The following is a 111,062-nucleotide window of genomic DNA, read 5'->3' as shown; positions in this document are numbered from 1 at the left end:
GCGCTCGACTACGTCACCTTCCAGGCCGACGTGGTGGAGCACGAGATGGGCAAGATGAACCGCGTGATGGGCGAGACCATCGTCATCGTGATGGCGGTCGTGGTGCTGTTCCTGGGCTGGCGCGCCGGCCTGGTCGTCGGCAGCATCGTGCCGCTGACGATCCTGGGCACGCTGATCGCGATGCAGATGCTGTCCATCGAGCTGCACAACGTGTCGATGGCCGCCATCATCATCGCGCTGGGCCTGCTGGTGGACAACGGCATCGTGATCGCCGAAGACATCGAACGCAGGCTGGCCGACGGCGAGGAGCGCCGCGACGCCTGCATCCGGGCGGGCCAAACGCTGGCCATCCCGCTGCTCACCTCGTCGCTGGTGATCATCTTCGCCTTCTCGCCCTTCTTCTTCGGCAACACCTCCATCAACGAATACCTGCGCCCGCTGGTGATCGTGCTCGCGCTGGCGCTGCTGGGTTCGTGGCTGTTCTGCCTGACCGTCACACCCCTGCTGTGCTATTACTTCCTCAAGCCGTCGCAGCACGCCGCGCAGCCTGAGCCCGACGCCGAGTCGAAGTTCTACCGCACCTACCGGCGCGCCATCGGCACGGTGCTCGAGCACAAGGCGATCTTCCTCGGGGCGATGGCGCTCCTGTTCACGCTGGCGATGCTGCTGCTGTCGAGCGTGCCTGCGGGTTTCCTGCCGCCGTCCGACCGGCCGCAGTACCAGATCGCCATCGAGCTGCAGCCGGGCAGCGACTCGCGCGCCACGCTGTCCACCGTGCAGGGCGTCAGCCGCTGGCTGACCGACAAGCAGGCCAACCCCGAGGTGACGACCAGCATCGGCTACGTGGCCGACGGCGGGCCGCGCATCATCCTCGGGCTCAACCCGCCGCTGCCGGCCTCGCACATCGGCTACTTCACCGTCGGCGTGAACGACAAGGACGCACTCGACCCGATGATCGAGCGCACCCGCGACTGGCTGGCCAGCCACCACCCCGAGCTGCGCGCCGACGTGAAGCGTTTCTCGCTGGGCGCGACCGACTCCGGCACGGTGGCCTACCGCATTGCCGGGCCGGACGAGCGCGAGCTGCGCAGCCTGGGTGAGCAGCTGCAAACCGCGCTGCGCGGCGTGCCCGGCGTGGTCAGCGTGCGCGACGACTGGGACCAGCGCGTGCCGCGGCTGGACGTGCAGATCGACCAGCGCAAGGCGCGCCGCCTGGGCATCACCAGCGAAGACGTGGCCACCTCGCTGGGTGCACGCTTCAGCGGCCTCACCGTCTCTGCACTGCGCGATGGCGACACACTGGTGCCGCTGGTCGTGCGCGGCTCGTTGGCCGAGCGCCAGCAGCCCGAGGACGTGGCGAACAGCCTGATCTACCCGGCCACCGGCGCCACGCCGGTGCCGCTGTCGGCGGTGGCGACGGTCTCGGTGAACTCGGAGCCTTCGGTCATTCGCCGCCGCGACCTGTCGCGCACGCTGACGGTGCAGGGCCGCAGCGAAACGCAAACCGCGCAGCAGGTGGTGGACCAGCTCGCCCCGGCCGTGGCGGCGCTGGCGCTGCCGCCGGGCTACCGCATCGAGCTCGGTGCCGAGATCGAAGAGGCGGCCGAGGCCAACGCGGCGCTGAGCGAGTACCTGCCGCACGCCGCGGTGGCAATGCTGATCCTTTTCGTCTGGCAGTTCGGCTCGTTCCGCAAGCTGGCGCTGATCCTCAGCATCATTCCGTTTGCGCTGATCGGCGTGGCGCCCGCGTTGAAGATCGCAGGCGAGCCGCTGGGCTTCATGGCCAACTTCGGCCTGCTGTCGCTGGCCGGCATCATCGTCAACAACGCCGTGCTGCTGCTCGAACGCATCGAGGCCGAACTGGCGGCAGGCCGGTCGCGCCGGGAAGCGGTGATCGGCGCCGCCGTGCAGCGCCTGCGCCCCATTGTGATGACCAAGCTCACCTGCGTGGCGGGCCTGGTGCCGCTGCTGCTGTTCGGTGGCCCGCTGTGGTCCGGCATGGCCGTCACCATCATGGGCGGCCTGCTGCTGGGCACGCTGGTGACCCTGGGGCTGGTGCCGGTGCTGTACGAGTTGCTGTTCGGCGGGCGGCTGGCGCACTGGCTCGGGCGCAGGCCCGCCTCTGCTGCGGTGGGTGTGCCGGCTTGAGTCGCGCGCACAGCCCCGCCCGTACCCGGTACGATTCACGGTGACGCATCCGCCGGGCGCGGGCGCCGGCCACTTCCGGCCCAGCCTCCCCGGCCCACCCCCGTTTTTCCCGCCAGCCCCAGGGCCGGCCACCACACCATGAACCACACGCTCCAACCCTTTGGCTGGGTCGAAACCCTCACCGACGACACCACGCCCCCGGCCCCGGTGGCCGAACACGGCGCCGCCGGCAGGCAGCTGCGCGAGAACCACAAGCTGGAAAAGCGCCTGTGCCGCGAAGTGGGCCGCGCCATCGTGGACTACAACATGATCGAAGAGGGCGACCGCGTGATGGTCTGCCTCTCGGGCGGCAAGGACAGCTACGGCATGCTCGACATCCTGCAGAAACTGCAGGCGCGCGCGCCGGTGCGCTTCGAGCTCATCGTGGTCAACCTCGACCAGAAGCAACCCGGTTTCCCCGACCACATCCTGCCGGCCTACCTGACCAAACTCGGCGTGAAGTTCCACATCGAGAACCAGGACACGTATTCCATCGTCAAGCGCGTGATCCCCGAGGGCAAGACCATGTGCAGCCTGTGCAGCCGGCTGCGCCGCGGCATCCTGTACCGCGTGGCCACCGAACTGGGCGCGACCAAGATCGCGCTGGGCCACCACCGCGACGACATCCTGCAGACCCTGCTGCTCAACATGTTCTTCGGCGCCAAGCTCAAGGGCATGCCGCCCAAGCTGGTGAGCGACGACGGTCAGCACGTGGTGATCCGCCCCATGGCCTACGTGGCCGAAAAAGACCTCACCCGCTGGGCCGAGGTGCGGCAGTTCCCCATCATTCCCTGCACGCTGTGTGGCAGCCAGGAAAACCTGCAGCGCAAGCAGGTCGGTAACTTGTTGAAAGAGTGGGAAAAGAAGTTTCCGGGCCGGGTGGAGAACATGGCCTCGGCGCTGCAGAACGTGGTGCCCAGCCACCTGATGGACCGCGCGCTGTTCCCCTTCCAGACCATCCGCGCCACCGGCCAGGCCAGCGAAGACGGCGACAAGGCGTTCGACGACGAGCCCCTGCCCATGCCGGCCGCGCCACCGGCGCACGCCTGGCCCGAGCCCGACGCCCCGGGGAACGCAGCGGGGGGCAAAGCGGTCATACCGATTGCTTCGGCACACTGACCGTCCCACGGTCCGCCGCCGGACCGTGCCACCCGCCGCAGGAGACCCCATGACCGTTCGCCCTTCGACCGCCCGAACCATTGCCCCACCACGCCCCGGTGTCGCCAGCGGCCTGCGCAGCGCCCTCGCCGCGCTCACGCTGCTGGCCCTGAGCGGCTGCGCCAGCGTGTATGTGGTGGACAGCCAGGTGCAGAGCTTCGCGCGCTGGGGCGACCGGCCCGCCTCGGCGCAGGCGCCCGCCGCCGTGCCCCTGCCGCCCCAGGGCTACCGCTTCGAGCGCCTGCCGTCTCAGCGCGAGGGCTCGTCCGCCGCCGCCCAGACCGAGCTGGAGAACCTGGCCCGCCCGGCGCTGTCCCGGCTGGGCTGGTCGCTGGCCGAAGCGCCCGCGTCCGCCCCCTGGACGGTGCAGATCGGTGCGGACACCCTGCGCCTGTCCCGCAGTCCCTGGGACGACCCGTGGTACGGGCCCTGGGGCGGTTTCGGCCTGTCGGGGCATCGCGGCCACCTGGTCAACGTGCACGGCCAGATCGTCTGGGCGCCGATGTTCATGCACCTGGACCCGCCGTACTACAAGCGCGAAGTCTCGCTGGTGATCCGCCACGCGGCCAGCGGCCAGGTGGTGTACGAAACCCACGCCGCCCACGAAGGCCCCTGGAACAGCACGCCCGGGCTGTGGACGGCCATGATCGACGCGGCGCTGCGCGATTTCCCGACCCCACCCACCGGGGTGCGGCAGGTCAACATCGAAGTCCCGCGCTGAACTCTCAGGGCTGAGGGCGTTCCAGAAACGCCCGGATCGCGTCGCCCAGCGCGTCCATGCTGTCCTGCTTGCCCATCACGTCGCACACCCCGGCCTCGGCGGCATCGGCGATCAGGCGGTCGTTCACATGGCCTGAGACGATGGCCACCCGCAGGCCCGGGCGCAGTTGCCGCAGCTCGCGCGCCACCTCGACCCCGGAGAGCCCGGGCATGTTCTGGTCCGTCACCACCAGGTCCACCGGGTCCTGCGGGTGCGCGCGCAGCCAGTCCAGCGCCGCCTCGCCCGACTCGAAGGTGCTCGCCCGGTAGCCCTGCTTGCGCAGCAGGCGCCCCACGAGAAACACCATGGCCTCGTAGTCGTCGATGTAGATCACGTGTTTGCCCGGGTTCACCGGTGCGGCCACGGGCGCGGCCGGCGGCTCCTCCAGAGCGGTGGGTGGCAGCGCGCCTGTGGCCAGCGGCAGGTAGACGTCGAAGCGCGCGCCGGCCCCGGGGCTGCTGTGCAGCGCGATGGCGCCGCGGTGCGCCTTGACGATACCATGCACCACCGCCAGCCCCAGACCGGTGCCCGTGCCCGGGGCCTTGGTGGTGAAAAAGGGTTCAAAGATGCGGCGCTGGGTTTCCTCGTCCATGCCCGGCCCGTTGTCGGCCACGCTCAGGCAGGCGTAGGCGCCGCCGGGCAGTTCGCCCAGCTGCAGCGCCTGCGACGCATCGAGACTCACCTCGCGCAGCGCCACCGTGATGTCGCCCGAGCGGCCCTCCATCGCCTGCCAGGCGTTGGTGCACAGGTTCATCAGCACCTGCTGCATCTGGGTGGCGTCGGCCAGCACCGGCAGCGCGGTGGTCGGCAGCCGCGATACCAGCCGGAACCCGGCGGGCAGCAGCGAGCGCATCAGGCCCAGCGCCTCCTCGACCAGGGGCGTGAGCGGCTGACGCTGCATCTCCTGCGTCTGGCGGCGGCTGAAGGTCAGGATCTGCTGCACCAGCTGGCGCGCGCGGATGGCGGCCCGGCTGATCTCGGCCAGGCTTTCCTGCGCCGGGTGGTGCGCGCCCACGTCCTCGCGCGCCAGCGCCAGGTTGCCCAGGATGGCGGCGAGCAGGTTGTTGAAATCGTGCGCCACGCCCCCGGCCAGGGTGCCGATGGCCTCCATCTTCTGCGACTCGCGCAGCTGCGTCTCCAGGGCGCGCTGGTGGGCTTCGGCCTGCTTGTGTTCGGTGATGTCGGTGTGGGTGCCCACCATGCGCAGTGGCCGCCCGTCGTCGTCGCGCCCGATCACCATGCCGCGCGAGAGCACCCACTTCCAGTTGCCAACCTTGCAACGCACCCGGTGTTCGTTGCGGTACACCGGGGCGCGGCCCTCGAAATGTGCCTCCCGGTCGGCCCGCATCTGCTCCAGGTCGTCGGGGTGGGTGCGGCTGTCGAGCTCGGCGGCCAGGTTGCTCAGGTCGTCGTCCTCGTAGCCAAACATGCGCTTGATGCCGTGGGACAAAAATTCCTCGCCGGTCTTCAGGTTCCAGTCCCAGACCCCGTCGCCCGCGCTCTCCAGCGCGAGCTTCCACAGCGCCTCGTTCGAGTGCAGGGCGGCCTCGGCGCGTTTGCGGTCGGTCACGTCGAGCAACACGCCCACCCGCAGGAAACCCTGCTCGTCCGACGACACGGTGCAGGAGCGGCGAAACACCCACTTGACCTGCCCGTCGGGCAGGACGATGCGGAACTCGCCCCCCAGGTCCACCGGCCCCTGGCCGATCGCCTTCAGGTCCTGCCGGAGCAGGGGCACGTCGTCGGGGTGGCGGTAGCGCGCGATCAGCTCGGGGTCGCGCATCAGGTCTTCGGGGCCGAAGCCATAGATGTCGCGCACGCCCGGGCTCACGTAGCGGTATTCGCGCCCGCCGTCGCGGCGCACGTACACCACGAACACCAGGCCGGGCACCTGCGCGGTGATCTGCCGCAGGCGCTCTTCGCTTTGCGCCAGCGCCTGCTGGGCCTGGATGCGTTCGGTGATGTCTTCCACCGTGCCCTCGTAGAACAGGATGCGCCCGGCCGCATCGCGCACCACGTGGGCGTTTTCGTTGATCCAGATCCGCTCGCCCGTCTTGTGGCGCCGGATCTCGGAGACGAAACCCCGCACGAAACCGTCGCGCTCCAGCCGGTGTTTGAACTCGGCGCGCCGCTGCGGGTCCACGTACCACTCAACGGCGATGTCTTTCACGCTGGCCAGGTGCTCGGCCTCGCTGGCGTAACCGTTGAGCGCCACCAGCGCCGGGTTGGAACGCAGCATCCGGCCTTCGGGCGAACTGCGGTAGGCCCCGATGGGCAGGAAGTTGAACAAGGAGGAGAAATCCCCGTCCGGCGGCCGGGCGTCTGTCGTCATGGGCCGATTCTGGCCGAAAGCCCGCCCGCGCTGTCGTGAAAAACCGCCCGGTTTCGGGCCGGGCTTCGCCATTTGCAGCCAGCGGCCAAACCGCTACAGTGCATGTTTGCGCCGACAACCCCACAGGACTCCCCCTTGCAAATCACCCGCATCCTGGCCGTGCGCCACGGTGAAACCGCCTGGAACCGCGACACCCGCATCCAGGGCCACACCGACATCGAACTCAACCCACGGGGCCGCTGGCAGGCCGCACGGCTGGCGCGCGCGCTGGCCGACGAACCGATCCACGCCATCTACGCCAGCGACCTGAGCCGCGCCCGGGAAACGGCGCTGGCCGTCGCGGGCCGGCACAACAAACCCGTGCACACCCACACCGGCCTGCGCGAACGCCATTTCGGCAGCTTCGAAGGCCGCACCTGGGCCGAGCTCGAAGCCCACCACCCCGCGGAAAGCCTGGCCTGGCGCAAGCGTGTGCCCGACTTCGCCCCCCCCGGCGGCGAGTCGCTGCTGCAGCTGCAGGCGCGCGTGGTGCACACCGTGGTCGAACTGGCCGCGCGCCACCCCGGCGAACAGGTGCTGATGGTGGCGCATGGTGGTGTGCTCGACATCCTGTACCGCGCCGCCACCCGGCTCGAACTGCAAGCGCCGCGCAGCTGGGAGCTGACCAACACCGCCATCAACCGGCTGCTGTGGACGCCTGAGGGTCTGAGCCTGGTGGGCTGGGCCGACACCACCCACCTGCAGGCACCCGAGGGCAGCGACACGCTGGACGAGCGCCATGCCTGACGGGACCGGCATGGGCCACGCTTTCACCTCCGTCCGATGGCAGCGCGCGCTGGCCTGGGTCGGCCAGGGTGTGAGCGTTATCGATACCCCGACGCTGGTGATCGACCTCGACGCCATGGACCGCAACCTGGCGCGCATGGCCGCCTTCGCCGCCGAGCGTGGCCTGCGGCTGCGGCCCCACGCCAAGCTGCACAAGAGCGCCGAACTGGCGCGGCTGCAGATGGCGCACGGCGCGGTGGGCGTGTGCGTGCAGAAGACCGACGAAGCGCTGGCCCTGGCCCACGGGGGCGTGGGTGACATCTTCATCAGCAACGAAGTGATCGCGCCGGCCAAGCTGGCGCGGCTGGCCCAGGCGGTGCGCGAGCTGCCCACGCGCTTCGCCATCGCGGTGGACAGCGCCCTGGGCATCGCGCGGCTGGCCGCTGCGCTGGCCCACGCGGGCGTGGAACGCCCCCAGGCCATGGACGTGTTCATCGAAATCGACGTCGGCCAGGGTCGCTGCGGCCTGCCACCAGGCGGAGCGGCGGTGGCGCTGGCGCGCCAGATCGGCGACCACCCGGCGCTGCGTTTCGCGGGCCTGCAGGCCTACCACGGCCGGGCGCAGCACCTGCGCACGCTGGCCGAACGCCAGCAGGCGATCGAGGGCGCCACCCAGGCCGTGGCCGCTACCCGCGACGCGCTGACTGCGGCCGGCATCGCCGTGCCGCTGGTCACCGGCGCGGGCACCGGCAGCTTCCCGCTGGAGGCCGCCAGCGGCGTCTGGGGCGAGCTGCAGACCGGCTCCTACCTGTTCATGGACGCCGACTACGCCGCCAACGAACCACACCCCGAGGCACCGGCCTTCGAACACGCCCTGTTCATCAAGACCCAGGTCATGAGCCGCGGCGTGGACCACGCCGTGTGCGACGCCGGCCACAAGAGCCACGCCATCGACAGCGGCCTGCCCCAGGTGACCTTCCCCGACGGCCTGCTGTACGCCAACGGCGGTGACGAACACGGCCTGCTGCGCGCGACCGAGGGTGGCACGCCCCTGCCCGAGCTGGGCGAAACGGTCTGGCTGATCCCCGGCCACTGCGACCCCACGGTCAACCTGCACGACGCCCTGGTGGGCGTGCGCGGCGGGCTGGCGGCCGGGCGGGTGGAGCGCATCGTGCGCGTCGATGCGCGGGGCGCTGCGGGGTAGGGAAGCACTGAAGAAGTCCCCTGCGGCGCGCCCATCCCCCAGGAGCCGCTCGGCGTTGCCGCGCTACGGCAACGGAAAGACCTGCGCCTCCAGCCTCAGCGCACGGACGCGCTCGGCGGCGGCCTCGGCCTCCGGCCCCGTGGCGAACGGGCCGACGCGCACCCGGACGCGCGGACCCTTGGCCATCGTCACTGTCTGCGTGAACGCGGGAAGACCCGCCTCGATCAGCCGGGCGTGGGCCTTCCCGGCGTTGGCGGGGTCGGCGAACAGGCCCACGTTGATGGCAAAGCCAGCGGAGGGTGGCGCGACGGGTGGGGCTGCGGCAGCGGTGGAAGCAGGGGCCAGAACGGGTTGTGGTGCTGGGGCCGCCTGGGGCATGCGCTGCATGGCGGGGGCTGCCGATGGCGACACAGGCGAGGCCTCTTTCGCTGGCCCGGCCACGGGCGCTGGGGCCGCCGCAGGCACAGGCACTGGCTTGATCTCGGGCTCGGTCGTAGACACAGCGGCAGGCACAGCCGCCGTTGCCACCTGCGGCGCAGGCCGAGGCGCCGGCGGCGGCGTGTTGATCGACCCCACGGCCGCCCCCCGCCCGGCCAGCACCACCGACCAGGCCACATAGCCCCCGATCAGCGCCACCACCAGCACACCATTGATCACCACCAAACCCCACAGTCGGCGCGGCGTGCTGGCCTGGCGCTCCAGCGCGGCACAGGCTTCGCGCACGGTGCGGGCCTCGCGCACGGCGCGCGTGATGCGGCGGCGGGTCTCGGCGTGCAGCCAGGCATTGCCATAGGCTCCCGGGATGGCGATGCTCAGCACCAGCAGCGCGCCCAGCACGCCCCACTCCACCGCGGCGGGCCATTGCAACAGGCGTCGGCCCACGCCCAGGACCAGCAGCGACAGCCCTTCCGCGCAGGCCACGTACCCCAGCGCGGCGATCCAGAGCTGGCGGAACACCAGCCAGTTCAGCGTGAGAAAACCCGCGGCCCCGTTCCACGCCGGGCCGGCGCGCCCCGCGTCGTTGAAGCGTGCGAACAACGCGAGGTAGTGCGCCGTGTTCACCGGCCCGATGGCGGCGCGGTACAGCGCGGTGGTGGCGCTCTCCGGGGCGATCGCGGCGGTCGGCGGGGTGACGGGCATGCCGGATTCTGGCATGGCGCATGCGGGTTGATGCCAGCGCCGCGCGGTGGCGAACCCCGCCACAATGCCCGCATGCACCGCCCCCGCCAACGAGCCTTTTGCCCATGAGTCCCAGCCAGATCATCGTGCTGGCCACGCCGGTTTTCCTGCTGCTCATCGCCATCGAATACCTGGTTGGCCTGCGCTGCGGCCGCAACACCTACCGGCTGGACGACGCCATCAACAGCGTCTCGCTGGGCATGCTGAGCCAGGTGAGCGCGGTGTTCACGCCGCTGCTCCGGGTCGGCATCTACACCGCCGTGTACAGCAGCCTGGCCCTGGTGCCCGACACCGGCTTCTGGACCACGCTGCCCGGCTGGCTGCTGGCCCTGCTGTTCTACGACTTCCTCTACTACTGGAACCACCGCCTGGGCCACACCGTGGCGGTGTTCTGGGCCGCGCACGTGGTGCACCACCAGAGTCAGGACTACAACCTCTCCACCGCCCTCCGACAGCCCAGCAGCTACCCGCTGCTCGGCTGGGTGTTCTACCTGCCGATGGCGCTGGCCGGCGTGCCGCCGCTGGTGTTCGTGGTGGTGGGGCTGATCGACCTGCTCTACCAGTTCTGGATTCACACCGAACACGTGGGGCGCCTGGGCTGGTTCGACCGCGTGTTCGCCTCGCCCTCCAACCACCGCGTGCACCACGCCGTGAACGAGCGCTACCTGGACAAGAACTACGGCGGCATCCTGATCCTGTGGGACCGGCTCTTCGGCAGCTTCGCCGCGGAGGACCCGCGCGAGCCCTGCGTCTACGGCACGCGCAGCCCGCTCAACAGCTGGGACCCGCTCTGGGCCAACGCCGAGGTCTACTGGGCGCTGGGCCAGGACGCCTGGCGCACGCGCCACTGGGCCGACAAGCTGCGCCTCTGGTTCAAGCCACCGGGCTGGCGACCGGCCGACGTGGCGGCGACGCACCCCAGGCCGGCGTTTGACATCCGCACCGTGACCCCCTACGCCCCCAACATTGCCCGCCCCGTGGCGGTCTTCGCAGCCCTGCAGTTCGTGGCCTTGCTGGCCGGCGTGGCGGTGTTTCTCTGGCAGGCCGATGCCGCCCCGCTGGCGCACAACATCGCCGGTTTCACCGCGCTGCTGGCCGGGCTGTGGGCCCTGGGCGCGCTGCTGCAGGGGCGCATCACCCTGGGCGAGGTGCTGCTGATCGAATGCGCCGCCTTGTCCATGGCCAGCGCCACCCTCGGCTGGACCACGGCGCACCAGGTCTTCAAGCCCCTGAGCATGCTGGTCGCGCTGGGCCTGGTGCTGCGGGCCATGCGCGCCGCCCCCACTGGCCTGCGGGGCGCCCCCTGGCTGCTGGCCGCGCTCGCCGCTTCGCTGGCGGGCGACGTGTTCCTGATGCTCGACGGCCTGTTCATTCCCGGGCTGGCGGCCTTCCTGCTCGCCCACATCGCCTACACCGTGCTGTTCCGCCAGGGCGTGCCGTGGCTGGCGAACCGCCGGGCGCTGGGCGCGGTGGCCACGGTGGGGCTGGGCATGTATGTCGTGTTGTGGTTCGGTGGCCTGCCCATCGGGTTGCGCGGGCCCGTGGCGGCCTATGTGCTGGCCATCGGCTTCATGGCCGCGCAGGCCATGGGCCGCGCCAGCGTGCAACGCGACTTCCCGTCGCTGATGGTGGCGGTGGGCGCCGCGTGTTTCATGGCGAGCGACGCCCTGCTGGCCCTCAACCGTTTCGTGAACCCGCTGCCGATGTCGGCCTTCTGGGTGCTGGGCAGCTACTACGCGGCGCAGTGCCTGATGGTGATGGGCGTGCTGCGCGGCAGCGCCCCGGGGCTCACTCGCTGAACAGCGCGCCCTCGTTCGCCGGCGGCGCCACCCCCAGGTGGCGGTAGGCCGCCAGTGTGGCGATGCGCCCGCGCGGCGTGCGCTGCAGGAAGCCCTGCTGGATCAGGTAGGGCTCGATCACGTCTTCGATGGTGTCGCGCTCTTCGCCGATGCTGGCGGCGATGTTGTCCAGCCCCACCGGCCCGCCGTCGAAGCGGTGAATCACGGCTTCGAGCAGCTTGCGGTCCATCAGGTCGAAGCCCTGCGGATCCACGTCGAGCATGGCCAGCGCGCGGTTGGCGATGTCCAGCGTGATGGTGCCGCGGCCTTTCACGTCGGCGAAGTCGCGCACGCGGCGCAGCAGCCGGTTGGCGATGCGCGGCGTGCCGCGCGAGCGGCGCGCGATCTCGAAACCGCCTTCTTCGTCCATGGGCGCGCCCAGCAGGCCCGCGCTGCGCTTGACGATGCGCGCGAGTTCCTCAGACGTGTAGAACTCCAGCCGCGCGACGATGCCGAAACGGTCGCGCAGCGGGTTGGTCAACATGCCCGCGCGCGTGGTCGCGCCGACCAGGGTGAAGGGCTGCAGGTCGAGCTTGATGCTGCGCGCGGCCGGGCCTTCGCCGATCATGATGTCGATCTGGTAGTCCTCCAGCGCGGGGTAGAGAATTTCTTCGACGACCGGGCTGAGCCGGTGGATCTCGTCGATGAACAGCACGTCGTTGGCTTCGAGGTTGGTCAACAAGGCCGCCAGATCGCGCGGCTTTTCCAGCACCGGGCCGCTGGTCTGGCGCAGGTTCACACCCAGCTCCTGCGCGATGATGTGTGAGAGCGTGGTCTTGCCCAGACCTGGCGGGCCGAACAGCAGCACGTGGTCCAGCGCCTCGCTGCGCTTCTTGGCCGCGCCGATGAAGATTTCGAGCTGCTCGCGCACCTTCACCTGGCCCACGTACTCGTCGAGCAGCTTGGGGCGCAACGCGCGCTCGATCGCTTCCTCTTTGGGCGACGCGGGCGCGGCGGACACCACGCGGGGCGCAGGGGCGAAATCGTCGGTCTGGATGCTCATGGGGTGTTCACTTCGCCAGCGCCTTCAGCGCCAGTTTGATGCCCTCGCTCACCCCCACATCGGCCGGCAGGGCCTTGAGGGCGGCGGCGGCGTCTTTTTCGCTGTAACCCAGCGCCATCAGGGCCTGCTGGATGTCGCTCTGCACATCGCTTTGCACCGGGCCACCGCTGGCCAGGTTCAGGTCGGCGCCGAGCTTGCCCTTGAGTTCGAGCAGCAGGCGCTCGGCGGTTTTCTTGCCGATGCCGGGTACCTTGACGATGCGCCCGCTGTCCTGCGCGCTGATGGCCTGGGACAGATCGGCCACGCTCATGCCTGACAACACCGACAGCGCCGTTCGCGGCCCCACGCCGCTGATCTTGATGAGCTGGCGAAAGGCCTCGCGTTCGGGCGCGCTGCCAAAGCCGTAGAGGATCTGCGCGTCCTCGCGCACCACGAAGTGCGTCAGCAGCGACACCTTCTCGCCCGCGCCCGGCAGGTTGTAGAAAGTGCTCATGGGCACGTCCACCTCGTAGCCCACACCGTGGCAGTCGATCAGGATCTGCGGCGGATTCTTTTCCAGCAGGGTGCCGGTCAACTTGCCTATCATTGGGAACTTTCCTTTGTAAGTCGTTCGCCGGGCCGCCCCGGGAACGACTGCACCCCCTCTGGGGGCCTGGCTCGGCCAGGTTCGGGGGCCATCAACTTCACCGGATTATCGGTTTGATTCTCAGACACACCTTCTCTCCGCCCGACAACCTGCGCATGGGCCATTTGTGCGGACCGATGGACAGCCACATCCGCAGCATCGAGGCGGCGCTGCAGGTCAAGGTGGCACACCGTTTCGAGCAGTTCCGCGTCGAAGGCCCCAAGGCCAAAGCCACCCAGGCGATGGAAACGCTGCAGGCGCTGTACGAAATGGCGAAGAAGCCGATTCCGGCCGAAACGGTGCAGCTCATGCTCAGCGGCGACACCGCCCTGCCCGCCACCGGCGACGACGCCCTGGCGATGCAGACGCGTCGCGGCGAGGTGCGCGGGCGCACGCCGGCCCAGGCGCGTTACCTGGAAAACATGGCCACGCACGACATCACCTTCGGCATCGGCCCGGCCGGCACCGGCAAGACCTACCTGGCCGTGGCCTGCGCGGTGGACGCGCTGGAGCGCAGCGCGGTGCAGCGCATCGTGCTCACGCGCCCGGCGGTGGAGGCCGGCGAAAAGCTCGGCTTCCTGCCCGGCGATCTGGGCCAGAAGGTGGACCCGTACCTGCGCCCGCTGTACGACGCGCTGCACGACCTGATGGGCTTCGACAAGGTGCAGAAAGCCTTCGAGCGCCAGCAGATCGAGATCGCGCCGCTGGCCTTCATGCGCGGGCGCACGCTCAACCACGCCTTCGTGATCCTGGACGAGGCGCAGAACACCACGGTGGAGCAGATGAAGATGTTCCTCACCCGCATCGGTTTCGGCAGCAAGGCCGTGGTCACGGGCGACGTGAGCCAGATCGACCTGCCGCGCACCGAACTCAGCGGCCTGATCGACGCCGAGCGGGTGCTCAAGCGCGTGCAGGGCATCGCCATCACGCGCCTGAGCAGCGCCGACGTGGTGCGCCACCCGCTGGTGGCGCGCATCGTGGACGCCTACGAGGCGCGCCACCCCAGCACCGACGTGGCCCCCGCCAAACGCGCGCGCCGCACGGCCGCCTGAACACATCCCCACCATGGCCCTGCCCTCCCTGAGCCTCTCCCTGCAATTCGGCGCGCTGGAAGACGCCGCCCCCCACCGCGCCGCGCTGCCCCGCCACAAGGTGGTGCGCTGGATCCGCCACGCGCTCGACGCCGACGCCGAGATCACGGTGCGCGTCGTCGACGCCGAAGAAGGCCAGGCGCTCAACCGCGACTACCGGCACAAGGACTACGCCACCAACGTGCTGACCTTCGACTACGCCACCGAACCGGTGGTGATGGCCGACTTGGTGCTGTGCGCGCCCGTGGTTGCGCGCGAAGCCGCCGATCTGGGCAAACCGCTGGCCGAGCACTACGCGCACCTGCTGGTGCATGGCACGCTGCACGCTCAAGGCTGGGACCACGAAACCGGCGAAGAAGACGCGCAGGCGATGGAAGCGCGCGAAACCGCCATCCTGGCCGGACTCGGCGAGCCGGACCCGTACCGGCGCGACTGACCCGGTCGGGCGCTGCCGCCGCGTCAAGCGGCCTGCGCGCCCATCGCTTCGACTTCCATCAGCAACTCTTGCCGGCAGATGTCGGCCTGCAGGCACACCAGGGGCGCCGCGCCGATGCGTTGCGCCAGCACGGCCTGCACAGCGGCGTGGTCCGCCGCGTGGCGGATGTAGACCCGGTAGTTCAACGCCGGCAGGGTGAAAGCGCCGCCACGTGCATGGCGGTTGGCCTCGGCGACCACGGCGGCGATGTTGTCCATCGCCTCCTGGCTTTGCGCCCGCACATCGCCGGGGTGCACGCTGCGGTGGCCGACGATGCTGGCCGTGCCCGAGATGAACAGCAGTTCCTGCCCCGGCGGGTAGACCAGCGCGGCGCGCGAAAACGTGGGGCTGCGCGGCCCGTAGTCGGCCGGGTAGTGGTAGGCGCTGACCTGGCGCGGGTTCTCGACCGGCAGCACCGGCGTGGCGCCCGCCAGGAAGGCGATCGATAAGGGCCCGCCGGCCAGCCCGATGGCGCAGGCGGCCGGCACCTGGCCCTCCACGCCGCGGGCGCTCTGCACAAACGCCGAACCGCGTCCCAGGTTGAACAGCCGGTAGCGTTCGAGCTCGCCCGACTGGCCGGTGATGTCGGCCATGTAGTTCCAGACCCGCCACAGATGCGGCAGACCCTGCGCGTCGAGCAGGCGAAACAGGCGGGCATAGGCCTGCTCGCTGAGGACCTGCAAGACGGGCTGCGCGGACGCAGGGGACGCCGAATCGGCGAGCGGCTCGGCGAGGTCGATCTGGCCGAAGAGCACATCGCCACTGCGCCGCCAGTGGATGCCTTCGGTATGGCCCTCCAGCGTGGGTCCGTCCGTCACCCAGGTTTCGTGCAGCACGCCCGGCCCGGCGCCCAGCAGCGGCGCCTCCAGGCGCTGCACCGGCCAGTCTGGCCGGCTGGCGGGCAAGGACCTGCCCAGCAAGCTGGCACCCAGCACGTGAGAGCCTTCCCCGGTGAACGGGGAAACGGTGGACATCAATTCAAGCGTCATGGGTTCACAGTGGGGAAGAAGATGGCGGCGCCATGCGCAACGGGATCGTCACCGGGCCATCGTTGACGAGGTGCACCCGCATGTCGGCACCGAATCGGCCGGTCTGCACCTCGGGATGCGCCGCGCGAGCCTTTTCAACAAAGTCGTCGTAGAGCGCCTCGCCCAACGCCGGCGGCGCCGCACCGGTGAAACCGGGCCGGTTGCCGCTGCGGGTGTCGGCCGCCAGCGTGAACTGGCTGACGATGAGCAGGCCGCCGCCCACGTCCTGCACGCTGCGGTTCATCTTGCCCTGGTCATCGGAAAAAATGCGCAGCTTCAGGATCTTGGACAGCAGCTTCTCGCCCACGGCTTCGTTGTCGTCGGGTTCGGCGCAGACCAGCACCAGCAGCCCGGCACCAATCTCGCCCACCGTCTCGCCAGCGATCACCACGCGGGCCTCGCTCACGCGTTGCAGCAAAGCGATCATGTCAACAGCCCCCAATGCAACGCGCGGCGCAGCAAACCGGGGGCGCGGCGGGGGTGGGCTTCAAATCAGATCCTTTTCATCGTCGAAATGCGCCTCCACGTCGCTGGGCAACAGCTGGATGGTGGCGCGCAGGCCTGGCACCGCGCTCATGAGCGCCTGCTCTACGCTGGCCCGCACCGCCGCCGCGCGCCCGAGCGACCAGGCCGCGGGCATGTGCATGTGCAGGTCCACGAAGCGGCGTTGCCCGGCCTTGCGGGTGCTCACGTGGTCGAAACGGATGATGGCCGTTTCGCCGCGCTGGCTCTCGAACCCGTCCAGCGTCTGCTGGATCGTGGCCATCACCTCGGGCTCCACCGCTTCGTCCATCAGCCCCTGCGACGAACGCCAGAGCAGGTGAAAGCCTTCTTTCAGGATGTTCAAGGCCACGCCGATGGCCACCACCGGGTCCAGCCAGAGCCAGTCGGTGAAATGCACCAGCCCAATGCCGATCACCACACCGGCCGAGGTCCAGACGTCGGTGATCAGGTGCTTCGCATCGGCTTCGAGCGCGATCGAGCGGTGTTGCTTGGCCGAGCGGAACATCACCCAGGCCAGCAGGCCATTGAGCGCCGAGCTGGCCACCGACAGCGCCAGCCCCCAGCCCACCTGCTCGATGGGCTGCGGGTCAAGCAGGCGGAGCAGCGCCGTCCAGACGATGCCCAGCGCGGCCACGATGATCAGGATGCCTTCGAAGCCGGAGGAAAAATACTCGGCCTTGTGGTGACCGTAAGGATGGTCCTCGTCCGCCGGACGCGCCGCGATCGTCACCATCACCAGTCCGAAGATGGCGCTGGCCAAATTCACCAGCGACTCCATGGCGTCGGACAGCAGCCCCACCGAGTCGGTGATCACCCAGGCCAGGGTCTTGAGGGTGATGGTGATCACCGCCACCGCCACGGAGGCCATCAACAGGCGCTGGGGCGTCAGGAATCGCATCATCATGGCTGCACCACTTGTGAATCGGAAGAACAGGCGGGGCCTCCGGCGTTCAACGGCTGGGGCATAACGCCAGGATACGCCCTGGCCAGCCGGCGCTTCGGGCCGGCCAGTGCCACGTCACACCAGACTGACACGGGCGAACTTGCGTTTGCCCACCTGAACGACGTACGACCCGGCGTCGAGCCGGAGACCCTTGTCACTGAGCACCACGCCGTCGATGCGCACGCCGCCGCCGTCGATCAAGCGGTTGCCTTCACTGGACGACGCCGCCAGACCGGCCGCCTTCAACAGCGCACCGATGCCCATGGGCGCGCCCGGCAGCGTCACCTCGGGAATCTCGTCGGGCACACCGCCCTTGCTGCGGTTGATGAAGTCCTGCTCGGCCGCTTCGGCCGCCGCAGCGCTGTGGAACCGGGTGGTGATTTCCTTGGCCAGCATCACCTTGGCGTCCTTGGGGTTGCGCCCGCCGTCGATCTCCTGTTTCAGCGCCTCGATCTCGGCCAGAGACCGGAAGGACAGCAGCGTGTACCAGCGCCACATCAGCGTGTCCGAAATGCTCAGGACCTTGGCGAACATGGTGTTGGCTTCTTCGGTGATGCCGATGTAGTTGTTCTTGGACTTGGACATCTTCTCGATGCCGTCCAGGCCTTCGAGCAGCGGCATGGTCAGGATGCATTGCGGCTCCTGGCCGTACTCCTGCTGCAGGTGGCGCCCCATCAGCAGGTTGAACTTCTGGTCGGTGCCGCCGAGCTCCAGGTCGCTCTTCAAGGCCACCGAGTCGTAGCCCTGCATCAGCGGGTACAGGAACTCGTGCACGCTGATCGGCGTGCCGGCCTTAAAACGGTCGTGGAAATCGTTGCGCTCCATCATGCGCGCCACGGTGTACTTGGCCGCGAGCTGGATCATGCCCATGGACCCCAGCGGCAGGCTCCACTCGCTGTTGTAGCGGATCTCGGTCTTCGCCGGGTCCAGCACCAGGCTGGCCTGCCGGTAGTAGGTCTCGGCATTGGCCTTGATCTGCTCGGGGGTCAGCGGCGGGCGCGTGTTGTTGCGACCGGAGGGGTCGCCGATCAGGCTGGTGAAGTCGCCGATCAGGAAAATCACCTGATGCCCCAGGTCCTGGAGCTGGCGCATCTTGTTGAGCACCACGGTGTGGCCGATGTGGATGTCGGGCGCGGTGGGGTCCAGCCCCAACTTGATGCGCAGCGGCACGCCCGTGGCCTCCGACCGCGCCAGTTTCTTCACCCAGTCGTCCTGCGGAATGAGTTCTTCGCAGCCGCGCAGCGTCACGCTCAGGGCCTCGCGCACACCTTCCGTCAGTTCACCCGGTACAAGGGCCTGTTTTTGAGAACTTTTGCCGTCTTTTTGGGGGGTGTTCATACGGGTTTTTTCAGATGCTGCAGCCCTGGATCTGGCTATACTTTTGATCGACAGAACCGTGGATTCTAGTTGGCATGATTCATGCCAGCACAAAGTGTGTCCCTTGCCGTTGATCGGCCAGCGGGAACCACCACCTCCAACGCTGATTCTCTTCCCCATTTTTGTGCGCCGTTCACGCGGCGCGCCCGCTGGACCTGTATCTTGAAACCATCCAACTTGGACACCATGAGCCTGGCGGCGCGCACCGCCCCGCTACGTCTGGCCGCCAGCCTTGGCCGGCATCCCCGCCGCATCATGGCCGGCATCGGTCTGTTGCTGTTGGGCACCGGTGTCACCGCATTCGGCATCGCACCGATGGCCCCCGACGCGGCCACGCTGCCGGTGCATCAGGTGATCGAGGCCCTGGCCGCCGAGCCGCTGACGCTGGAACTGCCCGCCACGGCCGTTCCCTTTGTCCTGTACCGCAGCGACACCGTGCGCCGGGACGACACCGCTCAAAGCCTGCTGCAACGCCTGGGCGTGCTGGACGCGGCGGCCTCGGAATTCCTGCGCAACGATCCGACCGCGCGCCAGCTCTTTGGCGGGCGCACCGGCAAACTGGTGACGGTCGAGACCAACGACCGCCAGGAACTGATGCGCCTGAGCGCGCGCTGGCTGCCGGACGAGGGGCGGGTGTTCCACCGCCTGGTGATCGAGCCGGGTGCCGATGGCCTGTCCGCCCGGGTCGAAACCGGTGCGCTGGTCGCCAGCACCAAGCTCGCCGGTGGCGTGATCCGCAGCTCGTTGTTCGCGGCAACCGATGAAGCGGGCCTGCCCGAGAACGTGGCCGTGCAACTGGCGGAGATTTTTGGCTCCGACATCGATTTCCGGCGCGATCTGCGCCAGGGCGACCGCTTCAGCGTGGTGTACGAAAGCCTGGAGGCCGATGGCGAAAGCCTGCGCGCGGGCCGGGTGCTCAGCGCGGTGTTCGTCAACCAGGAACGCGCGCACGAGGCGGTGTGGTTTGAGGCCCCCGGCCAAAAAGGGGCCTACTACGGTTTTGACGGGCAAAGCTCCCGCAAGACCTTCCTGAGTTCTCCTCTGGAGTTCACCCGCGTGAGCAGCGGCTACGGCATGCGCTTCCACCCCATCTCCGGCAGGCAGAAAGCCCACCTCGGCGTGGACTATGCCGCACCCAGTGGCACACCGGTTCGCACCATCAGCGACGGCGTGGTCAGTTTTGCGGGATGGCAGCGCGGCTATGGCAACGTGATCGAAATCAGCCACCGGGACAACAAGTCCACCTTGTACGCGCACCTGAGCCGCATCGACGTCAGGCGCGGTCAGCAGGTGGAACAGGGTGAACGTGTGGGCGCCGTGGGTTCCACGGGTGCGTCCACCGGGCCCCACCTGCATTTCGAATTCCGCGACCGTGGCGTGCACCAGGACCCGCTGGAAGTCGCACGCCGCAGTGAAACCGTCCCGCTGAGTCCGGCACTGCGCTCGCAGTTCGATGCGGTGGCGCAGGCCCAGCGTCTGCATCTGGACGCGGCGGCCACCATCGAACAGGCCAGCGCCGAATAGGGCCTGTTCCAGACCAACAAAAAGGGGAGCCAGTGGCTCCCCTTTTTGTTGTCCGGCAACCCCGCTTCAGACGCTGAAGCTCGAACCGCACCCGCAGGTGGTGTTGGCGTTGGGGTTCTTGATCACGAACTGGGCACCTTCCAAGTCTTCCTTGTAGTCGATCTCGGCGCCCACCAGGTACTGGTAGCTCATCGCATCGATCAACAGCGACACGCCATTCTTCGTCATGGTGGTGTCGTCGTCGTTGACCACTTCGTCAAACGTGAAGCCGTACTGGAAGCCAGAGCAGCCCCCACCTTGCACGAACACGCGCAACTTCAGGTCGGGATTGCCCTCTTCAGCCACCAGCTCGGCCACCTTGGCCGCAGCGCTGTCCGTGAAGACCAGCGGGGCTGGCATTTCGGTCTGGATGTTGTCGGCCACTGCGCTCATGGATCACCTCGTGTCGTGGTTGTGGCGGGTGGGCCCGCACACGGGAAATGGTGGTGTGAATGTCGACCATCCACCGGAATCTGAATGCTATAGCAAATCGCTCGGGAATGTGCTCAGCCGTTGTTTGCCGCCAGCTTCAGTGGGGGTTTTTCCTCAATCCCACCACCGGCCATGGGTTTGAGCTGGCCGGAGATGGTGGCGCCCTGGTGCATCTCCAGCGACTTGTACGACACATCCCCCTCGATGCGAGCCTTGGGCTGGAGTTCCAGCAGATCGTAGGCAAACACGGGGCCCTTGACGGTGCCGTTGATGATGACGTGGTCCGCGTGGATCTGGCCGGTGGCGCTGGCTGTTTCACTCACCACCAGGATGCTGGGCTGCGCGTCGCTGGCGCGGATGTCGCCCACCACCTCACCGTCGACCCGCAGGCCGTCGTGGAACAGGACGTTGCCTTCGATGCGGGTGCCATGCGCGATCAGGCTTTTGATGGGTGGCTGCTTCTTCTTGCCAAACATAGGGAAATGCTCCAGACGACTAATGGTTATTCAAAGCTCAAAGCTTGAGGGTTTGCACCGACTTCACCGCGCCTCCTTGCAGGATCTTGGCGGTGACGGTTTTTACCACGGCCTGAACCGGCACATCCACCAGCCCCTCCTGGCGTAGGTAGCTCTGGATCAGGACCGGTTGAGGCTGCGGCGCCTGGGTCGTGGCCCAGGGCTTGCCGTCCAGCGTGCCGGCAAAGGTGATTTCCAGCGTGCCCCGGAAGTCGGGGGCGTTTTTCATGGCCTGGATCATGAGCGCCTGCCATTTGAGCTGCCCTTCTGCCACGCGCTCCACCTGCAGGCCACGGATGCTCAAGGCGTTCGTGCCCGAACCCGGAATGAGGCGCTCAAAGAAGCCCAGATCGCTGCGCAAGACCTGGTTGTCGGCCTCGAGCTGGCGGATCTGCAGCATGAGCTGCGCCTGGGCGGCCTTTTCGGCCGTGAGCAGGCTTTCGGACGTGTTGGACACGGACTGCGCCTTGCCCAGTTCGGCCCGCAGCACCTGCACTTCGGCGCGCAGCTGTTGCAGTTCCTGCTTGGCGTTGCGGTCCAGACCGGCAATGTCCTTGCCGAACTCGAAGGCCCACAGCGCCAGCGCGCCGGAAAAACCCAGGACCACGGCCCCCAGGAGCCAGCGAAACGGCCACGGCAGGGCGCTGCGCACCGAGACCCGGGGGGCGCTCACCGTCAACCGTCTGCGCAACAGGCGAAACCGCATTCACTCACCTCTAACGAACGATTCAGACGCCCACAAGGGGCCCTCAAAAGCAAAAAACCGCCCCAAGACGAACTTGTGGGCGGCTTTTGCGACAGGAGCCAGGCGCGTTAACGCTTGCTGAACTGCTTGGCGCGGCGTGCGGAACGCAGACCGACCTTCTTGCGCTCGACTTCACGGGCATCGCGCGTGACGAAACCGGCGTTGGACAGCTCCGGCTTGAGCGTTGCGTCGTAATCGATCAGGGCGCGGGTGATACCGTGGCGCACCGCACCGGCCTGGCCGGACTCGCCACCACCGTGCACGTTGACCATCACGTCGAAGGTTTCGGCGTGGTTGGTCAGCATCAGCGGCTGCTTGGCGATCATGATGGAGGTTTCGCGGCCGAAGTAGGACTGGATGTCCTTGCCGTTGACCACGATCTGGCCGGAGCCTTTTTTCAGAAACACACGGGCGACGCTGGATTTGCGACGGCCGGTGCCATTGTTCCATTCACCAATCATCTCAAGGCTCCTTTAGAGTTCCAGCACTTGTGGCTGTTGGGCGGTGTGCGGGTGCTCTGCACCGCCGTACACCTTGAGCTTCTTGATCATGGCGTAGCCCAGAGGACCCTTGGGCAGCATGCCCTTGACGGCCTTCTCGAGCGCGCGGCCAGGGTGCTTGGCCTGCATGTCGCGGAAGTTGGTGGCGTAGATACCGCCCGGGTAGCCGGAGTGGCGGTAGTAAATCTTGTCGAGGGACTTGGTGCCCGTGACGCGGATCTTGGACGCGTTGATGATGACGATGAAGTCACCGGTATCGACGTGAGGCGTGTAAATGGCCTTGTGTTTGCCGCGCAAACGGAGAGCCACTTCACTGGCAACTCGTCCGAGGACCTTGTCGGTCGCGTCAATCACAAACCACTCGTGCGTCACGTCAGCGGGTTTGGCGCTGAACGTTTTGGTCATGAGTTTTCTCTTCAAAGAAGTGGTTTGGCGGCTCTTTTCCACGGTCGGTTGTTCTCTGTCGGAACACTCTTAGGTGGGGCTTTGCACCCCGGTTGCCCGGTGCGCGGTCTTCGTCGCGGAGCCATGCGTTTCGCTGCGAAGCCCTCCATTGTACGAAATTACCGCCGCTGCTGGCAAGCGCGGCGGCAAGTTTTGTCTCTCATCGGCGTCCGGGGCGCTACCATCGACGCATGTTCAGTTACCGACACGCCTTCCACGCCGGCAACCACGCCGACGTGCTCAAACACACCACCCTGATCGCCACGCTGCGCCATCTGATGCAGAAAGAGGCCGGCATCACGCTGATCGACACCCACGCGGGTGCCGGGCTGTACCGGCTGGACGGCGACTACACCGAAACCGGCGGCGAGGCCAAGGACGGTGTGGTCAAGCTGATGGCGGCGCTGCGCCCGGCAGGTGCTGAACCCGTGGCCGCCGCGCCGGCGCTGGACGACTACCTGGACCTGATCGCCAGCTTCAACCCCTCGGGCTTGTTGCGTGTCTACCCGGGTTCGCCCTTCGTCATGCATTCCCTGCTGCGCACCGAATCGCGCGACCGGCTCAAGTTGTTCGAGCTGCACCCCACCGACAGCCGCACCCTGTCGGCCAACATCGGCCAGCTCGAAGCCGGTCGGCAGATCGCGGTGGCCCTGCAGGACGGTTTCGAGGGCGTCAAGCCGCTGCTGCCCCCGCCCCCGTCGGCCACTGGCTCCAAGCGGGCCCTGGTGCTGATCGACCCCAGCTACGAGATCAAGAGCGACTACGGGAAAGTGAGCGCCTGCATACAGGAACTCATCCGCCGCTTCCCGACCGGCACCTACCTGGTCTGGTACCCGATCATTCCGCGCCCGGAGGCGCACGACCTGCCGCGCCGCCTCAAGACCCTGGCCAACCAGGCGCAACGGCCCTGGCTGCATGCCACGCTGGCGATCGGGCAGGACCCGACGCACGGCCCGGACGACCGCCCTGGCCTGACCGCCAGCGGCATGTTCGTCATCAACCCACCGCACACGCTCAAGGCCGCGCTGCAGGCAGCGCTGCCGCAATTGCTGGCGATTCTGGGGCGTGGTCGGGGCAAGTCCCAGTCGCTGGATACGGGCGGCTGAGTCGCGCCCGGCGCCTCAAGGACGCGCCAGCACCATCGTCCAGTAGCGGCCGTAGGTGCTGCCGCTGCGCTGGACGCAGGCCACACCCACGTGCACGTACCCCGCACGCATGAGGTTGCTGCAATGGCCGGGGCTGTCCAGCCAACCCGCCACCACGGCCGGGACGGACGGCGGACCGGCGGCGATGTTCTCCCCCACCGAGGTCCAGGCGTAGCCCTCGGCCAGCACGCGCTGGTCGACGGTTCGACCGTCGCGCCCGGTGTGCGAAAAATAGTCGTGCACCGCCATGTCGGTCGAATGGCGGGCCGCCGCTGAAAACAGGCGCGCATCCCAGGCCAGCGGCGGCACCGCCGGCAGGGCCGTCGAGCCACAGCTGCGCGCGCGGGCCCTGGCCGCGTTGACCTGCCGGAGCAGGGCCGCCTGGAAATCGGGCAGATCACAACTGGTGCTGGCGTCCAGCGGCAGCAGACCGCTGGCGGACGGATCGGACCCCGGGGCGTCAGACCCACCGCCGCCACCACAGGCGATCAACAGCGCCACCCCCACGGCACCCACACCCAGCCAGGCCGGCACACGCCGCGCCGTTGGCACCGAGAACACAAGGGAAGACGTCATGGGCGCGACTCTAGGGGCAAATGCCGCTCATCGGGTAAGGGAATGTGTCGCCTCACGGCACCCTCGGTAAAACCCTGACGCCGCGCCCCACAATTAACCAACCGATCGGTCGGTTAATTACCTATACTGCCGTCCTACCCGTGTCGCACCCACCGGCCGGAGCAGGAGAAGCCCATGTACACCCAGTCCTTTTCGGTTGCGGACAGCGAGGCCAGGCCGGATCTGAAATCGGTCGCCGCCCCGCCTTCCGCCGAAAACACCGCGCTGCAAACCCACTTTGATGCGGTGATCGACGCCGACGGCAAGATCGAACCGCGCGACTGGATGCCCGACGGCTATCGCAAGACCCTCGTGCGCCAGATCAGCCAGCATGCGCACAGCGAGATCGTGGGCATGCTGCCCGAGGGCAACTGGATCAGCCGCGCGCCCAGCCTCAAGCGCAAGGCCATCCTGATCGCCAAGGTGCAGGATGAAGGCGGCCACGGGCTCTATCTCTATTCCGCCGCCGAGACCCTGGGCACCAGCCGCGACCAGATGCTGGACGCGCTGCACGCTGGCCGGGCCAAGTACAGCTCCATCTTCAACTACCCCACGCTCAACTGGGCCGACGTCGGCGTGATCGGCTGGCTGGTGGACGGCGCGGCGATCATGAACCAGATCCCGCTGTGCCGCTGCAGCTATGGGCCGTATGCGCGCGCCATGATCCGCGTCTGCAAGGAAGAAAGCTTCCACCAGCGCCAGGGCTACGAGGCCCTGCTGGTGATGATGCAGGGCACGGCCGAGCAGAAGGCCATGGTGCAGGACGCGGTGAACCGCTATTGGTGGAAGTGCCTGGCCATGTTCGGCCCGCCCGACGCCGACAGCCCCAACAGCGTGCAGGGCATGCGCTGGGGCATCAAGCGCATCAGCAACGACGACCTGCGCCAGAAGTTCATCGACGCGACCGTGCCGCAGGCCGAGGTGCTGGGCGTGACCCTGCCCGACCCCGATCTGAAATGGAACGCCGAGCGCGGCCATTACGACTACGGACCCATCGACTGGGACGAGTTCTGGGCCACGGTCAACGGCCATGGCCCGATGAACAAGGAGCGCCTGGCCACCCGCGTCAAGGCGCACGAACAGGGGGCCTGGGTGCGCGAAGCCGCGATGGCCCATGCCGCCAAGCAACAGCAACGTCAACAGAAGGAGGCCGCATGAACCAGAGCCCTCACCCCAGCCCCCTCCCCGGAGAGGCCGCGCCCGCACTGAAAGAGTGGCCGCTCTGGGAAGTGTTCGTGCGCAGCAAGCAGGGCCTGGAGCACAAGCACTGCGGCAGCCTGCACGCCAGCGACGCGCAACACGCGCTGCAGATGGCGCGCGACGTCTACACCCGCCGCCAGGAAGGCGTGAGCATCTGGGTGCTGCCGTCCAACGCCATCACCGCCTGCGAGCCCGACAGCAAGGACAGCTTCTTCGACCCGGCGGCCGACAAGATCTACCGCCACCCGACCTTCTACGAAATCCCCGAAAAAGTGGGGCACATGTGATGGCAGCAACCGAACCGAGCGCCGCGCAGGGCCGCCCCAAGCAAGCGAGCACCCCCACGGGGGGCAGCGAACCACGCGAAGCGGGGAGCGTGGGGGCTCCAGTGGACTATGTATTGCACCTGGCCGACAACGCCCTGGTGCTGGGCCAGCGCAACGCCGAGTGGTGCGGCCATGGTCCCGTCCTGGAAGAAGACCTGGCCCTGGCCAACAACAGCCTGGACCTGATCGGCCAGGCGCGCCTGCTGTATCAGCACGCGGCCAGCCTGATCAACGCCGACCCGGCCGAGGCACTGCGATTCGCCCACCTGCAGGGCGCACGCCAGAACGGACTGATCGCCGAGGACACGCTGGCCTACTTCCGCGGCACTGCCGAGTTCCGCAACCACACGCTGATGGAGCTGCCGCACCACGGCCCGCTGGTGGGTTACGCGGTGAGCGAGCGCGACTACGCCGTGACCATTGCACGCAACTTCCTCGTCAGCGCACTCATGGTGCTGGTGTGGGACGGCCTGCGGGCGTCGAAGGATGCGCAACTGGCCGCCATCGCGGCCAAGTCCCTGAAGGAAGTGCGTTACCACCTGCGCCACGCCAGCGACTGGCTGGTGCGCTTCGGCGATGGCACCGAAGAATCGCACCGCCGCGCGCAGGCGGCCATCGACCACCTGCTGCCCTACTGCGAAGCCTTCTGGCACCCGTCGCCCGCTGAGCAGGCGGCCGCCGCCGATGGCAGTGGCGTGGACGTGCGAACGCTGCGCGATCACTGGAACGCCCTGGTCAACGACACCCTGACCGAAGCCACGCTCACGCGCCACGACCAGCCACACGCGGGTTACGTGGCACAAGGCCATGTGGGCGTGCACTCCGAGCACCTGGGCTTCCTTCTGGCCGAGATGCAGAGCCTGGCGCGGGCGCACCCGACCGCCGTCTGGTGAACACCATGCATGCGGCCACCCCCGCTTCGCTCGCCGCCATCGCCGAGGCGCTGGCGCACCTGGCCGACCCGGAGATTCCGGTCATCAGCCTGCGCGAGCTGGGCATCCTGCGCGCCGTGCGCGAGGGGGCCGACGGCGTGCCGGAAGTGGTCATCACGCCCACCTACAGCGGCTGCCCGGCCATGGGCCAGATCGAGGACGACATCGTCGCCGCACTGCGCGATGCCGGGCTGCCCGGCCGCGTCGTCACGCAGCTCTCGCCCGCCTGGACCACCGACTGGATGAGCGAGGCCGCGCGCGAGAAGCTACGCGCCTATGGCATCGCACCGCCGCAGTGCGGCAGCCACGCCGATACGCCCGCTGGGGTGCTGAAGTTCAGCCGCCACGCGACCCGGCACATCGCGGTGCCTTGCCCCCAGTGCGGCTCAACCAACACCACGGAAACCTCGCCGTTCGGCTCCACCGCCTGCAAAGCACTCTTCAAGTGCCTCGACTGCCTGGAGCCCTTCGACTACTTCAAACCATATTGACGCCATGAGCCACGCCGCCCCCCGCTTCCACGACCTCACCGTCTCGCGCGTCCACCCCGAGGCCGCCGGGTCGGTGGCGGTGTCGCTGCGCATTCCGCCCGAGCTGCGCGACACCTTCGCTTTCGAACCGGGCCAGTTCCTCACGCTGCGCACCACCATCGGCGGACAGGACGTGCGGCGCAGCTACTCCATCAGCAGCCCGCGCAGCCTGCTCACGCAGCGGGGCGAACTCACGCTGGGCATCCGGCCGGTCGAAGGCGGCGTGTTTTCGAACTGGGCGGCGGCCGATCTCCAGGCCGGGGACACGCTGCGTGTGATGCCGCCCGACGGCCGCTTCACCGTGCACAAGCCACGCGCCATCCATCGCGTGGGCTTCGCGGCGGGCTCGGGCATCACCCCCATCCTGTCCATCATGGCCAGCACGCTCGAAGAATCGCCCGAAGCGAAATTCACCCTGGTCTACGGCAACCGCCGCATGGCCAGCGTGATGTTCAACGAAGCGCTGCAGGACCTGAAGGACAAGTACCCCAGCCGCCTCACGCTGATCCACGTGCTCTCTCGCCAGGCGCAGGAAGTGCCGCTGCTCGAAGGCCGCATCGACGGCGACAAGGTGCGCGCCCTCATCGCCACGCTGCTGCCCGTGGGCAGCATGGACGAGGTGTTCATCTGCGGCCCGGAGGCCATGATCGAGGCCACGCAGCGGGCGCTGCTGGAAGCGGGCGTGCGACCCGACCGCCTGCACGCCGAACGTTTTACCTCGCCCACGCTGGAAGCCCTGCCCGCCGATCAGCGCCGGGCCGCGGTGCTGGGCCACCCGGCCGTGCCGACCGAAGGCGAGGTCGCGCTGACCGTGGTACTCGACGGCAAACCGCACCAGCTGCGCATGGGCAAGGACGAACACGTGCTGGACGTCGCCCTCAACGCCGGGCTGGACCTGCCCTGGTCCTGCCGCGGTGGCGTGTGCTGCACCTGCCGCGCCAAGGTGGTGCAAGGCGCGGTGACCATGGACAAGAACTTCACGCTCGAACCCTGGGAGACCGAGAAGGGCTTCGTGCTGAGCTGCCAGGCGCGACCGACGACCGACCGGCTCGTGGTGAGCTACGACGAGCGCTGACCCCCACATTCGACGCTGCCCGCACCCATTGGCCGAGCCGGTGCGCGTGCCCCATCCCAGCACACGCCGAAGATCCGGCTTCGCCGGTCCAAGGGCGTGGTCCCCCTTGGGGGGCTGAGGGCCGCGGCTCTGAATCTGCCTGCGCAGATTCGGACAGCCCGAAGTGTCTGCGGCTCTGACGCAGACGCGGCCTGCAAGGCGCGCAAAGCGGCGCAGGGGGGGTCACACCTTGCTCAGCGCCTGCTCCAGATCGGCCATCAGGTCATCGATGTGTTCGATGCCGATGGACAGGCGGACCATGTCGGGGCTCACGCCGGCTTTCTTCATTTCGTCGGGGTTGAGCTGGCGGTGCGTGGTGGTGGCCGGGTGGCAGGCGAGCGACTTGGCGTCGCCGATGTTCACCAGGCGGGTGAAGAGCTGCAGCGCGTCCTGGAAGCGCGTGCCGGCGGCGATCGCATCGCTGGACTTCAGGCCAAAGCTGATGATGCCGGAGGCGCGCCCACCCATGTACTGCTGCACCAGTGCATGGTCCTTGTGGTCGGGCAGGCCCGCGTAGTTGACCCAGGCCACCTTGGGGTGGTTCTGCAGGTGGGTCGCCACCTTGACGGCGTTCTCGCAGATGCGGTCCATGCGCAGCGCCAGCGTTTCGATGCCCTGCAGGATCTGGAACGCGTTCATGGGCGACAGCGCCGCACCCATGTTGCGCAGCGGCACCACGCGGGCGCGGCCGATGTAGGCCGCCGCACCCAGCGCCTCGGTGTAGACCACGCCGTGGTAGCTCACGTCGGGCTCGTTCAGGCGCTTGAAGCGCGCCTTGTGCTGCGCCCAGGGGAACGTGCCGCTGTCGACGATGGCGCCGCCGATGCTGGTGCCGTGACCGCCCAGGTATTTGGTCAGTGAATGCACCACGATGTCGGCGCCGTGTTCGAACGGGCGGCACAGGTAGGGGCTGGTCACCGTGTTGTCCACGATCAGCGGCACGCCGGCGGCGTGGGCCACGGCGGCCAGCGCGCCGATGTCGGTCACGTTGCCCAGCGGGTTGCCGATGGACTCGCAGTAGATCGCCTTGGTCTTTTCGTCGATCAGCGCGGCGAACGCGGCCGGGTCGCGCGGGTCGGCAAAACGCACGGTGATGCCTTGCTGCGGAAAGGTGTGGGCGAACAGGTTGTAGGTGCCGCCGTACAGCGTGGAGGCCGAGACGATGTTGTCGCCCGCTTCCGCGATGGTCTGAATGGCGGCCGTGATCGCCGCCATGCCAGAGGCCATGGCCAGTGCGCCCACGCCGCCTTCGAGCGCGGCCAGGCGCGCTTCGAGCACGCCGTTGGTGGGGTTCATGATGCGGCTGTAGATGTTGCCGGCCACCTTGAGATCGAACAGGTCGGCACCGTGCTGCGTGTCGTCGAAGGCGTAGGCCACGGTCTGGTAGATGGGGACCGCCACGGCCTTGGTGGTGGGGTCGGGCGTGTAGCCGCCGTGCACGGCGATGGTTTCGATCTTCATGCTGTCGCTCTCCTGATGGTGTTGTTGCGAATTCGCGCGCTCATTCTCTCAGCAGCTCCACGGTGGTCACCCCACGCTGGCGCAGACCCAGGGCGTTGATCGCCGCCCGGCTGAGGTCGATGACGCGCCCGCGTCTGAAAGGCCCACGGTCGTTGATGCGCACCAACACTTCCTTACCGGTGTGCACGCTGCGCACCCGTACCCGGGTGCCGAAGGGCAGGGTCCTGTGGGCCGCCGTGAAGGCGTGCATGTCGTAGCGCTCGCCGCTGGCGGTGCGCCGGCCGTGGAAACGCTTTCCGTACCAGGACGCCAGCCCCTGGTCGATCAGTTGATCGGGGGCAGATGGCGCCGCTGGCGCAGCATCCACCGGGGGCACCGCCGCGGTGGCCGGTTCCGGGATGCCGGGCGCGGGCGAAGGCGTTGACGCGGTTGCCGGCAGGTCCGCCGGCGGTGCGGTGGAACGGACCGCCGGGCCCGGCCGCTGGCCATCGGGCGCATCCACGGGCACGGGCGAAGGCCCGGCGCAGGCGGCGACCAGGGCGGCCAGCAGGGTGATCGCAAGGCGCAGGCGGCCGGCGGCGGGATTCGGTGCTGTGGGCATGGCGTTTTCTCTCGGCTCATGGGAGCCGGCCCCCCACCTTACCCGAGCGCCATGCGCCTCACGCGCTGTGGAGCGCCCCGATCATCAACGCAGGCTCACGCTCTGCTGCTTCCACTGTGGCATCTGCCAGCGCTGGAAAGCACCCAGCACGCTCGGGTCGCTGGCCTGTCGCTGGGGGGCGAGCGTGGCCAGGTCGAGCACTTCGTAGCGCCGCTGGTACTTGCCCTCGCCCCGGGCCTCGCGCGCCACCAGCACCTGGCGCCCGCCCGGCACCCAGCCCGCGAGCTCGGCGTAGCCGATGCCCGGCAAGGTGGGCGCCGGCGGCAGCACGCTCAGCGTCCAGCCCCCGGCCTGTTTGCGCAGCAGCCAGAGTTCGCGCCACCCCGCCATCGGCTGCACCGCCAGCGCCGCGGCATTGCCTTCGCGGTTCACGCTGAACGAGGCCGGCCACACCACGCCGTGGCTGCACTGCGTCCACAGCGGCGCACTGCCCACCGCGCCGCCGTGCAGGCTCGCGCAGGTCTGCCCCGCCTGCGCGCCGGGGCTGGTGCGCAGTTGCAGGCCCTTGCTCGGCATGCTGGCGGGAACCGCGGCCCAGCGCGAAGCGTTCACGCGCATCACCGCGTCGTTCATCAGGCTCGCGTCTGTGTCGGGCAGGCCCTGCGGGTCCACCCGCGCCAGTGCCTCCAGCGCGCGCTCGGCGGCGGTGGCGGCGTGCGCAGCACCCGGGGCACCACGCGAACGCTCGAAAGCCACCGCCGACCAGACGCTGGCACGCCGAATCTGCAAGCGGTTTTTCAGCACCGGCGGCAGGCCCGGCGCATCGGCCTGGTCCAGCAGGCTGGCGCTGTCCTCCTGGCGCTGGATGCGTTGCAGCACACCGAGCGCGGGGTCTTCACACGCCGGGTCGGTCAGGGCCAGCGCGGCGCGGGCGCGCTGCTCGGCACTGGTCGCGGGCATGGCCAGCACGCGCGTGAACAGCTCCCCGTCGTAACAGATCTGCATGCGGTCCCCGCGCTCGTGGCTGTTGAAGCGGATACCGTAGCGCCCCGCCGCGTCCAGCTGGCCCATCAGCGCTTCCTGCGCGCTGCGGGACAGGCCCGCGGCCGAAGCCCGTTGCGCCAACCGCTGTGCCGCGCCGGCCACGGCATCGAGCACCTCGGCGCCCACGGGGCCCGACAACTGCGCTGGGCTGGCCGCCTGCAGCCAGGCCGCGCCGTAGCCGAAACCCAGGCCTTCGCTGCCCGCGCTGTCCTTGACGAAGCGCAGCACCGCCAGCAGCTCGTCGGCGTGGGCCGCGTCCAGCGACAGCCGACGCAACTGGCTGGCCCGCACGTAACCACCACGTTCGCGCTGGTGGTCCCAGACCTGCACATACTCCAGGCGCTCGCCGCGGATCTCCACCAGCTCGCCCTGCCACAGCCGGGCCTGCTGGGCCGCGGCCTCGCGTGGCGCGGCGCGCAGCGCCACGGCGTCCTGCACGATCAGCGCCTGCGGCGGCATCGCCGGCGGCTGCGCGACGGTGGCGTGCGCCGGGGGCGCCACGAACACCAGCAGCCAGGCCGCCGCCGCGGCCAGCACGGCCGTGGCCACGTAGCGCAGGCAGGTCTTCACCGTCTTCTCGGGTGGGTGGGCGGGGGCTCTCATTCTTCTTCCCCTTCGTCGGCGGCGGCCCCCGAGGCGAGCGCGACGGCCTTGCCCGGGTGGCCCAACAGCCCCGAACCGATGAAGCCGCCGTCGGCTCCCGGCGCGGCGATGATGACCTGCACCTTGTCGGACAGCTTGTCGGCCATGACCTTCTGGATCAACAGCGGGTGGCGGCTCAGCAGGCTGCCTTCGCGCGCCATCTGTTCGGCGTTGGCCTTGCCCACGGCGTCCAGCCGGAATGCCTCGGCCTGCGCCAGGCGCTGGCGCGCCAGCGCTTCGCCGTCGGCTTCGATGCGCCGCGCTTCGGCGTTGCCTTCGGCGGTGCGGATGCGCGACTGTTTGTCGGCCTCGGCTTCGAGCTTGCGCTGCTCCACCTGGCGCTGCTTGAAGGGCAGCACGTGTTTCATCGCCTCTTCCTGCGCCTTGGCGGCGATCACCTGCACCTTGCCGGCGGCCTCGGCCTGCAGCTCCCGCTGCACCATCTCGGCCCGGGCTTCGAGCTCGCTTTCCTTCACGCGTTTTTCTTTCAGTTCCAGCGTGTAGCGCATCTTTTCGCTGGCCATTTCTTCGGCCAGCAGGGTTTCCATGCGCTCGCTGTACTGGGGCGGCAGGTCGATCTTGCCCACCTGCACATTGCGCAGGATCAGGCCCTCGGCGGCCAGCTTCGGCTTGAGTTCGGCTTCCATGGCCTGCTGGATCTCCGTGCGCCGGGTCGAGAAGATCTCGCGAGCGGTGTAGCGCGCGAAGGTCTTGTAGACCACGCCCTGCAGGGCCGGGTCCACCAGCTCGGCGCCCGCGTCCGCCTGCAGCCGGCTGGCCACCAGCGCGAGCTGGGCCGGGTTGACCGCGAAGCGCACCGTCACGTCCACGCCCAGCGACAACCCTTCCACCGACTGTACCGGCGCCGGCCCGTCGTGGCGCGCCATCTCGGCCGACTTCCAGTTCTGGTCGCGCAGCGACAGCACCCGCAGGCGGTGCAGGCCGGGCACCACCCAGACATTGCCCGCGCCCAGTTCCTGCTGGTGGCCGGTGAGCTGGTTGGTGCGCAGCGCCGCCTGGCCCGGGTTGATCGTCAGCGCGGGCGGGTGGCGCACCAGGGTGTAGCCGCCGGCGACCAGCAGCAGGACCCCCACCACCACCGGGGCGGTGTGCCGGGGCAGGCGCGGCAGGCGCAGCGGCGGGCGGGGCCGTGCCGGCGGCGCAACATCGTCGAACAGTGGCGCGGTGCTGGCGTCGGGTGCCGGCCGGACAAAGGCCTGGCGCAGGCGGGCGGTGAGTTGCTTGAGCGAAAACGACATGGTGAAGACTCCTGGAGATCGGGGGGCAGACGCCGCTCAACCGATGAACCCGATTCTTCGCAAGGGCCCGGGAAGCTACAACGCAGGCGCCGGGCGAGAGGCTTCAGGCCCGCGGCGGATTTGCTTCGTCCGCGGAAGATTCCTTCCGCGCCGCGCGCTGGGGGCCATTTCATAATGGCGCACCATGTCCAGCCCCAACCCGACCCTTTGCGTGGCCCTGATCGAGGACGATCAACCCACCAGCCGACAGCTGGCCACCTGGATCCGGTCGGCGCGGCCCGACATCCGGATCGACCAGTGGTTCAACCGCGACGACGCGGAAAACGCCATCAACCGCGTGCCCTACGACCTGGTGGTGCTCGACATCGAGCTCGGCCACGAGCGCCATGCCGGCGTGGCCCTGATCAACGCGATCAACAAGAACCGCCAGGGCACGCCGGTGCTGGTGGTCTCGGCCATGCCCGCGGCCATCTACCGCAGCATCATGAAGGCGCTGGACGCCTGGGACTACCTGCAGAAGACCACCTTCGAAGAGCACGATTTCATCGAGACCTTTCTGGACATCCTGCGCGTCTCGCGCAAGCAGGCCGCGGTGGCCGCACCCGCGGCACCCGCCGACGAGCTGAGCCTGGACCCGCTGTGGCAGCGCACGCCGATCTGGCGCGGCCAGCGCATCAACCTGCCGCTGACCGCGCAGCGCATCCTGGCCACGCTGCACCAGCGCGCGGGCGAGGTGGTGTCGTACGAAGAGCTGTTCGACGTGGTCAAGAGCGGGCGCAACCGCGACAACGTGCGCAAACACGTGAGCACCATCCGCGACGCGTTCCGCGAGGTGGACCCGCAGTTCGAGGGCATCGAGAACGTGCCGATGCGGGGCTTTCGCTGGGTGCGCACAGCCCTGGTTTCCGCGCCCGGCCGGAAGCCCGCATGAAGGTGCCGGGTCTCGACCTGCCCCGCTTTCGCATGGGCAAGCTCGGCGTGCCGCGCCTGGGGCTGGCCGGCTTTCGGCGGCGCATCTTCTTTCGCGCCGTCTTTGCGCTGCTGGTGCTGGCCACGCTGGGCCTGGCGCTGACCGTGCTGCGGCACGAAAAGGAGCGCAGCTACCTCAACTACCAGAACAGCTTTCGCAAGACCCAGTCGGAGATCCTCGCGCGCCTGCGCCACCCGGCCGGCCAGCTCGCCCTGCTCAATCCGCAGCACGAACCGGCCGCGCCCGGCCAGGGCGCCGAGCTCTCGCCGCTGCTGCTGCCCTTTGGCGCGCTCGACTTCGACGACCCGTTCAAGGCCCAGCAGGCGCTGGAGAGCTCGGGTTGCGCCGTGTTGTTCCAGGACGGCTCCAGCGCCTGCGCGGCGATCGGCAGCAACCCCTACGCGGGCGGCTTCGTCTACCTCGCGGGCAGCTTCGTCAGCCCGCCGCTGGTGGGCCGCGAGCGGGGCCAGCTTGAGTTGCAGGACGTGCACCGCGCCCGCGTGCACCTGACGCTGCGCGGCCAGACCACCCGCTGGATCGCGCCGTTGGAGCTGGTGGCCAGCGCCGCCAGCCAGCCGCAGGCGCCGCTGGTGGGGCGCTGGGCCGGCTTTCGGGCACCCGAGGTCGGCGCGGCGCCCGACACGCTGCAACGCAAGACCCGCCCGGTGCGGGACTTCCGCGGCTGGGTCTGGCAAAGCCCGGACTGCGCCGAGGAGGGTCAGGCGCAGCCCGACTGCCCGCGCCGCGCGTTCTATTCCATCCGCCTGCCCTCGGACGCCCTGCGCGTGGCCAACCTGCCGCCCGCCCGGGTGGTCTGGCCGCCCGCCGATCTCGCCGACATCCGCGTCGGGCTGCAGATCGTGGGGCCCGCGTCCGCGCAACTGCTGGACACCGCCGCACCGCGCCAGGCCGAGCCGTCCGCGCTGGCCGAGCTGGCGCAGTCCCTGCTGCCGGGCGAGAGCCTGCGGATCCAGCGATTGGCCAGCACCCTGGCCCCGGGCCTCACGCGTCCCCCCGCCACGCAGACCCTGCACGGCAGCGCCGACCCGGGGGAACGCGAATCGCCCTGGGTGCGCCACATCGTGGGCCTGCTGCCGGTGGGCGCCCAGGTGCCGCCGCTGCAGGCGGTGGACACCGTGGCCACGCCGGTGGGCCGCTTCGAGATCACGCTGACGGGCGACGTGCGCACGGTGGAGCGCCGCATCAGCATCGTCGCCACGCGCCTGCTCTGGCTGGTCGGGGCCATGCTGGGCGCGATCGTGCTGGCCTGGCTGCTGATCGAGATCGGCCTCATCCGCCGCGTGACCCAGCTCACCCGGCGCGCGGCGGCGGTGTCGTACAACGTGCACGCACCCCTGCCGGAAAACCGGCTCGCCGACCTGGACGTGAGCGATCTGCGTGGCAGCGACGAACTCGGCATCCTGGCCGGGGGCCTGTCCGACCTGCTGCAGCGGGTGAAGAACGACATCTCGCGCGAACACCAGCGCGCCCAGCAGGAGCTGGACATGTGGCACGCCGTGGGGCACGAGATCATGTCGCCGCTGCAGTCGCTGATGGTGCTGCACGGCCGACCCGAGGACCCGAGCCACCGCTACGTGCAGCGCATGCAGCAGGCCGTCAAGGTGCTGTACGGCCACGCCTCCCCGAGCGAGGCGATCGTCGCCGCCGACATGGCCAGCGAGCGGCTGGACATCCACGCCTTCCTGCGGCAGATCGCCGACAACGCGCACTTCTCCGGCATCGACGGCGTGCGCTACCTGGACGCGGACAACACCGGGCTGGCGGGCCTGCAGGTGCGGGCTGATGGCTTCGCGCTGGAAGACGTGGTCACGCACCTGCTGCGCAACGCCCAGCGCTGCCGCACACCAGGCACCGCCATCACGCTGTCGCTGACGGCCGACCCGCAGCACGCCTGGATCGCGGTGCACAACCAGGGGCCGGCGATCGACGCGGCGCTGCTGCCGCGGATTTTTGACTACGGTGTGTCCGACCTGCCGCCGACCGAAGGCCACCGCGGCCAGGGCCTGTTCGTGGTCAAGACCTACATGGGCAAGATGGGCGGCACGGTGCAGGCGCGCAACGCGACCGATGGCGTGCTGTTCACGCTGGGACTGGCCCGACTGGCCTGAGCGCACAAAAAAAGCCCGGAGCGCCTTGGCACCCCGGGCCACAACCCCTCACAAAAACAAGAAACGCTTTTTCTTAGAAACGCCAGCCCAGGCCCATGCCGACCAGCACCGGATCCACCTTGAAGGTGCCTGCCTTGACGCCGCCCGCGAGCACGTCGGTCTTGATGTAGACCTTCTTCACGTCAAAGTTCAGGTACATGTTTCCCGTCAGGGGCACGTCCATGCCGATCTGCAGGGCCGGGCCGAAGCTGTTGCGCTTGACGTCGGCGGCACCGCCCAGCAGGTTCACCGAGCTGAAGCGGGTGTAGTTCAGGCCGGCGCCCACATAGGGCTTCACCCCGCCCAAGTCAAAGTGGTATTGCACCGTCAGCGTGGGCGGCAGGTGGCGCAGCGAGCCGATGTTGGCGCCGCCGGCGGTCACGGTGTGTTTCTGGGGCACGGTCAGGATCAGCTCGGCCGCGAGGTTCGGGCTGAGGAAATAGCTGAAGTCCACCTCGGGCAGCCACTTGTTGTTCACTTCCAGGCCCAGGCCGGTAGTGTCCTTGTTGGCGCTGTCCAGGTGCACGGCACGGGCACGCACCAGCAGCGAGCCTGCCTTGAAATCCTGCGCCATGGCGGCGCCCGATGCCAACAACGTTATAGCGGCAATCGCGATGATGTGCTTTTTCATGGTCATCTCTCAGTCCTCAACACGGGAACATTCCCGGCTGGAATTACAGAAGACCGGGGCATGCGGGCGTTTGAGGATCGTCAAACCACGCCCCTGCACTCCCCTTGTGCGGGGTGGAATTGCCCGTGGCTTGATCTGGATCAAACCGGGGGGCGCCCGGCTTCAAGGTCTGAGCAACACCACCCGGGCCGTGCCGGACTGGATCAGCCCGATGGCCGATGCCGCGGCCTGGCTGAGGTCGATGACGCGCCCTTTGGCGAAGGGGCCGCGGTCGTTGATGCGCACCACCACCTCCTGGCCGGTGCCCAGGTGGCGCACCCGCACCCAGGTGCCGAACGGCAAGGTCTTGTGGGCCGCCGTCAGCGCGTGCCGGTCGAACGGCTCGCCGCTGGCGGTGCGCCGGCCCTGGAACTGCTGGCCATACCAGGAGGCCATGCCGCGTTCGATTTCGCTGCCGCCGCCCGGCCCGTCCCATGACCCGGGAAGTCCCAGGTCGGACGGCGAGGGCTCGCGCGTGGTGGAGCAACCGCCCAGCCACAATGCCGCGGCCAGGGCCAGCAGCAGCGCGGCCCGCGAGCTCATGACAACCGCAGGCGCTGCACGATCTCCATCGTCGCGGCGCTCTGGTTCATGGTGTAGAAGTGCAGCCCGGGCACGCCGGCGCGGTGCAGGCGATCGCACAAGTCGCTCACCACGTCCAGCCCGAAGGCCTTGATGGACGCGGTGTCGTCGCCATAGGCCTGCAGGCGCATGCGGATCCAGCGCGGAATCTCGGCGCCGCAGGCGTCGGAGAAACGCATCAGCTGGGTGGAGCTGGTGATGGGCATGATGCCCGGCACCACCGGCACGTCCACGCCCCGCCGGCGCAGATCGTCCACGTAGCGGAAATAGGCGTCGCTGTTGAAGAAGTACTGGGTGATGCCCGAATTCGCGCCCGCCTGCACCTTGGCCACGAACGCGTCCAGATCGGCCAGCGGCGACTTGGCCTGCGGATGGGTTTCCGGGTAGGCCGCCACCTCGATGTGGAACTGGTCGCCGGTTTCGGCTCGCACAAAGGCCACCAGATCGCTGGCGTAGCGGAACTCGCCGCCCAGGCCGTAGCCGCTGGGCAGATCACCGCGCAAGGCCACCAGGCGGTGGATGCCGGCACCCGCGTAGGCCGCGAGCCGCTCGCGGATGGACTCGCGCGACTGGCCGATGCAGCTCAGGTGCGGGGCCGCCGGGCAGCCCTCGGCCATGATCTCGGTCACGGCCTGCAGCGTGCCGTCCTGCGTAGAGCCACCGGCACCAAAGGTGACCGAGCAGAACTCGGGCTTGAGGGTGTAGAGCCGCTGGCGCACGGCGCGCAGCTTCTCGGCGCCGTCGGGCGTCTTGGGTGGAAAGAACTCAAAACTCAGTGGCAGTGCCATGGTGTTGCCTCAGTGGGGTGGCACGGGGCGCCGGCCTCAGGCCGTGCGCCGCGCCCAGACAAAAAATTCGCGGTTGCCGTCACCGCCGGTGATGGCGCTTTCAAAATAGTCCCGCATCGCCAGGCCGTTGTCCACGCAGGCCTGCGCGATGCGCTCGCGCACCCGCGCGTAACTCGCCGCATCCTTCACCAGGCCGCCCTTGCCGATGTGCTCAGGCTGCAGCTCGAACTGCGGCTTGACCAGCATCAGCAGGTCGCCACCGTCTTTCAACAGCGGCACGATGGCCGGCCAGACCAAGGTCTGCGAGATGAACGACAGGTCGCCCACGATCAGGTCGAACGGCGCCGCGGCGGCCTCGCCCCCGGCTTGCACCAGTTGCTCCGCCGTGAGTTCGCGGGCATTGCATTTTTCGATGCAGAGCACGCGCGCATCGGCACGCAGCTTGGGGTGCAACTGGCCCTGCCCGACATCGACACCGACCACCTGGGCGGCGCCGCGCTGCAGCAGGCAGTCGGTGAAGCCACCGCTGCTCTGGCCCACGTCGAGACACCGTTGACCCGTCACCTCCATCCCGCAATGCGTGAGCGCACCGTCCAGCTTCAGCCCGCCACGCGACACGAAACGCGACTCCGCCGTGTCCAGCAGCTCCAGCTCCACCGTCTCGCGCAACTCGTCGCCGTTTTTGCTCACGGCTTTCCAGTCGCCGCCAGGCAAACGCCAGCGCACCCCCGCAGCGATCAGCCGCTGGGCCTGCGAGCGCGAAGCGGCGAGGCCTCGCTCAACAATCAACTGATCAGCACGCATGGGTGGCACAGAGCAACGAATAGAGCAACCTCGTCGGAGCGAAACGAGCGGTCCGAAGGCCGCGAGCCCCAGGGCGCCGCGGAACCGGCTTTGCCGGGCCGCCAGCGCCGCCCCCTGGGGGGTGACGCCGAAGGCGGCGCGGGGGGGGGTCAATACCGATACGTGTCCGGCTTGTACGGACCTTGTTTCGGCACGCCGATATAGGCCGCCTGCTCGTCGCTCAGCTCGCTCAGCATCGCGCCGACCTTCTTCAGGTGCAAGCGCGCGACCTTCTCGTCCAGGTGCTTGGGCAGCACGTAGACCTTGCCCACGTCGTAACCCTCGGGGTGGGTGAACAGCTCGATCTGCGCGATGGTCTGGTTGGCGAAGCTCGACGACATCACGAAGCTGGGGTGGCCGGTGCCGCAGCCCAGGTTCACCAGGCGGCCCTTGGCCAGCAGGATGATCTTCTTGCCGTCCGGGAAGATCACATGGTCGACCTGGGGCTTGATTTCCTCCCACTGGCAGTGCGCTTCCAGCTTGGCGACCTGGATCTCGTTGTCGAAGTGGCCGATGTTGCAGACGATGGCCTGGTCCTTCATGGCGGCCATGTGGTCGAAGGTGATCACGTCGCGGTTGCCGGTGGTGGTCACGAAGATGTCGGCCTTGTCGGCGGCGTACTCCATGGTCACGACCTTGTAGCCTTCCATCGCGGCCTGCAGGGCGTTGATGGGGTCGATCTCGGTCACCCACACCTGAGCGCTCAGGGCGCGCAGGGCCTGGGCCGAGCCCTTGCCCACGTCGCCGTAACCGGCCACGCAGGCGACCTTGCCGGCAATCATCACGTCGGTGGCGCGCTTGATGCCATCCACCAGACTCTCGCGGCAGCCGTAGAGGTTGTCGAACTTGCTCTTGGTCACCGAGTCGTTGACGTTGATGGCGCGGAACAGCAGCGTGCCCTTGGCACTCATTTCCTTCAGGCGGTGCACGCCCGTGGTGGTTTCTTCGGTCACGCCGATGATCTGGGCGCTCTTGCGGCTGTACCAGGTGCTGTCCTCGGCCAGTTTGGCCTTGATGGCGGCGAACAGGATGCGCTCTTCTTCGCTGCCCGGGTGGGCCAGCACGCTCTGGTCGCGCTCGGCCTGCTTGCCCAGGTGCATCAGCAGCGTGGCGTCGCCGCCGTCGTCCAGGATCATGTTCGGGCCTTCGCCCTCGGTGCCCTTGGCGCCAAAGTCAAAGATGCGGTGGGTGTAGTCCCAGTAGTCGGTCAGGGTTTCGCCCTTGACGGCAAACACCGGCGTGCCGGCGGCGGCGATGGCGGCGGCGGCGTGGTCCTGCGTGGAGAAGATGTTGCACGAGGCCCAGCGCACTTGCGCGCCCAGGGCCTGCAGGGTTTCAATCAGCACGGCCGTCTGGATGGTCATGTGCAGCGAACCGGTGATGCGTGCGCCTTTCAGCGGTTGCTTGGCCGCGAACTCTTCGCGGATGGCCATGAGACCGGGCATCTCGGTCTCGGCGATGCGGATTTCCTTGCGGCCCCAGTCGGCCAGGCCGATGTCGGTGATGACGCAGTCGGTGGCGACGGCGGCGGGAATGCGTGCGTTCATGGTTCGCTCCAGAGAAGGTTGAATGAACCACCTCACGCGCGAAACGGGAATAAAAAAGCCCATCGCACGGAAGTGGATGAGCGTCGTTGCATGGATTTCCGAGCCTCACGCCCCGCGCTGACCGGTGGTCAGGGGTGCGCTGCAACGCTCCTCGGATGGCAACGATTCTAACGCAGGCGCCCATTTTGGCTATCTGCGAAACTGGCGGGCCTTGATGACCCATCCCACCCTTTCCGACTGGCCGCAGGCCGAGCGCGCCGCCATCCACGGCGTGCTCACCGACATCGACGACACCCTCACCACCGAGGGCGCGATCACGCCCGACGCCCTGGCCGCCCTGCACGCGCTGCGCGCCGCCGGCCTGCCGGTGTTCGCCATCACCGGGCGCCCGGCGGGCTGGAGCGAAACCTTCGCCCTGGCCTGGCCGGTGAACGCCATCGTGGCGGAGAACGGTGCCGTGGCGCTGTGGCGCGGCGCGGACGGCACGCTGCAGAAGGCCTGGCTGCAGGACGAGGTCACGCGCCGCGCGAACTTCGCGCGGTTGCAGGCGGTGGCGCGGACCATCCTGACCGAGCTGCCGCACACGCGCCTGTCGCAGGACAGCCCCGGGCGCGAAACCGACATCGCCATCGACCACAGCGAGTTCGCCCAGCTGGACGACGCATCGATCCATGAGGTGGTGCGCCTGATGCGGGCCGGCGGCCTGAACGCCACGGTCAGCTCCATCCACATCAACGGCTGGATCGGCGGGCACGACAAGCTCGCCGGCGCGCGCTGGATCGTGCGCACCCACCTGGCGCGTGAACTCGACGCCGAGCTGGACCGCTGGGTCTACGTGGGCGACTCCACCAACGACGCGCGCATGTTTGGCCACTTTCCGCACAGCGTGGGCGTGGCCAACGTGGCGCGCTTCTGGGACCAGCTGACCCACCGCCCGCGCTACCTGACGCCGGGCGAACGCGGCGCGGGCTTCGCCGAGCTGGCGCACGCAGTGCTGGCAGCCAAGGCTCCCCGATGAGCGAACACCCGCTGCCGCCCGGCCACGGCGGCTCGCCCCTGCCCATAACCCCTCCGGCCCACGCCCGGCTCGGGCTGGTGGCCATCTTTGGCGCCACCTTCTTCGAACTGGTGGGCTATTTCATGCTGCTGCCGCTGCTGCTGTTGCGGCTCAAGGGCGACGGCGTGTCCACCACACTCGCCGGCCTGTTCGCGGCCAGCGGCTGGGTGGGCGTGTTTCTCATCACGCCGTTCGCCTCGGCCATCACGCAGCGGCTCGGGCGCCGGCCTACGCTGTGGCTGTCGGCGCTGATTCCGGTGATCTCCACCACCGGCTTTCTGCTCACCGACTGGCTGCCCGCGTGGTTCGTGCTGGACTTCATCGCCGGCGCGGCCTCGGGCCTGCGCTGGGTGCTGGCCGAGGCGGTGGTGGCCGAGTTCGCGCCGCCCCTGAAGCGCGGCCGCATGGTGGGCCTGTTCGAGACCATGGTGGGCACCACCTTCGTGATCGGCCCCGCCCTGCTCGCCGTGCTGGGGCCGCAGAACCCGGTGGCGCTGTGGCTGGTGCTGGCCAGCCTGTTCATCGGCCTGCTGTGGAGCCTGGCGATCCCGCCGCTGCCGGACGCGGCCGACGCCCACAGCGCGCGCGTCGGCCTGCACGGCGTGTGGCATGCGCTGCGCGCGCACCCGCTGATCATGACGGTGGGCTTCGTTGGCGGCTTCTTCGAGAGCGGGCTCACCTCCATCCTGCCGCTGTACGGCCTGAGCCTGGGCCTGGGCGTCGCGGCGGCGGCGCTGCTGGTGTCGGCCAGCGGCCTGGGCAGCGCGCTCATGATGCTGCCCGCCGGCCTGCTGGCCGACCGGCTGGGCGGCCACCCACGCTGGGGTGGCGCCCACCGCGCGCGGCTGGCGATCATGCACGCCTGCGCACTGGTCACGCTGGCGGCCACGGCGCTCATTCCCTTCGTGGCCGGCACACCCTGGCTGGCGGCGGCGGTGGCCTTCTTCTGGGGCGGCGCGGGCGGCAGCCTGTACACGCTGGCGATGATCGACATCGGCTCGCGCGAAGAAGGCATCACCCTGGTCAACAGCACCGCGGTGCTGGTGCTGTCGTACACGCTGGGCGGCGTGCTGGCCCCGGCCCTGGGCGCGGCCATGCTGGACTGGGCGCCGGTGCTCGGCTTCCCCGCGCTGCTGCTGGCCGTGGCCGGGTCAGGCTGGTGGCTGCTGCGCAAGGAAAATCGCGAGTCAAAGGCTCAAGGAAACGCCTGAAACAACGGCCAGCCCAGGCCAGCGCAGAACGGGCTTCGCCCAGCCGCAGCAGAGGCTGCCGCGCTCAAAGCCACAAAGCAACGCCCGAAGCAACGCCAAACCCAGGCCAGCGCGGAACTGGCTTCGCCAGGCCGCAGCTGGCGCCCCCCCGGGGGGTGACGCCGAAGGCGGCGCGGGGGGGACCTCCTCAAGGCGCAGCCGTCGGCGCATTCGCCGCCCGCGGCGCCGGATCGGCCGACGGGGCGGGTGCAGGCGCGGGTTTGTTCGCGCCGTCGAACACGCGGTCGGCCACGCCACCGCCGATCCACATGCCCGCAAGGGTCACCCAGGCGGTGACTGCGAAGATAGCGCCGCCCGTCATGCCCGCGCCCACGGCGCAGCCCCCCGCCAGCATGGAGCCAAAGCCCATCAGGATGGCGCCGACGATGTAGCGCGGCATGGTGTAGCCGCCGCCGAAGCCTTCGAGCTTCCAGTCGCCGCCCACCAGGGCGCCCACCAGCGAACCGAGGAACACCCCCGGCATCAGGCCCAGGCCGAAGGTCCAGGGTTCGCCGGGCTTGCTGAGCACCCGCATCAGCCACTCGGCCGAGGGGCCGCTGAAGGTCAGGCCCTGGATCTGCACCGGCTCGAAGGAATGCGCCATCACCTGGTAGGTGCCGGCCCAGGCCAGCGCCACCATCAGCCCGGTACCGATGCCGCCGGCCCATTTCCAGAAGCCCCAGCCACTGCGGACCGCAAAAAACAGCGCGGTCACCAGCCAGACCATGCCGAACGCCAGACCGTCCCAGGGCCCGGCGCCGAGCAGCGCGAGCAGGCTGCGCGAAGGGCCGCCCTCCACCACCCACCAGGTCGACACGGTTTCGCGCCAGGGCGCGAGCACACCGTTGAGCGAGGCCTGCGCCGTGACCGCGAAGATCAGCCCCGAAAGCAGCGCGCGCAGGTTGCCGTTGGCCGACAGCACCAGCAGCCGGCTCGCGCAACCGCGCGTCATCACCATGCCCACGCCAAAGATCAGGCCACCCAGCAGCGCGCCCGACAGGCTGCCGCGCGCCGAGAGCTGGCGCGCCGTGCTCACGTCCAGCAGACCGGACAACACCAGCAGCTGCGCGGCCACCACGGCCGTGGCAAACGCCAGCAGCCACACGGTGAGCTTGTCGCCGAAGTGGCCGTGCCAGAACTCGATCACCGCCGCGCGCAGGCAGAAACGCGAGCGCTGGGCAAAAAAGCCGAAGCCCAGCCCGGCCAACAGACCGCACAGGGCGAGCACGCCCGGTTCGCCCACCCGCTCGATCCAGCTTGTCCAGTCCATGACGTCTCCATTTATGAAGATATGCGCAAACATTCATGTTACGCCGCCCGACCACCACAAAGCTTGATGCGGCGCAACTTCTGGCGAACCCGGCGGGCGGGGTAAGCTCCAACGCCCAAGACCTTCCACCCCGTACCCACGACGAAAGGACTCCCCATGGCCATTCCCTGGCTGGTTGCGCTCAAGGTCATTCCCTGGGGCGACGTGATCGAACACGCGCCCAAGGTGCTCAGCGCCGCGCGCAAGCTGCTGGAGCGCCAGCGCGCGCAGACCCCGGCCATACCGCCGGCCGCCGATGTCATCGAGATGCCGGCGGGTGAAACGCCGAGCCTGGGGGAGCTGACCAACCGCCTGATCGTGGCGCAGCAGCAGATCCATCAACAGGCCCAGGCGCAGGAACAGCTGACCCAGACCGTGGCCGAACTGGCCGAACAGAACGCGCGCCTGGTCACCGCCGTGGAGGCACTGCGCGTGCGCACGCGCCTGCTGCTCTGGGGTTTCGTGGCACTGGCATTGGCCCTGGCCTGGATGGCCTGGGCCTGAACCGGGAATCCGTCCCGACGGTGTCAGTCGGACGGCGTCAGCGCCGGCGGAACGGCGCCTGGTAGAGCCACACCGGCTTGCCGTCCACGTTCTGCAGCCGGCCCTGCGGCGCCCAGCCGCTGGCCTCGAACTCCAGGCTCACCAGCCAGCTCCCGGGCCGCAGTTCGCTTGCGGCCTTGTCCATCGCCCACGGCATGCTCTCGGGCCGCTGAAACAGATAGACCAGATCGTAGCCCGACCAGTCGGCGGCCCAGATGTCGGCCCGGCGCACCTGGGCAAAACGGCAGCGCAAGGCACACAAAGCCGCGAGCGGCCAGCTCCATTCGAGGCCCTGAATGCGCGCCTGGGGGTATTCACCGTGCAGCGCCTTCAGGCCCGCGCCCAGCCCGCAGCCGGCGTCCACCATCCGCGCGCCGTCCGGCAAGGGCGCCTGGCCCGCCAGGCCCCGCAGCGCCGTGGCCGGGGTAGGAAACAGCGGCGCATCGCGCCAGGTGTTGAGCGGGTAGAGCGCGAGCAGCAGCGCCAGCGGCAGCAGCCAGGCCCAGGCCGGCAGGCCGCCCGCCGCGCCGCTGGCCAGCAACGAGAGCGGGAACCCGGCCAGCATGAAAACCCGGCGCCAGGGCGTGCGCCCGGTCCAGGCCGGCAGGCCCGAGACCAGCAGCGCCAGCACGAAGGCCGCCACAGCCCCCAACCCGGCCGCGCGCAGCCCCAGGAAAACACCCCAGGCGAGCGCCCAGGTCAGCAGTGCGGGGAGTGGCCAGATCAGCATGGTGAGCGGCATTGTCGCCGCAGCCACCGGCCTGGCCGGGCGACAGGCTCGGCCCCTGGGGGAAGACGCTCAGCGGCGAGAAGGCTACACCCGCGCCAGCACCGGCCCGAGCACGCGCCCGGTGTGCGTGCCCAGCCGCACCACCTCGTCGGGCGGCGCCTCGGCCACCACGCGACCACCACCACCGCCGCCTTCGGGGCCGAGGTCGATGATCCAGTCGGCCTCGGCCATCACGTCCAGGTCGTGTTCGATCACGATCACGCTGTGGCCGCCGTCCACCAGGCGGTGCAGCACGCGGATGAGCTTTTCCACGTCGGCCATGTGCAGGCCCACCGTGGGTTCGTCCAGCACGTAAAGCGTGTGCGGCGCCTTCTGGCCGCGGCGCGTGACGTCGTCGCGCACCTTGCTGAGTTCGGTCACGAGCTTGATGCGCTGCGCCTCGCCGCCGCTCAACGTCGGTGATGGTTGCCCCAGCGTGAGGTAGCCCAGGCCCACGTCTTTCAGCAGCTGCAGCGGGTGGCTGATGTTGGGCATGGAGGCGAAGAACTCCACCGCCTCGTCCACCTCCATCTGCAGCACGTCGCCGATGCTCTTGCCCTTCCAGGTGACGGCAAGGGTTTCGGGGTTGAAGCGCGCGCCGTGGCAGACCTCGCAGGGCACTTTCACGTCGGGCAGGAAGCTCATCTCGATGGTGCGCATGCCCTGGCCTTCGCAGCCCGGGCAGCGGCCTTCGCCCGTGTTGAAGCTGAAGCGGCCCGGGCCGTAGCCGCGAGCCTTGGCTTCGAGCGTATCGGCGAAGAGCTTGCGCACCGTGTCCCAGAAGCCGATGTAGGTGGCGGGGCAACTGCGCGGCGTTTTGCCGATGGGGGTCTGGTCGACTTCGAGCACGCGGTCCACCACCTCGGAGCCCAGCAATTTGTCGCAGCCGGTCCAGGTGGGGCGCTCGCCCGCATCCCAGCGGGTGCGGCCGGCGAAGGTGCTGCGCTGGGACACCGCCGCCGCCGCGTTGGTGAGCAGCACGTCGCGCGCGAAGGTGGATTTGCCGGAACCGCTGACGCCGGTGACAACCACCAGGCGCTGCAGCGGGACGGCGACGTTGAGGTTCTGCAGGTTGTGCAGGCGGGCGCCGCGGACTTCGAGCCAGTGGTTGTCGTGTGGTGCTGGCGATGAAGCCGCAGGAACGGCCGATGCAGCCAGAACCGCTCGCCTCGGCTGCAGCGGGTGTTTCATGGCGTGGAGCAGGTAGCGCCCGGTGACGGATTCTTCGTTTGCCGAGAGGTCGGCCACCGTGCCCTGCGCCACCACACGGCCACCGCGTTTGCCGGCGCTGGGGCCGATGTCGATGATGTGGTCGGCGCGGCGGATGGTGTCTTCGTCGTGCTCCACCACCACCAGGGTGTTGCCCTGGTCGCCGAGCTTGTGCAGGGCGTTGAGCAGGATGGCGTTGTCGCGCGCGTGCAGGCCGATGGTGGGCTCGTCGAGCACGTAACACACGCCCTGCAGGTTGCTGCCGAGCTGTGCGGCCAGGCGGATGCGCTGCGCTTCGCCACCGGACAGCGTGGGCGCGCCGCGGTCGAGCGTGAGGTAGTTCAGGCCCACCTCTTCCAGGAAAGCGAGGCGGCTTTCGATTTCGGGCAGCAGGTCGCGTGCGATGTCGGCTTCCCGGCTGCTCAACACGGCCTCTTTCTGCAAGCCGTGCACCCAGCTGCGCACCTCGTTCACCGACAACCGCGCCACGTCCGTGATGCCCACACCACCGAACTTCACCGCGCGGGCCTGGGCGTTCAGGCGGGTGCCTTCGCAGCTCGGGCAAGGCTGATCGGCCAGGTCTTCCACCTCGGGCTCGGCAAAGCTCTGCTCGCGCCCGCGCTCCCCGTCGTCGCGCACCGAGTCGTCCAGCGCCTTGCGCTGTTCGCGCGAGAGCGCGAGGCCCGTGCCCACGCAGTCGGGGCACCAGCCGTGTTTGCTGTTGTACGAGAACAGGCGCGGGTCCAGCTCGGGGTAGCTGGTGGCGCAGACGGGGCAGGCGCGGGTGGTGGAAAACACCTCCAGCCGGCCCAGGCCCACGGTGGACGTGCCCTCGGCCAGCGCCTGGCTCAGGCCCTCGAGCGGGTGCAGCACATGCACCTGGCCTTTGCCGATCTCCAGCGCCTTCGCGAGCTGGCGGCGCCACCAGGTCTCTTCATCGGCACTGACCACGCCGTCGGCCACCGGCAGCTCGATGGTGTGTTCCTTGAACCGGTCGATGCGCGGGAAGCCGGTGGTGGGCAGGAACTCGCCGTCCACCCGCAGGTGGGTGTGGCCGCGCGGGCGCGCCCAGTCGGCCAGCTCGGTGTAGACGCCCTTGCGGTTCACCACCAGCGGCGCGAGCAGGCCGATGTGTTGTCCCGCGTAACGCGTGAGGATGGCCGCGGCGATGCTCTCGGGGCTCTGCGGCATCACGGCCGCGCCGTCGTGCACGCAGTGCTGCGTGCCCAGCTTCACGTACAGCAGGCGCAGGAAATGCCAGACCTCGGTGGTCGTGCCCACGGTGCTCTTGCGGCCACCACGGCTCAGGCGCTGCTCGATGGCGACCGTGGGCGGGATGCCGTAGACCGCGTCCACCTCGGGCCGGCCCGCTGGCTGCACGATGCTGCGCGCGTAGGCGTTGAGGCTTTCCAGGTAGCGCCGCTGGCCCTCGTTGAACAGGATGTCGAACGCCAGCGTGGACTTGCCCGAGCCGCTCACGCCCGAGATCACGTTGAACCGCCCGCGCGGGATGTCCACGCTCAGGTTCTTGAGGTTGTGTTCCTTGGCGTTGACGATGCGGATGGTGTTGGGCTGCGGCGTGGCCACCCGTGCGGCCTTCGCCGATCCCGGCCCCCTGGCGGGCGCCAGGTAGTCTGTCACCCGGCCCTCGTGCGCTTCGTGCACCTCGCCCATTGACAGCGCGTACTCGCGCAACGACAGCGCGGTGTGGCTCGTGGGGTGCTTGCGCACCTCCTCGGGCGTGCCCTCGGCCACCACAAGACCACCGCCCTCCCCGCCTTCAGGGCCGAGGTCGATCAGCCAGTCGGCGGCACGGATCACGTCCAGGTTGTGCTCGATGACCACCAGCGAGTGCCCGGCGTCGAGCAGCTTGCGCAAGGAGCGCATGAGTTTGGCGATGTCGTCGAAATGCAGGCCGGTGGTGGGTTCGTCGAACAGGAACAGCGTGCCCTTGCGCGAGATCGGCTGGCGGCTGGCGCTGGCCGACTTGGCCGCCTCGGCCAGGAAGCCCGCGAGCTTGAGCCGCTGCGCTTCGCCGCCCGAGAGCGTGGGCACGGGCTGGCCGAGCTTCACGTACTCCAGCCCCACGTCCACGATGGGCTGCAGGGCGCGGATCACTTCGCGGTCGTTGCCGAACAGCGCAGCCGCTTCGCTCACGGTGAGGTCGAGCACGTCGGCCACGTTGAGCGTGCGGCCCCCACGTTCGATGCGCACCTCCAGAATCTCGGGCCGGTAGCGTTTGCCGTCGCAGTCCGGACAACGCAGGTACACGTCGCTCAGGAACTGCATCTCCACGTGCTCGAAGCCCGAGCCACCGCAGGTGGGGCAGCGGCCGTCGCCACCGTTGAAGCTGAACTTGCTCGCGGTGTAGCTGCGCTGGCGCGACAGCGGCGCGTCGGCGAACAGGGCACGCAGGGCGTCCCAGGCGCCGACGTAACTCACCGGGTTGGAGCGCGCGGTCTTGCCGATGGGCGACTGGTCGACGAACACAACCTCGCTCAGGAAGTCGGCGCCGAGCAGGCGGTCGTGCGCGCCGGGGGTGTCGGTGGATTTGCCGAAATGGCGCAGCAGCGCGGGCGCGAGCACGTCCTGGATCAGGCTGGACTTGCCCGAACCCGAGACGCCGGTGACCACCACCAGGCGCTGCAGCGGAAAGTCCACGGTGACGTTCTTCAGGTTGTGTTCGCGCGCGCCTTCCAGGATCAGGCGCGGCGTGTTGTCGGTCACCATGCGCTTGAAGCCCATGCCGACCTGCTTGCGCGCGCCCAGGTAGGCGCCGGTGAGCGTGTCGGCGTCGCGGATGGCTTCGGGCGTGCCGTCGAACACGATCTGCCCCCCGCGCTCACCCGGGCCCGGACCCATGTCGATCAGGCGGTCGGCCGCGAGCATCACCGCCGGGTCGTGCTCCACCACCACCAGGGTGTTGCCCGCGTCGCGCAGGCGCAGCATGGCCTTGTTGATGCGCGCCATGTCGCGCGGGTGCAGGCCGATGCTGGGTTCGTCGAGCACGAACAGCGTGTTGACCAGCGAGGTGCCGAGCGCCGTGGTGAGGTTGATGCGCTGCACCTCGCCGCCGCTGAGGGTGCGGCTCTGGCGGTCCAGCGTGAGGTAGCCGATGCCGACCTCGCAGAGGTAGCGCAGGCGGGTGTTGATTTCGTCGAGCAGGAGCTTGAGGGCCTGCGCCTGGCCGGTGTGGGACTCCTGCCCGCCCCCAACGAGGAACGGAGCAAGGGACGCAAAAAACAGCCTTAGCTTGTCCAGCGGCAGCAGCATCAGGTCGTGCAGGCACAGGCCGGGCAAGGCTTCGAGCTGCGCGCGCGACCATTTCACGCCCTGCGGCAGATAGCGTTGCTCGGGCGGCAGCACCGCGTCGGCCTGCTGCTGGGTGCCGACGCGCCAGAGCAGGCTGTCGGTCTTCAGACGGGCGCCGCCGCAGCTCGGGCATTCGGTGTAGCTGCGGTACTTGGACAAGAGCACCCGGATGTGCATCTTGTAGGCCTTGCTCTCCAGGTACTCGAAGAAGCGCGCGATGCCGAACCAGTGCTGGTTCCACTTGCCGTTCCAGTTCGGCGAGCCGGCCTTCACCCAGTGCTGCTGCTCGGGCGTGAGCTTGGCCCAGGGCGTGTCGCGCGGGATGCCGGCGGCTTCGGCGTGGCGCATCAGATCGTCTTGCGCCTCCTTCCAGGCCGGCGTCTGGAACACCTTGACCGCGCCCGCGCGCAGCGTGAGCTTGTCGTTGGGGATCACCAGACCGTAGTCCACCCCGATCACCCGGCCAAAGCCCCGGCAGGCCTCGCAGGCGCCCACGGCCGAGTTGAACGAGAACATGGACGGCGTGGGGTCGCTGTAGCGGATGTCGCTTTCGGGGCAGTGCAGGCCGGTCGAAAAACGCCAAATCACTGGCTCGGCTCCATCCTCACCAAGCACATACACCATCAGCTTGCCGCTGCCACGCTTGAGGCCGGCTTCGATGGCCTCCATCACGCGCGCCTGCTCGGCCGTGCCGATGCGGAAACGGTCGGCCACCACGTCGAGCACTTTCACCGATTCGCTGACCGCGGCAGCCTTGGCCGCTTTGGCGGTTTTCGCCTTCGGGGTCTTGGCCGCCTTGGCGTCGGGCGCGGGCGCGGCGCGCTGCACCACACGCTCGGCCTGCACGCGGGTGTAGCCGCTGGCCGAGAGCCATTGTTCGATTTCTTCGGGCGTGGTGCTGGCGGGCAGTTCGACGGGGAAGGTCACCACCAGCCGCGGATCGCCCAGTTCAACACAGCGCTTCTGCAGCTCGGCGTAGATCGACTCGGGCGAGTCGTGCCGCACCGGCAGCGCGGTTTCGCGGTCGAACAGCTCGGCGCCGCGCGCGAACAGGAGCTTCAGGTGGTCGTTCAGCTCGGTCATCGTGCCCACGGTCGAGCGCGAGGAGCGCACCGGGTTGGTCTGGTCGATGGCGATGGCGGGCGGCACACCCTCCACCCGGTCCACCGCCGGCTTGTCCATGCGGTCGAGGAACTGGCGCGCGTAGGCGCTGAAGGTCTCGACGTAGCGGCGCTGGCCCTCGGCGAACAACGTGTCGAACACCAGGCTGGACTTGCCCGAGCCGCTGGGCCCGGTGACCACCGTGAGCTCGCCAGTGCGGATGTCGAGGTCGATGTTCTTCAGGTTGTGCTGGCGCGCGCCGCGGATGCGGATCAGCCCGGTACCGCCTTCGGCCGTGCGGCCCTCCCCCTCGGTGGCGACTGGAGACACAGGCGTTTCGGCCGACAAGGGTTCGGCGGGCAGGAAGGCGTCGGACATGCGGGGGGCTCCAGAGTGGGAGGCAAACATTCTACGGAGGGGGTGCGCCATCCGAGACCGCGTAGGTAATATCCACAATGCAGTGCCCGGGCGAACTCACCAGACTCCCCCATTGGACAGATACAACCGGAGACAAACCCATGAAAACTGCCACATCGGGCACGCGCCGTGCGCTGACCACCTGGGGCATGGCGGCCCTGCTCGCCCTGAGCGCGCCCGCATGGGCCCAGTTGCGCATTGGCCAGCCCTCGGGCTTCACCGGCTCGGTGGCGGCCGGCGTGAAGGAGAACACCGAGGGTGCCAAGCTGTATCTGGACGCGGTGAACGCGCGCGGTGGCGTCAACGGCCAGAAGATCGAGCTGATTTCGGTGGACGACAAGTTCGACCCGAAACTCACGGTGGAAGCCGCGCGCGAGCTGGTCACCCGGCAAAACGTGCTGGCCCTGTTCCTGAACCGCGGCACACCGCATGCGCAGGCCCTTCTGCCGCTGCTGAGCGAGCTCAAGGTGCCGCTGGTGGGCCCGAGCACCGGCGCCATGGCGCTGCACGATCCGGTCCACCCCTGGTTGTTCAACGTGCGCGCCACCTACCAGCGTGAGGCGGCCAAGGCCATCGAGCATCTGGCCAGCATCGGCATCGCCCGCATCGCAGTGCTGGAAACCGACGATTCCTTCGGCGCCGATTCGGCCAAGGGCGCACTGGCCGGTTTCGCCAAAGCGGGCATCAAACCGGTGCTGCAGGACAAGTTCCCACGCGACAAACCCGACTTCGCCGAACTGGCCCCCAAGGTCCACCAGAGCAACGCCCAGGCGGTCATGATCATCGGTTCGGCCGGCAACACGGCCAACGCGGTGAAAGCGATCCGCGCCGCGGGTTCGCGTGCGCAGATCGTCACGCTCTCCAACAACGCCTCGGAGGGTTTCATCAAGCTGCTGGGAGAACACGCGCGCGGCGTGATCGTGACCCAGGTGTTTCCCAACGAGCGCTCGGTGGCGTATCCCTTGATCAAGGAAGCGCTGGACCTGGCCAAGGCCAAGGGCATGGACGGGGTATCGCCCGCGATGATGGAAGGCTTTGCCGCGGCCAAGGTGCTGGTGGAAGGCCTGCGGCGCGCCGGTCCCAACCCGACGCCGGTGGCGCTGCGCGACGCGCTCGAAGGCCTGCGCAACTTCAACCTGGGCGGACTGTCGGTCAGCTACAGCCCCACGAACCACACCGGGCTGGACTTTGCCGACCTGTCCATCGTGGACGCCACCGGCAAATTCAGACGGTGACGCCCTCGGATCGCCAGGACGTTCAGGACTTGGCGATCAGCACCGGTACCTTGGCGTGCGTGAGCACCTTCTGCGCCACGCTGCCCAGGATCAGCGCCTTGATGCCCTGGCGGCCGTGCGAGCCCATCACCACGAGGTCGCAGCCTTCCGCCTCGGCGGTTTCCAGGATGCCCTCGTACACCACATTGCGTTCGATGGTGTCCCCGACGAAGGGCACGCCTTCGTCGGCGCAAACCTTGCCCAGCGCGTCCAGCGCCTGGCCGGCGGCCGACTTGGCCTCGGTCAGGTAGGCCTGCAGGCCGATCGCCGACGCGTCGCCAATGCCAATGTAGGGAAACGGATCGATCACATACACACCGACCACCTGGGCACCCTGGCTTTTGGCCAGCCGCGCGGCGATGGTCGAGGCGCGGGCCGCCTGCTGGGAACCGTCGGTGGGGACGAGGATTTTCTTGAACATGGCATGCCTCCTGATGGGGGAAGTTGTTGAAGGAAAACGCCACGGTGTTGCCGCAACGTTCGCGAAACCCATCTTAGCGGTCTGGCACGGCGCGGTGCTTGAGACGCGTCAAGATGAGCGCCGCGTTCATGCCGTATCAGTTTGCCTTCATCGGCCGCACATCCACCGCGCAGTACTTGAGCTCGGCGATCTTGCCCACCGGATCGAGCGCGGGGTTGGTCAGCAGGTTGGCCGCGGCTTCGGCGTAGGCGAACGGGATGAAAGCGGTGTCGCGCGGCATGCCCGCGTCGAACCGCACCGCCAGCGCCACGCTGCCGCGCCGCGACCGCACCTGCGCCACTTCGCCCGCCACAAGACCGAGCCGGGCCGCGGTTTCGGGGTGCAGGCTGACCACCGGGCCGGGCTCCACCGCGTCCAGCACCTGGCTGCGCCGTGTCATGCTGCCGGTGTGCCAGTGTTCGAGCTGGCGCCCGGTGATGAGCACCAGCGGGTAATCGGCGTCGGGCGTCTCGGCCGGCGGCGTGAGCGCGGATGGCACCAGGGTGGCGCGGCCGGTGGGCGTGGGGAAATGGTCGGTGAACACCACCGGGTGACCGGGGTCGCTCTCGTTGTCCACCGGGTAGGTGACGGCTCCTTCGCGCTGCAACCGCGCCCACGACAGCCCGGCGATGCTGGGCATGAGCGCGCGCATTTCCTCGAACACGGCGCCGATGCCGTGGTCTGCGTCCACGCTGGCCGTGCCGTCGGGCGCGACGTCGTAGGCCCAGCCCAGGCCGAGGCGGCGCGCGAGCTGCTCGGTGATCCAGGCGTCGGCCCGCGCCTCGCCCGGCGCCGGCACGGCCTTGCGGCCGAGCTGCACGCAGCGGTCGGTGTTGGTCACGCTGCCGGTCTTCTCGGGCCAGGCGGTGGCGGGCAGCACCACGTCGGCCAGGCAGGCGGTCTCGGTCAGGAAGATGTCCTGCACCACCAGGTGGTCCAGCCGCGCGAGGGCTTCGCGGGCGTGGTGGGCATCGGGGTCGCTCATGGCGGGGTTTTCGCCCTGGATCAGCATGGCGCGGATCTGGCCGTCGTAGGCCGCGTTGACGATCTCCACCACGGTCAGGCCGGGCTCGCTGCCCAGCGTGCCGGCGGGCACGCCCCAGAGCCGTTCGGCCTTCGCGCGCGCGGCGGGTTCGGAGACGCGGTGGTAGTCGGGCAGCACCATGGGGATCAGGCCCGCGTCGCTCGCGCCCTGCACGTTGTTCTGCCCGCGCAGGGGGTGCAGGCCGGTGCCGGGGCGGCCGATCTGACCGGTGATGAGCGAGAGCGCGATCAGGCAGCGCGCGTTGTCGGTGCCGTGGGTGTGCTGGCTGACGCCCATGCCCCAGAGGATCATGGCGCTGCCGGCCGTGGCGTAGGCGCGTGCCACCTCGCGCAGGGTGGTCGCGTCGATGCCGCACACCGGCGCCATGGCCTCGGGGCTGAAATCGGCCACATGGGCCTTGAGCCGCGCGAAGTCCAGCGTGTGCTGCTCGATGTAGGCGGTGTTCGCCAGGCCCTCGAAGATGATGGTGTGCAGCAGCGCGTTGAGCAGGGCCACGTCGGTGCCGGACTTGAAACCCAGGTGTTTCCAGGCCTGGCGCGCGAGTTCGGTGCGGCGCGGGTCGATCAGCACGAGTTTCATGCCGCGTTGCTGGATCGCGTTCTTGATCCAGGTCGCGCCCACCGGGTGGTTCTGCGCCGGGTTGGCGCCGATGATGAGCACGACGTCGGCGTGCACCACGTCGCGCAGCGGGTTGGTGACCACGGCCGAGCCCAGGCCCTCCATCAGCGCGGCCACGCTGGAGGCGTGGCACAGGCGGGTGCAGTGGTCCACGTTGTGGGTGCCGAAAGCGGAGCGGATCAGTTTCTGGAACAGGTAGGCCTCTTCGTTCGTGCCCTTGGCCGAGCCGAAACCCGCCACCGGCCCCTGGCGGCCACGCGCGCTGGTGCTGGCCATGGCCCGGCGCAGGCCGGTGGCGGCGGCGTCCAGCGCCTCGTCCCAGGTGGCTTCGCGAAACAGTTCGCGCCAGTCGCGATGCATCACGCTGGCGGGGTCCTTGGGCGCGTCGGCGCGGCGGATCAGGGGCCGCGTGAGGCGCTCGGGGCTGTGCGCGTAGTCAAAGCCGAAGCGGCCTTTCACGCACAAACGCCCTTCGTTGGCCGGTCCGGCCTTGCCCTCCACGTGTTCGATCCTGCCGTTGCTCACGTGGTAGCTCATCTGGCAGCCCACGCCGCAGAAGGGGCAGACCGAGTCCACCCGCTGCTGCGAGGCCTTGGCGTAGGCGCCGTTGGCGGGGGCGATGGCGCCCGTGGGGCAGGCCTGCACGCATTCGCCGCAGGCCACGCAGGTGCTCTCGCCCATGGGGTCGTTCTGGTCGAACACGATCTGCGCATGGCCGCCCCGGAACGCCAGCCCCAGCACGTCGTTGCCCTGCGTCTCGCGGCAGGCGCGGATGCAGCGCGTGCACTGGATGCAGGCGTCGAGGTTCACCGTCATGGCCGGGTGCGATGTGTCAGTACCCCACCGTTCGGGCTGAGCCTGTCGAAGCCCGGCCGCAGTGTGGGTGCGCCCTTCGACGGGCTCAGGGCGAACGGCGTATGCGGCGCGCAAGGGAAAGCGGCCCGGTTGAGCGCCGGCCAGCCCGGCCCAGTGCGCCAGCTCGCTGTCGTGCTTGAGCGCCGTGGTGTCGGGCGCGTCGGCCAGCAGCAGTTCCAGCACCGTTTTCTGCGCCGCGGCGGCGCGCGGGCTGTCGGTACTGACCACCATGCCCGGCTGCGGCGCGCGGCAGCACGAGGGCGCGAGCACGCGTTCGCCCGCCACCTCGACCACGCAGGCGCGGCAGTTGCCGGGGCTGCGCAGGCCGTCCTTGTGGCACAGATGCGGGATCGAGATGCCCACGCGCTGCGCCACTTTCAGAAGGCTCTCACCCGGCGCGGCCTCCACCGGCTGTCCGTTGAGCGTGAAGGCGACGGGCGCCATGCCCGGGGGCAGATCGCGGGCGTTCATGCGCTCACCTCGTGCGCGAAAAACCGCAGCACCGAGTCCATCGGGTTGGGTGCCGCCTGCCCGAGGCCGCAGATGGACGCGTCGCGCATCACCTGCGAGAGTTCCGCGAGCAGCGGCGCGTCCCACACCGGGGCCTGCATCAGCCTCACCGCCTGGGTGGTGCCGGCGCGGCAGGGCGTGCACTGGCCGCAGGATTCGTGTTCGAAGAATTGCATGAGGTTGAGCGCGGCGTCGCGTGCGCTGTCGTGTTGTCCCAGCACCACCACCGCCATGGAGCCGATGAAGGCGCCGTGTTCGGCCAGGGTGTCGAAGTCCAGCGGCACGTCGGCCAGCGCCGCGGGCAGGATGCCGCCCGACGCGCCGCCGGGCAGGTAGGCGTACAGCGTGTGGCCCTCGGCCATGCCGCCGGCGTGTTCATCGATCAGCTCGCGCAGCGTGATGCCGGCGGGCGCGAGGTAGACGCCGGGCTGGCGCACGCGGCCCGACACCGAGAAGCGGCGCAGGCCACTGCGCCCGCGCCGGCCCTGCGCGGCCAGCCAGGCGCCGCCCTGGGCCAGGATCTCGGGCAGCCACCACAGCGTCTCCAGGTTGTGCGCGAGCGTGGGGCGACCGAACACGCCGTGCGTGGCCACAATGGGCGGGCGCAGGCGCGGCATGCCGCGTTTGCCCTCCAGCGATTCGATCAGCGCCGACTCTTCGCCGCAGATGTAGGCACCCGCACCGCGCCGCAGCTCAATCTGCGGCGGCGTGTAGCCGGGGTATTGCGCGGCCAGGCCCTGCAGCCGGGTGCGCAGGGCGTCGATCTCGCGCGCCAGCAGGCCCCGCGCGTCGTGGTATTCGTCGCGCAGGTAGAGCCAGATGCGTTCGGCGCCCACCACCTGCGCGGCGATCAGCATGCCTTCGAGCACCTGGGGCGCACCGCCGTGCAGGCTGGTGAGCAGGTGGCCGTCCTTGAAGGTGCCGATCTCGCCCTCGTCGATGTTCACCACCATATAACGCGGCCCGGGCTGTGCACGCACGGTTTCCCACTTGCGCCAGGCCGGAAAACCCGCGCCGCCCAGTCCGCGCAGGTTCGAGGTCTTGAGTTCGGCCAGCACCTGCTCGGGCGTGAGCGCGCCCGACAAGAGGCGCTGCAGCTGCGACAGCACCGACGCGGTGGGCACCGGCAGCTCGCGCGGCCCGGTCTCGCCCCGGGCCAGCAGGGCCTGCACTTCGTCCACGCTGGCGTGCGGCAGCTGGCGCTGGCCCACGCAGGCGGCCGGCGCCTGGTGGCACTGGCCGATGCAGGGCGCGGCCTGCACCCGCACCTCGCCGTTGCCCGCCAGACGGGCCTGCAGATCGCTCAGCAGCGATGCACCGCCCGCCAACGAACACGACAGGCTGGTGCAGACCCGCACCACGGTGGCGGGCACGGGCGCGTCGTCGGCCACGATCTCGAAGTGGTGGTAGAAGCTCGCCACCTCGAACACCTCCACCTGGCTCAGGCGCAGCCGCTCGGCCAGCGCCGCCAGGTGGCCGTGGCGCAGCGCGCCCTCGGCGTCCTGCAGGCGGTGCAGGTGCTCGATCAGCAGATCGGCCCGCGGCGCCAGCCCCTCGCACAGCGCGGCCACGCGCGCACTGGCCGCGGGCAGGACCTGCCGGCCCTTGGGCGTGAAGCGCGGCCGGGCGCGGCCAGGTGCCCCGACGGGGCGGATGGGGATCACCGGCGTGACCGGCGTGGCACGCGATTCGTGGGGGCTGCTTGTCATGGATTCAGCGTAGCACCGGAGGGGGGATTTAATATGTTCAGAATTTCATAAAGTCGGTCGTTTCCCCCGCCCCACGAAACCCCTGCCCACATGCTGCGCATCACCCTCCAGCCCCAGTGGCGCATCGGCCACGAAGACGCCGCCGCGCTCGACGCCAATACCCTGCTGCGCCTGCTCGCCGCCGTGCAGGACTCGGGCAGCATCTCGCAGGCCGGGCGCGACCTGGGGCTGTCATACCGGCACGCCTGGGGCCTGGTGCGGCAGGCCGAGCAGTTGTTCGGCCAGGCGCTGCTCACCCGCGGGCGGGGCCGCGGCTCGCTGCTGACCGAGCTGGGCCAGCAGCTCATCTGGGCCGACGCCCGCATCGGCGCGCGGCTGCAACCGCTGCTGGAGTCGCTGGCCTCGGAACTGGAAGGCGCGCTCGGGCGCGTGCAGCGCCGCGAGCGCGGTGCGCCGCGCCTGCACGCGAGCCACGGGTTCGCGGTGGCGGCGCTGCGCGAGCAACTGGCGGCGCGCCAGGTGGCGGTGGAGCTGCGCTACCGCAACAGCCTGGAGGCCGTGGCCGCGCTGGCCCAGGGCGACTGCGATCTGGCGGGTTTTCACGTGCCGCTGGGCACGTTCCAGGCCGCGGCGGCGCAGCGCTACCTGCACTGGCTGCGGCCCGAGACCCACCGGCTGGTGCAGCTGGCCGTGCGCACCCAGGGCCTGTTCGTGGCGCCCGGCAACCCGCTGGGCCTGCACGGCCTGGGCGACCTCACCCGCCCGGGCCTGCGTTTCGTGAACCGGCCCGAAGGGTCGGGCACGCGGGTGCTAACCGAGCTGCTGCTGCAGCGCCAGGGCATCGCGCCGCGCCAGATCGCCGGCTACGACAACACCGAACTCACGCACGCCGCCGTCGCCGCCTTTGTGGCCAGCGGCATGGCCGACGTGGGCATCGGCGTGCAGACTGCAGCGCACCGCTTCGGCCTGCACTTCATCCCGCTGCTCAAGGAGCGCTACTTTTTCGCGGTTTCGGCCAGCGCCCTGGAGCGCGACGAACTCAGGCCGGTGCTGGCGGTGCTGCAGTCGCCCGCGTTCCGCGCACGGGTCGCGGCGCTCAAAGGCTACGAAGCCGCCGACACCGGGCGGGTGCTGACGCTGGAAGAGGCGTTTCCGGACTGAGAGGCTGAGAGTCTTTCGCTCATGCCCGCTCACCACGCCAAAACGCACCCACTCCGCGTTGCAAATGCGCGCCATAGCCCGTGCTATGGCTGTGCTTTGCGCCTTGATTGGGCCCGTTTTGGCGCGTTGCTCGGACACGCCCGAAAAACTCTCAGCCTCTGAGACCGACAGGGCGCCGGGGCCGGCGCCCCGGTCAGGCGGGGTTTCGCTGCACGCCCACCGGCACGCGGGCTGCGGCCTCCCAGGCGCCGGAGTGGAACCAGGCGTCACCATCGAGGTAGGCCCGCAGCATGGGCAGGGCGTCGTGGCCCCAGAACACGCGGCCGTCCACCACCAGCGCGGGCACGCCGAACAGGCCGAGCGCGAGCGCCGCGTCGGTGTTGTCGCGCAGGCGCTGTTTCACGGGCGCACTGTCCGGCGCGGCCCAAGGCTTCTGGCGCTGGACCATGTGGTCCTGCAGCAGGGTCTGCAACGCGGCCAGACGCGCCGGGTCGGTGGCGTGATGCCCGCCGCGCCAGACGTGGTGGAACAGCTGCTCGGTCACATAGCGGTTGGTCTCGCCTGGGGCCTCGTCGGTGGCGGTGCACAGGCCCAGGCGCAGCAGTGCCAGCGGGTTGAACGGGTGCGCGGCCGGCAGCTCCAGCGGCACACCATGCTGCTGCGCGAGCCAGCCGATCTGGCGGTAGGTCCAGTCACGCTTGGTGGGGATCTCGGCCGGCCCGAGCTGGCCGTGGGCCTGGAGCAGCGCGGCGAACAGCACCGGTTTGTAGCGCACCCGTACGCTCAAGCCCATGAGCGCTTCGGGCAGGCGCTCGAAGGCCAGGTAGGCGTAGGGCGAGATCGGGTCGTACCAGAAACTGATGTCGTGCAGGGTGTCGGTGCTCATGGGTAGGTCTCCACAGTCAGGATGTCACGGTGGCGGAGCGCCACTCCGCAGCGCATGAAGTGGTGGAGCCCAGGGCACCGCCGGGCCGGCTTTGCCGGACGGCCAGTGCCGCCCCCTTGAGGGGGTCGCGCGAAGCGCGGCGGGGGGGTCATCCAGCCGTCTGGCGCGCCTCGATGCGCTCCCAGACCACCAGGCGCTGCGGGTCGTCCAGTGTGCTCCAGGCCGCGATCTCTTCCAACGTGCGGTAGCAGCCGCTGCACAGCTGGGTGGCCGGGTCCATCTGGCACACCGAGATGCAAGGCGAGGGCACCTCGGGGTCCACGTGGCGGGCGCGCGCGTCGTCGAGGTTGATCAGCGGCCTGGGCGCGGGCGCCGCGCGGCGCGAAAACAGTTTCTTGAACAGCATGGGGGTCAGGGCGTGGGCGGCAGCGCGGTCACGTCATGCACCGGCGCGCCGGTGAGCCGCTGGAGGTCGTTCGGCGTGAGGCGGAACACGCCATGCGGATGGCCCGCGGCGGCCCAGATCACGTCGAAGCGGAACAGCTGGTCGTCGATCAGCGTCACCGGCGCGGTGGCGTGCGCCAGCGGGGACACGCCACCGATGGAAAACCCGGTGCGCGCCTTGACGAAATCGGCGTCGGCGCGGCCGAGCTTGCCGCCCTCGGCGCAGACGATGGCCTGCACCTTCTTCTCGTCCACGCGCAGGTCGCCCGAGGTGATGACCAGCACGGCGGCGTCGTCGCTCTTGCGGCGGAAGATGATGCTCTTGGCGATCTGGCCCAGCGCCACGCCCAGCGCGTCGGCGGCCTGCTGGGCTGTGCGCGCGGCGTCGTCGAGCATGACCGGGGTGTGGGCATGGCCCAGCGCGGCCAGTGCTTCGGTGACGCGCAACACGCCGGCAGGCAGATCAAGGGTGTTCGGGGATGGTTCGCTCATGGTCGGAAATGGTAGCGGCCCGGGCCGGGCCGCGTCATGTGGCCGCGCGTTTGACCACCAGCAAGCTCGCCCCCATGGCCATGAGCACGCCGCCAAACACCCGGTTCTGCGCGCGGCGGGCCCGGGCCGTGGCCAGCCAGGCCTTGGCGCGCGAGGCCAGGAAGGCGTAACCGTGCATCACCAGCACGTCCACCCCGACCGAGGTCAGCAGCAGGATCAGCAACTGCAGCCACAGGGCGCGGGCCGGGTCGATGAACTGCGGCAGCACCGCCACCATGAAGACAATGCCTTTGGGGTTGGTGACGTTGGTCATGAAGCCGGTCAGCAGCCGCTCGCGGACCGAAGGCAGGCCGTGCGCGTCGCCCGCCGGGGCGCTGCCGGCCGCATCGGGACCGGGCAGTTGTGCGGCACCGCTGGGCGCGCGCCACTGCTTCCAGCCCAGCCAAATCAGGTAGGCCGCGCCCAACACCTTGACGACCAGGAACGCGGTGCTGGAGGCCAGCAGCAGCGCACCCACCCCGACACCCGCGATCAGCAGGATCACCGACAGGCCCAGCTCCAGCCCCACGATGGTCGCGCCCGCGCGGCGCACACCGTAGGCCAGGCCGTGGCTCATGGACAGCACCGCACCCGAACCGGGCGACACCGCGATCACCCAGGACGCGGCAAAGAAAGCCAGCCAGACGTTGAGATCCATGGTGCTCAACCCGCCCGTTTGGCCAGCAGGGCGCGCGCCACGCGCGAGCCGCTGGGCCGCCCCAGCTGTTCGCTGATGTACTGGCCCGCGTCCACCAGGGCGTCGAGGTCGATGCCGGTTTCGATGCCCATGCCGTGCAGCATGTAGACCACATCTTCCGTGGCCACGTTGCCGGTGGCGCCCTTGGCGTAGGGGCAGCCGCCCAGGCCGGCCACCGAGGTGTCGAACTGCCACACCCCCATCTCCAGCGCCGCCAGGGTGTTGGCCAGGGCCTGGCCGTAGGTGTCGTGGAAATGGCCGGATATGTCGTCCACCGTGTACACCGACAAGGCCGCGTCCAGCGCGCGCTGCACCTTGAGCGGCGTGCCCACGCCGATGGTGTCGGCCACGCCGATGTGCTGCACGCCGATGCTGCTCATCAGCGTGGCCACGTATTTCACGCTCTCCGGCGGCACATAGCCCTCGTACGGGCAACCCACCGCGCAGGAGATGGCGCCGCGCACGTAAATGCCGGCGGCGCGGGCCGCGTCCACCACCGGGGCGAAGCGTTCGATGCTCTCGGCGATGGAGCAGTTGATGTTCTTCTGGCTGAAGGCTTCGCTGGCCGCGCCGAACACCACGATCTCGTCGGGCTGGTCACGCAGCGCCGCCTCGAAACCCTTGAGGTTGGGCGTGAGCACCGAGTAACGCACGCCGGGCAGGCGCTGGATGCCGGACATGACCTCGGTGTTGTCGGCCATCTGCGGCACCCACTTCGGACTCACGTAGCTGGTGACCTCGATCTCTTTCAGACCCGCCGCCTGCAGACGGTGCACCAGCTCGATCTTGACCGCCGCCGGCACCGGCTGCTTTTCGTTCTGCAGGCCGTCGCGCGGCCCCACGTCCACGAGCTCGACGAGCGACGGCAGGGTGGCAGGGGTGCGGATCGGGGTTTGCATGGTGGGCATCCGGGTGGTGTGGGTGGTTGGCCGGCGCCGGTCAACCCTGCGCCGCGCCAGCGTGCAGGTCGGCCGTGTCGGGCGGGAGTGTTCTGAGGTCAAAAAATCCGATGAGTTCCAGGTGCCCTTCGCCCCGGCACCGCAACATCAGGGCCTTTTTGTCCCTCGCCTTGGCGGCAGCGATGCCATCGCCCACCGCGTTGGCCGCCAGCAGCTCGGCCTGGGCGCGGGCCATGAAGGTTTCCAACCGGCCCTCCAGCGACAGGGTGGCCCGCTCGAACAGATCAAAGCGCTGGGTCTTGTTCATGGTGGGTGTGAGCTCGATCTGGTTCAAGGCGTGCTGCAACTCGGTGATAAGCGAAGGGTGGTCCTTCAGCGCTTCTCGCAACACCTGGGGCACGGGCGGGCGGCGCACGGCGGGCGGGCACAGCTCTCCCATCGGTTCTTTGAACATGTTTTCCTCCTGAGACTTCTTGTACGAACACGAATGCAAAGCCTTGCTATTGTGCAGTCTCGGTCTCAGAAAGGACTCAATATCCCCGCGCCGCGTCCACCACGCCGGCCACCGGCTCACCGCGCTCCAGCGCCACGATCTTGCGGGCGATCTGCGCGATGCTCTCGTCGCGCAGGGTGCGCGCCGAGGTGTGCGGTGTGACGGTGATCCGGGGGTGGGTCCAGAACGGATGCTCGGCCGGCAGCGGCTCGGTGCGGAACACATCGAGCGTGGCGCCGGCCATGTGGCCGCTCTCCAGCAGGGCCAGCAGGTCGGCCTCCACCAGGTGCGCGCCGCGCGCCACGTTGATCAGGTAGGCCTGTGGCCGCAAGCGGCCCAGCGTGTCGCGGTTGAGGATGTCCCGCGTCTCGGGCGTGAGCGGCAGCAGGTTCACCAGCACCCGGCAGGACGACAGGAAGGTCTGGAACCCGACCTCGCCGCTGTGCGTGAGCACGCCCTCGACAGCCTTGGGCGTGCGGCTCCAGCCGTGCACCGGAAACTCGAACACCCGCAGCGCCTTGGCCACGCGCTCGCCCAGCACGCCCAGGCCCATCACGCCGACCGGGAAGTCCAGGCGGTTGCGCGGCTTGCGGTACGACCATTGCCCGGCCTTCACATCGGCCTCGTAGCCATCGAATTCGCGGAAATGGCGGATCACCGCGTGGCACACGTATTCGGCCATCTGCACCGACATGCCCGCGTCGTCCAGCCGCACGACCTTGACGCCCGGCGGTAGCCGCAGCTTGAGCAGCGCATCGACCCCCGCACCGATGTTGAACAGGCCCTTGAGCGCGGGCTGCTCGTCCAGGAACTGTTGCGGCGGCGCCCAGACCACGGCGTGGTCGGCCTGCGGCGCACCCGGTTGCCAGACCTCGACGGTGGCGCCCGGCAGCGCCGCGCGCAGGCCATCGAGCCAGGGTTCGGCCTTGGTGTCGGTGCAGCAGAAAGTGATGTTCATGATGCGGCGAGCTTATGGCAAGACGAATAGCCTGTCGGCCGGGAGGCCCGTTCGCGCCGGGCCCTTCGGCAGGCTCGGGGCGAACGGAAGATGCGGACCCGCACCACCTTGAAACCGGGCTCGCGGGCGGTCAGGCGGTCTGAATTTTCAGCAGCTCCGCGCCCTCAGCCACCTGGTCACCCGGCGCGTAGAGCAACTCGGCCACGGTGCCATCGGCCGGCGCGGCGATGGTGTGTTCCATCTTCATGGCCTCCATCACCGCGAGCGGCTGGCCCTTCTTCACCACGTCGCCGGCCTTCACGGCGAACGACACCACCTTGCCCGGCATGGGCGCAGTGAGGCGCCCAACGTCGTGCGCGGCTTCGCCCGCGTGGGCCAGCGCGTCGAGCTCGGTGATCTGAGTGGCGCCCAGAGCGCAGAAGACGTGCACGACCTCTTCGCGCTGCCAGGTCTGCACCGCCTGGCGCTGGCCCAGGAAACGCAGGTCCATCAAGGTGCCCTTTTCCGCTGGCAAGGCGTCAAAAGCCAACACGCCGCAGACCTCGCCCAGCGCCAGTTGCAGCGTGCCATCGTGCAGGTAGGTCAGGCTGGCCTGCATCGCCTCGCCCTGGTATTCGAAATCGAAGCGGCGCACGGTCAGGCCATGCGGGCGCCAGCCGTCGCGGCGCGAGAACGGGTCTTTGCCTTCGCTCGCGCGCTCGGCCAGCAGGGTCTGCGCCACGGCGGCGGCCACGGCCAGATTCAGACCGACCTTGTCCCGGTTGAACAGCACACCCGCTTCGCGCGGAATCAGCGCCGTGTCCAGGTTGGCCTGGGCAAACGAGGGGCTGGTCACCACATGGCGCAGGAACTGCACGTTGGTCGACAGGCCGACGATGCGCGTTTCGGCCAGCGCCGCATCGAGCCGGGCCAGTGCTTCGGCGCGGGTGCGGCCGTGCACGATCAGTTTGGCGACCATGGAGTCGTAGAAGGGGCTGATGGTGTCGCCTTCGCGCACGCCGTCGTCGATGCGCACCGAGCCCCGGGTGAAGCTGGTGCAGGCGGGCTTGCGGAACACGTCGAGCCGGCCGGTGGCGGGCAGGAACTGGTTGTCCGGTGTTTCGGCGCAGATGCGCGCTTCGATGGCGTGGCCCTGGATGTGCAGCTCTTCCTGCTTCAGCGGCAGCGGCTCGCCACTGGCCACGCGCAGTTGCCACTCCACCAGATCGAGGCCGGTGATGGCCTCGGTCACCGGGTGCTCGACCTGCAGGCGCGTGTTCATCTCCATGAAATAGAAGCGCATGCCGCCTTCGGGCGGCTGCTCGACGATGAACTCCACCGTGCCCGCGCCCACGTAGTTCACGGCCTTGGCCGCCGCCACGGCCGCGGCGCCCATCTGCGCGCGCAGCTCGGGCGTCATGCCCGGCGCGGGCGCTTCTTCCAGCACCTTCTGGTGGCGCCGCTGCACCGAGCAGTCGCGCTCGAACAGATAAACGCAGTTGCCGTGCGTGTCGCCAAACACCTGGATCTCGATGTGGCGCGGGCGCTGGGCGTATTTCTCCACCAGCACCGCGTCGCTGCCGAAGCTGTTGATGGCCTCACGTTTGCACGAAGCGAGCGCAGCGGCAAAGTCTTCAGCCTTTTCCACCGCGCGCATGCCCTTGCCGCCGCCGCCGGCGCTGGCCTTGATCAGCACCGGGTAGCCGATGCGGTCGGCCTCGTGCTGCAGCATGTGCGGGTCCTGGTCGGCGCCGTGGTAGCCCGGCACCAGCGGCACGCCAGCGCTCTCCATCAACCGCTTGGACTCGGCCTTCAGCCCCATGGCCTGGATCGCGCTCGCGGGCGGGCCGATGAACACCAGGCCGGCTTCGGCGCAGGCGTTGGCAAAGGCCTCGTTCTCGCTCAGGAAGCCGTAGCCGGGGTGGATGGCCTGTGCGCCCGTGGCCTTGGCGGCATCGAGGATGCGCTGCCACTGCAGGTAGCTGTCCTTCGGCGCGCTGCCCCCGATGTGCACCGCCTCGTCGCAGGCCGCCACGTGTTTGGCGCTGGCGTCGGCGTCGGAGTACACGGCCACGGTGCGCACGCCCATGCGGCGGGCGGTGGCGGCAACGCGGCAGGCGATCTCGCCACGGTTGGCAATCAGGATCTTGGTGAACATTCGAGGCCTCAGGCGGTAGCAGAAGAAAACAGGGATTGCGCCCGGCGGAACACCGCGCGCAGGAACTTGAACAGCATCCAGGTGACGATCCACATCAGCACCACGGCGATGACCAGCAACACGCCGAACACCAGCGGATGCTGGGTGGCCAGCCAGACCGTGCCGACCACCAGACCGTCTTCGACCAGACTCATGGCGATGTTGGAGAACGGCTCGGGCGAGCTGTTGATGGCGGCGCGTGTGGTGGTCTTGGCGGCCTGGCTGCTGGCTGCGAGCGTGCCGCCGAGCAGCGCGCCCACCAGGGCCATGGTGCTGCCGTCAGCGCCCAGCGCACCCGCCGCCAGCGCGGCGCCGGCGGGGATGCGGATCACGCTGTTGACCATGTCCCACAGCGAGTCGAGCCCCGGGATCTTGTCGGCAAAAAACTCCACGAACAGCAGCGCACCGCTGGCGGCCAACATGGCCGGGTGCTGCAGCACCTGCAGGCCTTCGGGCAGCGGAATCCAGCCGACCCAGCCGGCCATGCCCACGATGAACACCACCGCATAAAGCCTGAAACCGCTGACCCATCCGAGCGCGGCGGCCAATGCCAGCAGGCTGGGCATGTCGAGCTGACTGGCGGCGGCACTCACGCCCTCGACCACCTGGCCACCGACCTCATGGACCACGCCCGTACCCGCGTGCAGGCCCAGGCCGTGCAGCCAGTTGACGAGGGTGGTCCAGAGTGCGTCCATGGAGTTCTCCTTGAGGGAAGAAACCGCCTAGCCCGCCAGCCACGCGGGCTTGCGCTTCTGCAGGAAAGATTGCACTCCATCGCGACCTTGTTCACTCGCGCGGATGTCGGCAATGCCCTGCACCGTGGCGGCGATCAACGCGTCGTCAATGGCTCGCTCGGCCACGTCCTGCACCAGCCGCTTGCAGGCTTTCACGGCCGCCGGGCTGGCGCTCACCAGCGCCTGGGCCAGCTCGTTGACCTTCCCGTCCAGCGCCTCCGGACCGCTCACCAGCTCGTGCACGAAACCGATGCGGTGCGCCTCCTGCGCGCTGAAGCGCTCGGCCGTGAGGAAGTAGCGGTGCGACGCACGCGTGCCCATGGCGCGAATCACATAGGGGCTGATGGTCGCCGGGATCAGACCGAGCTTGACCTCGCTCAGGCAGTAGGTGGCGCTGTCCACGCTCACCGCCATGTCGCAGGCCGCCACCAGACCCATGCCGCCGGCGAACACATCGCCCTGCACAGAGGCGATGGTCGGTTTGGGGCATTCGTAGATCGCTTTCAACATCGCGGCGAGCTGGCCCGCATCGGCCACGTTTTCTTCGCGCGTGTAGTCGGCCATGCGGCGCATCCAGTTCAGGTCGGCCCCGGCGCAGAAGGCCGGGCCCACGGCTGCGAGCACGACGGCGCGCACGTCGTCGCGCGCGCCGACATCTTCAAACGCGGCCTTGAGTTCCTGGATCACGGCGTCGTTGAATGCGTTGCGCACCTCGGGACGGTTGAGCGTTATGCGGGCGATGCGGTCTTGCACCGCAATGGTCAGGGCTTGGCTCATGCGGCTTTCTCCCGGGCAGCTTCTTCGTGCAGGCAGTAGGCGAAGTCCAGCTCCGGGCAGGGCTGGCCGAGCGCGGTGAGCGCGGCCGTGATCTGGCCGCGGTGGTGCGTGCCGTGGTTGAACACGTGCGCCAGCGTGGCGGCGAACGGCAGTGAGACGGGCACGCCCTTGGTGGTGGTGTAGTCCAGCGTGGCGTCGAAGCGCTCCGCTGGCCAGCTGGCGATCAGCGGCAGCCAGTTGGCCGCACCGCCCTTGAGCGCCTGGCCCAGCCTGTCGCGCTCGGGTTCGACCTCGGCGTCGAGCTCCAGCTTGGGCGAGACGCCCCGGGCAAAGCGGGGGTACCAGAGCATGTGTTCGCCCACCAGCAGGTGGTTGAGCGTGCCGTGGATGCTCTTGAAGAACAGGCCCATGTCGCGCCGGTAGTCGGCGTCGGACAGCGGCGCCACCGCGTCGAGCAGGCGCGCGGTGGCCCAGACGTTGTAGCGGGCCAGTCGGGCAAAGTGGATGTGCCACGGGTTCAGTTCGGCCATGTCTCAAGCCCTCCCAGCGTTTTGAGTGATTCAAAGTCGGCGTCGCGGTGCAGCAGCGTGTGGCCGTGCGTCATGCAGTAGCTGGCGAGCAGCACGTCGATGGGGCTGCGCACGGTGCGGCCTTGCGCGCGCAGGCGGCGGTAAAGGGTGGCGGCATGGAGTGCGTTGTCGAGTCCGCCGATATCAACCACAGGCAATTCGGCCAGCAGGCTTTGCGCCCCCTGGCATGCCTTGTCCCGGCGAAAACCCCGAAGCACTTCAAACACCACCAGATCTGCGGTGCCGAGGGAAACATCACCGCGCTCAAGCCAAAGCTGCAGTTGCAGGCTCTGAGGTGTTTTTGCCTGATTGAAGAAGTCAACCCAGACGCTGGAGTCCACCAAGATCATGGCGTCTTTCGGGCTTTGACTGCCAGAGACGGGGGCGCGGGCTCTTGAAGCACCTGCGGGCGAGCGCCCGGCTGGGCGTCCGCTGTCGTGTCAATGTCGTTGTCATAAGGTGCGCCGGCGGCCTTCAAAGCCAACTGTTCCGCTCGGTACCGTGCCCAGCCTTCGTCGGAATCGTCCCACTGCAACTTACCCCGCAAGGCCAACAAGCCGTCATAGACCTTGCGCCGCTTGAGCATGCGCAAGCCCTCTTCCACCGCCTCGCGCTTGGTCTTGAAATCGCCGTACGCCATGACCTCAGCCATGAGCTTGTCGTCGATCACGATGTTGGTTCGCATGAGGAATCCCCTTCAATGTGTATGAAACATGAAAATCATACACATCACATGCGGAAAAGTCCAAACTTCGTCTCGGGGATCGGCGCGTTCAACGAGGCCGACAAGCCCAGCGCCAGCACACGGCGCGTGTCGGCCGGGTCGATCACGCCGTCGTCCCACAGGCGGGCGGTGGCATAGTAGGGGTGGCCCTGCACCTCGTACTGTTCCTTGATGGGGGCCTTGAACGCGGCTTCCTCTTCTGCGCTCCAGCTGCCGCCCTTGCCTTCGATGCCGTCGCGCTTCACAGTGGCCAGCACGCTCGCAGCCTGCTCGCCGCCCATCACGCTGATGCGCGCGTTCGGCCACATCCACAGGAAGCGCGGGCTGTAGGCGCGACCGCACATGCCGTAGTTGCCGGCGCCGAAGCTGCCACCAATGATGACGGTGAACTTCGGCACAGCGGCAGTGGCCACGGCCGTCACCATCTTGGCGCCGTTGCGGGCGATGCCTTCGTTCTCGTACTTGCGGCCGACCATGAAGCCGGTGATGTTCTGCAGGAAGACCAGCGGCGTCTTGCGCTGACAGCACAGTTCGATGAAGTGCGCACCCTTGAGCGCCGACTCGCTGAACAAAATGCCGTTGTTGGCGATGATGCCGACCGGCATGCCTTCGATGCGCGCGAAGCCGCAGACCAGCGTGGTGCCGAAGCGCGACTTGAACTCGTCGAAGTCCGAACCGTCGACGATGCGGGCGATGATCTCGCGCACGTCGAAGGGCTTGCGCGTGTCGGTCGGGATCACGCCGTACAGCTCTTCGGCCGGGTACAGCGGCGCCACCGGGTCGATGGTCGCAATGGGCGGGACCTTGCGCGCATTGAGGTTCTTCACCGCCTGGCGCGCCAGGGCCAGCGCGTGCAGGTCGTTCTGCGCCAGGTGGTCGGCCACGCCCGAGAGGCGCGTGTGCACGTCGCCACCGCCCAGGTCTTCGGCCGTCACCACCTCGCCCGTGGCAGCCTTCACCAGCGGCGGGCCACCCAGGAAGATGGTGCCCTGGTTCTTGACGATGATGGTCTCGTCGCTCATGGCCGGCACGTAGGCGCCGCCCGCGGTGCACGAGCCCATGACCACCGCGATCTGCGCGATGCCCTGCGCGCTCATGTTGGCCTGGTTGAAGAAGATGCGGCCGAAGTGGTCGCGGTCGGGAAAGACCTCGTCCTGGTTCGGCAGGTTGGCGCCGCCCGAGTCCACCAGATAGATGCAGGGCAAGTTGTTTTGCTGCGCCACTTCCTGCGCGCGCAGGTGCTTCTTGACGGTGAGCGGGTAGTAGGTGCCGCCCTTCACCGTGGCGTCGTTGCAGACGATCATGCAGTCCACGCCGCTCACCCTGCCGATGCCGGCGATGACACCGGCGCAGGGCGCGCTGTCGCTGCCGTCGCGGTCCGGGTACATGCCCATCGCCGCCAGCGGGCTCAGTTCCAGAAACGGCGTGCCCGGGTCCAGCAGCATCTGCACGCGGTCGCGCGGCAGCAGCTTGCCGCGTGCGGTGTGTTTGGCGCGCGCCGCGTCGCCACCGCCCAGCGTGGCTTTTTCAACCTGCGCTTTGAGGTCGTCGACCACCGCGCGCATGGCGGCGGCGTTGGCCTGGAAGTCGGCGGAGCGGGCGTTGAGTTTCGTGTCGAGTGCGGGCATGGGTTTCTCTCGGTCAGGCTGTTTTGGCTTCGGCCAGCCCCAGCTGGTCCTTCATGGCATCGCGTATCTTGAACTTCTGGATCTTGCCGGTCACCGTCATGGGGAAGGCGTCGACAAAGCGGATGTAGCGCGGCACCTTGTAATGGGCGATCTGCCCCTTGCAGAAGGCGCACACCGCGTCTTCATCCAGCGCCTGGCCGGGCTTGACGATGACCCAGGCGCACAGCTCTTCGCCGTATTTCGGATCGGGCACACCCACCACCTGCACGTCCTGCACCTGCGGCATGCGGTAGAGGAATTCTTCGATCTCGCGCGGGTAGATGTTTTCGCCGCCGCGGATCACCATGTCCTTGATGCGGCCGACGATGTTGACGTAGCCCTCGGCGTCCATGGTGGCGAGGTCGCCGGTGTGCATCCAGCCCTCGGCGTCGATGGCCTCGGCCGTCTTGGCCGGGTCGTCCCAGTAGCCGTGCATCACCGAATAACCGCGCGTGCACAGCTCGCCCGACCGACCCGTCGGCATCACCTCGCCACTGTCGGGGCTGACGATCTTCACTTCCAGATGCGGCTGCACCGTGCCCACGGTGGACACGCGCCGGTCCAGCGGCGTGTCGGTGCTGCTCTGGCAGCTCACCGGGCTGGTTTCGGTCATGCCGTAGGCGATGGTGATTTCGGACAGGTGCATGTCGTCCACCACACGCTGCATCACAGCGGTCGGGCACGGCGAGCCGGCCATGATGCCGGTGCGCAGGGTGGAGAGGTCGAATTCCTTGAAGCGCGGGTGGTCCAGCTCGGCGATGAACATGGTGGGTACGCCGTGCAGGCCGGTGCAGCGTTCGTCCTGCACCGTCTGCAACACGGTCAGCGGGTCGAAGCCGTCGTTGGGGTAGACGATGGTGGCGCCGTGCGTGAAGCAGGCCAGGTTGCCCAGCACCATGCCGAAGCAGTGGTACAGCGGCACAGGGATGCACAGCCGGTCCTCGGGCGTGAGCTTCATGCACTCGCCGATGAAGAAGCCGTTGTTCAGGATGTTGCGGTGCGTGAGCGTGGCACCCTTGGGGAAGCCGGTGGTGCCGCTGGTGAACTGGATGTTGATCGGGTCGCTCGCCTTGAGCATGGCCGCCACCTGCGCCACGCGCGGGTCGGCGGCGTCGCCCTGGTCGAGCAGCGCCGAGAAGCGCATCAGGCCGGCCTCTTCGGCGCCCTGCCCCGGCTCGTCGATCCAGACCACGGTCTTCAGGTGCGGCAGCTGCTGGGCTTCCAGCGCGCCCGGCTGCCCGTGCGCCCACTCGGGCGCCAGCTCGCGCAGCATGCCCAGGTAGTCGCTGGTCTTGAAGCGCGCCATGGTCACCAGCAGCTTGCAGCCGACCTTGTTGAGCGCGTATTCCACTTCAGACGTGCGGTAGGCCGGGTTGATGTTCACCAGCACCAGGCCCACCTGCGCCGTGGCCAGCTGCATCAGCACCCACTCGGCATTGTTGTGCGACCAGATGCCCACGCGATCGCCCGGATTCAGGCCCTGCGCCAGCAGCGCGCTGGCCAGGCGGTGCGCGTCGGCCTGCAGCGCGCGGTAGGTGTAACGCCGCCCCTGGTGCACGCTCACCAGCGCCTCGTGCTCGGGCTGGCGCGCCACCATGGCGTCAAAAAACGCGCCGATGGTCTGCTCGATCAGCGGCACGTCGGTCGCGCCGCGCGCCAGGCTTTGCACCAGCGGTGCGGCAGTTGAAAGGGCTGCGCTCATGGGTGTGTCTCCTCCGAAGGCGGTCGCCCAGGCCGGGCCGGGCGTAAAGCGCAAGCATAGAAGCTCGTGCCGGGCACCGGTTGCCAGAATGGTTGCAAATCGTGCCGCCGCTGAGGCACACTGCCGGCCATGCCCAGCCCCACCCCAACATCCTCGGGTTCCCGCAGCGATCTGCGCATGGCGCGCGCCGCCACGCCCATGGCCTTTGTACGGGCCATTGTGCGCGCGTACCGACTGCGCGGCATGGACCCGGCACCCGCGCTGGCGCAGGCACAGATCGCGCCAGCCCTTTTGCAGCAACGGGTGGGCCACATCACCGCCGCGCAAATGGAAGCCGTGTCGGGCGCGGCCATGCGCGAACTCAACGACGAGGCCCTGGGCTGGTTTGCCCGGCCCCTGCCCTGGGGCAGCTACGGCATGCTCGCGCGCGCCTCGCTCTCGGCTCCCACGCTGGGCACCGCGCTCAAGCGCTGGTGCCGCCACCACGGCCTGCTCACGCCCGACATCACCCTGGCCGTGACCACCAGCGGCGACGTGGCCAGCATCGGCCTCACCGAACACCGCCCACCGGGCGGCGACGGCAGCCTGCGCGAGTTCTGTTTCGTCTCGGTGCTGCGCAACAGCCTGGGCCTGGCCTGCTGGTTCGTGGACTCGCGCATCCCGCTGCTGGGTGCGAGCTTTCCGTTCGCCGCGCCAGCGCACGCCGAGGCCTACCGCGTGCTGTTCGACGGCCCCACCGTGTTCGACGCGCCCGAGGCCGCCATCCGCTTCGACGCGCGCTACCTCGCCCTGCCCGTCAAGCGCGACGAAGCCGCCATGAACCAGATGCTGCAGCGCGCCCTGCCGATCCAGGTGCGCCCCTACCGGCGCGACCGCCTGCTGGTGCAGCGCGTGCGCCAGGTGCTCACAACCCAGCCGCTGGACGCGCACAATGCCAACGACCTCGCGGCCCTGCTCAACACCTCGGCCCGCACGCTGCACCGGCAGCTGAAAGACGAAGGCGCCACGCTGCAGGCGCTGAAAGACGAGGTGCGCCGCGACCGCGCCATTGAGTGGTTGCAGCGCACGTCCCGGCCGATCAAACAGGTGGCCGAAGCGGCCGGGTTTCAGAACGAGAAGAGCTTCATCCGTGCGTTCAAGGGCTGGACGGGGGTGACACCGGGGGACTTCCGGAGCAAGACCCCACCCTTGGCCTGATCTGCAACCCCGATGGCGCAGCCATGGCCACCACCCTGCCTAGACTGCCCCCATGATCGTTCTGCACCACTGCGTCAGCGCCCGCTCTTTGCGTCCCCTGTGGATGCTCGAAGAGCTGGGCCTGCCCTACGAGCTGCGCATGCTGCCCTTCCCGCCGCGCGTGCACGCCCGGCCCTACCTCGACCTGAACCCGCTCGGCACCGTGCCCCTGCTGGAAGACGGCGCCACCCGCATGACCGAATCGGCCGCGATGTGCCAGTACCTCGCGGCGCGCCACAGCCCGGACGGTCTCGACGTGCAGGCCGATGAGCCGGCCTTTGGCGCCTACCTCAACTGGCTGCACATGAGCGACGCCACGCTCACCTTTCCGCAGACGCTGGTGCTGCGCTACACACACTTCGAGCCGCCCGAGCGACTGCAACCCCAGGTGGCCGCCGACTACGCGCGCTGGTTCCTGGCCCGGCTGCGCGCGGTGGATGTTGCCGTTCAAAAAGATGAGCACCTGTGCGCCGGCCGCTTCACCGCCGCCGACGTGGCCGTGGGCTACGCCCTGGTGCTCGCCCGCCACCTGGGCCTGGACGCCCAGTTCCCGCCTGCGGTGGCGGCCTACTGGCAACGGCTACAGGCCCGCCCGGCCTTCCAGCGCGCCCTGCGCGTGGAGCGGGAAGCGGCCCTGGACCAGCAGGTGGACCCCACACCGTCGCCCGACCTGCGGCTCTGAAATTGCGGCGCACCGGGAGTCGGTGGAGCGGCTACGGCCTTTCCAGCGAGGTCACCCTCGAACGCCTGAGCCGTCCCAGCCGGCACACCCATGCCGGCACCAGCACGGCATACAGCACCAGCAAACCACCCATCGCCAGCAAGAGTTCGGTCATCTTCAGGTACGAACTCCACACATCGGCACCCGAGTCCATGCCCAGACCCAGGCGCTGGTTCCGATACAAATAGTCGCCAGCCCCTGACAACCGCACCAGGGATCCGACCAACCAGAAATTCAAGAACCCGCCCAATACAGCGAAGACCCCGCGCAACATCCGCGAGCGAACAAGGCCCTGCCCCAACGCGATGTAAAGCCGCCACGCGGGGAAAATGAACACGCCCACCCCCAGCCACAAAATCCCAAACATCCCACTCCATCGACCGACCGCATCGGCGGCATCCAGAGACGACACCGGCACGACCAACGATAAGAACACCACGCCAAACAGGGGGATGCAGTAGATGACCGCCGCCTTGAGGTGTGGTTTGACGCACTCGGAAAAGAAATTCATATCGCCCTCCCATTGGGCTCAAAGGTACCATGCAGACTTCTCGCCGTGGCTGAAAACGGCATTGTCGCAATGCAGCCAGAGCAGGCCGAGAAGACCGAGTTCGGTAAAGTGCCCGGGTATATTGAGGAGAGCGTCATGACTAGGATGACTGCACCGAACTGCTTACTCAGCAGTTTCTGCGGCATACACTACATGAGGCGCTCATCCGCCACGAGCTGATGTCAATCAGTTTTCTCTATTCACAAGATTATTAAGGTATTAATTTCATGAAAGTCGCGTCGCTCTTTGCTCTTGCTGCAACCTTGCTTGTTACCGGGTGTGCATCTGTGAACATGGCATCCAAAGAAGAATCAGCCAAAGCAAAGGAATTCAATCAACCCAGCCCAGGCAACGCCGGTGTCTACATTTACAGAAACAGCTTCACCGGGAAAGCGCTGAAGAAAGATATTTGGGTTGATGGAAAGTGCGTTGGAGAGAGTGCCCCGGACGTTTTCTTTTACACCGAGGTTGAGGGTGGAAAAACCCACAAAATTGACACGGAATCCGAGTTTTCCCCCAACACCCTGGAGTTGATGTTCGTGTCTGGCAAAAACTACTTCATCCGTCAGTTCATCAAGATGGGCATGTTTGTCGGCGGAGCGGGAGTTGTGCAGGTTTCTGAAAAGCAAGGCATGAGTGATGTGGTGGAGCTTGACATGGCCAAACTCGGCAACTGCAGCGCCACACGGTAAGCGGCATTTCCGAGTTCAGACAGGGATTGAGGTGAAATTCAACAGCAGAAAGTCACCTCTTAGCCAAGCTGGGTGCGCAACACAAAATTTGCCATGGGTCAATGCTTTCCAAAGAGGTTGACCCACATTGCTCTCTTCGCAGGACAGGGCTGGTCAACCAACTCATTGAATGGCCGCTCCATCGATTGAATGGGCGGAGCGCGATCTTTCTCGCTCTCCGTCAGCACCCAGCCGCAAAAACCCAAAAACCCGATTGGGTTCGGCACAACCCCCTCGCTTCCGAACACGACAGCTGAAACAGCCTCCGTCAGCGCCCCGCTGGCAGGACGCCTGAAGCCCCGGCCCCAGATGGCGCCGGAATACCCCGCCCCTCCACGTTCGGCGACATCACCGGCGAGCCATTGACCAGCGGCATCTCGGGCGCCGCTGCGGGTGCAGGCTCAGACTTCGGTGCCACTGGCGCAGGCGCCCCCTTGCCCAACCCCAACTGATTCACCAGACTCTGCACCGCCGCATCCACCTGCACCTTCAGCGACTCCCGTGCCGTCGCCGCGTAGGTCTCGTTCAGCCGCGGCCCGCGCAACAGCGCCGGCGCGGGCACGCGCTGGGCGGTGAGGGTGGTGGCCTCGCCCAGCACGGCGCCGAAGGTGCTGGGCACCAGCAGTTCGGCCCGGAGCGAGACGTGGGCGGCCGACTCGGTGCCCAGTTGCAGGATGCTGCGCTGGGCCAGCCCCAGGCCGAAGAAGCCTTCCCTGGTTTCCCAGAGGGTGTCGCTGCTGGATGCGCCCGAGATCAGTAGCACGTGGTCGGTCGGCGTCTTGAGTTCCTTCAGCTCCTTGAGCGCTTCTTCGCGGCGGGTCGCCGACAGGGTGGCGCGCTGCACGCTTGAGAAGCGGCCCGAGGCTTTGAGCAGTTCGACGGCCCCGGTTTCGAGCTGCTCCTTGAAGCCCCAGTCGGGCACGAAGGCTTCGCCGAACTCGTTGTTGAACAGGGTGGTGCCGCGCCAGGAGAGGCGCAGCGTGGTGCCGAGGGTGCTGACGACGGTGATGGAGCGGCCCAGCAAACGGGCCTGCACGCTGGGCTTGTCGATGCTGGAGCAGGCGGTCAGGCCGAGACCGGCCAGTGGCAAGAATGGCAGGGCTGCGCTGTGCGCGAGCAGTTGGCGGCGGGTGAGCGGGTTGGGCATGGCGCGTTTTACCGCAGTGCGGGCAAGGCCCGCGCCAACTCGTCCATGTGGCGAAACACCCGCGCCACGGGCAGGCCGTCGAACGCGCGGCCGTGGCCTTGCGGGCAGTAGCCCCAGACGGTGGCGCCCGCGGCCAGACCGGCCTGGGCGCCGGTGGCGGTGTCTTCGATCACGAGGCAGCGCGCCGGGTCGGCGCGGAGGTGGGCCGCGGCGGCCAGGTACACGTCGGGGTGCGGCTTGGAGCGCGGCAGGTCGTGGCCGCTGAAGATGCGCTCACCGAAGTACGGGGCCATACCCGCCATGCCGATCTGCATCACCACCTTGGGCCGGTCGGCGCCGGAGGCGCAGGCAATGCGGCCAGCCGTGTGCGCGTGCGCGGCCATGACGGCGCCCAGCGCGCCCGCCACGGTCTGCAGCTCGGCGCGCAGGCGCTGGTCGCGCCGCGCGTAGAAGGCGCGCATCCAGTCGTCGGTGAGCGGCTGGCCGGTCTCGGCCTCGATGCGCGCGCGCTCGTCGCGCACGGCCTTGCCAATGAAGATCTGCATGCACTCGGCTTGGCTCAGCGCCCAGCCGGCTTCGTTGAGCACTTCGCGCAACACGCCGTTGGTGATGGGCTCGCTGTCGACCAGCACGCCGTCGCAGTCGAAAAGCACGGCTTCGAACATTGCACTCACTTCATATCTCCATCCACATAAAACCAGCGCCCGACTTCACGCACGAAACGGCTGGTCTCGTGCAGGCGCTGGCCGCGCCCGGCCACACGCGAGCGCGCCACGAACTCCACCTCGGCGTGGTCGGCGTCGATCAGGCGGTGCGATCGCACTTCGAGCCCCAGCCATTTCACGCCGGGTTCGAGCGACAGATCGGCGGGCCGGGTGCTGGCGTGCCAGCTGCGGTTGAGGTAGTCCACACGCCCGAGCACGAAGGCGCTGTAGCGCGAGCGCATGAGGCTTTGCGCGTCGGGCGCGGGCGTGTCGTGGTCGAGGTAGCGCCCGCAGCAGGCGCCGAACGCGAGGGCCCGGCCGCGCGGGTCGGTCTGGCCACAGGGGCAGGCGGGCTCGGCCATCAGGCTTTGGGCTTGTGCGCCGCAGCCCGCGCCTTGTGGGCTTCGAGCGTTTCGGTGGGGGCGCCCTGCTTGGCCCACTCGGTGAAGCCGCCGTCGATGTGGGCCACGTTGCTCATGCCCATGTCTTTCAGCGCCTTGGTGGCCAGCGCGCTGCGCCAGCCGGCGCCACAGAACAGCACGAACTCCTTGCTGTCGTCGCCGAACACGGGCTTGAAATACGGCGAGGCCGGGTCGACCCAGAACTCCAGCATGCCGCGTGGCGCGTGCACCGCGCCCGGCGCCGTGCCTTCGCGCTCAAGCTCGCGCACGTCGCGGATGTCCACCAGCTGCAGCGTCGGGTCGCGCTCCAGCCGCTCGCGCACCTGGGCCACGCTGTAGGTGGTGATCTGCGCCGTGGCTTCGTCCACGAGCGCGCGGAATCCTTTGGTGATGGGCATGAGGGTGGTCTCCTTGTCTTCGGTGTGGCGGCCATTATCCGTGCCCGGCCCGCAGCCCCTACGCCAGATTCCATGGGCGCGCACGGGCAGGGCTTTTGCGCGGCGGTGTTCAATAGCGGCTCTGTCGCATGCCTTTGCCCCGTCACCACAAGGAGCTTTCGTGAACCCGCTTTCAGACTTCCCCATCACGCAAAAATGGCCGGCGCAACAGCCCGACCGCCTCCAGCTGTATTCGCTGCCCACGCCCAACGGCGTGAAGGTGTCCATCATGCTGGAAGAGACCGGTCTGCCCTATGAGCCGCACCTGGTGAGCTTCGAGACCAACGACCAGCTGTCGCCGGCCTTCCTCTCGCTCAACCCCAACAACAAGATCCCCGCGATCATCGACCCCAACGGGCCGGGCGGCCAGCCGCTGACCCTGTGGGAATCGGGCGCGATCCTGATCTACCTGGCCGAGAAGACCGGCCAGTTCCTGCCGCAGGACGCCGCCGCGCGCTACGAGACCCTGCAGTGGCTGATGTTCCAGATGGGCGGGGTCGGCCCGATGTTTGGCCAGCTCGGTTTCTTCCACAAGTTCGCCGGTGCCGCCTATGAAGACAAACGCCCGCGCGACCGCTACGTGGCCGAGAGCCGGCGCCTGCTCGCGGTGCTGAACCAGCGCATGACCGGGCGCCACTGGATCATGGGTGAGGCCTACACCATCGCCGACATCGCCACCTGGCCCTGGGTGCGCAATCTGGTGGGCTTCTACGGCGCGGGCGATCTGGTGGGCTTCAAGGACTTCCCCGAACTCACCCGCGTGCTCGCCGCCTTCGAGGCCCGCCCCGCCGTGCAGCGCGGGCTCACCATCCCGGCCAGAAGTTAAGCGGCCACCTCTACCGTCTCCAGAACGCCCCGGTGAACAGCACCAGCACCGTCAGCAGTTCGAGCCGGCCCAGCAGCATGGCGAAGGTCAGCACCCAGATCTGGAAATCGTTCAGCACCCCGAAGTTGCTGGTGGGGCCGACCAGGCCCAGGCCGGGGCCGATGTTGTTCACGGTGGCGACCACGGCGGAAAACGCGGTCACGATGTCCAGCCCGGTGAACAGCAGCACCATGGTCAGCCCCATGGTGGTGGCGCCGTAGATCAGCATGAAACCCAGGGTCGCGGTGATCACCGAGATGGGCAACACGGCGCCGCCCATGGTCACCGGGTTGACCACGCGCGGGTGGACGATGCGCACCAGCTCGCGCCGCGCCTGCTTGATCAGCAGCACCATGCGCACCATCTTGATCCCGCCGCCGGTGGAGCCGGCGCAGGACACGAAGCAGCCCAGGAACATGAGCAGCACCGGCGCGAATACGGGCCATTGCGCGTAGTCGGCGGACGCGTAACCGGTGGTGGTGGCCAGCGACAGCACGTGGAACGCGCTCGTGCGCAGGGCCTCGGGAAAGCTGCGCACCACGCCGTGCCAGGCCAGCAGGGCCGCGATGAGGCCGATGGACGCCAGCAGCACCGCCACGTAGGTGCGGATCTCGCGGTCTCTGAACAGCGGCCCGAGCGAGCGGTTGCGCAGCACGATGAAGTAGCGCATGAAGCTGACGCCCGCGAGCGCCATGAAGACGGTGGCAACGGCTTCGATCCGGGGTGAGTCGAAGTGGCCGAAGCTGGCGTCGTGCGACGAAAAGCCCCCCAGGCCCATGGTGGTACACATGTGCATGAAGGCGTCGGCCCAGCCCATGCCGGCCCAGCGGTAGGCCAGGAAACAGGCCAGCGAAAAACCGAAGTAGACCCCCCACAGGCCGCGCGCGGTTTCGGCGATGCGAGGGGTGAATTTGGTGTCTTTCATGGGGCCGGGGGTTTCGGCCTTGTAGAGCTGCAGGCCGCCCAGCCCCAGCAGGGGCAGCACCGCCACCACCAGCAGCATGATGCCCAGCCCGCCCACAAGCTGCAGGAAACAGCGCCACACATTGGCCGACACCGGCAGCCCGTCCAACCCGGACAGCGCCGTGGCTCCGGTGGCGGTGAGCGCGCTCATGGACTCGAAGTAGGCCTGGGTCCAGCCGATGTCGGGCACGGTGTACATCAATGGCACGGCGGCATAGGCCGGCAGCACGATCCACACCAGGTTGACCAGCAGGAAGCCGTCGCGCGCCTGCAGCTCGCGGCGGTGGTGGTGCGCCACGGCCCACAGCGCCAGCCCGCTGAACAGGGCCAGCGCGAACCCGCCGCCCCAGACGTAGAGGTGCTCCACCCCGTCGTGCGCCCAGGCCCAGGCCAGCGGCACCAGGAAGGCGAAGGAGAACGCCACCAGGATGCGGGAGAACACGGTAACGACCGGGAGGATGCCGAACATGGCGGTGGCTATTTGCGCCAGAAACCGGGTGTGAACAGCACCAGGAAGGACAGCATTTCCAGCCGGCCCAGCAACATGGCCAGGGCGCACACCCAGGTCTGGAAGTCGCTCAGGCCCGCGAAATTGCCGGCAGGGCCGACCTCGTTGAGTCCTGGGCCCATGTTGTTCACGCTGGCCACCACGGCGGAAAACGCGGTGTCGAAGGGCATGTCGGTCAGCAGCAGGACCATGGTCAGGCCGATGATGGTGCCGCCGTACACCAGCATGAAGCCGAGCACGGAAAAGATGGTGCTGCTGTCCACCACGTTGCCCCCCATGGTGACGGGGTTGACCGCGCGCGGGTGCACGATGCGCGCCATTTCGCGCCGCGCCTGCTTGACCAGGATGACGATGCGCGCCATCTTGATGCCCGCGCCGGTGGAACCCGCGCTGGTGGCCACGCCCGAGAGCATGAGCATGAAGAGGGGCGCGAACACCGGCCAGGTGGTGTAGTCCACGGTGGAGAACCCGGTGGTCGAGGCGATCGACACCACGTTGAACAGCGCCGTGCGCACCGCCACGACCGGGTCGCTCAGGCTGCCCTTGACCAGCAGCAGCCCGGCGATGAACAGGCCCGAGCCCACCAGCAACAGCATGGAACCGCGCCACTCGGCGTCGCGCCAGATGCGCGCGGGCTGGCGCTTGACCAGGGCCACGAAATACAGCGCGAAATTGCAGCTCGCCAGCAGCATGAAGACGATCGCCACCCACTCCGCCGCGGGCAGCTGGAAATACCCGAAGCTGCTGTCGTGCGACGACAGGCCGCCCAGGCTGAGCGTGGCGAACATGTGGATCCAGGCGTCCAGCGCGGACATGCCGGCGAGCCAGTAGCCCAGCACGCAGGCCAGCGAGAGCAGGCAGTACACGGTCCACAGCCCCTTGGCGGTTTCGGTGATGCGCGGCGTGAGCTTGGCATCCTTCATGGGGCCGGTGGCCTCGGCTCGGAAGAGCTGGCTGCCACCCACGCCCAGCATGGGCAGGATCGCCACGGCCAGCACCAGGATGCCCATGCCACCGAGCCACTGCAGGAAGCAGCGCCAGAGGTTGATCGAGCCGGGCAGCCGGTCCAGTCCCACCAGCACCGTGGCGCCGGTGGTGGTCAGCCCCGACATGGCCTCGAAGTACGCATCGGTGAACGACAGCGGTGTGCTCGTCGGGCCGAAGTACAGCAGCAAGGGCACGCAGGCAAACAGCGGCAGCAGCGTCCAGGCCAGCCCCACCAGCAGGATGCCGTCGCGCTTCTGCAGCTCCAGCTTGTGCCCGACCCGCCAGACCGCCGAACGCATGAGCGCCCCGCACACGAAGGTCAGGGCCATGGCGACCGGAAAGGCCGAACTGGCGCCGTCCTGCGTCCACAGCGACACGCCCAAGGGCACCAGCATGGTGAGGGCAAACACCATGACGATGGCCCCGAGAATGGGAAAGACGCGCAGAAAGGGCATGAAGGAACCGAGCGGCTTCAACCGAAGAAGGTCGCGCCGACCTGGAACAGCTTCTCCACCTCACGCACCAGGCGCTTGTTCGGAATGAAGATGATGATGTGGTCGTCGGCCTCGATCACCGTGTCGTGGTGCGGCATCAGTACCTCGGACTTGCGGCCCTCGCCACGCACGATGGCGCCGATACGCGTGCCCGTGGGCAGCTTGACCTCTTCGACCCGGCGCCCCACCAGCTTGGAGGTCTTCACGTCGCCGCGCGCGATGCCTTCGAGCGCTTCGGCCGCGCCGCGGCGCAGGCTGTGCACCGCCGCCACGTCACCACGGCGCAGGTGGGTCAGCAGTTCGCCGATCACGGTCTGCGCGGGCGAGATGGCGATGTCGATGGTGCTGCCCTGCATCATGTCGGCGTAGGCGCGGCGGTTGATGAGCGACATCACGCGCCCGGCCCCCAGCCGCTTGGCCAGCATGGCCGACATGATGTTGTCCTCGTCGTCGCTGGTGAGCGCGAGGAACAGGTCCATCTGGCCCACGTTCTCTTCCAGCAGCAGGTCTTCGTCGGCACCATCGCCGTGCAGGATCAGCATGTTCGACGGCAGCTGGCTGGCCAGGTATTCACAGCGCTTCTTGTCGCGCTCGATGATCTTCACCTCGCACTGCCCGACCAGGCTGCGCGCCAGCCGCAGGCCGACCTTGCCACCGCCCGCGATCATGAGGCGCTGCACCGGTTTGTCGATGTTGTGGATGGCGCCCAGCACGTAGCGGATCTTGCGCGTGTCGGCCAGCACGAACACCTCGTCGCCGGCCAGGATGCGGGTGGTCTTGGTGGCCTCCATTTCAGTGTCGAGCCGGTACAGCGCCACCACCCGCATCTCGGCGTGGGGGAAACGTTCGCGGAACTCACCGATGGTGTGGCCCACCAAGGCGCCGCCGTAGGCCGCGCGCATGGCGATCAGGCTGGCCCGGCCATCGGCAAACTCCAGCACCTGCAGGGCCTCGGGGTAGCTGATGAGCTGGTGGATGTAGCGCGTGACCGACTCTTCCGGGCAGATCACGTGGTCCACCGCGAAGCCGTTCTTGCCCAGCAGCTCGTCGCCTTCCACGAACTCGGGCGAACGCAGCCGGGCGATGGTGCTGGGCACGTTGAAGATGTCGTGCGCCACCTTGCAGACCACCAGGTTGGATTCGTCGTTGGCGGCACAGGCGATCACCATGTCGGCGTCCTGGGCCCCGGCCTCGCGCAGCACCGAGGGCTGAATGCCATTGCCCACCACGCCCCGCAGGTCCAGCCGGTCTTCGAGAAGACGCAGGCGGGCGGGGTCCATGTCAATCACCGTGATGTCGTTCTGTTCGGAAACCAGGCTTTCTGCGACGCTCTCGCCCACACGGCCGGCGCCCAAGATGATGATGTTCATGTGTTCAATGGTACCCCCCGCGCCGCAAGATGAGCCCACCCCCGCCGCCTGCGGCGTCCCCCCAAGGGGGCGATGCGAGTGGCCCGGCGGAGCCGGTTCCACCGCATCCTGGGCTCAGGCACTTCGCGCCGGAGGGGGAGTTGGACTTATTGCGTGCGCTCCGACCAACGCCTCATCGCGCGTGCCTTCCGCCAAGGGCACCGCGGAACCGGCTCTGCCGGGCCGCCAGTGCCGCCCCCTGGGGGGTGACGCCGCAGGCGGCGCGGGGGAGTCAAAGTGCTCTTTGAATAATGATCTTCTGCACGTCGCTCGTGCCTTCGTAGATCTGGCACACGCGCACGTCGCGCCAGATGCGCTCCAGCGGAAAGTCGTTCACATAGCCATAACCGCCGAGCGTCTGGATGGCGGCTGAGCAGATCTGCTCGGCGGTCTCGCTGGCGAACAGTTTGGCCATGGCGGCTTCCTTCAGACAGGGCTGGCCGGCGTCGCGCAGGGCGGCGGCGTGCCAGATCAGCTGGCGCGCCGCTTCCAGTCGGGTCGCGCATTCGGCCAGGCGGAAACCCACGGCCTGGTGGTTGAAGATGGCGGTGCCGAAACTCTGGCGCTCCTTGGCGTAGGCGATCGCCACCTCCAGCGCGCTGCGCGCCATGCCCACGCTCTGCGCCGCGATGCCGATGCGTCCGCCTTCGAGCGCGGAGAGCGCGATCTTGTAGCCCTCGCCTTCCTGGCCGATCAGGTTCTCGGCGGGGATGCGGCAGTTATCGAAATTGATCTGCGCGGTGTCGCTGCTGTGCTGGCCGACCTTGTCCTCCAGCCGCGCGACCACGTAGCCGGGGTTGTCGGTGGGCACCATGAAGGTGCTCATACCCTTCTTGCCCGCGCCCTTGTCGGTCACGGCAATCACCACCGCGGCCTGGCCGTTCTGGCCGGACGTGATGAACTGCTTGACGCCGTTGATCACGTATTCGTCGCCCTCGCGCACCGCCGTGGTCCGCAGGCCGGAGGCGTCGGAGCCCACATGCGGCTCGGTCAGGCAGAAGGCGCCCAGGATGTCGCCGCGCGCCGCCGGCACCAGCCACTGCTGCTGCTGCGCCGGTGTGCCGTACTTCATGAGGATGGCGTTGTAGGGGCAGTTGGTCACACTGATCGCGGTGCTGGTGCCGCCGTCGCCGGCCGCGATCTCTTCGAGCACCAGTGCCAGCGTCAGGTAGTCCAGCCCCGCGCCGCCCAGCGCTTCGGGCACGCAGATGCCATACGCGCCCAGCTCGGCCAGGCCCTTGTGCGCCGCCGAGGGAAACCGGTGTTCCTTGTCCCACTTGGCGGCGTTGGGCCAGAGTTCGGCCTGGGCAAAGGCGCGCACGGCGTCGCGGATCATCACGTGGTCTTGGGTCAGCAGCATCGGGTCTCTTTCGTTGTGTCTCGTTCTGAATCGGGTCTGGTCGGCTCACCAGTGGTCGGCGCGCCGGCCATCGCGGTGGATCAGGCGACCGCTGTCTTCTGGGGTCACGCTGGCCAGCACGGCGCGCAGGCCGCGCACGCTGGCCTCGACGCTCAGCGGTGCGCCATCACCGCCCATGTCGGTCTGCACCCAGCCCGGGTCCAGCAGCACCAGGCGAGCCAACGGGTAGTCGAATCGCGCGCTGCTCACGGCCATGTTCAGCGCCGCCTTGCTCACGCGGTACAGCCAGGCGTTGCTGGCCGGCACGCTCGCGATCTGGCTCATGCCGCTGGACAGTGCGCCGAACACGCCACCGGCTTCTTCCACCATGGGCAGCACCTGCGGGATCACCTGCATCAGGCCCAGCACATTGGTGTGCATCACGGCGTCGAAAGTCTGCTGCGTGGGCGGCGTGTTGGCACCTGCCCGGTCGATGACGCCGGCCACATACAAGGCCACATCCAGCTTCTCGCCATCGAGCATCCAGGCCAGGCCGCTCACGCTGGCGGGTTGCGCCACGTCCAGCCGCAGCGGCTCGGCCCCGAGCGAACGCAGGCGCTCCAGCCCCTCGTCGTCGCGCGCGGTGGCGATCACGCGGTCCCCGTCGGCCAGGTACTGGCGCACGCACTCAAAGCCGATGCCTCGCGAGGCGCCGATGACAAGGACTGTGCTCATGTGATGAAGGGTGTTGGGGCCAGAGTCACCGCGGAACCGGCTCCGCCGGGCCGCCCGTGGCGCCCCCTGGGGGGGACGCGCAAGGCGCGGCGGGGGGATCACGGTCTGCGGCGCGGGGGCGTTACATCAGTTCTACCGCCATCGCGGTCGCCTCTCCGCCGCCGATGCACAAGGTCGCCACACCCTTCTTGCCACCGCGCGCCTTCAGCGCGTGCAGCAGCGTGACCACAATCCGGGCGCCGGAGGCGCCGATGGGGTGGCCCAGCGCACAGGCGCCGCCGTTGACGTTGACCTTCTCGTGCGGGATGGACAGCTCGGTCATCAGCGCCATGGGAACGACGGCGAAGGCTTCGTTGATTTCCCACAGGTCCACGTCGCCCACGGCCCAGCCGGTCTTGGCCAGCAGCTTCTTCGTGGCGCCCACAGGCGCGGTGGCAAACCAGTTGGGTTCCTGCGCGTGGGTGGCGTGGGCCACGATGCGGGCCAGCGGCCTGAGGCCCTGCTTCTCGGCGGTGGACTGGCGCATCAGCACCAGCGCGGCGGCGCCGTCGTTGATGGACGAGCTGCTGGCGGCGGTGATGGTGCCGTCTTTCTTGAACGCGGGCTTGAGCGAGGTGACCTTGTCGAGCTTGACCCGGCCCGGGCCTTCGTCGATGCCGATCACGCGCTCGCCGCTGCGATCCTTCACCGTGATGGCGGCGATCTCGGCGGCGAAGGCGCCGTTCTCGATCGCGGCCTTGGCGCGCGTGACCGAGGCGATCGCAAACGCGTCCTGCTGCTCACGCGTGAAGCTGTATTTGGCGGCGCAGTCCTCTCCAAAGGTGCCCATGCTGCGACCGGCTTCGTAGGCGTCTTCCAGGCCGTCGAGCATCATGTGGTCGTAGATCTTGTCGTGGCCCATGCGGTAGCCGCCGCGGCCCTTGAGCATGAGGTAGGGCGCATTGGTCATGCTCTCCATGCCGCCCGACACCATCACGGTCGCGCTGCCGGCGAGCAGCATGTCGTGCGCGAGCATGGTGGCCTTCATGCCCGAGCCGCACATCTTGGACAGTGTCACCGCGCCGGCCGAGAGCGGCAGCCCGCCCTTGAGCGCGGCCTGGCGCGCGGGCGCCTGGCCCTGGCCGGCCATCAGGCAGTTGCCGAACAGCACCTCGTCGACCAGTGCCTTGTCCACGCCACTGCGTTCGACCGCGGCCCGGATGGCCACGCCACCGAGATCGTGCGCGGAGAGGCTGGCGAAGTCGCTCTGGAAGCTGCCCATGGGTGTGCGGGCAGCGCCGACGATGACGACGGGATCGGTATTGGTGGTAGTGGTCATGGAGAGCTCCTTTGAAAAGTCAATCTAGAAGTGCTTTGTCGGCCTGGATGTGAAAGCGCCGGTCGCGCTCGTAGGGAAACACGTCGTACACGTGGCCGGCGGCGATGCGTTCCTTGTGCGACTGCCAGAAGGCCACGTCGAGCAGATCGGCGTGGTGTTTCATGAACACCTCGCGCACCTTCGGGTTGCCCAGCAGAAAGGGGCCAAAGGTTTCGGGGAACACGTCGTGCCGGCCGACCGAGTACCAGACCTCGCCCGACATCTCGTCTTCCTCGTTGCGCGGCGCGGGCACGCGGCGGAAGTTGCAGTCGGTGATGTATTCGATTTCGTCGTAGTCGTAGAACACGACCTTGCCGTGGCGCGTGATGCCGAAGTTCTTCCACAACATGTCGCCGGGGAAGATGTTGGCGGCCACCAGGTCTTTGATGGCGTTGCCGTACTCGACCACCGCGCGCTCCAGCTGGGCGTGCGCGGACGGATCGTCGGCCCGGGCCTGCAGCGCATCGAACGCCTCCTGCAGATAGATGTTGAGCGGAATCATGCGGCGCTCGATGTAGACGTGTTTGACGACCACCTCGATGTCCCCGTCGCCGTTGCGGTCGCTGATCTCCAGCTGGCTGGGCGCGAACTTCTGGATCTCGGCGATCAGCTCGTCGGTGAAGCGCTCGCGCGGGAAACCCACTTCGGAGAACTCCAGCGTGTCGGCCATGCGGCCCACGCGGTCGTGCTGCTTGACCAGCAGGTACTTGTCGCGGATCTGCTCGCGCGTGGTGTCTTTCTGCGGCGGGTAGTAGTCCTTGATGACCTTGAACACGAACGGAAAGCTCGGCAGGTCGAACACCAACATCACCATGCCCTTGATGCCGGGCGCGATGCGGAACTTGTCCGTGCTGTGCCGCATGTGGAACAGGAAGTCGCGGTAGAACAGCGTCTTGCCCTGCTTGGCCAGACCGAGCGCGTTGTAGAACTCGGCGCGCGGCTTGCGCGGCATCATGCTGCGCAGGAACTGCACGTAGGCGCTGGGGATTTCCATGTCCACCATGAAGTAGGCACGCGCGAAGCTGAAGAGGATCAGCAGGTCGTCTTCACCAAACAGCGCCGCGTCCACCACCAGCTGGCCCTGCTCGTTGTGCAGGATGGGCAGGGCGAACGGCACTTCCTGGAAGCCGTTGATGATCTTGCCGACCACGTAGGCGCCCTTGTTGCGGAAGAACAGGCCCGAGAGCACCTGGAACTGGAAGTTGGCGCGCAGCTTCACGTGGTCGAAGTGCGGCTTCATGGCTTCGAGCACCAGATGGGCGTCGCGCTCCAGGTCTTCGAAGGGCACGCGCAGGTTGAAGTCCGCGATCATGCGCAGCACCTCGGACTCCATGCTGGCGGCGGTCGGGTAGTGGCAGCGGTAGGTGGGCAGGGCCCGCGGCTCTTCGTTTTCGATGTACTCGGTGGACACCGCCGGGCGCACGAAGATGAAGTCGTTCTGGAAATAGGCGCGCTGCAGGATCTTGGTGCAGACCGAGTTGAAGAAGGTCTCGGCCAGCTCGGGCTGGTGGTGGTTCACCAGCAGGCCGATGTAGTGCAGCTTGACCTGCTCCCACACGTCCATGGCCTGCTCGTCGGCCTTGAACTCCTTGTGCAGCCGCATCACGCATTCGTTCACGCGCAGGTCGTAGAACTCGATGCGCTCGCGCTGCGCTCGCTGCTGGCCGTGCCAGTCGCGCGTCTCGAAACGGTGTTTGGCGCGGGCCGACTCGGTGCGGAACAGCCGGTAGTGGCGGTTGAAGCCGTCCATCATCGCCTTGGCGATGTCGTAGGCCACGGTGGAATCGAGCCGCTGGGGAAACATGCCGGGCCTTGTGTCGGCGGGTTCAGGCGGCCGTGTGCCGGCGCTTGGCGGCCACGCCCGCCAGGGCCGCCTGGTAGATGGACTCCAGCCCTCCGGCGCCGTCCACCGTCATCAGCATGTCGCGCAACAGGCCGTCGCTCAGCGCGTAGACCCAGGCGTGCAGCGTGAGCGACTGTCCGCGCGCCCAGGCGTCCTGCACCACCGTGGTCTGGGCCACGTTCATCACCTGCTCGATGGCGTTGAGTTCGCACAGCACCTCGACCCGGAAGTCCTCGGGCGTGGCCGCGATGAGCGCGGCGTGGCGGTCGCGCACGTCCTTGATGTGGCGCAGCCAGTTGTCGGCCAGCCCCACCCGGGTGTCGTTCAGCGCGGCCTTCACGCCGCCGCAGCCGTAGTGGCCCACCACCATCAGGTGCTTCACCTGCAACTGGTCGACCGCGAACTGGATGGTGGACAGACAGTTCAGATCGGTGGGCACCACCACGTTGGCCACGTTGCGGTGCACGAACACCTCGCCCGGGGCCAGGCCCGTGATCTGGTTGGCCGGCACGCGGCTGTCGGAACAGCCGATCCACATGTACTGCGGGCTCTGCTGGGCCAGCAGGTCGGTGAAGAAGGTGGGCTTCTCGCGAACCATGGCCGCAGCCCATTCGCGGTTGTGGTCAAACAGGTCTTGCAGCGATGAACTCATGGGGCAATCGGAAGTGGTTGAACAGCCTGGCCATTGTCGGGCAAGGCCGTTTCACCCGGTGTTTCAGCAGGTCTCGGCAAACAGCTCGCGGCCGATCAGCATGCGGCGGATTTCCGATGTGCCGGCGCCGATCTCGTACAGTTTGGCGTCGCGCCACAAACGGCCCAGCGGGTACTCGTTGATGTAACCATTACCGCCGTAGATCTGCACGCCCTCGCCGGCCATCCAGGTGGCCTTTTCGGCGGTCCAGAGGATCACGCTCGCGCAGTCCTTGCGCACCTGGCGCACGTGCTCGGTGCCCAGCAAATCGAGGTTCTTGGCCACGGTGTAGGCGAAGCTGCGCGCGGCCTGCAGCACGGTGTACATGTCGGCGACCTTGCCCTGGATCAGCTGGAACTCGCCGATGCTCTGGCCGAACTGCTTGCGGTCGTGGATGTAGGGGATCACGTTGTCCATGACCGACTGCATGATGCCCAGCGGCCCGCCGGTGAGCACGGCGCGCTCGTAGTCCAGGCCCGACATCAGCACCTTGGCGCCCATGTTCAGGCCGCCCAGGATGTTCTGTGCCGGCACCTCGACGTTCTGGAACACCAGCTCGCCGGTGTGGCTGCCGCGCATGCCCAGCTTGTCGAGCTTCTGCGCGATGCTGAAACCGGGCATGCCTTTTTCGATCAGGAAGGCCGTGACACCGCGCGCGCCCATCTCGGGTTCTGATTTGGCGTAGACCACCAGGGTGTCGGCGTCGGGGCCGTTGGTGATCCACATCTTGTTGCCGTTGAGCAGGTAATAGCCGCCCTTGTCTTCGGCCTTGAGCTTCATGCTGATCACGTCGGAGCCCGCGCCGGGTTCGCTCATGGCGAGCGCGCCCACGTGTTCGCCGCTGATCAGCTTGGGCAGGTACTTGGCCTTCTGCGCATCGTTGCCGTTGCGGTTGATCTGGTTCACGCACAGGTTGCTGTGCGCGCCGTAAGAGAGGCCCACCGAGGCGCTGGCGCGGCTGATCTCTTCCATGGCCACCATGTGCGCCAGGTAGCCCATGTTGGCACCACCGTATTGCTCGGGCACGGTGATGCCGAGCACGCCCAGCTCACCCATCTTGCGCCAGCAGTCCATGGGGAACTGGTCGCTCTTGTCGATCTCGGCGGCGCGCGGGGCGATCTCGGCTTGCGCGAATTCGCGCACCGCGTCGCGCAGCGCGTCGATGTCTTCACCGAGCTGGAAATTGAGGCCGGGCAGGTTGTTCATCGGGTGTCTCCTGGGGATGGGGTTTGGGTATTCAGGCCCGCTCTTCCGGGAGAGGGCCGGGATGAGGGCAACAGCGGTCAGTAAGTCTTGGGCACCGGCACCAGGGTCTGCTGCATCACGGCGCAGTCCGAGCGTTTGCCATCGGTGGCCACGTGCACCACCTCGGCCGCAGTGACGATGATGCGTTTGCCGGCCTTGGTCACGCGGCCCGTGGCCTGCAGCTCGCCACCCTGAAAGGCCGCGAGGAAATTGATCTTGTATTCCACGGTCGTGACCTCCATGCCCTCGGGCGCCACGGTCAGCGCCGCGTAGCCGCCCGCGATGTCGGCCAGCGCGCCCATGGCGCCGCCGTGAAAACCACCCTGCTGCTGCGTCACGCGGTCGGAGTACGGCAGCGCCAGCGTCACGGTGCCCGGCGCCACGGCCAGCAGCCGCACGCCCAGCGCCTGCATCATCCCCTGGCGGTCCAGGCTGGTCTGCACGCGCTGGCGCAGGGCGTGGTGGTCGGTGGTGGGGTCTGTCATGGCGGATCGGGATTTTGATTTACGTTTACGTAAACGTCAATTATGACCGAATGTCGATCCACCCGAAAAGCCCCCGGAGGGACCACCTCAGCCGGCGACCAGCCTGGAGAGCAGCAGGCGGGTGGCCTTTTCGTAGGGGGCGGCCGCCTCGCCCCGCGCGATGGCCAGGGCGGCGCGGTCGAACACGGCCGACATCAACACGGCCAGTTCGCGCAGCGGCAGCCGGGCACCCTCCGCCGGCAGCGCCTGCCGCAACCCTTCCTGCAAGGCCTGGAAGCCGGCGAGGTCGCTCAGCGCCATCACCTGTTCGGCCGTGAGCACGGCGGGCGCCTCCAGCAGCAGCAGGCGGGCCCGTCCGCGCCCGGCCATGGCCGCGAAATAGGCCTGGGCGCCGGCCATCAGGGCCTCGGCCGGATCGCTGTGCCCGCTGGCCTGCCGGGCGATCTCGTCCGCCACCTCCTGCGCCACCTGCCGCACCACCGCCTCGAACAGCTCGGCCTTGTCGGTGAAGTGGTGGTAGAGCGCGCCGCGCGTCACGCTGGCCGCCGCCACGATCTCGGGTGTGCCGGTACCGGCGTAGCCACGCTCCTCGAACAGCCCCCGCGCGGCCAGCATCAGTGCGGCCCGCGTGGTTTCGGTGCGTTCTCCTTGCGATCGACGGTTCATGGCGGCCCTCTCATACATGCAGCCTGTATGTTATATTGAACTTGCATACAGACTGTATGTAATTTTCGCCCAGGAGCCCAGCCATGAAATCGACGCAGTACTACCCCGTTCTCATGACCGACCGCGTGGCGGCGACCGCCCGCTTCTACGAAATGCATTTCCGCTTCACCCGCCAGTTCGACAGCGACTGGTACGTGCACCTGCAGTCCACCGAAGACCCATCGGTCAACCTGGCCATCCTCGACCGCGACCACGACACCATCCCCGAGGCCGGGCGCGGCCGCCAGGCCGCTGGCCTGCTGCTCAATTTCGAGGTGGCGGATGTGGACGCCGAGTACCAGCGCGCTGTGGCGCAAGGTCTGCCCATGTTGCTGGCGCTGCGCGATGAGGCATTCGGCCAGCGCCACTTCATCGTGCAGGACCCGAATGGCGTGATGATCGACGTGATCCAGCCGATCCCACCCAGCGAAGCCTTCCTGCGTCAGTACGCCGAAGGCGCGGCCGCTGGCGGTGGCGGTGGCGCCGCCGCCTGACGCTGCCTCAGACCGCGCCGCGGCCCAGGTAAAGCAGCACCAGGCCCAAGGCCGCCGGCAGGGCCTGCACGAAGAGAATCTTGCGGCTGGCGGTGGCCGCGCCGTACAGGCCGGCCACCAGCACGCAGCCCAGGAAAAACACCTTCACCCCGAAGCCATCGGGGCCCAGCAGCAAGCCCCAGATCAGGCCCGCGGCCAGGAAGCCGTTGTACAGCCCCTGGTTGGCCGCCAGCACCTTGGTGAGGGCGGCCTTCTCCGGCGTGTTGCCGAAAGCCTTCAGCCCGGCCGGCTTGTCCCACAGGAACATCTCCAGCACCAGAAAGTAGATGTGCAAGAGTGCGACAAGACCGATGACGATGCTGGCGATGAGTGACATGGCGAGTCCTGCTGGAAAAAGGGCTGCCATCGTAGCAGCCCCCTCCGCGCTCAGACCGGCTGGCCGGGCTTGAGCGTCTTCTCGGCCTTCGCCAACAAGGCCCGAGCCTCTTTCTCGTGCACCTTCACCTCGTCGAGGTTGGCCACCAGATCGGCCATCTGCTCTTCGAGCTGGCGCTTGTGGTCGGCCAGCACGGTGAGGAACTTGCGCAACTGCGGCCCGGTGTCGCGCGGGCTGTCGTACATGTCGATGATCTCTTTGGCCTCGGTCAGCGACAGCCCCAGGCGCTTGGCGCGCAGCGTGAGCTTCAGGCGGGTGCGGTCGCGCGCGCTGTAGACGCGGTTGCGCCCGCCCGGGCCTTCGCGCTGCGGTTGCAGCAGGCCCATGTCTTCGTAAAAGCGGATCGCGCGCGTGGTCAGGTCGAACTCGCGGGCCAGATCGCTGATGGTGTAGGTCGGGTTGCTCGCCATGGAAGGGTGGGGTCTTGTCGACTGGCGGACACCGGATCGGGACCCCGCTCCGTAGAATGCCCTGCATATTGACGTTTACGTCAACGTCAGTCGTCGGCATCTTAACGGAATCCACACCGCATGAATCCACCCACCCGAGAGCAGCTCGAAGCCCGCCTGCACTACCCGCTGGGCGACGCGCTGCCCGAAGCCGGCCACACGATCACCGTGGCGCCCGGCCTGAAGTGGATCCGCATGGCGCTGCCGTTTGCGCTGGACCACATCAACCTCTGGCTGCTGCGCGATGCGCTGGACGGCCGCGAGGGCTGGACGGTGGTGGACTGCTGCATCTCGCACGAGCGCTCGAAGGCGCAGTGGGAGCAGATCTTCGTGAACGAGCTCGACGGCCTGCCCATCCTGCGCGTGATCGTCACCCACATGCACCCGGACCACATCGGGCTGGCGCACTGGCTGTGCGAGCGGTGGTCCGGCGTGGACGGCCCCGGCGCCGAGCCGCCTCAAGCCGGGGCCAGCCCCCTCGGGGGGCAGCGACCCGCGCAGCGGTGGAGCGTGGGGGCCTGCCATCTCTGGATCAGCGCGACCGACTACAACGCGGCGCGCATCGGTTCGCAAAGCACCACCGGTTTTGGTGGCGCCAGTGCGGCCAACTTCTTTGCGTCGCACGGCCTGACCGACCCCGACAGCCTGGACAAAATCCGGGGCCGGGCGAGCTACTACCCCAGCATGGTGCCGGCCGTTCCACCGAGCTACCGCCGCCTGATGGATGGTCAAGCCGTGTCCATCGGCGGACGCGCCTGGCGCTGCATCAGTGGCTACGGTCACGCGCCCGAACACATGGCGCTGTACAACGACGAGTTGCAGGTGCTCATCAGCGGCGACATGGTGCTGCCGCGCATCAGCACCAACGTGAGCGTGTACGACGTGGAACCCGAGAGCGACCCGCTGCTGCTGTTTCTGGAATCGCTCGACAAATACCTGCCGCTGCCCGAGGCCACGCTGGTGCTGCCCTCGCACGGCAAGCCCTTCACCGGGCTGCACGAGCGCCTCCAGCAGCTGAAAGACCACCACGCCGAACGCCTGACCGAGCTGTTCGACGCCTGCAGCGCCAGGCCCATCAGCGGCGCGGACGCGATTCCCGTGCTGTTCCAGCGCGAGCTGGACCTGCACCAGACCACCTTCGCCATGGGCGAGGCGGTGGCGCATCTGCACCGGCTGTGGTTTGCCGGACAGGTGCGACGGGAACGTGATGCACAGCGGATCTGGCGGTTCAGCGCGGTCTGAAAAGGGGTTTCGCCGCCGGGCCGCCCCAAGGCGAAACGCGCCCCCTCGGGGGGCAGCGACCCACGCAGCGGCGGAGCGTGGGGGCCTTATTCCCCCAGCGGCACCGCAGCGCGCTTGAGCGCTTTCCGGCGCTCGATGTGGTCCGGCATCACGCTGGCGACCACGTCCCAGAACTGCGGGCTGTGGTCCATGTGGCGCAGGTGGCTGAGCTCGTGCACCACCACGTAGTCCACCATGTCCATCCGCAGGTGGATCAGGCGCCAGTTCAGGCGGATGGTGCCGTCGGCGCTGGCGCTGCCCCAGCGAGTGCCGGCGCTGGACAGGCGCAGCTTCTCGTAGCGCACCCCGAGCTGCGGCGCAAACAGATCGAGCCGTTCGGCGAACACGCGCTTGGCCTGGCGCATCAGCCAGGCCTGGGCGGCGTCGCGGATCTGGGCCTCGCTGGCGTTGCGCGCCAGCCCCAGGCGCAGGGTGCCCGGGCCCTCGGTGGCCGGCTCCAGCACCGCCCCCACCTGGGCGAAGCCGTGCGCCGGGTCCAGCATCAGACGCAGGCGCTGGCCCAGAAAGTCCAGCTCGGCGCCATCGGCCCAGGTCGTGCGCGAGCGCTCCAGCTCACCCGCGCGCTCGCGGGCCCGCTGCAGCTTCTCCAGCACCCAGCCGGCCTTGTCGTGCAACAGCGCCTCAACCTCGCCCACCGGCGTCCAGCGCGGCGCACTCACGCTCAGGCCATCGGGCCCGACCGACAGGCCGATGGTGCGGCGCTTGCCGCGCTTGAATTCGTAGGCCACATCGCAGTTGCTCAGCCGCAGCAGCCGGTTGGCGCGCGGGTGGTGCCAGGTGCCAGGCTGGAACACCTGGTTCAGCGGTTCGGCGGCGGGCGCGTCGGGTTGGACAACACGAACAGGCGGTGCGGGCGCAGGAGCCACCGGCTCCGACCCCGCGAACAAATCCAGCGCCAGCTGCACAAAGCGCTGCATGGACTCAGCCCCCTCCGGCGCGAGATGCACCAACCCAGAACACCGCGGAACTGGCTTTGCCAGGCCGCAGGTGTTGCCCCCTTGAGGGGGTCGCGCGCAGCGCGGCAGGGGTGGTCATGAATACGCCTCCGGATCAAGACGCCGCATCTCCGCCTCGATCCAGTTTTCCACCTCCAACATCAGCTCGTCGGGCTTGCGGCCCTGACTGGGAATCGGTTTGCCGATGGAGAACTCCACCACGCCAGGCTTCTTGATGAAGGCCTTGCGCGGCCAGCATTTGGCCGAGGTCACGGCCACCGGGATCACCGGCGCGCCGGTGCGGATCGCGAGCCGGGTGCCGCCGCTCTTGTAGGTGCCCTTCTGGCCGCGCTCAATCCGCGTGCCTTCGGGAAACATGATCACCCAGGTGCCCTGGTCCAGCAGGCGCTGGCCCTGCTGCACCACCTTGGCGAAAGCGCGTGCGCCGTCGGCGCGGTCGATGTGGATCATGTCCATGCGCGCCATGGCCCAGCCGAAAAATGGCACGCGCAGCAGCTCTTTCTTGAAGACAAAGGCCAGCGGGTGCGGCATCAGCGCGGCCATGCTGAAGGTCTCCCAGAGCGACTGGTGCTTGACCAGCAGCACCGCGGGCGCCGTGCTGCCCACCGGCAGGTTCTCGAACCCGATCACCCGGTTGCGGATGCCCAGGATCACCGTGCCGCCATCCACCGCCAGCTTGAGCCAGCGCGCGCACATCCAGTAGATGCGCTCGGGCTTCATGAACGGCGCGGCCACCACGACCGCCAGCGCCCACGGAATCACGGTCACCACCATGAACAGCAGGTGCAGAACGGCGCGCAGGAAGTTGATGACGATCATGGGGGCAGTATGGGTTCAGAAGCGGGGTGTGTGGTTGATGGGGCGGGCGGGCATGGACGAAAGGCGCCGCACCGCTCAGCTGGGCGCCACGGTGTCCTGCGCCAGCAGCCAGTCGGCGAAGGCCGGCAGGTCGTCGTGCAGGTGGGTGCCGGGCGGCAGATCGGGGGCCAGCACGGCCAGGTCGGCGTCGGCGCCCAGGCCGGTGCGCCCCCGCAGGTGCTCGGACTTGCCGGTCAACAGCAGGTGGGTCGGGCAGCCGGCGGCCGCGGCCGCCTGCACGTGGCGCACCGCGTTGCCCGCCGCCGGCACCTCGTGCAGCGGCACGCCGAAACGGTCTCCGATCTGCTCAAACAGGCCCGGCTCGGGTTTGCGGCAGTGGCAGGCGTCTTCCGGCGCGTGCGGGCAAAAGAACACGGCTTCCACGCGGGCCCCCACCGCCGCCAGCTGGCGATGCATCTTGGCGTGGATGGCGTTGAGCGAAGCCATGTCGAACAGGCCACGTCCGATGCCCGACTGGTTGGTGGCCAGCACCACCCGCCAGCCGCCGTGGTTGAGCCGTGCCACCGCCTCGAGCGCGCCGGGCAGCGCCTCCCACTCGTCGGGCGACGCCACGTGGTCGTCGCGGTTGCGGTTCAAAGTGCCGTCGCGGTCGAGGATGAGCAGTTTCATGCGGTGCTCCACAGAGGTCTGGGCCGCTGCGCCGGGCCGCCCCAAGCAAGGCCGCGCCCCCTCGGGGGGCAGCGACCCGCGCAGCGGCGGAGCGTGGGGGTCATCATGTCGCCAGGCGAGACAGGTCGGCCACGCGGTTCATGGCTTCGTGCAGGCTCTTGAGCAAGCCCAGGCGGTTGGCCTTGAGCGCCGGGTCGTCGGCGTTGACCATCACGCCGTCGAAGAAGGCATCGACCGGCGCGCGCAGCGCGGCGAGCGTCATCAGCGAAGCGGTGTAGTCGCCGTTGGCGAACTCGGCGTCGGCCGCCGGCACGGTCTTCTGCATGGCCGTGAACAGCTCCTTTTCCGCCGCTTCGACCAGGCGGGATTCCTCCACCGCGGCACCCTCGCCTTCGGACTTCTTGAGGATGTTGCCGATGCGTTTGTTGGCGGCCGCCAGCGCCGCTGCGGCGGGCAGCGCCGCGAAGGCGCGCACGGCCTGCAGGCGCTGGGTCACGTCGGCCAGTCGCTGCGGGCGCAGGGCCAGCACGGCGTCGACTTCCTGGGCGCTGTAACCCTGCTCACGCAGGCTGCCGGCGAGGCGGTCGTAGATGAAGTCAGCCAGTGCCTCCGACGCATCGGATATCTTGTCGCCAAAAGCGGGCACGGCACGCGCCACCAGTGCGCTCAGGTCCAGCGGCAGATCCTTCTCCACCAGCATGCGAATCAAGCCCAGCGCATGCCGCCGCAGCGCAAACGGGTCCTTGTCGCCGGTCGGCAGGTTGCCGATGCCGAACATGCCGACCAGCGTCTCCAGCTTGTCGGCCAGCGCCACCACCACCCCAGTCATCGTGCGCGGCAGCTCGTCGCCGGCAAAGCGCGGCTTGTAGTGGTCTTCGATCGCGAAGGCGATGTCTTCGGAGAGGCCATCGTGGCGCGCGTAGTAGCCGCCCATGATGCCCTGCAACTCGGGGAACTCGCCCACCATGTCGGTCAGCAAATCGGTCTTGGCCAGTTGGGCCGCGGTGTCGGCACTCTTCGCCAGCACATCGCCACCGAGCTGCTGGCCGATGGCGCGGGCGATGGCGCGTACGCGCTCCACGCGCTCGCCTTGCGTACCGAGCTTGTTGTGATAGACCACCTTGCCCAGGCCTTCGACGCGCGAGGCCAGCGTCTTCTTGCGGTCCTGGTCAAAGAAGAACTTGGCGTCGGCCAGGCGCGGGCGCACCACGCGCTCGTTGCCGCCGATCACGGCGCTGGCATCAATCGGGCTGATGTTGCTCACCACCAGGAAGCGGTTGGTCAGCTTGCCGTGGGTGTCGACCAGCGGGAAATATTTCTGGTTGGCCTTCATCGTGAGGATCAGGCACTCTTGCGGCACTTCGAGAAACTGCTCTTCGAAGCCGCAGGTCAGCACGTTGGGCCGCTCCACCAGGGCGGTCACCTCGTCCAGCAGGGACTCGTCCATCAGCACCTCGTAGCCCGGGCCCAGGCGCTCGGCGGCCTGCGCGAGCTGCTGCACGATGGCGAAGCGGCGGTCGTTGAAACTGGCGATCACCGCGCCGTCGCTCAGCAGGGTCTGGGCGTAGCTGTCGGCGTCGGCCAGCACCACGGGCGACTTGGCCGCTTCGAAGCGGTGGCCCTGGGTAGCGTTGCCGGCCTTGAGCCCCAGCGCCTTGACTGGCACCACGCTGCTGCCGTGCAGCGCCACCAGGCCGTGCGCCGGGCGCACGAAGTGCACGCTGCTCCAGCCGGGCAGCTCACAGTCGGTTTCGAGCTGGTAGCTCATGACCTTGGGGATGGGCAACTTGGCTATCGCTTCGTCCAGCGCCTTCTGCAGGCCCACGGCCAGGTCCACACCGGGCACCACGCTGTCGTAAAACAATGCTTCGGCCTTTCCGTCGGGCGCGCGCTTCAGGCCGGCCACGGCCGAGGCGTCGGCCCCGAGCGCCCCCAGGCGCTTGAGCAGCGCCGGCGTGGGCTGGCCGCTGGCGTCCAGGCCCACGCTCACCGGCATGAGCTTTTGCGACACGGCCTTGTCGGCGGCGCGCTCGGCCACGGCGCTCACGTGCGCGGCCAGGCGGCGCGGCGAGGCGAAGGGCGTCACGGCGGAGTCGGTAGCCGTCAGACCCTGGGCCTTGAGTTGCTCAAACAGCACGCCTGCGAAGGCGTCGCCCAGCTTCTTGAGCGCCTTGGGCGGCAGCTCTTCCACAAACAGTTCGACGAGAAGGTTCTTCGTTGTCATTCTTGTGCTCTCCCGCTCAAGCGGCTTTCTTTTCGATTTGCGCCACCCACTCGCGCGGCGCCATGGGGAAGCCCAGGCGCTCGCGGCTCTCGTAGTAGCTCTGGGCCACGCCGCGCGCGAGGTTGCGGATGCGGCCGATGTAGGCGGCGCGCTCGGTCACGCTGATGGCGCCGCGTGCGTCCAGCAGGTTGAAGCTGTGCGCGCACTTCAGGACCTGCTCGTACGCGGGCAGCGCGAGCTGCTGCTCCATCAGATGCTTGGCCTGCTTCTCATGGGCGCTGAAGGCGGTGAACAGGAAGTCGGCATCGCTGTGTTCGAAGTTGTAGGCCGACTGTTCCTTTTCGTTCTGCAGGTACACGTCGCCGTAGCTGAGTTTGGATCCGTCGGCCCCTTCGGTCCACACCAGGTCGTAGACGTTGTCCACGCCCTGCAGGTACATGGCCAGGCGCTCCAGGCCGTAGGTGATCTCGCCGGTGATGGGTTTGCAGTCGATGCCGCCGACCTGCTGGAAGTAGGTGAACTGCGTGACTTCCATGCCGTTCAACCAGACCTCCCAGCCCAGGCCCCAGGCGCCGAGCGTGGGGTTTTCCCAGTCGTCTTCCACGAAGCGGATGTCGTTCTTCTTCAGGTCAAAACCCAGCGCTTCGAGCGAGCCCAGGTAGAGCTCCAGGATGTTGCTGGGTGCGGGCTTCAAGACCACCTGGTACTGGTAGTAGTGCTGCAGGCGGTTGGGGTTTTCGCCGTAGCGGCCGTCCTTGGGGCGGCGGCTGGGCTGCACGTAGGCGGCCTTCCAGGGCTCGGGGCCGAGCGCGCGCAGGAAGGTGGCGGTGTGGCTGGTGCCGGCGCCGACCTCCATGTCGTAGGACTGCAGCAGCGCGCAGCCCTGGGCGTCCCAATAGGACTGCAGTTTCAGAATGATTTGCTGGAAGGTCAACATGGTCGGCATGCCCCGGCCTGGTGGCCGGGTCCGGAAAAGCGGGAACAAACGGGGCGGGATCGCCGGGCTGGCGGGCGGCCAACGGCCACGACCGGGCGCGCGCACAAGGGGCTGATTTTACGGGTGCGGACGCGAACGCCTACGCCGCCCGGGCGCGATGCCCGCGAGCCCCGGAACGGCGCCGCACCGCGGCCAGCGTCACCACGGCCAGACACAGCCCCCACAGCGGCCACAGCCCCCAGCGCGAGGCCCACTGGGCGTAGGGCGTGAGGCCGCTGCGGCCCTGCACCGTGGCCGCGAGGCGCCCGCGCGTCAGGCGCGGCAACTGCTGCGTGACCACACCGCGGTGATCGATCACGGCGGTGGCGCCGGTGTTGGTGGCGCGCAGCATGGGCCGCCCCAGTTCCAGCGCACGCAGGCGGGAGATCTGCAGGTGCTGGTCGATGGCGACCGTGTCGCCGAACCAGCCGATGTTGCTCAGGTTGACCAGCACGGTGGGCGCGCTGGCGGGGTCGGCAAACCCGGCGGCCAGCTCTTCGCCAAACAGGTCTTCGTAGCAGATGTTCGCGGCGATGCGCTGACCGGCCCAGACCCACGGCGCCTGCGCGAGCCCCCCACGGTCAAAGTCGCCCAGCGGGATGCGCATCAGGTCGATGAACCAGCGAAACAGGGGCGGCACGAATTCGCCGAACGGCACCAGATGGTGTTTGTCGTAGCGGTGAAAACCGGGCTCGGCCGGCAAGGTCTTTTCGGTGGCGGACAACGCGCGCGCCGCCGACCCGGGCGAGATGCCCCAGGCGGAATTGGTGTAGCCCTGCTCGTAGCTGCCCAGGGGCAGGCCCACCATCGCGCCGACCGGCTGGGCGCCGCCCGCCTGCTGTGCCAGCCCTCCCAACAGCGGCTGCCAGAACTCCGCGTCCAGTTGCCGGGGCAGCAGGGGAATGGCGGTTTCGGGCGCCACCACCAGTTGCGGGGCGTCGGCGCCCGCGCGCGTGGCCTCCAGCACCTGTTGCGGATACCAGCTCAGCGCCTGCGCCAGGCCGGTTCCGGGCTCGAATTTCTGGTCCTGGGGAATGTTGCCTTGCAGCAGCCACACGCGCAGTTCCCCGCTGGCCGCCGTGCCACGCTGCCCCAGGTCGCGCCAGCGCTCGCCCGCGAACAAGCTGAGCAGCAAAGCGCCCAGCAACAGCAGGCCCAGCCACGAACCCACCAGACCGGGCTGCCCCACCGACAGGCGCCGCCCCCCGGGGCGTCGCCCCGGTGTGGACTGGCGCACCGGGCCGAGCAACCAGCGCTGGGCCTGGTTGCCCAGGCCGGTCAGCAACGAGGCCAGGGCATAGGCCAGCAGGGCGGCCAGGGCACCCATGCCGTACACCCCCACCCAGGGCGCCCAGGCGGCCATCAGATCCACCTGCGCATAGCCGCCGGCCCCCCAGGGGAAACCGGTCAGCCAGCGTCCGCGCGCCAGTTCGGCCAGGGTCCACACCGCCGCGAAAAGGACCGCCTGCGCGCTGCGCGAGCGAGGCGCACAGGCCACCAGAAGCGCCGCCGCCACCGCGTAGTACAGCGCCAGAAACGCCGCCAGCGCCAACACCGCCAGCGCGGCCAGCCAGGCCGCGAGACCGCCGTAGGTGTGCATGGAGACGAACAGCCACCAGAAGGTGCCCACCAGCCAGGCGGTGGCAAACAGCCAGCCCCGCCAGGCGGCGGCGCGGGCGCCCCCCGCGTGCTGCAGCGCCAGCACCAGCAGGGCCAGGCTGGCGATCTGCAGCCAGCCGCTGGGTTGCCCCGGCGTGAGACCCGGCACACCCCAGCCCGGCAGGGGCCAGGTCAGCGACGCGGCCTGCAGCGCGCCGGCCAGCACACAGACCAGCAACCAGCCCAGACCACTGCCGCGCGCCGGGCGGCCCGGCGGCTGGCCACTGAGGGGAGAAAAACTCGAAGGCGTGTGCAGGTTGCCGAACAGGCTGCGCATGGTGTGTGTTCGGAGCCTGGACGGCTCAGTCTTCCGAAGGAAACGGCATCACCTTGAACCACTTCACCGCACCACCTTTGGTGTGCAGCACGACAAAGCGCAGGCGCTCGATCTCGTGGAACTCGCCGCGCTTGGGCACATGGCCCATGGTGTGCGCGATCAGGCCACCGATGGTGTCGAAATCGACCTCAGGCAGCTTCAGGCCGAAGGATTCGTTGATGCGTTCGACCGGCGTGTCGCCGCTCACCCGCCAAGTGCTGTCGGCCAGGGCGAAGATGTCGCCCTCGTCCTCGGCCACGTCGAATTCGTCTTCGATCTCACCGACGATTTCTTCCAGCACGTCCTCGATGGTGATGAGGCCGGCCACACGGCCGAACTCGTCGATGACGATGGCCAGGTGGTTGCGGTTGCCACGAAACTCGCGCAGCAGGTCGTTCAGTCCCTTGCTCTCGGGCACGAAGGTGGCCGGGCGCAGCAGGGCGCGGATGTTGAGCTCGGGCGCGCGCTGCAGCTTGAGCAGGTCTTTGGCGAGCAGGATGCCGATGATGTTTTCGGTCTCGCCCTCGTACACCGGGAAGCGCGAGTGCGCGGTGTCGATGACCTGGTGCAGCAACTCGTCGTAGGGGGCATCGATGTTGAGCACATCCATGCGCGGGGCCGCTACCATCACGTCGCCGGCGGACATGTCGGCGATGCGGATCACGCCTTCGAGCATGACGCGCGATTCGGCGTTGATGATGTCGTTTTCCTCGGCGTCGGCGAGGGTTTCGATCAGCTCGTCCTTGGAGTCCGGCCCGGGGTGGATGAATTCCGCGAGCTTTTGCAGGAAACCGCGTTTGTCTTCGTGCCGCAGGCTGCGCTGCGGCCCGCTACTGGGGGGGTTGTCGGCCACTGAGGGGGAAAGGTGAGTTGAAACAGCGGCAAAGGATACCGCAAGGCGGTGACACCGGCCAGACAACGATCTCATGACCAGCACACGCCGCTGAACCGGCTCTGCCGGGCCGCAGGCGTGGTCCCCCCTCTCAGGGGGGAAGCCGCGTCAGCGGCGCAGGGGGGTCACTTCATCTTGTCGCGCGCCTCGCGAACGCCCTGGCGGATTTCCTGCAGCAGGCCCAGCACGCTCCAGAACTGTTTGGCCTGGGCCTTGAGGTGGTAGTCGGTGATGGCGACCTGCTGGTTGACCAGCTCGGTCACGCGCGAATCGAAGTCGGCCGGCGGCAGGCGCAAGTGGGCTTCGCTTTCGGGGCCATCGCGCTCGATGAGCGCCCCGGCGCGGCGGGCGATCTTGAGCATGGCGGTGTTTTCCGTCAGGGCGTGGACAAACAGCTGGCTCACGCCTTCGTTGCGGGCGTGCATGACCGCGCGCTCGAACAAACGGCGGCCATACCCCCGGCCACGCGCCGCCTGGGCCACCGAGACGCCGAACTCGGCGCAGCTGGTGCAGCTCGGGTCCACCGAAAAGGCCAGGTGGGCCATGGCGATCAGGTCCAGTTTGCGGTTGAAGATGCCAAACAGTTCGTCGCGCTCGAAATTCAGCTGGTGCACGTAGCGCAGGATCTGCTCGTCGTTCGCGGCATAGCCGAAACGCAGGTAGCGGTCGTGCGGCTCCAGCGCCAGCAGATGGGCAGCGATGCGTTCGAGCTGGCCGGGGCCGATGGAGCGGATGGGCACCACCACCGAGCCCGTGCCCGGCGTGGCGGTGGCTTTGGGTTCGTCGCGCGCGGTTGCAGGCACGGCCATCGGCGCCCGTGCACCGGGCGGGGCCGACTTGAACCAGGAAGCGGGGTTGAGCATGCGGGGAATATAAGGGTTTTCCCTATATCGACAAGGACTTGGCTCACTAAAGCCCTCTCAACCCGATGGGCGGGTAAAAGCCCGCTTCCGGGCGTTACAACGGCAAAGCGGTGGTGCTTTTCACGCGATCCATCACGAAACTGGTCTTGCAGTCCTGCACGCTGGGGTGTTTGAGCAGGGTGTCCATCATGAAACGCGAATACGCCGCCATGTCGGCCACCACCAGGCGCAGCTGGAAATCCATCTCGCCGGTGAGCGCCGCACACTCCACCACCTCAGGCCATCCCTGCACGCTGGCGCGGAACTGGTCCATTGGGTTGCGCTTGGCGCTCTCGGCGTGCTTTTCCAGCCGCACATTCACATAGGCGGTGAGCCCCAGGCCCACGGCCTCGGGTTTCACCAGGGCCACGTAGCGGTCGATCACGCCCGCGTCTTCCAGCCGCTTCACCCGGCGCAGCACCGCGCTGGGCGACAGGCCCACGGCCTCGGCGATGAGTTCGTAGGTGGCCCGGCCATCGGCCTGCAGGCTGCGCAGAATGTGGCGATCGAGCTTGTCAAGTGCTTGCATGTTTTGAATTTAGCAGGATTCATGCAAAAAGGACGGACGGTACGCCCCAAAACGCTGGAATCGTGACAACCTGCGCCGATACAGTGGCGGATCACTTTCTCTTCCCCACACGGAGACAACCATGAACGCTGCGCTGCCCCTTTCCGCCACCGCCGATGCCACCGAATGGGCCAACCCCATGGGCACCGACGGTTTCGAGTTCATCGAATACGCCGCACCCGACCCCGCCGCGATGGGTGCGCTGTTCGAACGCATGGGTTTCAAGCCGGTCGCGAGGCACCGACACAAGGCCGTCACGCTGTACCGCCAGGGCGAGATCAACTTCATCATCAACGCCGAACCCGACAGCTTCGCCCAGCGCTTTGCCCGCCTGCATGGCCCCAGCGTCTGCGCCATCGCCTTCCGTGTGCAGGACGCCAAAGCCGCGTATGAGCGTGCCATTTCGCTCGGCGCCTGGGGCTACGCGCACACCGCGGGCCCGGGCGAACTGAACATCCCGGCCATCAAGGGCATCGGCGACTCCATCATCTATTTCATCGACCGCTGGCGCGGCAAGAACGGCGCGAAGGAAGGCGAGATCGGCAACATCGGCTTCTACGACGTCGACTTCTATCCGCTGCCCGGCGCCGAGCTGAACCCGGTCGGCCATGGCCTGAACTACATCGACCACCTGACCCACAACGTGCACCGCGGCCGCATGGCCGAGTGGGCCAGCTTCTACGAGCGCATCTTCAATTTCCGCGAGGTGCGCTACTTCGACCTCGAAGGCCAGCAGACCGGCATCAAGAGCAAGGCCATGACCAGCCCCTGCGGCAAGATCCGCATCCCGATCAACGAAGAAGGCAACGACAAGGCCGGTCAGATCCAGGAATACCTGGACCGGTACCATGGCGAGGGCATCCAGCACATCGCCCTGGGCTCGACCGACCTGCCGGCCACGGTGGATGCGCTGGAACTCAGCGGCGTGAAACTGCTGACGACGGGCGACACCTACTACGAGTTGCTGGACAAGCGCATTCCCGGCCATGGGGAAAACGTGGCGGCCCTGCAGCAGCGCAACATCCTGGTGGACGGCCATCCGGGTGAGCTGCTGCTGCAGATCTTCAGCGAGAACCAGTTGGGTCCGATCTTCTTCGAGTTCATCCAGCGCAAAGGCAACCAGGGCTTTGGCGAGGGGAACTTCAAGGCGCTGTTCGAGAGCATGGAACTCGACCAGATGCGCCGCGGTGTGCTGAAGGCCTGACCGACTCTGCGGGCGGAGGTCTACGAACCCGCGGGCTCACCCGGCGCATTCGCTGGCGATGTGCGCAAGGCCAGCGACCCACGCATCACCTCGGGATGAAACGCCATCGCCACGTGGGCCGCACCGCGCACCAGGCGGTTGTCGGCCCCGGGCAGGGTGGCGGTGGACGCGGGGAACACGATGTTGTCGGTGTTCGAGTACCAGCAGGTGAAGTGCGCGTGGGTGGCCTGCGGCGTGCTCTGCGTTTCCCGTTGCTGCAGGCCCCGCAACCACCCGTTGTTCTGCCGCATCTGGCGCCCGTTGGTCACCCGGCTGAATTGCGCGAGCCAGGTGCCGGCGTGTGGACTGCCGATGGTCACCACACGGTGGACCCGCCCCTTCGCATCCGGCGTGGCGGCCAACCAGGCGCGTGCCGCCAAGCCCCCCATGCTGTGGCAGACCAGCAGCGGTGGATGCCCGGTCAGGGCCTGGGCGCGGTGCACAGCGTTATCGATGAGCGGCACGTAGTCGTCGATGGAGCCGAACACCGGTTCCAGGTTCACCGAGGTGTAGGGCACGCCTTGGGCGCGCAGTTGGCGCATCCAGGGCAACCAGAGGCCGCGGTTGCACACGAAACCGTGAATGAACACCACTGCGGGCCCCGTGTTGCCGCCAGCCTGGGCCGACTCGTCATCCGGCAGGCTGCGCCAGCGAAACGGCTGGCGCCACGAAAACACCTGCGGCGCGACCCGCACCTCCTGCCACCAGGCGCCCACCAGCTCTGCGACGCTCGCTCGCGGTGAGGGGTCACCTCGGTTGACCCTGGCCACGGCAAGAAACTCCACCGCGAGCACGATCGCATAACCAAACACCAGCACCGCCGCCCCGGCGAGCGCCAGGAATGGCGACCGTTCCCAGGTGAACCCGCCCCAGCCCGCCACCAGGGCGACGGTCGAGAGCGCGATGGTCTGCTGCATACGCGCCAGGCGGGATGGAGGCCGCCGGGTGGCGGACCGGTCATGCAGCGCTTGGGGGTTCTGTGTCATTTTTGGACTATCGCACGCGCCGCAGCTGGGTGGGCGGGCGGCGCTAGAGCTCTGCCTCTACCCACCGAGGGCCTCCGCACAGCTAGACTGGTCGCGCCATGAATGACACCCGCCGCGCCGCAGACGAGATTCGAACCCACTTGGCTCGGGTCGCGCACCTGCGCGAACAGGCCCATACCGCCGGCCTGGCCCAGGCGGTGCACGAGGTCAAGCAACTGCAGGCCCGGCGTTTTCGGGGCACCTATGCCGACTGGCTGTCCCACCCCAGCTATGGCGCAGCGACCCGGTTCTTTCTGGAAGAGTTGTACGGCGAGCACGACTTCACCCAACGCGACGAACAGTTTGGCCGCATCGCCGGCGCAATCGAACGGCTGTTTCCGGAGGCGGTGGCCCAGCTGGCGGTGGACATGGCCGAAACCCATGCCCTCACGGAGACGCTGGACCAGCAGCTGGCGCAGCACTGGCTGTCCCTCGGTCCGGACTTGCCCGCGGCCGAACGCTACACCCTCAGCTGGCGACGCACCGGGGAGCGTGCCCAGCGCGAGCGGCAACTGGCCGTGGTGCAGCACATGGGCCGGGAGCTGCAACGCCTGACCCGCATGAAGTCGCTGCTGATCGCGCTCAAGCTGATGCGCCGCCCGGCCCAGGCGGCCGGTCTTGCAGCACTGCAGCAGTTTCTGGAAGACGGTTTCGAAGCCTTTGGCGTTCTGGGCGATGCCACACCGTTTCTGGCCACCATCGCGCAGCGAGAGAACCTCTGGATCGAACGCCTGTTTGACGAAGATCTTGCGGTCTGCCAGCGTGGGTTGAGCGACGAGCTGGCTCGAGCCAGAGTCGCGTCGTGAAGGCCTGGCCTGAGCTTTGGGCGACAGCACCCTAGGGCTGGCCCTGTGTGCCGAGAAAAGCGGGTCCGCCAGAATGGCGCGATCCGCAACGATCCCGCCCCGGCTCTCATGAACGCACCCTGGCTGTCCCACTATCCTCCCGGTGTTCCGCACGACGTCGAACCCGAACAGTACCGCTCCTTGGCCGTGTTGCTCGAAGAATCGCTGCGCAAGAACGCGCGCCGACCGGTGTCGGTCTGCATGGAGCGCTGGATGTCCTACGGGGAACTGGACCAGCACAGCGCAGCCCTGGGTGCCTGGTTGCAGTCGCGCGGGCTGCCCGCGGGCGCGCGGATCGCCGTCATGCTGCCCAACGTGCCGCAGTTTCTCGTGGCGATGGCGGCGATCGTGCGCGCGGGTTACACGGTGGTCAATGTGAACCCGCTGTACACCGCGCGCGAACTCGAACACCAGCTCAAAGACAGCGGCGCAGAAGCCATCGTCATTCTGGAGAACTTCGCCACCACGCTGGAAGCCGTGATCGATCACACCGCCGTTCAACATGTGGTGGTGGCCAGCCTGGGCGACCTGCTCGGGTTCTGGTACGGCCGCTGGCTCAGCTTCGCGGTGCGCCACCTGGCGAAGATGGTGCCCGCCTACAAACTGGCGAAGACCGGTCCGCTGGGACCGCGGACCATTGTCAGCTTTCGCAAGGCCCTGGCCGACGGGTCCACGCAAGCGCTCAAGCCCAGTGCGGCAACGCTGGATTCGGTGGCCTTCCTGCAGTACACCGGCGGCACCACCGGTCTGTCCAAGGGCGCGGTGCTGACGCACCGCAACATCGTCGCCGCCATCCTGCAGGCCGACGCCTGGTTCCAGTCGGCGCTGGTGCGCGTGGGAGAGGTCCACAACACCAACGCCATCGCGGCTTTGCCGCTGTACCACATCTTCGCGCTCACCTTAAGCCTGCTAACCATGCGCTGGGGCGCCCACATGACGTTGATCCCGAACCCACGCGATGTGCCACAGTTCGTGGCCACGCTCAAGCGTCGCCCGTTCCACCTGCTGCCCGCGGTCAACACGCTGTTCAACGCACTGCTGCAGAACCCGCAGTTTCGCCAACTCGACTTTTCCAGCCTGGCGTTGTCGCAGGCCGGTGGCATGGCGGCGTCCGAGGCCACCGCCAAACACTGGCTGGCCGTCACCGGCTGCCCCATGACCGAGGGCTGGGGGATGAGTGAAACCTGCGCCATCGGCACTAACAACCCCGTGACCTCCCGCGAGTTCAGCGGCACCATCGGCCTGCCCTTGCCTGGCATCGCCATCGCCATCAAGGACGACGAGGGAAACAGCTTGCCCGAAGGCACCCCCGGCGAGATCTGTATTCGGGGCCCTAACGTGATGACCGGGTACCACAACCAGCCCGAAGAGACCGCCCGGGCCTTCACACCCGATGGGTTCATGCGCACCGGTGACGTGGGCATCATGGACCAGCGCGGATACACCCGCATCGTGGATCGCAAGAAGGACATGATTCTGGTTTCTGGCTTCAACGTCTTCCCCAACGAACTGGAAAACGTCATTGCCTTGTGCCCGGGCGTGCTGGAATGCGCCGCCATAGGCGTCGAGGACGCAAAACAAGGCGAGGCGATCAAGGTCTTTGTGGTTCGAAGCGACGCCACCTTGCGTGAGGAAGACGTGGCCCGCTATTGCCACGACAACCTCACCGGCTACAAACGGCCCAAGTACATCGAGTTCCGGGGCGAATTGCCCAAAACAAACGTCGGCAAGGTCCTGCGCCGCGCCCTGCGGGCGGTGAACTGAATGCCCTCCATGGCTTGCCCATGAGTCCTCCGGCCATTTCCGATGTGCTCACTGCTGCGGGCGTCACCGTCTTCGAGCGGGGCTGGCTGTCGGCGAACAACATCCTGCTGCAAGGCAACGGGCCGAGTGCACTGGTCGACTCCGGATATGGCTGCCATGCCCAGCAGACCGTGGCCCTCGTGAGCCAGGCCCTTGGGCGCTCCACACTGGATCTGCTGCTCAACACCCACTTGCACAGCGACCACTGCGGTGGCAACGCGGCGCTCCAGGCACGCTACCCAGCACTGCGAACCTGGATTCCGCCGGGGCAGGCCGATGCTGTCGACCGTTGGGACACCATCGCGCTGACTTACGCCACCACGGGGCAAGAGTGCCCCAGGTTCACCCGCCAAGGCCTGCTGAAACCAGGCTCAAGCGTGCGACTAGGCGCTCTCGATTGGGAGATCCATGGTGCCAAAGGGCACGACCCCCACTCCATCATCCTGTTTCAACCGGCCACAAGGCTATTGATTTCGGCGGATGCTCTCTGGCAAAACGGATTTGGCGTGGTGTTTCCGGAGTTGGAGGGCGTGGCCGCATTTGACGAGGTGGCGCAGACCTTGGATGCGATTGAAGCACTTCAACCGGAGACCGTGATTCCAGGCCATGGCCCAGTGTTCCAGGACATTGCGGAGGCCCTTGAACGCGCCCGAACTCGGCTCAACCGGTTCGTCAACGCACCCACCAAGCACCACCGCCATGCGGTCAAGGTGCTCATCAAATTCAGATTGCTCGAGTGGCAATCCATTGAACAAGAGGATTTGCTGGCCTGGGCAAGAAGTACGCCCTACCTGCGCACGTCGATGCCACCCGACAACCCCGACCCCATGGAACAGCGAGAGTGGTTGCGCGACCTGTTGGTGGAGCTGAAGCACAGCAACGCTCTTCACCTTCAAGGCTCCCTCGTGGTCAATGCCTGAGTACTATCCGTAGGGCCTGCGTGGGCCTCCATGAACAATTACGGACCCAG

At 68.2% G+C, this 111,062-nt stretch carries 104 protein-coding genes and 1 riboswitch (1 of these 105 running past the window's edge); of the genes, 32 read left to right on the top strand and 72 right to left on the bottom strand.

What is annotated here, in order from left to right:
- The 3 genes from HTA01S_RS11450 to HTA01S_RS11440 all read left to right on the top strand — a co-directional run.
- Positions 1–2,148, top strand: partial view of an efflux RND transporter permease subunit gene (locus HTA01S_RS11450; protein ID WP_068171117.1) — the 3' portion only. 957 nt of this gene lie to the left of the window's left edge; the window shows 2,148 of its 3,105 coding nt (coding positions 958–3,105); the start codon falls outside the window, past its left edge; its stop codon occupies positions 2,146–2,148.
- Between the two features lie 138 nt (positions 2,149–2,286).
- Entirely contained in the window at positions 2,287–3,306 is a 1,020-nt protein-coding gene (ttcA, locus tag HTA01S_RS11445) for a tRNA 2-thiocytidine(32) synthetase TtcA (protein ID WP_084236035.1), read from the top strand.
- 49 nt (positions 3,307–3,355) lie between these two features.
- A complete protein-coding gene (locus tag HTA01S_RS11440; RefSeq protein WP_068171114.1) occupies positions 3,356–4,066 on the top strand; it encodes a DUF4136 domain-containing protein in 711 nt (236 codons plus the stop codon).
- A 4-nt stretch (positions 4,067–4,070) separates the two neighbouring features.
- On the opposite strand, the gene HTA01S_RS11435 is transcribed toward HTA01S_RS11440, so the two are convergent.
- Positions 4,071–6,437: a hybrid sensor histidine kinase/response regulator gene (locus HTA01S_RS11435; protein WP_169804771.1), complete on the bottom strand. Its 2,367-nt coding sequence runs from the start codon at positions 6,435–6,437 to the stop codon at positions 4,071–4,073.
- Between the two features lie 135 nt (positions 6,438–6,572).
- On the opposite strand from HTA01S_RS11435, the gene HTA01S_RS11430 reads away from it, so the two are divergent.
- Together HTA01S_RS11430 and HTA01S_RS11425 are read left to right on the top strand one after the other, a co-directional pair.
- Positions 6,573–7,223: a histidine phosphatase family protein gene (locus tag HTA01S_RS11430; protein ID WP_068171108.1), complete on the top strand. Its 651-nt coding sequence runs from the start codon at positions 6,573–6,575 to the stop codon at positions 7,221–7,223.
- A complete protein-coding gene (locus HTA01S_RS11425) occupies positions 7,216–8,406 on the top strand; it encodes a DSD1 family PLP-dependent enzyme (RefSeq protein WP_245638069.1) in 1,191 nt (396 codons plus the stop codon). The genes HTA01S_RS11430 and HTA01S_RS11425 overlap by 8 nt, the downstream gene beginning before the upstream one ends.
- A 63-nt stretch (positions 8,407–8,469) precedes the next feature.
- On the opposite strand, the gene HTA01S_RS11420 is transcribed toward HTA01S_RS11425, so the two are convergent.
- A complete protein-coding gene (locus HTA01S_RS11420; protein ID WP_245638068.1) occupies positions 8,470–9,546 on the bottom strand; it encodes an SPOR domain-containing protein in 1,077 nt (358 codons plus the stop codon).
- A gap of 104 nt (positions 9,547–9,650) precedes the next feature.
- Here HTA01S_RS11420 and HTA01S_RS11415 point away from each other — a divergent pair, with 104 nt between their 5' ends.
- On the top strand, positions 9,651–11,384 hold the full coding sequence (locus HTA01S_RS11415; protein WP_068171102.1) for a lysoplasmalogenase family protein: 1,734 nt from the start codon (positions 9,651–9,653) through the stop codon (positions 11,382–11,384).
- Here the strand turns inward: HTA01S_RS11415 and ruvB are convergent.
- A complete protein-coding gene (ruvB, locus tag HTA01S_RS11410; protein ID WP_068171099.1) occupies positions 11,374–12,426 on the bottom strand; it encodes a Holliday junction branch migration DNA helicase RuvB in 1,053 nt (350 codons plus the stop codon). The genes HTA01S_RS11415 and ruvB overlap by 11 nt on opposite strands.
- Before the next feature lie 7 nt (positions 12,427–12,433).
- Complete coding sequence (gene ruvA / locus HTA01S_RS11405) at positions 12,434–13,012, bottom strand: Holliday junction branch migration protein RuvA (protein ID WP_068171095.1); 579 nt, start codon at positions 13,010–13,012, stop codon at positions 12,434–12,436.
- A gap of 155 nt (positions 13,013–13,167) precedes the next feature.
- On the opposite strand from ruvA, the gene HTA01S_RS11400 reads away from it, so the two are divergent.
- Together HTA01S_RS11400 and ybeY are read left to right on the top strand one after the other, a co-directional pair.
- Positions 13,168–14,103, top strand: coding sequence for a PhoH family protein (locus HTA01S_RS11400; protein ID WP_084236040.1), 936 nt, complete (start codon positions 13,168–13,170; stop codon positions 14,101–14,103).
- A 13-nt stretch (positions 14,104–14,116) separates the two neighbouring features.
- Positions 14,117–14,578, top strand: coding sequence for an rRNA maturation RNase YbeY (gene ybeY / locus HTA01S_RS11395; RefSeq protein WP_068171089.1), 462 nt, complete (start codon positions 14,117–14,119; stop codon positions 14,576–14,578).
- Between the two features lie 23 nt (positions 14,579–14,601).
- On the opposite strand, the gene HTA01S_RS11390 is transcribed toward ybeY, so the two are convergent.
- The 4 genes from HTA01S_RS11390 to tyrS all read right to left on the bottom strand — a co-directional run bounded on the left by HTA01S_RS11390 (position 14,602) and on the right by tyrS (position 18,469).
- Positions 14,602–15,606, bottom strand: a complete 1,005-nt coding sequence (locus HTA01S_RS11390) for a chorismate transformation enzyme, FkbO/Hyg5 family (protein ID WP_068171086.1) — start codon at positions 15,604–15,606, stop codon at positions 14,602–14,604.
- A 4-nt stretch (positions 15,607–15,610) separates the two neighbouring features.
- Positions 15,611–16,072 carry a D-aminoacyl-tRNA deacylase gene (gene dtd, locus HTA01S_RS11385; RefSeq protein ID WP_068171083.1) on the bottom strand — a complete coding sequence of 154 codons (462 nt, stop codon included), beginning with the start codon at positions 16,070–16,072 and terminating at the stop codon, positions 15,611–15,613.
- A 60-nt stretch (positions 16,073–16,132) separates the two neighbouring features.
- Positions 16,133–17,053, bottom strand: a complete 921-nt coding sequence (locus HTA01S_RS11380) for a cation diffusion facilitator family transporter (RefSeq protein ID WP_068171080.1) — start codon at positions 17,051–17,053, stop codon at positions 16,133–16,135.
- A gap of 114 nt (positions 17,054–17,167) precedes the next feature.
- Positions 17,168–18,469, bottom strand: a complete 1,302-nt coding sequence (tyrS, locus tag HTA01S_RS11375; RefSeq protein WP_407656105.1) for a tyrosine--tRNA ligase — start codon at positions 18,467–18,469, stop codon at positions 17,168–17,170.
- A gap of 186 nt (positions 18,470–18,655) precedes the next feature.
- Between tyrS and HTA01S_RS11370 the strand changes: the two genes are divergently transcribed.
- Positions 18,656–19,993 carry a M23 family metallopeptidase gene (locus HTA01S_RS11370; protein ID WP_068171170.1) on the top strand — a complete coding sequence of 446 codons (1,338 nt, stop codon included), beginning with the start codon at positions 18,656–18,658 and terminating at the stop codon, positions 19,991–19,993.
- 66 nt (positions 19,994–20,059) lie between these two features.
- Here HTA01S_RS11370 and erpA read toward each other — a convergent pair whose 3' ends face one another.
- From erpA to rplM, 5 genes are all read right to left on the bottom strand, one after another.
- Positions 20,060–20,425: an iron-sulfur cluster insertion protein ErpA gene (gene erpA, locus HTA01S_RS11365; RefSeq protein WP_068171073.1), complete on the bottom strand. Its 366-nt coding sequence runs from the start codon at positions 20,423–20,425 to the stop codon at positions 20,060–20,062.
- Positions 20,426–20,538: 113 nt separating this feature from the next.
- Entirely contained in the window at positions 20,539–20,940 is a 402-nt protein-coding gene (locus HTA01S_RS11360) for a bactofilin family protein (RefSeq protein WP_068171070.1), read from the bottom strand.
- A 37-nt stretch (positions 20,941–20,977) separates the two neighbouring features.
- On the bottom strand, positions 20,978–21,685 hold the full coding sequence (locus HTA01S_RS11355) for a DUF6776 family protein (RefSeq protein WP_068171067.1): 708 nt from the start codon (positions 21,683–21,685) through the stop codon (positions 20,978–20,980).
- Between the two features lie 107 nt (positions 21,686–21,792).
- Entirely contained in the window at positions 21,793–22,185 is a 393-nt protein-coding gene (gene rpsI, locus HTA01S_RS11350; RefSeq protein WP_068171064.1) for a 30S ribosomal protein S9, read from the bottom strand.
- Between the two features lie 12 nt (positions 22,186–22,197).
- Positions 22,198–22,629, bottom strand: a complete 432-nt coding sequence (gene rplM, locus HTA01S_RS11345) for a 50S ribosomal protein L13 (protein WP_068171060.1) — start codon at positions 22,627–22,629, stop codon at positions 22,198–22,200.
- A gap of 230 nt (positions 22,630–22,859) precedes the next feature.
- Here rplM and HTA01S_RS11340 point away from each other — a divergent pair, with 230 nt between their 5' ends.
- Positions 22,860–23,774: a 23S rRNA (adenine(2030)-N(6))-methyltransferase RlmJ gene (locus tag HTA01S_RS11340; RefSeq protein WP_068171056.1), complete on the top strand. Its 915-nt coding sequence runs from the start codon at positions 22,860–22,862 to the stop codon at positions 23,772–23,774.
- A 15-nt stretch (positions 23,775–23,789) separates the two neighbouring features.
- On the opposite strand, the gene HTA01S_RS11335 is transcribed toward HTA01S_RS11340, so the two are convergent.
- Entirely contained in the window at positions 23,790–24,389 is a 600-nt protein-coding gene (locus tag HTA01S_RS11335; RefSeq protein ID WP_084236033.1) for a CAP domain-containing protein, read from the bottom strand.
- Between the two features lie 174 nt (positions 24,390–24,563).
- On the opposite strand from HTA01S_RS11335, the gene paaA reads away from it, so the two are divergent.
- From paaA to HTA01S_RS11310, 5 genes are read left to right on the top strand one after another with little or no spacing between them, the layout of a single operon-like run.
- Positions 24,564–25,586, top strand: coding sequence for a 1,2-phenylacetyl-CoA epoxidase subunit PaaA (gene paaA / locus HTA01S_RS11330; RefSeq protein ID WP_068171053.1), 1,023 nt, complete (start codon positions 24,564–24,566; stop codon positions 25,584–25,586).
- Positions 25,583–25,915, top strand: coding sequence for a 1,2-phenylacetyl-CoA epoxidase subunit PaaB (gene paaB / locus HTA01S_RS11325; protein ID WP_068171050.1), 333 nt, complete (start codon positions 25,583–25,585; stop codon positions 25,913–25,915). The genes paaA and paaB overlap by 4 nt, the downstream gene beginning before the upstream one ends.
- Entirely contained in the window at positions 25,915–26,847 is a 933-nt protein-coding gene (gene paaC / locus HTA01S_RS11320; RefSeq protein ID WP_084236032.1) for a 1,2-phenylacetyl-CoA epoxidase subunit PaaC, read from the top strand. The genes paaB and paaC overlap by 1 nt, the downstream gene beginning before the upstream one ends.
- A 5-nt stretch (positions 26,848–26,852) precedes the next feature.
- Entirely contained in the window at positions 26,853–27,377 is a 525-nt protein-coding gene (gene paaD / locus HTA01S_RS11315; protein WP_068171165.1) for a 1,2-phenylacetyl-CoA epoxidase subunit PaaD, read from the top strand.
- Positions 27,378–27,381: 4 nt separating this feature from the next.
- Positions 27,382–28,491 (top strand): 2Fe-2S iron-sulfur cluster-binding protein, encoded by a 1,110-nt coding sequence (locus HTA01S_RS11310; RefSeq protein ID WP_068171046.1) that lies wholly within the window; start codon positions 27,382–27,384, stop codon positions 28,489–28,491.
- Positions 28,492–28,713: 222 nt separating this feature from the next.
- Here HTA01S_RS11310 and HTA01S_RS11305 read toward each other — a convergent pair whose 3' ends face one another.
- The 4 genes from HTA01S_RS11305 to HTA01S_RS11290 form a co-directional block, all read right to left on the bottom strand.
- The gene (locus HTA01S_RS11305; protein ID WP_068171044.1) at positions 28,714–29,991 is read right to left on the bottom strand and encodes an O-acetylhomoserine aminocarboxypropyltransferase/cysteine synthase family protein; all 1,278 of its coding nucleotides are present in this window, start codon (positions 29,989–29,991) and stop codon (positions 28,714–28,716) included.
- Positions 29,992–30,031: 40 nt separating this feature from the next.
- Positions 30,032–30,592 (bottom strand): septal ring lytic transglycosylase RlpA family protein, encoded by a 561-nt coding sequence (locus HTA01S_RS11300; protein WP_084236031.1) that lies wholly within the window; start codon positions 30,590–30,592, stop codon positions 30,032–30,034.
- 84 nt (positions 30,593–30,676) lie between these two features.
- Positions 30,677–32,239 (bottom strand): hypothetical protein, encoded by a 1,563-nt coding sequence (locus tag HTA01S_RS11295; protein ID WP_245638067.1) that lies wholly within the window; start codon positions 32,237–32,239, stop codon positions 30,677–30,679.
- On the bottom strand, positions 32,236–33,537 hold the full coding sequence (locus HTA01S_RS11290; RefSeq protein WP_068171041.1) for an SPFH domain-containing protein: 1,302 nt from the start codon (positions 33,535–33,537) through the stop codon (positions 32,236–32,238). Before HTA01S_RS11290 ends, HTA01S_RS11295 begins: the two co-directional genes overlap by 4 nt.
- A gap of 184 nt (positions 33,538–33,721) precedes the next feature.
- On the opposite strand from HTA01S_RS11290, the gene HTA01S_RS11285 reads away from it, so the two are divergent.
- Both HTA01S_RS11285 and HTA01S_RS11280 read left to right on the top strand, forming a co-directional pair.
- Positions 33,722–34,468: a response regulator transcription factor gene (locus HTA01S_RS11285; protein ID WP_068171038.1), complete on the top strand. Its 747-nt coding sequence runs from the start codon at positions 33,722–33,724 to the stop codon at positions 34,466–34,468.
- Positions 34,465–36,636 (top strand): sensor histidine kinase, encoded by a 2,172-nt coding sequence (locus HTA01S_RS11280; RefSeq protein WP_068171036.1) that lies wholly within the window; start codon positions 34,465–34,467, stop codon positions 36,634–36,636. The genes HTA01S_RS11285 and HTA01S_RS11280 overlap by 4 nt, the downstream gene beginning before the upstream one ends.
- A 73-nt stretch (positions 36,637–36,709) precedes the next feature.
- On the opposite strand, the gene HTA01S_RS11275 is transcribed toward HTA01S_RS11280, so the two are convergent.
- The 5 genes from HTA01S_RS11275 to ahcY all read right to left on the bottom strand — a co-directional run bounded on the left by HTA01S_RS11275 (position 36,710) and on the right by ahcY (position 41,105).
- On the bottom strand, positions 36,710–37,306 hold the full coding sequence (locus HTA01S_RS11275) for an OmpW/AlkL family protein (RefSeq protein WP_068171156.1): 597 nt from the start codon (positions 37,304–37,306) through the stop codon (positions 36,710–36,712).
- Positions 37,307–37,468: 162 nt separating this feature from the next.
- Positions 37,469–37,888, bottom strand: coding sequence for a septal ring lytic transglycosylase RlpA family protein (locus tag HTA01S_RS11270; protein WP_068171034.1), 420 nt, complete (start codon positions 37,886–37,888; stop codon positions 37,469–37,471).
- The gene (gene metF / locus HTA01S_RS11265; RefSeq protein WP_068171030.1) at positions 37,885–38,715 is read right to left on the bottom strand and encodes a methylenetetrahydrofolate reductase [NAD(P)H]; all 831 of its coding nucleotides are present in this window, start codon (positions 38,713–38,715) and stop codon (positions 37,885–37,887) included. Before metF ends, HTA01S_RS11270 begins: the two co-directional genes overlap by 4 nt.
- 36 nt (positions 38,716–38,751) lie before the next feature.
- Complete coding sequence (locus tag HTA01S_RS11260; protein ID WP_068171028.1) at positions 38,752–39,519, bottom strand: TlyA family RNA methyltransferase; 768 nt, start codon at positions 39,517–39,519, stop codon at positions 38,752–38,754.
- Between the two features lie 149 nt (positions 39,520–39,668).
- Positions 39,669–41,105 carry an adenosylhomocysteinase gene (gene ahcY / locus HTA01S_RS11255; protein ID WP_068171025.1) on the bottom strand — a complete coding sequence of 479 codons (1,437 nt, stop codon included), beginning with the start codon at positions 41,103–41,105 and terminating at the stop codon, positions 39,669–39,671.
- Positions 41,106–41,176: 71 nt separating this feature from the next.
- A riboswitch (S-adenosyl-L-homocysteine riboswitch) is annotated at positions 41,177–41,264 on the bottom strand.
- A 55-nt stretch (positions 41,265–41,319) separates the two neighbouring features.
- On the opposite strand from ahcY, the gene HTA01S_RS11250 reads away from it, so the two are divergent.
- Positions 41,320–42,123, top strand: a complete 804-nt coding sequence (locus tag HTA01S_RS11250) for an HAD-IIB family hydrolase (protein WP_068171022.1) — start codon at positions 41,320–41,322, stop codon at positions 42,121–42,123.
- Complete coding sequence (locus HTA01S_RS11245) at positions 42,120–43,373, top strand: MFS transporter (protein ID WP_068171019.1); 1,254 nt, start codon at positions 42,120–42,122, stop codon at positions 43,371–43,373. Before HTA01S_RS11250 ends, HTA01S_RS11245 begins: the two co-directional genes overlap by 4 nt.
- Before the next feature lie 187 nt (positions 43,374–43,560).
- Here HTA01S_RS11245 and HTA01S_RS11240 read toward each other — a convergent pair whose 3' ends face one another.
- Positions 43,561–44,682, bottom strand: a complete 1,122-nt coding sequence (locus HTA01S_RS11240; RefSeq protein ID WP_068171017.1) for a YeeE/YedE family protein — start codon at positions 44,680–44,682, stop codon at positions 43,561–43,563.
- Positions 44,683–44,838: 156 nt separating this feature from the next.
- Between HTA01S_RS11240 and HTA01S_RS11235 the strand changes: the two genes are divergently transcribed.
- Complete coding sequence (locus tag HTA01S_RS11235) at positions 44,839–45,225, top strand: hypothetical protein (RefSeq protein ID WP_068171013.1); 387 nt, start codon at positions 44,839–44,841, stop codon at positions 45,223–45,225.
- Between the two features lie 37 nt (positions 45,226–45,262).
- On the opposite strand, the gene HTA01S_RS11230 is transcribed toward HTA01S_RS11235, so the two are convergent.
- A complete protein-coding gene (locus HTA01S_RS11230) occupies positions 45,263–45,994 on the bottom strand; it encodes a class I SAM-dependent methyltransferase (protein WP_245638066.1) in 732 nt (243 codons plus the stop codon).
- 84 nt (positions 45,995–46,078) lie between these two features.
- Positions 46,079–52,033: an excinuclease ABC subunit UvrA gene (gene uvrA, locus HTA01S_RS11225; protein WP_084236030.1), complete on the bottom strand. Its 5,955-nt coding sequence runs from the start codon at positions 52,031–52,033 to the stop codon at positions 46,079–46,081.
- Positions 52,034–52,173: 140 nt separating this feature from the next.
- Between uvrA and HTA01S_RS11220 the strand changes: the two genes are divergently transcribed.
- Positions 52,174–53,307, top strand: a complete 1,134-nt coding sequence (locus HTA01S_RS11220) for an ABC transporter substrate-binding protein (RefSeq protein ID WP_068171008.1) — start codon at positions 52,174–52,176, stop codon at positions 53,305–53,307.
- A 22-nt stretch (positions 53,308–53,329) separates the two neighbouring features.
- Here the strand turns inward: HTA01S_RS11220 and HTA01S_RS11215 are convergent, their stop codons facing one another.
- The 3 genes from HTA01S_RS11215 to HTA01S_RS11205 form a co-directional block, all read right to left on the bottom strand.
- Positions 53,330–53,767 carry a universal stress protein gene (locus HTA01S_RS11215; RefSeq protein ID WP_068171005.1) on the bottom strand — a complete coding sequence of 146 codons (438 nt, stop codon included), beginning with the start codon at positions 53,765–53,767 and terminating at the stop codon, positions 53,330–53,332.
- Positions 53,768–53,903: 136 nt separating this feature from the next.
- Positions 53,904–56,795, bottom strand: coding sequence for a formate dehydrogenase subunit alpha (gene fdhF / locus HTA01S_RS11210; protein WP_174545188.1), 2,892 nt, complete (start codon positions 56,793–56,795; stop codon positions 53,904–53,906).
- Entirely contained in the window at positions 56,792–58,543 is a 1,752-nt protein-coding gene (locus HTA01S_RS11205; RefSeq protein WP_068171002.1) for an NADH-ubiquinone oxidoreductase-F iron-sulfur binding region domain-containing protein, read from the bottom strand. The genes fdhF and HTA01S_RS11205 overlap by 4 nt, the downstream gene beginning before the upstream one ends.
- A 90-nt stretch (positions 58,544–58,633) precedes the next feature.
- Here HTA01S_RS11205 and HTA01S_RS11200 point away from each other — a divergent pair, with 90 nt between their 5' ends.
- Positions 58,634–59,704 carry a substrate-binding domain-containing protein gene (locus tag HTA01S_RS11200; RefSeq protein WP_068170999.1) on the top strand — a complete coding sequence of 357 codons (1,071 nt, stop codon included), beginning with the start codon at positions 58,634–58,636 and terminating at the stop codon, positions 59,702–59,704.
- A 193-nt stretch (positions 59,705–59,897) separates the two neighbouring features.
- On the opposite strand, the gene HTA01S_RS11195 is transcribed toward HTA01S_RS11200, so the two are convergent.
- The 15 genes from HTA01S_RS11195 to HTA01S_RS11125 form a co-directional block, all read right to left on the bottom strand.
- On the bottom strand, positions 59,898–60,590 hold the full coding sequence (locus HTA01S_RS11195) for a 2-hydroxychromene-2-carboxylate isomerase (RefSeq protein WP_068170996.1): 693 nt from the start codon (positions 60,588–60,590) through the stop codon (positions 59,898–59,900).
- 148 nt (positions 60,591–60,738) lie between these two features.
- The gene (locus HTA01S_RS11190) at positions 60,739–60,996 is read right to left on the bottom strand and encodes a DUF1289 domain-containing protein (protein WP_084236028.1); all 258 of its coding nucleotides are present in this window, start codon (positions 60,994–60,996) and stop codon (positions 60,739–60,741) included.
- Between the two features lie 5 nt (positions 60,997–61,001).
- Positions 61,002–61,526: a YbaK/EbsC family protein gene (locus HTA01S_RS11185; RefSeq protein WP_068170993.1), complete on the bottom strand. Its 525-nt coding sequence runs from the start codon at positions 61,524–61,526 to the stop codon at positions 61,002–61,004.
- 34 nt (positions 61,527–61,560) lie between these two features.
- On the bottom strand, positions 61,561–62,223 hold the full coding sequence (locus HTA01S_RS11180) for a LysE family transporter (RefSeq protein ID WP_068170990.1): 663 nt from the start codon (positions 62,221–62,223) through the stop codon (positions 61,561–61,563).
- A 5-nt stretch (positions 62,224–62,228) separates the two neighbouring features.
- Positions 62,229–63,161 (bottom strand): hydroxymethylglutaryl-CoA lyase, encoded by a 933-nt coding sequence (locus HTA01S_RS11175; RefSeq protein WP_068171145.1) that lies wholly within the window; start codon positions 63,159–63,161, stop codon positions 62,229–62,231.
- 40 nt (positions 63,162–63,201) lie between these two features.
- Complete coding sequence (locus tag HTA01S_RS11170) at positions 63,202–63,615, bottom strand: hypothetical protein (RefSeq protein ID WP_068170987.1); 414 nt, start codon at positions 63,613–63,615, stop codon at positions 63,202–63,204.
- Positions 63,616–63,691: 76 nt separating this feature from the next.
- The gene (locus HTA01S_RS11165; protein ID WP_068170984.1) at positions 63,692–64,612 is read right to left on the bottom strand and encodes a 2-hydroxyacid dehydrogenase; all 921 of its coding nucleotides are present in this window, start codon (positions 64,610–64,612) and stop codon (positions 63,692–63,694) included.
- 130 nt (positions 64,613–64,742) lie between these two features.
- Complete coding sequence (locus tag HTA01S_RS11160) at positions 64,743–66,749, bottom strand: acetyl/propionyl/methylcrotonyl-CoA carboxylase subunit alpha (protein WP_068170980.1); 2,007 nt, start codon at positions 66,747–66,749, stop codon at positions 64,743–64,745.
- 8 nt (positions 66,750–66,757) lie between these two features.
- Positions 66,758–67,483, bottom strand: coding sequence for a DUF4126 domain-containing protein (locus tag HTA01S_RS11155; RefSeq protein ID WP_068170977.1), 726 nt, complete (start codon positions 67,481–67,483; stop codon positions 66,758–66,760).
- Between the two features lie 27 nt (positions 67,484–67,510).
- Complete coding sequence (locus tag HTA01S_RS11150) at positions 67,511–68,299, bottom strand: enoyl-CoA hydratase/isomerase family protein (protein ID WP_068170972.1); 789 nt, start codon at positions 68,297–68,299, stop codon at positions 67,511–67,513.
- Positions 68,296–68,829: a DinB family protein gene (locus tag HTA01S_RS11145; RefSeq protein ID WP_068170969.1), complete on the bottom strand. Its 534-nt coding sequence runs from the start codon at positions 68,827–68,829 to the stop codon at positions 68,296–68,298. Before HTA01S_RS11145 ends, HTA01S_RS11150 begins: the two co-directional genes overlap by 4 nt.
- The gene (gene vapC / locus HTA01S_RS11140) at positions 68,817–69,218 is read right to left on the bottom strand and encodes a type II toxin-antitoxin system VapC family toxin (protein WP_068170966.1); all 402 of its coding nucleotides are present in this window, start codon (positions 69,216–69,218) and stop codon (positions 68,817–68,819) included. The genes HTA01S_RS11145 and vapC overlap by 13 nt, the downstream gene beginning before the upstream one ends.
- Positions 69,215–69,553, bottom strand: a complete 339-nt coding sequence (locus HTA01S_RS11135) for a type II toxin-antitoxin system VapB family antitoxin (protein ID WP_068170963.1) — start codon at positions 69,551–69,553, stop codon at positions 69,215–69,217. The genes vapC and HTA01S_RS11135 overlap by 4 nt, the downstream gene beginning before the upstream one ends.
- 44 nt (positions 69,554–69,597) lie before the next feature.
- Positions 69,598–71,220: a carboxyl transferase domain-containing protein gene (locus HTA01S_RS11130; protein WP_068170960.1), complete on the bottom strand. Its 1,623-nt coding sequence runs from the start codon at positions 71,218–71,220 to the stop codon at positions 69,598–69,600.
- Between the two features lie 13 nt (positions 71,221–71,233).
- Complete coding sequence (locus HTA01S_RS11125; RefSeq protein ID WP_068170957.1) at positions 71,234–72,961, bottom strand: AMP-binding protein; 1,728 nt, start codon at positions 72,959–72,961, stop codon at positions 71,234–71,236.
- 129 nt (positions 72,962–73,090) lie between these two features.
- On the opposite strand from HTA01S_RS11125, the gene HTA01S_RS11120 reads away from it, so the two are divergent.
- Positions 73,091–74,158 (top strand): AraC family transcriptional regulator, encoded by a 1,068-nt coding sequence (locus HTA01S_RS11120; RefSeq protein ID WP_245638065.1) that lies wholly within the window; start codon positions 73,091–73,093, stop codon positions 74,156–74,158.
- A gap of 52 nt (positions 74,159–74,210) precedes the next feature.
- Positions 74,211–74,879: a glutathione S-transferase family protein gene (locus HTA01S_RS11115; RefSeq protein ID WP_068170953.1), complete on the top strand. Its 669-nt coding sequence runs from the start codon at positions 74,211–74,213 to the stop codon at positions 74,877–74,879.
- 31 nt (positions 74,880–74,910) lie between these two features.
- Here the strand turns inward: HTA01S_RS11115 and HTA01S_RS11110 are convergent, their stop codons facing one another.
- Positions 74,911–75,429 carry a hypothetical protein gene (locus HTA01S_RS11110; protein WP_068170949.1) on the bottom strand — a complete coding sequence of 173 codons (519 nt, stop codon included), beginning with the start codon at positions 75,427–75,429 and terminating at the stop codon, positions 74,911–74,913.
- 266 nt (positions 75,430–75,695) lie between these two features.
- Between HTA01S_RS11110 and HTA01S_RS11105 the strand changes: the two genes are divergently transcribed.
- Positions 75,696–76,160, top strand: a complete 465-nt coding sequence (locus tag HTA01S_RS11105) for a DUF2846 domain-containing protein (RefSeq protein WP_068170947.1) — start codon at positions 75,696–75,698, stop codon at positions 76,158–76,160.
- Between the two features lie 307 nt (positions 76,161–76,467).
- On the opposite strand, the gene HTA01S_RS11100 is transcribed toward HTA01S_RS11105, so the two are convergent.
- From HTA01S_RS11100 to HTA01S_RS11085, 4 genes are read right to left on the bottom strand one after another with little or no spacing between them, the layout of a single operon-like run.
- A complete protein-coding gene (locus tag HTA01S_RS11100; RefSeq protein WP_068170944.1) occupies positions 76,468–77,346 on the bottom strand; it encodes a hypothetical protein in 879 nt (292 codons plus the stop codon).
- Positions 77,347–77,354: 8 nt separating this feature from the next.
- A complete protein-coding gene (locus tag HTA01S_RS11095) occupies positions 77,355–78,011 on the bottom strand; it encodes an HAD family hydrolase (protein WP_068170940.1) in 657 nt (218 codons plus the stop codon).
- Between the two features lie 5 nt (positions 78,012–78,016).
- Positions 78,017–78,412 (bottom strand): YchJ family protein, encoded by a 396-nt coding sequence (locus HTA01S_RS11090; RefSeq protein ID WP_068170939.1) that lies wholly within the window; start codon positions 78,410–78,412, stop codon positions 78,017–78,019.
- Positions 78,412–78,849, bottom strand: a complete 438-nt coding sequence (locus HTA01S_RS11085; protein ID WP_068170938.1) for a rhodanese-like domain-containing protein — start codon at positions 78,847–78,849, stop codon at positions 78,412–78,414. Before HTA01S_RS11085 ends, HTA01S_RS11090 begins: the two co-directional genes overlap by 1 nt.
- 160 nt (positions 78,850–79,009) lie before the next feature.
- Between HTA01S_RS11085 and HTA01S_RS11080 the strand changes: the two genes are divergently transcribed.
- Positions 79,010–79,714: a glutathione S-transferase N-terminal domain-containing protein gene (locus HTA01S_RS11080; protein ID WP_068170935.1), complete on the top strand. Its 705-nt coding sequence runs from the start codon at positions 79,010–79,012 to the stop codon at positions 79,712–79,714.
- Between the two features lie 10 nt (positions 79,715–79,724).
- Here HTA01S_RS11080 and HTA01S_RS11075 read toward each other — a convergent pair whose 3' ends face one another.
- The 11 genes from HTA01S_RS11075 to HTA01S_RS11025 all read right to left on the bottom strand — a co-directional run bounded on the left by HTA01S_RS11075 (position 79,725) and on the right by HTA01S_RS11025 (position 92,475).
- Positions 79,725–81,185: a TrkH family potassium uptake protein gene (locus tag HTA01S_RS11075; RefSeq protein WP_068170932.1), complete on the bottom strand. Its 1,461-nt coding sequence runs from the start codon at positions 81,183–81,185 to the stop codon at positions 79,725–79,727.
- An 8-nt stretch (positions 81,186–81,193) separates the two neighbouring features.
- Complete coding sequence (locus HTA01S_RS11070; protein ID WP_068171141.1) at positions 81,194–82,666, bottom strand: TrkH family potassium uptake protein; 1,473 nt, start codon at positions 82,664–82,666, stop codon at positions 81,194–81,196.
- Positions 82,667–82,683: 17 nt separating this feature from the next.
- Positions 82,684–84,075: a Trk system potassium transporter TrkA gene (gene trkA / locus HTA01S_RS11065; protein ID WP_068170928.1), complete on the bottom strand. Its 1,392-nt coding sequence runs from the start codon at positions 84,073–84,075 to the stop codon at positions 82,684–82,686.
- Between the two features lie 271 nt (positions 84,076–84,346).
- Positions 84,347–85,474, bottom strand: coding sequence for an acyl-CoA dehydrogenase family protein (locus HTA01S_RS11060; RefSeq protein ID WP_068170925.1), 1,128 nt, complete (start codon positions 85,472–85,474; stop codon positions 84,347–84,349).
- A gap of 45 nt (positions 85,475–85,519) precedes the next feature.
- Positions 85,520–86,188 (bottom strand): SDR family oxidoreductase, encoded by a 669-nt coding sequence (locus tag HTA01S_RS11055; protein ID WP_068170923.1) that lies wholly within the window; start codon positions 86,186–86,188, stop codon positions 85,520–85,522.
- A gap of 121 nt (positions 86,189–86,309) precedes the next feature.
- A complete protein-coding gene (locus HTA01S_RS11050; protein WP_068170922.1) occupies positions 86,310–87,506 on the bottom strand; it encodes an acetyl-CoA C-acyltransferase in 1,197 nt (398 codons plus the stop codon).
- Between the two features lie 19 nt (positions 87,507–87,525).
- Positions 87,526–89,349 (bottom strand): bifunctional isocitrate dehydrogenase kinase/phosphatase, encoded by a 1,824-nt coding sequence (gene aceK / locus HTA01S_RS11045; RefSeq protein ID WP_068170920.1) that lies wholly within the window; start codon positions 89,347–89,349, stop codon positions 87,526–87,528.
- A gap of 22 nt (positions 89,350–89,371) precedes the next feature.
- A complete protein-coding gene (gene can / locus HTA01S_RS11040) occupies positions 89,372–90,040 on the bottom strand; it encodes a carbonate dehydratase (protein ID WP_068170918.1) in 669 nt (222 codons plus the stop codon).
- A 63-nt stretch (positions 90,041–90,103) separates the two neighbouring features.
- Positions 90,104–91,285 (bottom strand): isovaleryl-CoA dehydrogenase, encoded by a 1,182-nt coding sequence (locus tag HTA01S_RS11035; RefSeq protein WP_068170917.1) that lies wholly within the window; start codon positions 91,283–91,285, stop codon positions 90,104–90,106.
- Positions 91,286–91,362: 77 nt separating this feature from the next.
- Positions 91,363–91,809 (bottom strand): PaaI family thioesterase, encoded by a 447-nt coding sequence (locus tag HTA01S_RS11030; protein ID WP_068170915.1) that lies wholly within the window; start codon positions 91,807–91,809, stop codon positions 91,363–91,365.
- Positions 91,810–91,896: 87 nt separating this feature from the next.
- Positions 91,897–92,475, bottom strand: coding sequence for a TetR/AcrR family transcriptional regulator (locus tag HTA01S_RS11025; protein ID WP_218017340.1), 579 nt, complete (start codon positions 92,473–92,475; stop codon positions 91,897–91,899).
- An 83-nt stretch (positions 92,476–92,558) separates the two neighbouring features.
- Between HTA01S_RS11025 and HTA01S_RS11020 the strand changes: the two genes are divergently transcribed.
- A complete protein-coding gene (locus HTA01S_RS11020; RefSeq protein WP_068170911.1) occupies positions 92,559–93,008 on the top strand; it encodes a VOC family protein in 450 nt (149 codons plus the stop codon).
- A gap of 7 nt (positions 93,009–93,015) precedes the next feature.
- Here HTA01S_RS11020 and HTA01S_RS11015 read toward each other — a convergent pair whose 3' ends face one another.
- A complete protein-coding gene (locus HTA01S_RS11015; RefSeq protein ID WP_068170907.1) occupies positions 93,016–93,384 on the bottom strand; it encodes a DUF1304 domain-containing protein in 369 nt (122 codons plus the stop codon).
- A 50-nt stretch (positions 93,385–93,434) separates the two neighbouring features.
- The gene (locus tag HTA01S_RS11010) at positions 93,435–93,854 is read right to left on the bottom strand and encodes a MerR family transcriptional regulator (RefSeq protein WP_068170905.1); all 420 of its coding nucleotides are present in this window, start codon (positions 93,852–93,854) and stop codon (positions 93,435–93,437) included.
- 120 nt (positions 93,855–93,974) lie between these two features.
- On the opposite strand from HTA01S_RS11010, the gene HTA01S_RS11005 reads away from it, so the two are divergent.
- Positions 93,975–95,135, top strand: a complete 1,161-nt coding sequence (locus HTA01S_RS11005; RefSeq protein ID WP_068170902.1) for an MBL fold metallo-hydrolase — start codon at positions 93,975–93,977, stop codon at positions 95,133–95,135.
- Between the two features lie 86 nt (positions 95,136–95,221).
- Here the strand turns inward: HTA01S_RS11005 and HTA01S_RS11000 are convergent, their stop codons facing one another.
- The 9 genes from HTA01S_RS11000 to HTA01S_RS10960 all read right to left on the bottom strand — a co-directional run bounded on the left by HTA01S_RS11000 (position 95,222) and on the right by HTA01S_RS10960 (position 105,137).
- Entirely contained in the window at positions 95,222–96,112 is an 891-nt protein-coding gene (locus tag HTA01S_RS11000; protein ID WP_068170896.1) for a M48 family metallopeptidase, read from the bottom strand.
- A 114-nt stretch (positions 96,113–96,226) separates the two neighbouring features.
- A complete protein-coding gene (locus HTA01S_RS10995) occupies positions 96,227–96,970 on the bottom strand; it encodes a lysophospholipid acyltransferase family protein (RefSeq protein ID WP_407656103.1) in 744 nt (247 codons plus the stop codon).
- Positions 96,971–97,045: 75 nt separating this feature from the next.
- On the bottom strand, positions 97,046–97,639 hold the full coding sequence (gene gmhB / locus HTA01S_RS10990; RefSeq protein ID WP_068170893.1) for a D-glycero-beta-D-manno-heptose 1,7-bisphosphate 7-phosphatase: 594 nt from the start codon (positions 97,637–97,639) through the stop codon (positions 97,046–97,048).
- 103 nt (positions 97,640–97,742) lie between these two features.
- Positions 97,743–99,863 (bottom strand): glycine--tRNA ligase subunit beta, encoded by a 2,121-nt coding sequence (gene glyS / locus HTA01S_RS10985; RefSeq protein ID WP_068170891.1) that lies wholly within the window; start codon positions 99,861–99,863, stop codon positions 97,743–97,745.
- A 16-nt stretch (positions 99,864–99,879) separates the two neighbouring features.
- Positions 99,880–100,800 (bottom strand): glycine--tRNA ligase subunit alpha, encoded by a 921-nt coding sequence (gene glyQ, locus HTA01S_RS10980; protein ID WP_068171136.1) that lies wholly within the window; start codon positions 100,798–100,800, stop codon positions 99,880–99,882.
- Between the two features lie 139 nt (positions 100,801–100,939).
- Positions 100,940–102,775, bottom strand: coding sequence for an apolipoprotein N-acyltransferase (lnt, locus tag HTA01S_RS10975; RefSeq protein WP_084236027.1), 1,836 nt, complete (start codon positions 102,773–102,775; stop codon positions 100,940–100,942).
- A 25-nt stretch (positions 102,776–102,800) separates the two neighbouring features.
- Positions 102,801–103,667, bottom strand: a complete 867-nt coding sequence (locus HTA01S_RS10970) for an HlyC/CorC family transporter (protein WP_068170888.1) — start codon at positions 103,665–103,667, stop codon at positions 102,801–102,803.
- Positions 103,668–103,831: 164 nt separating this feature from the next.
- Positions 103,832–104,569 carry a GNAT family N-acetyltransferase gene (locus HTA01S_RS10965; protein ID WP_068170885.1) on the bottom strand — a complete coding sequence of 246 codons (738 nt, stop codon included), beginning with the start codon at positions 104,567–104,569 and terminating at the stop codon, positions 103,832–103,834.
- 94 nt (positions 104,570–104,663) lie between these two features.
- On the bottom strand, positions 104,664–105,137 hold the full coding sequence (locus HTA01S_RS10960) for an Lrp/AsnC family transcriptional regulator (protein WP_068170882.1): 474 nt from the start codon (positions 105,135–105,137) through the stop codon (positions 104,664–104,666).
- A 121-nt stretch (positions 105,138–105,258) separates the two neighbouring features.
- Between HTA01S_RS10960 and hppD the strand changes: the two genes are divergently transcribed.
- Positions 105,259–106,380, top strand: coding sequence for a 4-hydroxyphenylpyruvate dioxygenase (hppD, locus tag HTA01S_RS10955; RefSeq protein WP_068170880.1), 1,122 nt, complete (start codon positions 105,259–105,261; stop codon positions 106,378–106,380).
- A gap of 20 nt (positions 106,381–106,400) precedes the next feature.
- Here hppD and HTA01S_RS10950 read toward each other — a convergent pair whose 3' ends face one another.
- Complete coding sequence (locus HTA01S_RS10950) at positions 106,401–107,336, bottom strand: esterase/lipase family protein (protein ID WP_068170877.1); 936 nt, start codon at positions 107,334–107,336, stop codon at positions 106,401–106,403.
- A 167-nt stretch (positions 107,337–107,503) separates the two neighbouring features.
- Between HTA01S_RS10950 and HTA01S_RS10945 the strand changes: the two genes are divergently transcribed.
- The 3 genes from HTA01S_RS10945 (at position 107,504) to HTA01S_RS10935 (ending at position 111,012) form a co-directional block, all read left to right on the top strand.
- Positions 107,504–108,250, top strand: a complete 747-nt coding sequence (locus HTA01S_RS10945; protein WP_068170873.1) for an FFLEELY motif protein — start codon at positions 107,504–107,506, stop codon at positions 108,248–108,250.
- A gap of 108 nt (positions 108,251–108,358) precedes the next feature.
- Entirely contained in the window at positions 108,359–110,053 is a 1,695-nt protein-coding gene (locus tag HTA01S_RS10940; RefSeq protein WP_068170871.1) for an AMP-binding protein, read from the top strand.
- A gap of 20 nt (positions 110,054–110,073) precedes the next feature.
- Positions 110,074–111,012 carry an MBL fold metallo-hydrolase gene (locus tag HTA01S_RS10935; RefSeq protein ID WP_068170868.1) on the top strand — a complete coding sequence of 313 codons (939 nt, stop codon included), beginning with the start codon at positions 110,074–110,076 and terminating at the stop codon, positions 111,010–111,012.
- The last annotated feature ends 50 nt before the right edge of the window (positions 111,013–111,062 follow it).

This window comes from Hydrogenophaga taeniospiralis CCUG 15921 (assembly GCF_001592305.1).
GTDB lineage: Bacteria > Pseudomonadota > Gammaproteobacteria > Burkholderiales > Burkholderiaceae_C > Hydrogenophaga > Hydrogenophaga taeniospiralis.
Note: the sequence above shows the minus strand (reverse complement) of the source record. Positions and strands in the feature narration are given on the sequence as shown.

Bases quoted from the DNA above. Each gene is read 5' to 3' on its own strand.
- HTA01S_RS11285 (WP_068171038.1), top strand. From the start codon at position 33,722: ATGTCCAGCCCCAACCCGACCCTTTGCGTGGCCCTGATCGAGGACGAT.
- HTA01S_RS11260 (WP_068171028.1), bottom strand. From the start codon at position 39,519: ATGCGTGCTGATCAGTTGATTGTTGAGCGAGGCCTCGCCGCTTCGCGC.
- HTA01S_RS11180 (WP_068170990.1), bottom strand. From the start codon at position 62,223: ATGGATCTCAACGTCTGGCTGGCTTTCTTTGCCGCGTCCTGGGTGATC.
- HTA01S_RS11000 (WP_068170896.1), bottom strand. From the start codon at position 96,112: ATGCAGCGCTTTGTGCAGCTGGCGCTGGATTTGTTCGCGGGGTCGGAG.
- HTA01S_RS11435 (WP_169804771.1), bottom strand. From the start codon at position 6,437: ATGACGACAGACGCCCGGCCGCCGGACGGGGATTTCTCCTCCTTGTTC.
- HTA01S_RS11005 (WP_068170902.1), top strand. From the start codon at position 93,975: ATGAATCCACCCACCCGAGAGCAGCTCGAAGCCCGCCTGCACTACCCG.
- HTA01S_RS11295 (WP_245638067.1), bottom strand. From the start codon at position 32,239: ATGAGAGCCCCCGCCCACCCACCCGAGAAGACGGTGAAGACCTGCCTG.
- HTA01S_RS10945 (WP_068170873.1), top strand. From the start codon at position 107,504: ATGAATGACACCCGCCGCGCCGCAGACGAGATTCGAACCCACTTGGCT.
- HTA01S_RS11075 (WP_068170932.1), bottom strand. From the start codon at position 81,185: ATGTTCGGCATCCTCCCGGTCGTTACCGTGTTCTCCCGCATCCTGGTG.
- HTA01S_RS11355 (WP_068171067.1), bottom strand. From the start codon at position 21,685: ATGCGGTTTCGCCTGTTGCGCAGACGGTTGACGGTGAGCGCCCCCCGG.
- trkA (WP_068170928.1), bottom strand. From the start codon at position 84,075: ATGAACATCATCATCTTGGGCGCCGGCCGTGTGGGCGAGAGCGTCGCA.
- HTA01S_RS11420 (WP_245638068.1), bottom strand. From the start codon at position 9,546: ATGCCCGTCACCCCGCCGACCGCCGCGATCGCCCCGGAGAGCGCCACC.
- HTA01S_RS11235 (WP_068171013.1), top strand. From the start codon at position 44,839: ATGGCCATTCCCTGGCTGGTTGCGCTCAAGGTCATTCCCTGGGGCGAC.
- dtd (WP_068171083.1), bottom strand. From the start codon at position 16,072: ATGATCGCTTTGCTGCAACGCGTGAGCGAGGCCCGCGTGGTGATCGCT.
- HTA01S_RS11155 (WP_068170977.1), bottom strand. From the start codon at position 67,483: ATGGACGCACTCTGGACCACCCTCGTCAACTGGCTGCACGGCCTGGGC.
- HTA01S_RS11340 (WP_068171056.1), top strand. From the start codon at position 22,860: ATGTTCAGTTACCGACACGCCTTCCACGCCGGCAACCACGCCGACGTG.
- paaB (WP_068171050.1), top strand. From the start codon at position 25,583: ATGAACCAGAGCCCTCACCCCAGCCCCCTCCCCGGAGAGGCCGCGCCC.
- HTA01S_RS11280 (WP_068171036.1), top strand. From the start codon at position 34,465: ATGAAGGTGCCGGGTCTCGACCTGCCCCGCTTTCGCATGGGCAAGCTC.
- HTA01S_RS11050 (WP_068170922.1), bottom strand. From the start codon at position 87,506: ATGACCACTACCACCAATACCGATCCCGTCGTCATCGTCGGCGCTGCC.
- HTA01S_RS11415 (WP_068171102.1), top strand. From the start codon at position 9,651: ATGAGTCCCAGCCAGATCATCGTGCTGGCCACGCCGGTTTTCCTGCTG.
- glyS (WP_068170891.1), bottom strand. From the start codon at position 99,863: ATGACAACGAAGAACCTTCTCGTCGAACTGTTTGTGGAAGAGCTGCCG.
- HTA01S_RS11150 (WP_068170972.1), bottom strand. From the start codon at position 68,299: ATGAGCCAAGCCCTGACCATTGCGGTGCAAGACCGCATCGCCCGCATA.
- HTA01S_RS11205 (WP_068171002.1), bottom strand. From the start codon at position 58,543: ATGACAAGCAGCCCCCACGAATCGCGTGCCACGCCGGTCACGCCGGTG.
- HTA01S_RS11245 (WP_068171019.1), top strand. From the start codon at position 42,120: ATGAGCGAACACCCGCTGCCGCCCGGCCACGGCGGCTCGCCCCTGCCC.
- HTA01S_RS11025 (WP_218017340.1), bottom strand. From the start codon at position 92,475: ATGAACCGTCGATCGCAAGGAGAACGCACCGAAACCACGCGGGCCGCA.
- HTA01S_RS10995 (WP_407656103.1), bottom strand. From the start codon at position 96,970: ATGATCGTCATCAACTTCCTGCGCGCCGTTCTGCACCTGCTGTTCATG.
- HTA01S_RS11125 (WP_068170957.1), bottom strand. From the start codon at position 72,961: ATGAGCGCAGCCCTTTCAACTGCCGCACCGCTGGTGCAAAGCCTGGCG.
- HTA01S_RS11305 (WP_068171044.1), bottom strand. From the start codon at position 29,991: ATGAAGATCGAAACCATCGCCGTGCACGGCGGCTACACGCCCGACCCC.
- ruvA (WP_068171095.1), bottom strand. From the start codon at position 13,012: ATGATAGGCAAGTTGACCGGCACCCTGCTGGAAAAGAATCCGCCGCAG.
- can (WP_068170918.1), bottom strand. From the start codon at position 90,040: ATGAGTTCATCGCTGCAAGACCTGTTTGACCACAACCGCGAATGGGCT.
- HTA01S_RS11095 (WP_068170940.1), bottom strand. From the start codon at position 78,011: ATGTTCGAAGCCGTGCTTTTCGACTGCGACGGCGTGCTGGTCGACAGC.
- HTA01S_RS11175 (WP_068171145.1), bottom strand. From the start codon at position 63,161: ATGCAAACCCCGATCCGCACCCCTGCCACCCTGCCGTCGCTCGTCGAG.
- lnt (WP_084236027.1), bottom strand. From the start codon at position 102,775: ATGCGCAGCCTGTTCGGCAACCTGCACACGCCTTCGAGTTTTTCTCCC.
- fdhF (WP_174545188.1), bottom strand. From the start codon at position 56,795: ATGAACGCCCGCGATCTGCCCCCGGGCATGGCGCCCGTCGCCTTCACG.
- ttcA (WP_084236035.1), top strand. From the start codon at position 2,287: ATGAACCACACGCTCCAACCCTTTGGCTGGGTCGAAACCCTCACCGAC.
- HTA01S_RS11110 (WP_068170949.1), bottom strand. From the start codon at position 75,429: ATGAATTTCTTTTCCGAGTGCGTCAAACCACACCTCAAGGCGGCGGTC.
- HTA01S_RS11360 (WP_068171070.1), bottom strand. From the start codon at position 20,940: ATGTTTGGCAAGAAGAAGCAGCCACCCATCAAAAGCCTGATCGCGCAT.
- HTA01S_RS11035 (WP_068170917.1), bottom strand. From the start codon at position 91,285: ATGAACAACCTGCCCGGCCTCAATTTCCAGCTCGGTGAAGACATCGAC.
- HTA01S_RS10935 (WP_068170868.1), top strand. From the start codon at position 110,074: ATGAGTCCTCCGGCCATTTCCGATGTGCTCACTGCTGCGGGCGTCACC.
- HTA01S_RS11115 (WP_068170953.1), top strand. From the start codon at position 74,211: ATGATCGTTCTGCACCACTGCGTCAGCGCCCGCTCTTTGCGTCCCCTG.
- ruvB (WP_068171099.1), bottom strand. From the start codon at position 12,426: ATGAGCATCCAGACCGACGATTTCGCCCCTGCGCCCCGCGTGGTGTCC.
- uvrA (WP_084236030.1), bottom strand. From the start codon at position 52,033: ATGTCCGACGCCTTCCTGCCCGCCGAACCCTTGTCGGCCGAAACGCCT.
- HTA01S_RS11215 (WP_068171005.1), bottom strand. From the start codon at position 53,767: ATGTTCAAGAAAATCCTCGTCCCCACCGACGGTTCCCAGCAGGCGGCC.
- gmhB (WP_068170893.1), bottom strand. From the start codon at position 97,639: ATGAAACTGCTCATCCTCGACCGCGACGGCACTTTGAACCGCAACCGC.
- HTA01S_RS11030 (WP_068170915.1), bottom strand. From the start codon at position 91,809: ATGACAGACCCCACCACCGACCACCACGCCCTGCGCCAGCGCGTGCAG.
- HTA01S_RS11270 (WP_068171034.1), bottom strand. From the start codon at position 37,888: ATGAGCTCGCGGGCCGCGCTGCTGCTGGCCCTGGCCGCGGCATTGTGG.
- HTA01S_RS11370 (WP_068171170.1), top strand. From the start codon at position 18,656: ATGAGCCTGGCGGCGCGCACCGCCCCGCTACGTCTGGCCGCCAGCCTT.
- hppD (WP_068170880.1), top strand. From the start codon at position 105,259: ATGAACGCTGCGCTGCCCCTTTCCGCCACCGCCGATGCCACCGAATGG.
- glyQ (WP_068171136.1), bottom strand. From the start codon at position 100,800: ATGTTGACCTTCCAGCAAATCATTCTGAAACTGCAGTCCTATTGGGAC.
- HTA01S_RS11020 (WP_068170911.1), top strand. From the start codon at position 92,559: ATGAAATCGACGCAGTACTACCCCGTTCTCATGACCGACCGCGTGGCG.
- rpsI (WP_068171064.1), bottom strand. From the start codon at position 22,185: ATGATTGGTGAATGGAACAATGGCACCGGCCGTCGCAAATCCAGCGTC.
- HTA01S_RS11440 (WP_068171114.1), top strand. From the start codon at position 3,356: ATGACCGTTCGCCCTTCGACCGCCCGAACCATTGCCCCACCACGCCCC.
- HTA01S_RS11275 (WP_068171156.1), bottom strand. From the start codon at position 37,306: ATGAAAAAGCACATCATCGCGATTGCCGCTATAACGTTGTTGGCATCG.
- HTA01S_RS11230 (WP_245638066.1), bottom strand. From the start codon at position 45,994: ATGCTGATCTGGCCACTCCCCGCACTGCTGACCTGGGCGCTCGCCTGG.
- HTA01S_RS11135 (WP_068170963.1), bottom strand. From the start codon at position 69,553: ATGCGAACCAACATCGTGATCGACGACAAGCTCATGGCTGAGGTCATG.
- HTA01S_RS11165 (WP_068170984.1), bottom strand. From the start codon at position 64,612: ATGAACATCACTTTCTGCTGCACCGACACCAAGGCCGAACCCTGGCTC.
- HTA01S_RS11060 (WP_068170925.1), bottom strand. From the start codon at position 85,474: ATGCTGCTGACCCAAGACCACGTGATGATCCGCGACGCCGTGCGCGCC.
- HTA01S_RS11195 (WP_068170996.1), bottom strand. From the start codon at position 60,590: ATGAGCACCGACACCCTGCACGACATCAGTTTCTGGTACGACCCGATC.
- rplM (WP_068171060.1), bottom strand. From the start codon at position 22,629: ATGACCAAAACGTTCAGCGCCAAACCCGCTGACGTGACGCACGAGTGG.
- HTA01S_RS10950 (WP_068170877.1), bottom strand. From the start codon at position 107,336: ATGCAGCAGACCATCGCGCTCTCGACCGTCGCCCTGGTGGCGGGCTGG.
- HTA01S_RS11105 (WP_068170947.1), top strand. From the start codon at position 75,696: ATGAAAGTCGCGTCGCTCTTTGCTCTTGCTGCAACCTTGCTTGTTACC.
- HTA01S_RS11055 (WP_068170923.1), bottom strand. From the start codon at position 86,188: ATGAGCACAGTCCTTGTCATCGGCGCCTCGCGAGGCATCGGCTTTGAG.
- HTA01S_RS11290 (WP_068171041.1), bottom strand. From the start codon at position 33,537: ATGTCGTTTTCGCTCAAGCAACTCACCGCCCGCCTGCGCCAGGCCTTT.
- HTA01S_RS11120 (WP_245638065.1), top strand. From the start codon at position 73,091: ATGCCCAGCCCCACCCCAACATCCTCGGGTTCCCGCAGCGATCTGCGC.
- HTA01S_RS11425 (WP_245638069.1), top strand. From the start codon at position 7,216: ATGCCTGACGGGACCGGCATGGGCCACGCTTTCACCTCCGTCCGATGG.
- HTA01S_RS11310 (WP_068171046.1), top strand. From the start codon at position 27,382: ATGAGCCACGCCGCCCCCCGCTTCCACGACCTCACCGTCTCGCGCGTC.
- HTA01S_RS11240 (WP_068171017.1), bottom strand. From the start codon at position 44,682: ATGGACTGGACAAGCTGGATCGAGCGGGTGGGCGAACCGGGCGTGCTC.
- HTA01S_RS11170 (WP_068170987.1), bottom strand. From the start codon at position 63,615: ATGTTCAAAGAACCGATGGGAGAGCTGTGCCCGCCCGCCGTGCGCCGC.
- HTA01S_RS11160 (WP_068170980.1), bottom strand. From the start codon at position 66,749: ATGTTCACCAAGATCCTGATTGCCAACCGTGGCGAGATCGCCTGCCGC.
- HTA01S_RS10965 (WP_068170885.1), bottom strand. From the start codon at position 104,569: ATGCTCAACCCCGCTTCCTGGTTCAAGTCGGCCCCGCCCGGTGCACGG.
- ahcY (WP_068171025.1), bottom strand. From the start codon at position 41,105: ATGAACGCACGCATTCCCGCCGCCGTCGCCACCGACTGCGTCATCACC.
- HTA01S_RS11090 (WP_068170939.1), bottom strand. From the start codon at position 78,412: ATGGCCGAGCCCGCCTGCCCCTGTGGCCAGACCGACCCGCGCGGCCGG.
- HTA01S_RS11015 (WP_068170907.1), bottom strand. From the start codon at position 93,384: ATGTCACTCATCGCCAGCATCGTCATCGGTCTTGTCGCACTCTTGCAC.
- HTA01S_RS11390 (WP_068171086.1), bottom strand. From the start codon at position 15,606: ATGACGCTTGAATTGATGTCCACCGTTTCCCCGTTCACCGGGGAAGGC.
- metF (WP_068171030.1), bottom strand. From the start codon at position 38,715: ATGGCACTGCCACTGAGTTTTGAGTTCTTTCCACCCAAGACGCCCGAC.
- HTA01S_RS11300 (WP_084236031.1), bottom strand. From the start codon at position 30,592: ATGCCCACAGCACCGAATCCCGCCGCCGGCCGCCTGCGCCTTGCGATC.
- HTA01S_RS11130 (WP_068170960.1), bottom strand. From the start codon at position 71,220: ATGCCCGCACTCGACACGAAACTCAACGCCCGCTCCGCCGACTTCCAG.
- HTA01S_RS11145 (WP_068170969.1), bottom strand. From the start codon at position 68,829: ATGGCCGAACTGAACCCGTGGCACATCCACTTTGCCCGACTGGCCCGC.
- ybeY (WP_068171089.1), top strand. From the start codon at position 14,117: ATGGCCCTGCCCTCCCTGAGCCTCTCCCTGCAATTCGGCGCGCTGGAA.
- paaD (WP_068171165.1), top strand. From the start codon at position 26,853: ATGCATGCGGCCACCCCCGCTTCGCTCGCCGCCATCGCCGAGGCGCTG.
- HTA01S_RS11220 (WP_068171008.1), top strand. From the start codon at position 52,174: ATGAAAACTGCCACATCGGGCACGCGCCGTGCGCTGACCACCTGGGGC.
- HTA01S_RS11010 (WP_068170905.1), bottom strand. From the start codon at position 93,854: ATGGCGAGCAACCCGACCTACACCATCAGCGATCTGGCCCGCGAGTTC.
- HTA01S_RS11190 (WP_084236028.1), bottom strand. From the start codon at position 60,996: ATGCTGTTCAAGAAACTGTTTTCGCGCCGCGCGGCGCCCGCGCCCAGG.
- paaA (WP_068171053.1), top strand. From the start codon at position 24,564: ATGTACACCCAGTCCTTTTCGGTTGCGGACAGCGAGGCCAGGCCGGAT.
- HTA01S_RS11380 (WP_068171080.1), bottom strand. From the start codon at position 17,053: ATGATGATGCGATTCCTGACGCCCCAGCGCCTGTTGATGGCCTCCGTG.
- vapC (WP_068170966.1), bottom strand. From the start codon at position 69,218: ATGATCTTGGTGGACTCCAGCGTCTGGGTTGACTTCTTCAATCAGGCA.
- HTA01S_RS11200 (WP_068170999.1), top strand. From the start codon at position 58,634: ATGCTGCGCATCACCCTCCAGCCCCAGTGGCGCATCGGCCACGAAGAC.
- HTA01S_RS11100 (WP_068170944.1), bottom strand. From the start codon at position 77,346: ATGCCCAACCCGCTCACCCGCCGCCAACTGCTCGCGCACAGCGCAGCC.
- erpA (WP_068171073.1), bottom strand. From the start codon at position 20,425: ATGAGCGCAGTGGCCGACAACATCCAGACCGAAATGCCAGCCCCGCTG.
- HTA01S_RS11250 (WP_068171022.1), top strand. From the start codon at position 41,320: ATGACCCATCCCACCCTTTCCGACTGGCCGCAGGCCGAGCGCGCCGCC.
- HTA01S_RS11085 (WP_068170938.1), bottom strand. From the start codon at position 78,849: ATGCCCATCACCAAAGGATTCCGCGCGCTCGTGGACGAAGCCACGGCG.
- HTA01S_RS11335 (WP_084236033.1), bottom strand. From the start codon at position 24,389: ATGACGTCTTCCCTTGTGTTCTCGGTGCCAACGGCGCGGCGTGTGCCG.
- aceK (WP_068170920.1), bottom strand. From the start codon at position 89,349: ATGTTTCCCCAGCGGCTCGATTCCACCGTGGCCTACGACATCGCCAAG.
- HTA01S_RS11185 (WP_068170993.1), bottom strand. From the start codon at position 61,526: ATGAGCGAACCATCCCCGAACACCCTTGATCTGCCTGCCGGCGTGTTG.
- HTA01S_RS11070 (WP_068171141.1), bottom strand. From the start codon at position 82,666: ATGCCCTTTCTGCGCGTCTTTCCCATTCTCGGGGCCATCGTCATGGTG.
- HTA01S_RS10960 (WP_068170882.1), bottom strand. From the start codon at position 105,137: ATGCAAGCACTTGACAAGCTCGATCGCCACATTCTGCGCAGCCTGCAG.
- HTA01S_RS11400 (WP_084236040.1), top strand. From the start codon at position 13,168: ATGGGCCATTTGTGCGGACCGATGGACAGCCACATCCGCAGCATCGAG.
- HTA01S_RS10940 (WP_068170871.1), top strand. From the start codon at position 108,359: ATGAACGCACCCTGGCTGTCCCACTATCCTCCCGGTGTTCCGCACGAC.
- paaC (WP_084236032.1), top strand. From the start codon at position 25,915: ATGGCAGCAACCGAACCGAGCGCCGCGCAGGGCCGCCCCAAGCAAGCG.